Origin of the sequence: Amphritea balenae, from assembly GCF_003858655.1 — a bacterium.
GTDB lineage: Bacteria > Pseudomonadota > Gammaproteobacteria > Pseudomonadales > Balneatricaceae > Amphritea > Amphritea balenae.
Genome location: NZ_RQXV01000004.1, coordinates 173,015 through 288,357, shown reverse-complemented (window position 1 = coordinate 288,357; position 115,343 = coordinate 173,015). Strand labels below are relative to the sequence as shown.

The 115,343-nt window shown below is 48.2% G+C and carries 107 protein-coding genes, 9 tRNA genes and 3 other RNA genes (2 of these 119 running past the window's edge); 65 read left to right on the top strand and 54 right to left on the bottom strand.

Features of this window, described 5'->3' with window-relative positions:
* A protein-coding gene (locus EHS89_RS09540; RefSeq protein WP_124925910.1) for a hypothetical protein crosses the window boundary here: on the top strand, nt 1–13 show its final stretch. It extends 449 nt beyond the left edge of the window; only the last 13 of its 462 coding nucleotides appear in the window; its start codon lies off the left edge, out of view; its stop codon occupies nt 11–13.
* A gap of 151 nt (nt 14–164) precedes the next feature.
* On the opposite strand, the gene EHS89_RS09535 is transcribed toward EHS89_RS09540, so the two are convergent.
* The 4 genes from EHS89_RS09535 to EHS89_RS09520 form a co-directional block, all read right to left on the bottom strand.
* Complete coding sequence (locus EHS89_RS09535; protein WP_170167466.1) at nt 165–1,307, bottom strand: DUF1501 domain-containing protein; 1,143 nt, start codon at nt 1,305–1,307, stop codon at nt 165–167.
* Between the two features lie 12 nt (nt 1,308–1,319).
* Nucleotides 1,320–2,639: a DUF1800 domain-containing protein gene (locus tag EHS89_RS09530; protein WP_124925908.1), complete on the bottom strand. Its 1,320-nt coding sequence runs from the start codon at nt 2,637–2,639 to the stop codon at nt 1,320–1,322.
* Between the two features lie 211 nt (nt 2,640–2,850).
* On the bottom strand, nt 2,851–4,011 hold the full coding sequence (locus EHS89_RS09525) for an ABC transporter substrate-binding protein (protein WP_124925907.1): 1,161 nt from the start codon (nt 4,009–4,011) through the stop codon (nt 2,851–2,853).
* Between the two features lie 259 nt (nt 4,012–4,270).
* Nucleotides 4,271–4,696: an Lrp/AsnC family transcriptional regulator gene (locus tag EHS89_RS09520; protein ID WP_124925906.1), complete on the bottom strand. Its 426-nt coding sequence runs from the start codon at nt 4,694–4,696 to the stop codon at nt 4,271–4,273.
* A gap of 250 nt (nt 4,697–4,946) precedes the next feature.
* Here EHS89_RS09520 and yjeH point away from each other — a divergent pair, with 250 nt between their 5' ends.
* The 4 genes from yjeH to EHS89_RS09500 all read left to right on the top strand — a co-directional run bounded on the left by yjeH (nt 4,947) and on the right by EHS89_RS09500 (nt 9,131).
* Complete coding sequence (gene yjeH, locus EHS89_RS09515; protein WP_124925905.1) at nt 4,947–6,215, top strand: L-methionine/branched-chain amino acid transporter; 1,269 nt, start codon at nt 4,947–4,949, stop codon at nt 6,213–6,215.
* A gap of 162 nt (nt 6,216–6,377) precedes the next feature.
* Nucleotides 6,378–7,022, top strand: a complete 645-nt coding sequence (locus EHS89_RS09510) for an alpha/beta hydrolase (protein WP_124925904.1) — start codon at nt 6,378–6,380, stop codon at nt 7,020–7,022.
* 510 nt (nt 7,023–7,532) lie between these two features.
* The gene (locus tag EHS89_RS09505) at nt 7,533–8,627 is read left to right on the top strand and encodes a cytochrome c3 family protein (protein WP_170167465.1); all 1,095 of its coding nucleotides are present in this window, start codon (nt 7,533–7,535) and stop codon (nt 8,625–8,627) included.
* A gap of 123 nt (nt 8,628–8,750) precedes the next feature.
* Nucleotides 8,751–9,131 (top strand): YacL family protein, encoded by a 381-nt coding sequence (locus tag EHS89_RS09500; RefSeq protein ID WP_170167464.1) that lies wholly within the window; start codon nt 8,751–8,753, stop codon nt 9,129–9,131.
* 49 nt (nt 9,132–9,180) lie between these two features.
* On the opposite strand, the gene EHS89_RS09495 is transcribed toward EHS89_RS09500, so the two are convergent.
* From EHS89_RS09495 to EHS89_RS09485, 3 genes are all read right to left on the bottom strand, one after another.
* Nucleotides 9,181–9,642: an NfeD family protein gene (locus tag EHS89_RS09495; protein WP_124925901.1), complete on the bottom strand. Its 462-nt coding sequence runs from the start codon at nt 9,640–9,642 to the stop codon at nt 9,181–9,183.
* An 11-nt stretch (nt 9,643–9,653) separates the two neighbouring features.
* Entirely contained in the window at nt 9,654–10,565 is a 912-nt protein-coding gene (locus tag EHS89_RS09490; protein WP_124925900.1) for an SPFH domain-containing protein, read from the bottom strand.
* A 428-nt stretch (nt 10,566–10,993) separates the two neighbouring features.
* On the bottom strand, nt 10,994–11,680 hold the full coding sequence (locus tag EHS89_RS09485) for a tRNA (adenine(22)-N(1))-methyltransferase (protein WP_124925899.1): 687 nt from the start codon (nt 11,678–11,680) through the stop codon (nt 10,994–10,996).
* Between the two features lie 337 nt (nt 11,681–12,017).
* Between EHS89_RS09485 and EHS89_RS09480 the strand changes: the two genes are divergently transcribed.
* From EHS89_RS09480 to EHS89_RS09475, 3 genes are read left to right on the top strand one after another with little or no spacing between them, the layout of a single operon-like run.
* Nucleotides 12,018–12,764, top strand: a complete 747-nt coding sequence (locus tag EHS89_RS09480; RefSeq protein ID WP_124925898.1) for a transporter substrate-binding domain-containing protein — start codon at nt 12,018–12,020, stop codon at nt 12,762–12,764.
* Nucleotides 12,739–12,864 (top strand): hypothetical protein, encoded by a 126-nt coding sequence (locus EHS89_RS21485; RefSeq protein ID WP_268239403.1) that lies wholly within the window; start codon nt 12,739–12,741, stop codon nt 12,862–12,864. The genes EHS89_RS09480 and EHS89_RS21485 overlap by 26 nt, the downstream gene beginning before the upstream one ends.
* The gene (locus EHS89_RS09475) at nt 12,864–15,302 is read left to right on the top strand and encodes an EAL domain-containing protein (protein WP_124925897.1); all 2,439 of its coding nucleotides are present in this window, start codon (nt 12,864–12,866) and stop codon (nt 15,300–15,302) included. Before EHS89_RS21485 ends, EHS89_RS09475 begins: the two co-directional genes overlap by 1 nt.
* A 30-nt stretch (nt 15,303–15,332) precedes the next feature.
* On the opposite strand, the gene EHS89_RS09470 is transcribed toward EHS89_RS09475, so the two are convergent.
* Nucleotides 15,333–15,842 carry a hypothetical protein gene (locus EHS89_RS09470; protein WP_124925896.1) on the bottom strand — a complete coding sequence of 170 codons (510 nt, stop codon included), beginning with the start codon at nt 15,840–15,842 and terminating at the stop codon, nt 15,333–15,335.
* 99 nt (nt 15,843–15,941) lie between these two features.
* On the bottom strand, nt 15,942–16,529 hold the full coding sequence (locus tag EHS89_RS09465; RefSeq protein ID WP_170167463.1) for a TetR/AcrR family transcriptional regulator: 588 nt from the start codon (nt 16,527–16,529) through the stop codon (nt 15,942–15,944).
* Nucleotides 16,530–16,646: 117 nt separating this feature from the next.
* Between EHS89_RS09465 and EHS89_RS09460 the strand changes: the two genes are divergently transcribed.
* A complete protein-coding gene (locus tag EHS89_RS09460) occupies nt 16,647–17,189 on the top strand; it encodes a carboxymuconolactone decarboxylase family protein (RefSeq protein ID WP_124925894.1) in 543 nt (180 codons plus the stop codon).
* A 125-nt stretch (nt 17,190–17,314) separates the two neighbouring features.
* Here the strand turns inward: EHS89_RS09460 and EHS89_RS09455 are convergent, their stop codons facing one another.
* Together EHS89_RS09455 and EHS89_RS09450 are read right to left on the bottom strand one after the other, a co-directional pair.
* The gene (locus tag EHS89_RS09455) at nt 17,315–18,061 is read right to left on the bottom strand and encodes a slipin family protein (RefSeq protein WP_373290101.1); all 747 of its coding nucleotides are present in this window, start codon (nt 18,059–18,061) and stop codon (nt 17,315–17,317) included.
* A 24-nt stretch (nt 18,062–18,085) separates the two neighbouring features.
* Nucleotides 18,086–19,495, bottom strand: a complete 1,410-nt coding sequence (locus EHS89_RS09450; RefSeq protein WP_229753744.1) for an NfeD family protein — start codon at nt 19,493–19,495, stop codon at nt 18,086–18,088.
* A 308-nt stretch (nt 19,496–19,803) separates the two neighbouring features.
* On the opposite strand from EHS89_RS09450, the gene EHS89_RS09445 reads away from it, so the two are divergent.
* Nucleotides 19,804–20,919 carry a sensor domain-containing diguanylate cyclase gene (locus EHS89_RS09445; RefSeq protein WP_124925893.1) on the top strand — a complete coding sequence of 372 codons (1,116 nt, stop codon included), beginning with the start codon at nt 19,804–19,806 and terminating at the stop codon, nt 20,917–20,919.
* Nucleotides 20,920–20,985: 66 nt separating this feature from the next.
* Here EHS89_RS09445 and EHS89_RS21480 read toward each other — a convergent pair whose 3' ends face one another.
* Entirely contained in the window at nt 20,986–21,108 is a 123-nt protein-coding gene (locus EHS89_RS21480) for a hypothetical protein (RefSeq protein WP_268239402.1), read from the bottom strand.
* 236 nt (nt 21,109–21,344) lie between these two features.
* Between EHS89_RS21480 and EHS89_RS09440 the strand changes: the two genes are divergently transcribed.
* The gene (locus EHS89_RS09440; RefSeq protein ID WP_124925892.1) at nt 21,345–21,533 is read left to right on the top strand and encodes a hypothetical protein; all 189 of its coding nucleotides are present in this window, start codon (nt 21,345–21,347) and stop codon (nt 21,531–21,533) included.
* A gap of 450 nt (nt 21,534–21,983) precedes the next feature.
* Nucleotides 21,984–22,241, top strand: a complete 258-nt coding sequence (locus EHS89_RS09435; RefSeq protein WP_124925891.1) for a hypothetical protein — start codon at nt 21,984–21,986, stop codon at nt 22,239–22,241.
* A gap of 213 nt (nt 22,242–22,454) precedes the next feature.
* Here EHS89_RS09435 and EHS89_RS09430 read toward each other — a convergent pair whose 3' ends face one another.
* Genes EHS89_RS09430 through EHS89_RS09410 form a run of 5 tightly spaced genes read right to left on the bottom strand, consistent with a single transcriptional unit; the run spans nt 22,455 to nt 25,415 of the window.
* Nucleotides 22,455–22,652, bottom strand: coding sequence for a YqaE/Pmp3 family membrane protein (locus EHS89_RS09430; RefSeq protein WP_124925890.1), 198 nt, complete (start codon nt 22,650–22,652; stop codon nt 22,455–22,457).
* A gap of 14 nt (nt 22,653–22,666) precedes the next feature.
* The gene (locus tag EHS89_RS09425) at nt 22,667–23,131 is read right to left on the bottom strand and encodes an FKBP-type peptidyl-prolyl cis-trans isomerase (RefSeq protein WP_124925889.1); all 465 of its coding nucleotides are present in this window, start codon (nt 23,129–23,131) and stop codon (nt 22,667–22,669) included.
* Nucleotides 23,132–23,815 carry an alpha/beta hydrolase gene (locus tag EHS89_RS09420; protein ID WP_124925888.1) on the bottom strand — a complete coding sequence of 228 codons (684 nt, stop codon included), beginning with the start codon at nt 23,813–23,815 and terminating at the stop codon, nt 23,132–23,134.
* Between the two features lie 42 nt (nt 23,816–23,857).
* Nucleotides 23,858–24,511 carry a pyridoxamine 5'-phosphate oxidase gene (gene pdxH / locus EHS89_RS09415; RefSeq protein WP_124925887.1) on the bottom strand — a complete coding sequence of 218 codons (654 nt, stop codon included), beginning with the start codon at nt 24,509–24,511 and terminating at the stop codon, nt 23,858–23,860.
* A gap of 25 nt (nt 24,512–24,536) precedes the next feature.
* A complete protein-coding gene (locus EHS89_RS09410) occupies nt 24,537–25,415 on the bottom strand; it encodes a fructosamine kinase family protein (protein ID WP_124925886.1) in 879 nt (292 codons plus the stop codon).
* Between the two features lie 121 nt (nt 25,416–25,536).
* On the opposite strand from EHS89_RS09410, the gene EHS89_RS09405 reads away from it, so the two are divergent.
* From EHS89_RS09405 to EHS89_RS09385, 5 genes are read left to right on the top strand one after another with little or no spacing between them, the layout of a single operon-like run.
* Complete coding sequence (locus EHS89_RS09405) at nt 25,537–26,175, top strand: paraquat-inducible protein A (protein WP_124925885.1); 639 nt, start codon at nt 25,537–25,539, stop codon at nt 26,173–26,175.
* Entirely contained in the window at nt 26,168–26,842 is a 675-nt protein-coding gene (locus EHS89_RS09400) for a paraquat-inducible protein A (RefSeq protein WP_124925884.1), read from the top strand. Before EHS89_RS09405 ends, EHS89_RS09400 begins: the two co-directional genes overlap by 8 nt.
* Nucleotides 26,842–29,484 (top strand): PqiB family protein, encoded by a 2,643-nt coding sequence (locus EHS89_RS09395; RefSeq protein WP_124925883.1) that lies wholly within the window; start codon nt 26,842–26,844, stop codon nt 29,482–29,484. Before EHS89_RS09400 ends, EHS89_RS09395 begins: the two co-directional genes overlap by 1 nt.
* The gene (locus EHS89_RS09390) at nt 29,481–30,212 is read left to right on the top strand and encodes a hypothetical protein (protein ID WP_229753742.1); all 732 of its coding nucleotides are present in this window, start codon (nt 29,481–29,483) and stop codon (nt 30,210–30,212) included. Before EHS89_RS09395 ends, EHS89_RS09390 begins: the two co-directional genes overlap by 4 nt.
* A gap of 59 nt (nt 30,213–30,271) precedes the next feature.
* A complete protein-coding gene (locus EHS89_RS09385; RefSeq protein ID WP_124925882.1) occupies nt 30,272–30,859 on the top strand; it encodes a hypothetical protein in 588 nt (195 codons plus the stop codon).
* Nucleotides 30,860–31,036: 177 nt separating this feature from the next.
* Here EHS89_RS09385 and EHS89_RS09380 read toward each other — a convergent pair whose 3' ends face one another.
* The 4 genes from EHS89_RS09380 to EHS89_RS09365 form a co-directional block, all read right to left on the bottom strand.
* The gene (locus EHS89_RS09380; RefSeq protein WP_124925881.1) at nt 31,037–31,204 is read right to left on the bottom strand and encodes a DUF3012 domain-containing protein; all 168 of its coding nucleotides are present in this window, start codon (nt 31,202–31,204) and stop codon (nt 31,037–31,039) included.
* Nucleotides 31,205–31,292: 88 nt separating this feature from the next.
* Nucleotides 31,293–31,940 carry a DUF2959 domain-containing protein gene (locus tag EHS89_RS09375; RefSeq protein ID WP_124925880.1) on the bottom strand — a complete coding sequence of 216 codons (648 nt, stop codon included), beginning with the start codon at nt 31,938–31,940 and terminating at the stop codon, nt 31,293–31,295.
* Between the two features lie 14 nt (nt 31,941–31,954).
* A complete protein-coding gene (locus tag EHS89_RS09370) occupies nt 31,955–32,971 on the bottom strand; it encodes a hypothetical protein (protein ID WP_124925879.1) in 1,017 nt (338 codons plus the stop codon).
* Complete coding sequence (locus EHS89_RS09365; protein WP_124925878.1) at nt 32,968–33,837, bottom strand: alpha/beta fold hydrolase; 870 nt, start codon at nt 33,835–33,837, stop codon at nt 32,968–32,970. The genes EHS89_RS09370 and EHS89_RS09365 overlap by 4 nt, the downstream gene beginning before the upstream one ends.
* Nucleotides 33,838–33,998: 161 nt before the next feature.
* Here EHS89_RS09365 and EHS89_RS09360 point away from each other — a divergent pair, with 161 nt between their 5' ends.
* Together EHS89_RS09360 and EHS89_RS09355 are read left to right on the top strand one after the other, a co-directional pair.
* Complete coding sequence (locus tag EHS89_RS09360) at nt 33,999–35,297, top strand: efflux RND transporter periplasmic adaptor subunit (RefSeq protein ID WP_124925877.1); 1,299 nt, start codon at nt 33,999–34,001, stop codon at nt 35,295–35,297.
* Nucleotides 35,298–35,300: 3 nt separating this feature from the next.
* Nucleotides 35,301–38,462, top strand: coding sequence for an efflux RND transporter permease subunit (locus EHS89_RS09355; RefSeq protein WP_124925876.1), 3,162 nt, complete (start codon nt 35,301–35,303; stop codon nt 38,460–38,462).
* 66 nt (nt 38,463–38,528) lie between these two features.
* Here the strand turns inward: EHS89_RS09355 and EHS89_RS09350 are convergent, their stop codons facing one another.
* A complete protein-coding gene (locus EHS89_RS09350) occupies nt 38,529–38,882 on the bottom strand; it encodes a PilZ domain-containing protein (RefSeq protein WP_170167462.1) in 354 nt (117 codons plus the stop codon).
* A 354-nt stretch (nt 38,883–39,236) separates the two neighbouring features.
* On the opposite strand from EHS89_RS09350, the gene dapC reads away from it, so the two are divergent.
* The 7 genes from dapC to EHS89_RS09315 all read left to right on the top strand — a co-directional run bounded on the left by dapC (nt 39,237) and on the right by EHS89_RS09315 (nt 44,777).
* Nucleotides 39,237–40,454 carry a succinyldiaminopimelate transaminase gene (gene dapC, locus EHS89_RS09345; protein ID WP_124925874.1) on the top strand — a complete coding sequence of 406 codons (1,218 nt, stop codon included), beginning with the start codon at nt 39,237–39,239 and terminating at the stop codon, nt 40,452–40,454.
* 10 nt (nt 40,455–40,464) lie between these two features.
* Nucleotides 40,465–40,812: an ArsC family reductase gene (locus tag EHS89_RS09340; RefSeq protein ID WP_124925873.1), complete on the top strand. Its 348-nt coding sequence runs from the start codon at nt 40,465–40,467 to the stop codon at nt 40,810–40,812.
* 147 nt (nt 40,813–40,959) lie between these two features.
* The gene (dapD, locus tag EHS89_RS09335; protein WP_124925872.1) at nt 40,960–41,991 is read left to right on the top strand and encodes a 2,3,4,5-tetrahydropyridine-2,6-dicarboxylate N-succinyltransferase; all 1,032 of its coding nucleotides are present in this window, start codon (nt 40,960–40,962) and stop codon (nt 41,989–41,991) included.
* A gap of 91 nt (nt 41,992–42,082) precedes the next feature.
* Nucleotides 42,083–43,225, top strand: a complete 1,143-nt coding sequence (gene dapE, locus EHS89_RS09330) for a succinyl-diaminopimelate desuccinylase (RefSeq protein WP_124925871.1) — start codon at nt 42,083–42,085, stop codon at nt 43,223–43,225.
* A 2-nt stretch (nt 43,226–43,227) separates the two neighbouring features.
* Nucleotides 43,228–44,085, top strand: a complete 858-nt coding sequence (locus tag EHS89_RS09325; protein ID WP_124925870.1) for a putative RNA methyltransferase — start codon at nt 43,228–43,230, stop codon at nt 44,083–44,085.
* A gap of 4 nt (nt 44,086–44,089) precedes the next feature.
* Complete coding sequence (locus tag EHS89_RS09320) at nt 44,090–44,398, top strand: hypothetical protein (RefSeq protein ID WP_124925869.1); 309 nt, start codon at nt 44,090–44,092, stop codon at nt 44,396–44,398.
* Nucleotides 44,391–44,777 (top strand): hypothetical protein, encoded by a 387-nt coding sequence (locus EHS89_RS09315; protein WP_124925868.1) that lies wholly within the window; start codon nt 44,391–44,393, stop codon nt 44,775–44,777. Before EHS89_RS09320 ends, EHS89_RS09315 begins: the two co-directional genes overlap by 8 nt.
* A gap of 33 nt (nt 44,778–44,810) precedes the next feature.
* Here the strand turns inward: EHS89_RS09315 and EHS89_RS09310 are convergent, their stop codons facing one another.
* Nucleotides 44,811–45,239 (bottom strand): hypothetical protein, encoded by a 429-nt coding sequence (locus EHS89_RS09310; protein ID WP_124925867.1) that lies wholly within the window; start codon nt 45,237–45,239, stop codon nt 44,811–44,813.
* 96 nt (nt 45,240–45,335) lie between these two features.
* Here EHS89_RS09310 and greB point away from each other — a divergent pair, with 96 nt between their 5' ends.
* On the top strand, nt 45,336–45,854 hold the full coding sequence (gene greB, locus EHS89_RS09305; protein WP_124925866.1) for a transcription elongation factor GreB: 519 nt from the start codon (nt 45,336–45,338) through the stop codon (nt 45,852–45,854).
* A 98-nt stretch (nt 45,855–45,952) separates the two neighbouring features.
* Here greB and EHS89_RS09300 read toward each other — a convergent pair.
* The 8 genes from EHS89_RS09300 to EHS89_RS09265 form a co-directional block, all read right to left on the bottom strand.
* Nucleotides 45,953–46,069: non-coding RNA, RtT sRNA (locus tag EHS89_RS09300), on the bottom strand.
* A gap of 42 nt (nt 46,070–46,111) precedes the next feature.
* A non-coding RNA gene (locus EHS89_RS09295) (RtT sRNA) lies at nt 46,112–46,228 on the bottom strand.
* 42 nt (nt 46,229–46,270) lie between these two features.
* Nucleotides 46,271–46,387, bottom strand: a non-coding RNA gene (locus tag EHS89_RS09290) — RtT sRNA.
* A 48-nt stretch (nt 46,388–46,435) separates the two neighbouring features.
* Nucleotides 46,436–46,511, bottom strand: a tRNA-Lys gene (locus tag EHS89_RS09285).
* 56 nt (nt 46,512–46,567) lie between these two features.
* Nucleotides 46,568–46,643 (bottom strand) — tRNA-Lys (locus tag EHS89_RS09280).
* A gap of 3 nt (nt 46,644–46,646) precedes the next feature.
* A tRNA-Asn gene (locus EHS89_RS09275) sits at nt 46,647–46,722 on the bottom strand.
* A 16-nt stretch (nt 46,723–46,738) separates the two neighbouring features.
* Nucleotides 46,739–46,829 (bottom strand) — tRNA-Ser (locus tag EHS89_RS09270).
* A gap of 113 nt (nt 46,830–46,942) precedes the next feature.
* On the bottom strand, nt 46,943–48,013 hold the full coding sequence (locus EHS89_RS09265) for an AraC family transcriptional regulator (protein ID WP_124925865.1): 1,071 nt from the start codon (nt 48,011–48,013) through the stop codon (nt 46,943–46,945).
* Nucleotides 48,014–48,309: 296 nt separating this feature from the next.
* On the opposite strand from EHS89_RS09265, the gene EHS89_RS09260 reads away from it, so the two are divergent.
* Nucleotides 48,310–50,139 carry a DUF1302 domain-containing protein gene (locus tag EHS89_RS09260; RefSeq protein ID WP_124925864.1) on the top strand — a complete coding sequence of 610 codons (1,830 nt, stop codon included), beginning with the start codon at nt 48,310–48,312 and terminating at the stop codon, nt 50,137–50,139.
* A gap of 23 nt (nt 50,140–50,162) precedes the next feature.
* Nucleotides 50,163–51,515, top strand: a complete 1,353-nt coding sequence (locus tag EHS89_RS09255; protein WP_124925863.1) for a DUF1329 domain-containing protein — start codon at nt 50,163–50,165, stop codon at nt 51,513–51,515.
* A gap of 135 nt (nt 51,516–51,650) precedes the next feature.
* Here EHS89_RS09255 and EHS89_RS09250 read toward each other — a convergent pair whose 3' ends face one another.
* Complete coding sequence (locus tag EHS89_RS09250; protein ID WP_124925862.1) at nt 51,651–51,860, bottom strand: hypothetical protein; 210 nt, start codon at nt 51,858–51,860, stop codon at nt 51,651–51,653.
* Between the two features lie 209 nt (nt 51,861–52,069).
* Between EHS89_RS09250 and EHS89_RS09245 the strand changes: the two genes are divergently transcribed.
* The 6 genes from EHS89_RS09245 (at nt 52,070) to EHS89_RS09220 (ending at nt 60,016) form a co-directional block, all read left to right on the top strand.
* Entirely contained in the window at nt 52,070–52,816 is a 747-nt protein-coding gene (locus EHS89_RS09245) for a spermidine synthase (protein WP_124925861.1), read from the top strand.
* Between the two features lie 104 nt (nt 52,817–52,920).
* Nucleotides 52,921–53,433 (top strand): S-ribosylhomocysteine lyase, encoded by a 513-nt coding sequence (gene luxS / locus EHS89_RS09240; protein WP_124925860.1) that lies wholly within the window; start codon nt 52,921–52,923, stop codon nt 53,431–53,433.
* A gap of 77 nt (nt 53,434–53,510) precedes the next feature.
* Nucleotides 53,511–54,344, top strand: coding sequence for a CvfB family protein (locus EHS89_RS09235; protein WP_338080763.1), 834 nt, complete (start codon nt 53,511–53,513; stop codon nt 54,342–54,344).
* A 319-nt stretch (nt 54,345–54,663) separates the two neighbouring features.
* A complete protein-coding gene (locus EHS89_RS09230; RefSeq protein WP_124925858.1) occupies nt 54,664–55,119 on the top strand; it encodes a MaoC family dehydratase in 456 nt (151 codons plus the stop codon).
* Nucleotides 55,120–55,221: 102 nt separating this feature from the next.
* Nucleotides 55,222–58,752: an indolepyruvate ferredoxin oxidoreductase family protein gene (locus EHS89_RS09225; protein WP_124925857.1), complete on the top strand. Its 3,531-nt coding sequence runs from the start codon at nt 55,222–55,224 to the stop codon at nt 58,750–58,752.
* Between the two features lie 190 nt (nt 58,753–58,942).
* Entirely contained in the window at nt 58,943–60,016 is a 1,074-nt protein-coding gene (locus EHS89_RS09220; protein WP_124925856.1) for a beta-ketoacyl-[acyl-carrier-protein] synthase family protein, read from the top strand.
* Between the two features lie 106 nt (nt 60,017–60,122).
* On the opposite strand, the gene EHS89_RS09215 is transcribed toward EHS89_RS09220, so the two are convergent.
* Nucleotides 60,123–61,181, bottom strand: a complete 1,059-nt coding sequence (locus tag EHS89_RS09215) for a M14 family metallopeptidase (protein WP_229753740.1) — start codon at nt 61,179–61,181, stop codon at nt 60,123–60,125.
* Nucleotides 61,181–62,665, bottom strand: a complete 1,485-nt coding sequence (locus EHS89_RS09210) for a glutamate-cysteine ligase family protein (protein WP_124925855.1) — start codon at nt 62,663–62,665, stop codon at nt 61,181–61,183. Before EHS89_RS09210 ends, EHS89_RS09215 begins: the two co-directional genes overlap by 1 nt.
* Before the next feature lie 511 nt (nt 62,666–63,176).
* Here EHS89_RS09210 and selD point away from each other — a divergent pair.
* Entirely contained in the window at nt 63,177–65,414 is a 2,238-nt protein-coding gene (gene selD / locus EHS89_RS09205; RefSeq protein ID WP_124925854.1) for a selenide, water dikinase SelD, read from the top strand.
* A 17-nt stretch (nt 65,415–65,431) separates the two neighbouring features.
* Here selD and EHS89_RS09200 read toward each other — a convergent pair whose 3' ends face one another.
* Nucleotides 65,432–66,124, bottom strand: a complete 693-nt coding sequence (locus tag EHS89_RS09200; RefSeq protein WP_124925853.1) for a PilZ domain-containing protein — start codon at nt 66,122–66,124, stop codon at nt 65,432–65,434.
* A 163-nt stretch (nt 66,125–66,287) separates the two neighbouring features.
* Here EHS89_RS09200 and msrB point away from each other — a divergent pair, with 163 nt between their 5' ends.
* Nucleotides 66,288–67,427 carry a peptide-methionine (R)-S-oxide reductase MsrB gene (gene msrB, locus EHS89_RS09195; RefSeq protein WP_124925852.1) on the top strand — a complete coding sequence of 380 codons (1,140 nt, stop codon included), beginning with the start codon at nt 66,288–66,290 and terminating at the stop codon, nt 67,425–67,427.
* Between the two features lie 104 nt (nt 67,428–67,531).
* Complete coding sequence (locus tag EHS89_RS09190; protein ID WP_124925851.1) at nt 67,532–67,894, top strand: hypothetical protein; 363 nt, start codon at nt 67,532–67,534, stop codon at nt 67,892–67,894.
* Between the two features lie 19 nt (nt 67,895–67,913).
* On the opposite strand, the gene EHS89_RS09185 is transcribed toward EHS89_RS09190, so the two are convergent.
* Complete coding sequence (locus EHS89_RS09185; protein ID WP_124925850.1) at nt 67,914–68,822, bottom strand: LysR substrate-binding domain-containing protein; 909 nt, start codon at nt 68,820–68,822, stop codon at nt 67,914–67,916.
* A gap of 164 nt (nt 68,823–68,986) precedes the next feature.
* Here EHS89_RS09185 and EHS89_RS09180 point away from each other — a divergent pair, with 164 nt between their 5' ends.
* Nucleotides 68,987–70,321, top strand: a complete 1,335-nt coding sequence (locus tag EHS89_RS09180) for an aspartate aminotransferase family protein (RefSeq protein WP_124925849.1) — start codon at nt 68,987–68,989, stop codon at nt 70,319–70,321.
* On the top strand, nt 70,321–71,163 hold the full coding sequence (locus tag EHS89_RS09175; protein ID WP_124925848.1) for a beta-keto acid cleavage family enzyme: 843 nt from the start codon (nt 70,321–70,323) through the stop codon (nt 71,161–71,163). The genes EHS89_RS09180 and EHS89_RS09175 overlap by 1 nt, the downstream gene beginning before the upstream one ends.
* Before the next feature lie 29 nt (nt 71,164–71,192).
* Here EHS89_RS09175 and EHS89_RS09170 read toward each other — a convergent pair whose 3' ends face one another.
* Nucleotides 71,193–71,810, bottom strand: a complete 618-nt coding sequence (locus tag EHS89_RS09170) for a 3'-5' exonuclease (protein WP_124925847.1) — start codon at nt 71,808–71,810, stop codon at nt 71,193–71,195.
* Between the two features lie 121 nt (nt 71,811–71,931).
* On the opposite strand from EHS89_RS09170, the gene EHS89_RS09165 reads away from it, so the two are divergent.
* The gene (locus EHS89_RS09165; protein ID WP_124925846.1) at nt 71,932–73,086 is read left to right on the top strand and encodes a GIY-YIG nuclease family protein; all 1,155 of its coding nucleotides are present in this window, start codon (nt 71,932–71,934) and stop codon (nt 73,084–73,086) included.
* Here the strand turns inward: EHS89_RS09165 and EHS89_RS09160 are convergent.
* From EHS89_RS09160 to fadB, 3 genes are all read right to left on the bottom strand, one after another.
* The gene (locus EHS89_RS09160; RefSeq protein WP_124925845.1) at nt 73,075–73,692 is read right to left on the bottom strand and encodes an acyl carrier protein phosphodiesterase; all 618 of its coding nucleotides are present in this window, start codon (nt 73,690–73,692) and stop codon (nt 73,075–73,077) included. The genes EHS89_RS09165 and EHS89_RS09160 overlap by 12 nt on opposite strands.
* A gap of 121 nt (nt 73,693–73,813) precedes the next feature.
* Nucleotides 73,814–74,992, bottom strand: a complete 1,179-nt coding sequence (gene fadA / locus EHS89_RS09155; protein ID WP_124925844.1) for an acetyl-CoA C-acyltransferase FadA — start codon at nt 74,990–74,992, stop codon at nt 73,814–73,816.
* A gap of 12 nt (nt 74,993–75,004) precedes the next feature.
* On the bottom strand, nt 75,005–77,167 hold the full coding sequence (fadB, locus tag EHS89_RS09150) for a fatty acid oxidation complex subunit alpha FadB (RefSeq protein WP_124925843.1): 2,163 nt from the start codon (nt 77,165–77,167) through the stop codon (nt 75,005–75,007).
* 364 nt (nt 77,168–77,531) lie between these two features.
* On the opposite strand from fadB, the gene EHS89_RS09145 reads away from it, so the two are divergent.
* Nucleotides 77,532–78,113: a 1-acyl-sn-glycerol-3-phosphate acyltransferase gene (locus tag EHS89_RS09145; protein WP_124925842.1), complete on the top strand. Its 582-nt coding sequence runs from the start codon at nt 77,532–77,534 to the stop codon at nt 78,111–78,113.
* Nucleotides 78,114–78,136: 23 nt separating this feature from the next.
* On the opposite strand, the gene EHS89_RS09140 is transcribed toward EHS89_RS09145, so the two are convergent.
* The 8 genes from EHS89_RS09140 to EHS89_RS09105 form a co-directional block, all read right to left on the bottom strand.
* Nucleotides 78,137–78,910 (bottom strand): enoyl-CoA hydratase, encoded by a 774-nt coding sequence (locus EHS89_RS09140; protein ID WP_124925841.1) that lies wholly within the window; start codon nt 78,908–78,910, stop codon nt 78,137–78,139.
* Nucleotides 78,911–79,039: 129 nt separating this feature from the next.
* Nucleotides 79,040–79,582 (bottom strand): DUF2889 domain-containing protein, encoded by a 543-nt coding sequence (locus EHS89_RS09135; protein WP_124925840.1) that lies wholly within the window; start codon nt 79,580–79,582, stop codon nt 79,040–79,042.
* A gap of 23 nt (nt 79,583–79,605) precedes the next feature.
* Nucleotides 79,606–81,255, bottom strand: a complete 1,650-nt coding sequence (locus tag EHS89_RS09130) for an AMP-binding protein (RefSeq protein WP_124925839.1) — start codon at nt 81,253–81,255, stop codon at nt 79,606–79,608.
* A 211-nt stretch (nt 81,256–81,466) separates the two neighbouring features.
* A complete protein-coding gene (locus EHS89_RS09125) occupies nt 81,467–81,898 on the bottom strand; it encodes an SCP2 sterol-binding domain-containing protein (protein WP_308430939.1) in 432 nt (143 codons plus the stop codon).
* Between the two features lie 13 nt (nt 81,899–81,911).
* A complete protein-coding gene (locus tag EHS89_RS09120) occupies nt 81,912–83,711 on the bottom strand; it encodes an acyl-CoA dehydrogenase C-terminal domain-containing protein (RefSeq protein ID WP_124925838.1) in 1,800 nt (599 codons plus the stop codon).
* A 273-nt stretch (nt 83,712–83,984) separates the two neighbouring features.
* Entirely contained in the window at nt 83,985–84,821 is an 837-nt protein-coding gene (locus EHS89_RS09115; RefSeq protein ID WP_124925837.1) for a universal stress protein, read from the bottom strand.
* On the bottom strand, nt 84,811–87,207 hold the full coding sequence (locus tag EHS89_RS09110; protein WP_124925975.1) for an efflux RND transporter permease subunit: 2,397 nt from the start codon (nt 87,205–87,207) through the stop codon (nt 84,811–84,813). The genes EHS89_RS09115 and EHS89_RS09110 overlap by 11 nt, the downstream gene beginning before the upstream one ends.
* Nucleotides 87,200–88,306, bottom strand: coding sequence for a WD40/YVTN/BNR-like repeat-containing protein (locus tag EHS89_RS09105; protein WP_124925836.1), 1,107 nt, complete (start codon nt 88,304–88,306; stop codon nt 87,200–87,202). Before EHS89_RS09105 ends, EHS89_RS09110 begins: the two co-directional genes overlap by 8 nt.
* Nucleotides 88,307–88,666: 360 nt before the next feature.
* Here EHS89_RS09105 and EHS89_RS09100 point away from each other — a divergent pair, with 360 nt between their 5' ends.
* The 11 genes from EHS89_RS09100 to EHS89_RS09050 all read left to right on the top strand — a co-directional run bounded on the left by EHS89_RS09100 (nt 88,667) and on the right by EHS89_RS09050 (nt 100,990).
* Entirely contained in the window at nt 88,667–89,785 is a 1,119-nt protein-coding gene (locus EHS89_RS09100; RefSeq protein ID WP_124925835.1) for a high-affinity branched-chain amino acid ABC transporter substrate-binding protein, read from the top strand.
* Nucleotides 89,786–89,901: 116 nt separating this feature from the next.
* Nucleotides 89,902–90,828: a high-affinity branched-chain amino acid ABC transporter permease LivH gene (livH, locus tag EHS89_RS09095; protein WP_124925834.1), complete on the top strand. Its 927-nt coding sequence runs from the start codon at nt 89,902–89,904 to the stop codon at nt 90,826–90,828.
* Nucleotides 90,825–92,087: a high-affinity branched-chain amino acid ABC transporter permease LivM gene (locus tag EHS89_RS09090; RefSeq protein WP_124925833.1), complete on the top strand. Its 1,263-nt coding sequence runs from the start codon at nt 90,825–90,827 to the stop codon at nt 92,085–92,087. Before livH ends, EHS89_RS09090 begins: the two co-directional genes overlap by 4 nt.
* Entirely contained in the window at nt 92,084–92,851 is a 768-nt protein-coding gene (gene livG, locus EHS89_RS09085; RefSeq protein WP_124925832.1) for a high-affinity branched-chain amino acid ABC transporter ATP-binding protein LivG, read from the top strand. The genes EHS89_RS09090 and livG overlap by 4 nt, the downstream gene beginning before the upstream one ends.
* Nucleotide 92,852: 1 nt before the next feature.
* The gene (locus EHS89_RS09080; RefSeq protein WP_124925831.1) at nt 92,853–93,554 is read left to right on the top strand and encodes an ABC transporter ATP-binding protein; all 702 of its coding nucleotides are present in this window, start codon (nt 92,853–92,855) and stop codon (nt 93,552–93,554) included.
* Between the two features lie 703 nt (nt 93,555–94,257).
* Nucleotides 94,258–95,625: a sigma-54 interaction domain-containing protein gene (locus EHS89_RS09075; RefSeq protein ID WP_124925830.1), complete on the top strand. Its 1,368-nt coding sequence runs from the start codon at nt 94,258–94,260 to the stop codon at nt 95,623–95,625.
* Between the two features lie 172 nt (nt 95,626–95,797).
* Nucleotides 95,798–97,441, top strand: coding sequence for an acyl CoA:acetate/3-ketoacid CoA transferase (locus tag EHS89_RS09070; RefSeq protein ID WP_124925829.1), 1,644 nt, complete (start codon nt 95,798–95,800; stop codon nt 97,439–97,441).
* 87 nt (nt 97,442–97,528) lie between these two features.
* A complete protein-coding gene (locus EHS89_RS09065; protein ID WP_124925828.1) occupies nt 97,529–98,023 on the top strand; it encodes a SixA phosphatase family protein in 495 nt (164 codons plus the stop codon).
* Between the two features lie 105 nt (nt 98,024–98,128).
* Nucleotides 98,129–99,082: an AEC family transporter gene (locus tag EHS89_RS09060; protein ID WP_124925827.1), complete on the top strand. Its 954-nt coding sequence runs from the start codon at nt 98,129–98,131 to the stop codon at nt 99,080–99,082.
* A gap of 37 nt (nt 99,083–99,119) precedes the next feature.
* Nucleotides 99,120–100,364, top strand: a complete 1,245-nt coding sequence (locus tag EHS89_RS09055; protein ID WP_124925826.1) for an SO_0444 family Cu/Zn efflux transporter — start codon at nt 99,120–99,122, stop codon at nt 100,362–100,364.
* Nucleotides 100,364–100,990, top strand: coding sequence for an ankyrin repeat domain-containing protein (locus EHS89_RS09050; protein WP_124925825.1), 627 nt, complete (start codon nt 100,364–100,366; stop codon nt 100,988–100,990). Before EHS89_RS09055 ends, EHS89_RS09050 begins: the two co-directional genes overlap by 1 nt.
* Nucleotides 100,991–101,025: 35 nt before the next feature.
* Here the strand turns inward: EHS89_RS09050 and EHS89_RS09045 are convergent, their stop codons facing one another.
* The 6 genes from EHS89_RS09045 to hemA form a co-directional block, all read right to left on the bottom strand.
* Complete coding sequence (locus tag EHS89_RS09045; RefSeq protein WP_124925824.1) at nt 101,026–101,379, bottom strand: RidA family protein; 354 nt, start codon at nt 101,377–101,379, stop codon at nt 101,026–101,028.
* Between the two features lie 298 nt (nt 101,380–101,677).
* Complete coding sequence (locus tag EHS89_RS09040; protein ID WP_124925823.1) at nt 101,678–102,073, bottom strand: CoA-binding protein; 396 nt, start codon at nt 102,071–102,073, stop codon at nt 101,678–101,680.
* A 3-nt stretch (nt 102,074–102,076) separates the two neighbouring features.
* Complete coding sequence (locus tag EHS89_RS09035; protein WP_124925822.1) at nt 102,077–102,844, bottom strand: HesA/MoeB/ThiF family protein; 768 nt, start codon at nt 102,842–102,844, stop codon at nt 102,077–102,079.
* Nucleotides 102,845–102,916: 72 nt separating this feature from the next.
* Nucleotides 102,917–103,747, bottom strand: coding sequence for a peptide chain release factor N(5)-glutamine methyltransferase (gene prmC / locus EHS89_RS09030; RefSeq protein WP_124925821.1), 831 nt, complete (start codon nt 103,745–103,747; stop codon nt 102,917–102,919).
* 24 nt (nt 103,748–103,771) lie between these two features.
* Nucleotides 103,772–104,860 (bottom strand): peptide chain release factor 1, encoded by a 1,089-nt coding sequence (gene prfA / locus EHS89_RS09025; protein WP_124925820.1) that lies wholly within the window; start codon nt 104,858–104,860, stop codon nt 103,772–103,774.
* 6 nt (nt 104,861–104,866) lie between these two features.
* Nucleotides 104,867–106,135, bottom strand: coding sequence for a glutamyl-tRNA reductase (gene hemA / locus EHS89_RS09020; RefSeq protein WP_124925819.1), 1,269 nt, complete (start codon nt 106,133–106,135; stop codon nt 104,867–104,869).
* Nucleotides 106,136–106,367: 232 nt separating this feature from the next.
* Here hemA and EHS89_RS09015 point away from each other — a divergent pair, with 232 nt between their 5' ends.
* The 12 genes from EHS89_RS09015 to EHS89_RS08960 all read left to right on the top strand — a co-directional run.
* Complete coding sequence (locus EHS89_RS09015; RefSeq protein ID WP_124925818.1) at nt 106,368–108,086, top strand: tetratricopeptide repeat protein; 1,719 nt, start codon at nt 106,368–106,370, stop codon at nt 108,084–108,086.
* Between the two features lie 11 nt (nt 108,087–108,097).
* On the top strand, nt 108,098–108,703 hold the full coding sequence (gene lolB / locus EHS89_RS09010) for a lipoprotein insertase outer membrane protein LolB (protein ID WP_124925817.1): 606 nt from the start codon (nt 108,098–108,100) through the stop codon (nt 108,701–108,703).
* Between the two features lie 97 nt (nt 108,704–108,800).
* Nucleotides 108,801–108,875: transfer RNA gene (locus EHS89_RS09005), tRNA-Gln, on the top strand.
* 314 nt (nt 108,876–109,189) lie between these two features.
* Entirely contained in the window at nt 109,190–110,134 is a 945-nt protein-coding gene (locus EHS89_RS09000) for a ribose-phosphate pyrophosphokinase (RefSeq protein WP_170167461.1), read from the top strand.
* Between the two features lie 188 nt (nt 110,135–110,322).
* On the top strand, nt 110,323–110,922 hold the full coding sequence (locus tag EHS89_RS08995) for a 50S ribosomal protein L25/general stress protein Ctc (protein ID WP_124925816.1): 600 nt from the start codon (nt 110,323–110,325) through the stop codon (nt 110,920–110,922).
* Nucleotides 110,923–110,947: 25 nt separating this feature from the next.
* Nucleotides 110,948–111,538: an aminoacyl-tRNA hydrolase gene (gene pth, locus EHS89_RS08990; RefSeq protein WP_124925815.1), complete on the top strand. Its 591-nt coding sequence runs from the start codon at nt 110,948–110,950 to the stop codon at nt 111,536–111,538.
* Nucleotides 111,539–111,557: 19 nt separating this feature from the next.
* Nucleotides 111,558–112,649 carry a redox-regulated ATPase YchF gene (gene ychF, locus EHS89_RS08985; protein ID WP_124925814.1) on the top strand — a complete coding sequence of 364 codons (1,092 nt, stop codon included), beginning with the start codon at nt 111,558–111,560 and terminating at the stop codon, nt 112,647–112,649.
* 168 nt (nt 112,650–112,817) lie between these two features.
* Nucleotides 112,818–112,894, top strand: a tRNA-Met gene (locus EHS89_RS08980).
* An 18-nt stretch (nt 112,895–112,912) separates the two neighbouring features.
* Nucleotides 112,913–112,987 (top strand) — tRNA-Gln (locus EHS89_RS08975).
* 112 nt (nt 112,988–113,099) lie between these two features.
* Nucleotides 113,100–113,176: transfer RNA gene (locus EHS89_RS08970), tRNA-Met, on the top strand.
* Between the two features lie 9 nt (nt 113,177–113,185).
* Nucleotides 113,186–113,260 (top strand) — tRNA-Gln (locus tag EHS89_RS08965).
* 339 nt (nt 113,261–113,599) lie between these two features.
* Nucleotides 113,600–115,343: the 5' portion of an EAL domain-containing protein gene (locus tag EHS89_RS08960; protein WP_124925813.1), read on the top strand. It continues 392 nt past the right edge of the window; the window shows 1,744 of its 2,136 coding nt (coding positions 1–1,744); the start codon lies at nt 113,600–113,602; the stop codon falls past the right edge of the window.

Genomic DNA, 115,343 nt, shown 5'->3' with positions numbered 1-115,343 from the left:
AATTCTTAACTGAAGTGGGGATCAAAGAACAACAGACCATAACTAAAAAGCCCGGCATCGCTGCCGGGCTTTTTTACGTTTTCAGGGATGCTATTTTTAAGGGATGCCAGGAAATTGCGGCTAGCAAGTCACAAAGCGACGTCTAGTTACTCCCGGACAGTGGATCAGGACTTAATAAATCCTAAAGTTTGATACCCTTTCCCCAACAATTTATCGTTCTGCCACCAATCGGAGATAACTGTCTGATACATACGCCGAAAATCTGTCGTAAAGCGCATATCATTCTTTTCTAGCTGAGTCAGGTCAGGGTGCTCTCCGTAGTGACCACCACGCACTCTTCCCCCCATTACCATATGGGTAGCAGCTGTACCGTGATCGGTACCGCCTGACCCATTTTGAGCAGCACGACGGCCAAACTCTGAGTAGGTCATGACCAACACATCTGACCAGTGCCCCGATGATTCTAATTGCCCCTTAAACGCCTCTAGCCCCTGCGCTAATTGCTTTAATAGTTGCGCATGTTTTCCTGACTGACTCTTGTGTGTATCGAAACCGCTCAAGGCTATTTTGTAGACAGGCACTCCCAGATCAGACCGTATCAAGGATGTAATATCTGCCAACTGTTTTCCGAATTTATTGTCCGGGAAAAACCGAGCCAAAGACCCTGCGCCTTTTAGCTGGCGCCGTAGCAAACTGTCAGCACCTTTCACCGAATTTTGAGTGTTTAATAATAACCGCAGTGCAGGATTATCAACGGCGGCATCGACAGACTCTATATCAGCGGCATGATTTAAAAACTGTTTTACCGTTTTCAACTGAATAAAACGACTATTCTGCCCATAAAAAGCCCGAGCGTTGCGCCCAAAGACGATACTTTTAACCTCAGCTGCACCCCGATCGCTGATGATAGACGAGAGCCAGCCGTCATCCAGATATTGATCAGAATCAGAAGCGGTATCCCAGATATCAATTGCACGGAAATGTGAACGGTTTGGGTTGGCATAACCTAAGCCATGAATTAGAGCCAACTCCCCTGTACGCCAGCATTCATGAAGTGGCTGCAATGAAGGATGCATGGCAAACTGCTGATCCAGCTGTAGCATATCCTCATCCTGTAGCCCCAACTCAGGTCTTAACTGATGGTATTGTTCAATATAATCGAGAGGAATAAAGCTGTTCAGGCTGTCATTCCCCCCATTTAGCTCCACCAACAACAGCACCGGAGCCCGCTTCGCATGGGCAAAAAGGTCTGTAGAAAACAGCAACGGGCTCAGAGATGCATACTGTAAAAGTGCTCGACGCTTCATATTCATCTCCGATTATTTAAGCTGCCAGACAGGGTCAATCAACAACTGCTCAAGCTGATCAATACACTGATTAGAATGAATAGGCTGTACCGGCGGTAAAGCGGCATAGGTTAATGGCCCACCTTCCTGACAGGCAACTGGCAGGGTTTCACTGTACTGTGCCATTGAGCCTTGCATCACCCGTTCAGAAAAATTTATCCGGCGCAGCAGGCGATCAGCATTAATCCAGTCATGCCCGGTTGGCCAGCCTTTTACGTTCGGGGGGTTAAAGAGACCCTGACCCATTCCGTTCGCAAGCCTGACAATATCATCAGGACTTATCAAATGGTTGCCCACCAGGCTGGTTGTGCCCACAATTAACTCTATCGGTGATTTGATCATATTGCCGCGATCAGCCCAAAACTGGTCTGTACTTAAAATACCGGTCACCAGCTGTTTAATATCCCAGGTTTCTGCAAACACTGAGCTAAGCCTCTGAATCTCAGTCTCGTCTTCAACACTGATAAAATAAGACCATAACTTCCGTGTAATATATTTCGATGTCGCCGGGTGCTGAAGGATCAGCTCAACGGCACTTTTCGCATCATAGCGTCCTTGCTGACCAAATATTGTTTTCAGATCAACATCATGCTTTCCCTGTCTGAACGCAGTTTCATAAACCTCCCGATCAACGGTCAAACCTGTCAATGCCCGGGCCAGCTCTTTAACATCCTGCTCAGAGTAATGACCTTCCCCCATGCTAAATAACTCAAGCAGCTCCCGAGCCAGATTTTCATTTGGGCGACCTTTAATATTGGCAGCATTATCCAGGTAGATTAGCATGGCCGAATCATGCACCATCGCCTGCAAGAACCCGGAAAAATTGCCCATTGCATACTGCTCAAGTAACTGGTGCTGGCGGTAGATCAGTTTAGGTTCTTTTACTTTTTTAAGTGAGGAAGTGAAATGGTTATGCCAAAACAAAACCATTTTAGTTTGAATACTCGCGCCAGATGTTAATAAGCTACCTGCGTACCATGCCTGTAATACTTTCCTACATGCTCTGCGCTGCTTACGCATTGTCCGTTTCTCATCAGCGTTCATCTGTTTACGCACAGAGGCAGGCAACGGTGCTTTATTAACACATCCCGGTGGTGCTACCTGTAACTCTTCTGAATTCATTAATGCTGATACCGCCTGATTCCGGGAATCAAGAGGGTATATTTCAGGAAATGCCGTAATTTGATTCAGTACGGTACGATTTAACAGATGATGAGTATCGACACTATCCAGCGCCAGCGCCAACGGTGTGGCGAATATGGACAGAATCAGCATTATAGTTCTGAGCTGCATAGATAACTCCGTAATCAGGCATCGTCAGAGCACTATAGCAACCATCAATGAACTTCACATGAACTAGAGCCATATAAATTTTTAGTTCTAGTTTATTATCTTTAGTTCTGAATTTTCTTACTCTGAGCCCCAGCATTCTTTATCAAAAGAATGGGCGTTGTAATCTCGCCAAAGTTATACTTTTTCTAGCAAGCAACGAAGTTGCGTCTATCTACTGCCTTTTAGGTATCTCACGATAAATCTCATCAGCAGCACCGAGTAATAACATCGGCGGATTGAAGCCAACAATTTCTGCCGTTTTTAAGTTAATCGCCATACGTAACGGTTGTTCATAAAATTGACTGAGCTGATTCGGAAGAGCGCCATTAAAAACCTTGGCAAAGGTGGTGGCCTGAAACTCTCCGATATACCTAAAGCTAGCCCGGGAAAAGCTAAACAGAAAGCCCTTCTCAACACCTTCTGCACCAGGTTGGCTAAATGTTGGTATACGGTTGGCATTCGCAATTGAAACCAATTGTGGAATACTTTTCAGCGTTATACCGCCCTGATCCGTTACATAAATAGCGTCTGTGGTTTCAACCAACTGTCTGAAACAATTGATAATACTGGCTTCCGCCTCAGCGGTATCACTGATATCGCTTTTGGTATAACAGCGTACTAACTCGAAATCACGTTCTTTACTCAACCTTTCCAGGTCTTCCACGGCAGCATAACTTCGACCTTCCTCGGTATCTTCATAGGCAACACCTAAGCGCTTAAATTTGATGAGCTCATGAAAGACTTTTATCTCACGCTCAAAGCGGTTTGGATCAACGGTGGCATGGACATGATCATAGCCGGAGTTTTCTACGCTTTTGATAATGCCTGAAGCAATTGGATCGCTTGAGGAAAGCACCATCGTTGGCGTGCGGTGTTTATCATTAGCCAGCTCTTTGCCAGACCATGTGCCCATCGCAATCATCAGATCGATATCCTGCTGATGATTTAGTCTTTGAATGATCTGAGCAGTCGTCTCGGTCCGCTTATCCTCATCCCAGTTAGTTGAGTAATGTGCATCACTGACAAACTCGATGTAATCGCTTTTGAGACCTGTTGCAAGCCATTGCCATAATTGATTAGTCTGCTCTCCTTCCTGAAGAGGAATCTCTGTTTCTTCCACCCAGCCAAGCTTCATCAGCCCGTTCACGGTTTCGATCAGCGTTTCCTGGTAATGGTAATATTCTCCTCCCTCAAAATAACCGATACGCCAGCGTTGCCCGTCATTATCGACAGGCTTCATACTGAATACCGCCTTATCTGCAGCAGAGACAACAAAGCTGAAACCAGAACTAAGAATAACTACAAGAAAGATGACATGCCGAACAAACTTCACACCCCGCCCCCTAATCAGAATCTTCCTTTTCGAGTAGAAGATACCAATCCAATATAGTGGGCGAAGGAGAGCGTCGCCAGTTAACCTCTAGGGAAAGCAATGATGAGCAACGTAGAAAAAAACAGCTTTAATCCGCGTTCAGAATGGAAATAAATCCCCTCAGGACTAAGCCTGTGATACCCGTAAACGACACCTTGGTTATCGTTTTTTCTAACAAGTTGTGCAGTAACACCCAGCCTCTGCACGGTAAATACTAAGCTTATCCCCATTCCCGCATAATAATATGGGTGGTGACTTTAACATTGGTCGGCAATTGCACATCCAGATCGTGACGGATATCGTGCAAACGCTGCATATTAGGCACTTCCAGGTAGACCAGCAGATCCACTTCGCCGCTGGTGCCATGGCAATGCTTCACTTCTGGATTTTTCATTAATAACCCGGCTATCTCTTCGCATTTATAGCCCTGCTGAACAATCTCGAAGTACGCTTTAACTGTATTCGAACTATCCGAGCTTACCGGTGTGAGTACCTGATAGCCGAGAATATCACCCTGCCCTTCCATCCGTTTGATCCGTTCAGACACCGCCGAGCGGGACAGATTTACCTGTTCAGCAATCGCGGAGACACTCTGACGGGCATTCTGGCGCAGTGCATCGATTATTTTCTGATCAAATCCGTCCATTTGTTATCCATTCAGGTAAAGCGTTGGTTTGACGTTTAAAATCCGTCAGTTTGAAATATTATTACGACGCACTGGCGGCTTCATCAGCAGTACACTATCTCTGAAAACGCGCACAATGTGAATAACTCAGATTGGTGATTGAGAGCAAGGCAAATCTATTCGAAAAAGCGGAATTTACATGTTGTAAATGAGCACTTTAAGAAGAGATTTAACGCTGCTATCGATTACCAAGACCGTTATGAGGTTGAGAATGGACAGGCTAAATCAAACGATAACCCGCTGGCAAGGCATGGGGCTGATCGCCACCACCTTATTGGGCACCGGTGTGTTCATTTTACCGCAACTGACTATCGCTATTGCCGGTGACAAAGCGCCGTTGGCCTGGGCTTTATTACTGCTGGCTATCTTACCCCTCACTCTGGTATTCGCTGAGTTGGGCCGTCGCTATGCCCATGCAGCCGGCCCCGCTTATTTCGTTGAACAAGCGTACGGTAAAGTGGCTGGCAGGGTTATCGGCCTGATGTTTCTGTTTGTTGTACCGCTGGGCGCTCCGGCAGCGCTGATTATGACATTTGAATTCTTAAAACCCTTGGTCACATTAACGTCCCAACAAGCGTTAACCGGTGAACTACTGGTTATCGCTATTCTGTTCTTTGCCAACCGCCGCGGACTACAGCTATCGGGCAAGGCTCAGCTGGGGCTGACACTAGCTATTCTGGCAGTGGTGCTGTTAATGCTGGGGGCTCTGTTATTTTCACCTTCTGTCGCTCCTCAGGGAGCAGCGATTGAAGCGGCAACCGTATCGATAAAAAGTGGCAATAATCATGACATACTCGCCGCTATCGGTCTGGCAGTCTGGAGTTTTCTTGGCATTGAAGCGGTGACTCATCTGGCATCAGAGTTCAAAGATGTAAAACGGGACTTTATTCCGGCAACACTGGGCGGCGTCACCCTAGTGGGCCTGATCTTTATCGGTTGCACTTACCTGTCCCTGCTGGCTCCCTATGATCCACTGGCGATGGTCGGGGCCTTTGAACTATTGCTGGGTGATAGTGGCCGCTGGGTGATCGGCATTTTAGGGCTGGTCAGTGGTATTGCTACGGTCAATGTCTATTTTGCCAGCCTGGCCAGACTGGCATGGAGCTTTAGTCATGATGGTGCTTTACCAGCTGGTCTGAAACCTTTGAATAAACATAAGGTGCCTGCCGCTGCTTTACTTGCATTCCTGCTACTCTCGGCACTGATTCTGGTTGTATGCTATCTGCTTGATCAGGATTTCCCGGCTATTGTACGCTGGGTAAACGGTGCTTTTGTGCTGATATACGGTGCAGCGATGTTAGCTGCATGGCGGTTATTACCTAAACGCTATCGTCCGGCAGTCGCTGCAGGGCTGGCCGCCTGTGCCCTATTCGCTTACAGCCTGGGAAGCTCGATGGCCTACGCACTTATACTGGTCGTCATACTCACGGTCTGGGTGCTGGGACAGCGATACTGGCAACAAAATATAGCAACAACTTAAAAGCAACGACTTAAAAGCAACGACTTATAAACAATGATTAAAGCCGTCGGGAATTAGCTGCATAGATTTGAATATTATTCTCAGTCATACCAGAATAGCGCCACTGATGATTAATTCACTGATATTACTGCTCTTCACCGAGACGATTTATGAGGCTGTTCAATGTCATCCTTTCACTTTAAGGCCCGCTGCGACAAACCTGCTGCGCTGGTGATTATGTTTCATGGGGTTGGCTCCAACCCCAAATCACTACATAAGCTGGCAACATACCTGCATCAGCAATGTCCGGATCTTGAAATATCAATTCCAATCGGTTTTTCAGAATCCCCGCTTAACCCTAAAGGGTTTCACTGGTTTGGTATCGAGGGAGTGACTGAAACCGATCGCCTGAGTCGGGTAATGGCCGTGATGGCACCATTCGATCAATTGATCCGTGAACAGGCCGAAATCGCGGACGTGCCCCTGGATAAAGTGGTTCTGGCAGGCTTTTCTCAGGGAACGATTATGTCGCTGGAGTGGTTTAAACAGACAAAGGACCGGGTTGCAGGCATTGTCGCTATGGCCGGACGATTCGCTGAATTACCGGTTAACCCGACTCTGACTAAAACCCCGGTCTGCCTGATTCACGGAGAGCTTGATGAAATCAGCGATCCAGTTCATGCTCAGCAAAGCTACGATGCTTTACTAAAGCTGGGTACGCAGGTTGAGCTGAACCTTATAGCAGACGCACCTCACCGCGTAACGGAATCTATGTATCCTCTGGTGGCCGATTTCATTCAAAGGCTAAGCTCTAAGGGAAAGCTCTAAGGGTTAGCTCAAAGAATTAGTAAGCTATAGGGGCGTAAGCGACTGCTGCGCTTTCCATATTGATGCCCGCCAAACTAGCGTTAGTCATCCGCCATCTGATTGTCATCCTGCGCTTTCAAGTCATTTTTAAGCAACAACGCGCACATAATAACCGCGATAATCATCAATAGCGGAAACAGAAACAAATCCATGATTCTTCCATATAGAAAACACCGACTCCTGATCCTGTCCCTGAGTCAGCAAATAAATAACATGTAAACTAACTTACTCCTGCATGTAGCACGTTACAAGCCATTAAACTGACCCATATCAACAGTAACAATATAGAGTTTATCGATCTGTTTTCTGCGCCACAGATTATTAAATACCGCTGCTATAGTTTTCCTAATACCCAATTGAAAACAGGGGAACTGAACTATGGCCGATCTCTTTAATTCTGTTTTTCAACCTCTGAGGTTAGCCCTGCTTAAGACAGGCGACTTAAACATAGCAGGGCCGTTGGCAGCGCTAATGCTGATAACGTTAACCTTTAGCCCTGCCAACGCGCAGGTCATTGAAGGTCACTATGCTGGCGATGAAAGCTGCAAAAAGTGTCACCTGAATATCTATAAGCAATACCGGAAAACCGGACACCCCTACAAGATACAACGACTGGAAGGCTCCCCCCCGATTTATCCGGCCAATACTTCACCGGGGGTTCCTCATCCGCCTGCAGATAAGAGCTGGGATGATATTTCCTACGTTATCGGCGGCTTCCAATGGAAAGCCCGTTTTATGGATAATGAGGGTTATATCCTGACGGGCAAAGCTAACCGGCAGTACAACCTGGCCAACGATGCACTGGAGACAGAAGCAAAGTGGAGCGGTTACGATGCCGGTAAAGCGCCACGTAAGCCTTATACTTGTGGTGGCTGTCACACTACCGGCTGGGAGCCAACCGGCCAGGCGGGGCCTCATCAGGACAATCTTCCTGGGATTCATGGTACCTGGGCCGCTCCCGGTGTTACCTGCGAAGCATGCCACGGACCCGGCGCAAAACATGTGACAGAACCAAAAACAGTCAAACTGTCTATATCCGAGCGATGTGAAGATTGCCATGTGCGCGGAGACGTCAATCGGATCGATGCCAAAGACGGCCTCATTAAACACCACGAACAGTACGAAGATCTGCTGGCATCGCCACACCGGGCGTTAAAATGTGTCGCCTGCCACGATCCACATAAAAGCGTGTTCAATGATAACGGCGGTTTTAAGGGGGCAAAGGCAACCTGTTTAACCTGCCACAAAGACAAAGAGGTAAAACTAGCTAAAAAATCAGCATTTGAATGTATTACCTGCCATATGCCAAGGGCGGCAAAGTCCGCAATGGCTGTGCAACATAAATTCGATGGCGGTGCCGTCATGGAAGGTGATATCAGAACCCATATTTTCCGCATCACCCGCGATCCGGAATGGGAAATGTTCACCGAAGACGGTAAATACGTTGAAACTGATGACGATGGCAAAGTATTTATCACACTGGACCGTGCCTGCCTAAGCTGCCATAAGAAAAAGAACCTGGACTGGGCCAGAAAGAATGCAACACGGATTCATAACGATAATTAGATCGCTGTAACAGGTCAGGTAACAAAGGTTACCCGGCCTGACATCCTACACAGCTTCCAGCTTATGAATATGCTATGCTGCGCCGCTTTCCGATTCTCTTACCTGGATTTATGGATAGCAGCCTTGGACTACGATTTTACCCGCGATATTTACGGCGATGTTTGTGCAGAATTTTCTATGGGCCATGAAGCTCTGGGATACTGGGTGACCCATGAACTGGGTACTCGTCAGTCATCTATTCAGGATATTTTCAGCGCAATAGCGCAACTGCAAAGCCACCAGCGTTTTGAGTATGAACTGGAAGGTGCCGAATACAACCTTCTGCTCAGCAGAGAGAATGCGACCGTGCGCGCCCATGCTCTGGATTCTGACTATGGTGAGGATGAACCAGAGGAAGATATGGATCTCTACGATCAGGAATCCAGTTCCAGCTGTGGTCTGGATGACTTTGCCGAAATGCTAAATGGCTGGCTGAGGTTTATCAGCGATAAAAAGGGACGTTAATCGTCCCTTTTAAATCATATTTTTTTAACCCTGCTTACAGATCATACCTTTAACTATGGTTGCTAAAGGGTCTGACTTTCAGGGTCATTCCCTCACAGTCATAAATTTCTATACGGGTACCCGTTGCTAGTTCATCATCGGCTTCAACTTTCCAGAAAGTATCGCCGATCTGAACCCGCCCCTGACCATTTTCCAGTGTACTGTCTAAGCGTAACCGTCGACCGATAAGCTGCGCTGCGCGATCATTCATCAATGGCTCATCTGATTGGGTATTAAAGCGACGAAATATCCGCCAGTAGAGCACTGTAAAAATCATGCCCAGGGCAGCAAAACAAAGGAGTTGATACTGCCAACTTACGATCAGTTCCAGTGCGGCAATGCCTGCCAGGACAAAACTGGCAACCGCCAGGCCGATCAGAAAACCAGACGCCCCTATAATTTCTAAAATCAGTAGCACGACCCCCAGAGTAAGCCAGTGCCACTGGGTTAATTCAGAAAACCATTCAGCCATCAGAGTAACCCTTAAGATTTCGTTTCTTTAAGCAACTCGGCAATACCACCAACCGAACCAATAATACTGCTGGCTTCCAGTGGCATAAGCACCACTTTGCTGTTGTCACCGGCACCGATACTTTGCAGCGCTTCAGTATATTTCTGCGCTACAAAATAATTAATTGCCTTTGGATCCCCTTCATTGATCGCTTCCGAAACAACCTTAGTCGCCCGGGCTTCTGCCAGTGCTTCCCGCTCTCGGGCTTCCGCCTCAAGAATAGTAGCTTGCTTACTACCTTCAGCCCGCAAAATCTCCGCCTGTTTTTCACCTTCGGCAACCTGAATAGCGGCTTCCCGCTGCCCTTCAGCCACCAGAATAGCAGCACGTTTATCACGCTCTGCTTTCATCTGGTTTGCCATCGATGCCACCAGGTCATCTGGCGGAGAGATATCACGAATTTCGATCCGGGTTATCTTGATTCCCCAGGGATCGGTCGCCTCATCCACTTTACCCAACAGCTTAGTATTAATTGCATCCCGGCTGGAAAGCATCTCATCCAGCTCCATCGAACCCAGTACGGCTCGAATATTGGTCATCACCAGATTCTGCATCGCCCGGGGCAGGTCATTTACTTCATAGCTGGCTTTAGCTGCATCCAATACCTGAAAAAAGCATACTGCGTCAGTAGTAACCATGGCGTTATCTGAACTGATAACCTCCTGAGGCGGTACGTCCAGGACCTGCTCCATCATGTTTTTCTTGGAACCAATCTTATCGATAATCGGAATAATCAGATGCAGTCCCGGCTGCAGTGTTCCGGTAAAACGACCAAACCGTTCAACCGTCCAGCTATAACCCTGGGGTACCATTTTCACACCAGCAAACACCATCGCCAGCGCAAATACGACAATCACTACTATCGCAATTTCAAAAACAGACATATCATCCTTCCTTGCTGTACCTAACCTGTTCTGAGTAATAAATACCCTTAGCGAAGCGTTTTTAACAGGTACTGTTTTGATTTATTTCAAGATTTTAGTTTAGCAGCTTTCTTTTGGCAGGATACGACGGTTTCCCCTCTTGTCCATTCCGCTAAGGAACCTGTGAATAAGTCTCAAGCTTTCTCAGTGGGTAATAAATCGACTTAATGCGCGAAAGGCTGCGAAGCGGAATGGCGAGTCCTTTCCAAGCAGACTGACAAAGCAGGAAGTCGATTTAATACCCACCCTTCGGGGCTTTCAGAGCGATCCGATTTCCTTGTTAACGGTTTTCGACAGGCAACCAGCATGTCTGTAACCGTTGCCTCGAATTCGAATCGCTCTGAAAGCCTGAGGCGTTTAGGACTTGTTCACAGGTTCCCTAACCAGATTTATAACTCAGCAAGCTTATCGCTTTTTAGCGTTTTGTATTGGCTTACTATCTCCATCACTTCCGACTGCTGACGCTGTGCCATACGCTGATAGTGCTGAATGGTGCGTTCTAAATACTGTCGATGGTCTGGTCGTGAAAGATCCCACATCTGGCTACCCACCGCAGACAGAACTGAAGCCTTCGGATTTGCCAGGTTTTTACTCACATGAAGTATCTCGTAGAACTGATTATTATCCCTGACCAGTTGCTCGTTCAATAGATTAAAGCCCCAGCCTATTAAAGCAGTGCGTACTTTATAATTGTGATAAACCGGACAAAGAATAAATTCCAAAGGGAGCCCAGGATAACGATCGGTTATTTCTGACACCAGATCGATCAATAGATCACCACCGACACCGGCAATAATAATCAGGCTTTTACCTGTATCAGGCAGTTTCAGTGTTGCGACATCCTGACAATGAATCTGCCAACGAGTCTCAGTAAGTTCAGAGAACTGCTGTTCAAGCTGTTGCCGCAGCTGCGTCATAATAGACTCAACCACATCGACAAAATGGATCGTATCCCCGGCCTTACGGTGCAGCAGCGTCTGCCCAAGCAGACCATGATCACAGCAACAATCAAAAATATTGTTATACCGATCAGTAATCATCTGATCGATCTGTTGTAGACGCAGACTAATTTTCAACTCAGATACACTCAATAGCAGCTAGAACACAAAAAACGGTCCCGATTATAGCATTCAACACCCGGGAACCTGCGAACAAGTCCACTACTTTCTCAGTGGACAGTAAATCGACTTAATATGCGAAAGCCAGGCAACGGAATGACGAGCCCTAAACAGACATCATGGCCGCTATTGTTATAAAGAATATACGCCCCTCATTTTGGTCACAAAACAACCATCCCTGAGTTGCATTATCCCCTCAAAGCGAAACAATAGTCTCATACATGCGTTTACTGTTTTTTCCCAATAGCCAGAACAGCAAAGCAAGGCTGCGAATTAACAAAATGAGGGATCTAAAGTGCATATCTCTATTCAGAAAATCTTAGCTCTTGTCGTTATAACAATGCTTACGCGCGCGGTTATTGCCGCAGATGAGCCTGTCGAACTATTTGCGATCGATTATCCGCCATACACTATTGTTAACGATCAGGCTGAAATTTCGGGTATTGATGTTGATGTTGTTATTGCTGCATTCAACAGTGTAGGTGTCGATGTAAAATTCAGCACAGCCCCCTGGAAAAGAATCCGTAAAAACCTCGAACACGGTTACATTGCAGGCTATACCAGCTGCGCAAAACGCCCTGCTCGCATGGCCTATATCTTATTCAGCGACCGGGTGAGCGAGGCCAATCAAGTGGCGTTAATGGCCACCAATACCGATACCCGTAAACTAAATAACCTGACTGATCTGAAACACTACAAAGTAACAGCAATAGAGGGTTGGGCAATTCAAAAAGAGCTAGAAACCAAAGCTATCAAGCATGTAACTACCCCGGATATGGACAGCGGCATTCGCGCTGTTCTGTTCCGGGATATTGATGTTTTTTATATCGGTGAATTAACCGCATTATACCGGGCTCAACAATTGGGTCTGAAGGAAAAATTAAAAACGAAGCGGTTTGCAGATAAGCAAAGGGCCGAGTTTTATCTCTGCCTGAGCAAAGAGTATCCGGGTAATCCAGAGCTTTTAAAACAGTTCAATACCGGCCTCCAGCGTATTAAGGCATCAGGCGAGTTTGATGCAATTTACGATAAGTATTTATAACGTGCATCACTCCCTCAATAACAAAATCAGCACCCTGATCAACCGTGCGATTAATGGGGAAGATAACCTGAATAGCTTAGGCAAGCAGGGGCGCAACTGATGGTGGTAAAACTTCGACACAGAATTGCGGTTAAGCAAGCCCGCTATATTTTACTGATCTCGTTGCTGATGGGCCTGATCTCAACCAGTTGGCAGACCTATTTTGATCTGCAGCAAGAACAACACAATCTACAAGCCGAAGTTGAACGCACTATCGATCTGCACAAAGAAAGTGCGGCCAGTGCGGTTTACCATCTTGACGCTAAACAAGCTGAGATCGTTACCCATGCTTTGCTAAACAACCCCATCATTTACCGGGCCGGTCTGATAGATGATTTCGGTGATATACTGAGCATAAGTACCAGAGAGCCCGCTGAGAAAAACACCCTGGCCACTATTGGCGAGTATTTCTTCCGCATAAATAGCCATATTCAGACACCGCTTAACATTGCAAACTCTAAAGGTGGTTCAGCTCAGTTGCTGATCTATCTGGATTCAACTTTTATCGCCGACAACTTTACCCGCCGGGCTGCGACAAGCCTGGGAATAGGATTGATTCACGATATTATACTGGCTTGCCTGTTCCTGCTATTTGTATACCGCTACTTGTCTAAACCTATTCTGAACATATCAAGCTGGGTCAATCAGCTACGCAGATCAGATACAGCCCCCCCTATTCCTTACCAGGAAGAAGATGAAATTGGTGATCTTGTTAGCAATTTTGACAAGCTTTGGCATGAACGCAAAGAGATGACCGATAAGTTAAATATCACCATTAATGAGTTATCTAAGAGCGAGAATTTCTCTCGGGAACTGATGGAAAATGCCGTCGATGCAATGTTCCTGTGCCTGACCGATACCAGCATAGTACAAGCAAATCGTCAGGCAGCGACAACCCTCTGTATCAAACAAAAGCAACTGGCAGGACAAACCTTTTTTAGTTTCAGCAAGAACTACACGGGTAAAGAGTTAAAAGCACTATTTGCCAGTATCGATGATACACAGCCGACAACCTTTGAAGATATACAGATAAACAGTCAGGGGGAAGAATTCCCTATAGAAGCAAGAGGGATAAAGCTACGATTACAAGAGCAGGACTATATTCTGATCCTTGCCCGGGATATATCAATTCGCAAAGAAGCAGAAAAACAGATCTACGAACTGGCATTTTTTGACACCCTGACAGGACTGGCAAACCGTCGATTATTTATTGACCGCCTCAACTCTTCATTGAAACTGCATCTGGATAGCCATAAATTCGGGGCAGTGCTCTATCTTGATCTGGATCGTTTCAAAACCATTAACGACTCACTGGGTCACAGCGTAGGCGATGCTATTCTATGCAAGGTGGCTAATCTGCTCATTAGCCTCCTGCCTGAAAAATGCACTTGCGCCCGCTTTGGTGGGGATGAGTTTGTGATACTGATTCCTGAAGCAGGTGATATTTCCGAAACCTGCGCCGAAACCGCTGCGACTATCGCAAAACAGATACTCGATGCACTGACCACACCCTTCGATATAGAGACCCACCAGCTCTATTGTAATACCAGTATTGGCATCGCCACCTTCCCCGAAAAAAACAACAGCGCGCTGGATATCCTGCGTCATGCGGACACCGCACTCTATCGGGTAAAAGCATTAGGCCGGAATGACTTCCAGTTCTTCGATCCAGAGATGCAATCTTCCGCACAGGAAAGGCTAGAGATCGAAAAAGGCTTACACCAGGCGCTTGATAATAATGAGTTTGAACTCTGGTTTCAGCCTCAGCTATGCAGTGACGATACTATCTTTGCTGCTGAAGCCCTTATTCGCTGGAAACACCCACAGAAAGGGATCATTCTACCCGGCTCTTTCATCAATATTGCAGAAGACAGCGGCCAGATTGTAGAGATAGGTAACTGGGTACTAAAACAAGCACTAGAGCAACTGGCAAGCTGGAAGCAACGGGGCCTGCCTAAGACATTCAAAAAGCTGGCTATCAATATTAGTCCGGTTCAGTTTATGCAGGTAAATTTTGTCGAAGATTTTCTGAAACTACTGAATGAAGTAAAGCTACCAGGTCAGATGATCGAGCTGGAAATTACTGAGAACATGCTGCTCAATAACTTCGAAATAGCCAGCAACAAAATGAAAATTCTCAAACGTCGCGGTATCTCATTTGCTATCGATGACTTTGGTACCGGCTATTCATCACTCAAATACCTGCGCCACCTACCCCTGGATGTTCTTAAAATTGACCGTTCATTTGTGACCGGATTACGTTCTTCATCTGATCAGGCAGCCATTGTTGAGGTTATCATCGCAACGGCAGACCGACTCGATCTGATGATTATTGCCGAAGGGGTTGAAACCCTGAATGAAAGGAGCGCACTAATGGAACTTGGATGCCACTGTTTCCAGGGCTATCTGTTTTCTAAGCCCCTTCCAGCAGAAGTATTCTTTAGTAAACTAACGGCAAGTTCAGCGGTCAATCTGATCTCAACAGAACAGGAACTATAATCCTCTTTAATGCGACAGCGCACCTACTGTTTATAGGTAAAGCGCTACCGCCTGTTTATCTTCATCAAAGCGCTTCATTGCCTGTCGCTCCAATTCAGGGTCACTGTCTTGCAGGCTATGTTTAAGGTGCAATGCTAATTTCTGAAGATTCATAAAACGATCAAATAACCCATCTAGCTGATGCCGGTAGATATAGGCTTTTTGCTGATGTAGCAAACGCTGATACTGCTCCTTCTTTTCCATATAAGCAGGCGTCCACTGGCTATTACGATAAAGAATAAATCCGTCTATATCGTTGATCCGTTTGTAGCTCTGATAGCGCTCCAACATCTGATTACTCAACTGCTGATAATCAGTCACTATCAATTGAACAATGCTGGACTGATTCAACGCATCAATATGTAGCGCCTGCTGCTCTTCGGGCTGTTCTTTACTACACCCGGCTATCAGTAAAAACGGCATAATTAAGATCGCAAAAAAGAAAACAAGCGAACCTGACATCCTGTTGTTAGGATTTTGGTGAACTGGTTTGGTATTCATAGCGATGTTCCTTCATCCGGTTATGCTACGAATATACGCTGACGGCAGAGAGATTGCCTGTGACAGAAAACAGCTCATTACCCAACTTGGGTAACGATCTCAGTGAATCCTGATACTACTAAAAATACTGTCAATCAGTTCACTAACAGTATTTGGATTGCGATTTGCCTTCATAAAAGCGCGTAATCCAATCATTTGCACCTGAAGCTGCTGAGCCAGCATACGAGGGTTAGCTGAAGCGGAAATTTCATCCTGCTTCTGCGCACGTTCCAGAATGTCGGTGAATCTGTCTTCGGTACGCTTTAACAGTTTACGTGTCTGTTGCATTAACTCAGGCTGATCCTCATTAAGCTCTGAGAGCGTTTTTACCAACATGCAGAACTCACTGGGATTGGTATCGCGCCGATCAACAACCACATTACGCATAAAAGCTTCTAAACCTGCCAGTGGTGATTGTAGCTCGGTAGAGCGCAGATCCAGTATCTGCTTCATCTCCCTGGAATAATACTCCAACGCTTCACTGAACAACCCCTCTTTGCTGCCAAAGGCTGCATAGATACTTCCCGGCCGCATATCAATATCCTGCTGCAAATCCCGGGTAGAAGTGCCATTAAAACCTTTCTCCCAAAACAGTAACATCGCCTTGCGAACAACTTCGTCTCTATCATATTTTGCAACATTCGCCATTGGATTCACCTTCTTTGAGCAGATGTTCAATTTTATATTGAACAACCGCTCAAAATCAAATAGTCTAAAATTATTGAACAAGCGCTCAACCATATCACCCAAAATGAGGAACCAATGATGAATGATTTAAAGGTACATACTCTGGAAACAGCGCCGGAAGGCAGCAAACCTTTACTGGAAAACTCAATAAAGAATTTTGGTTCAATCCCCAGTTTGCATGGCGTGATGGCAGAGTCCCCCGTAGTACTGGAGGCATATCAGAACCTACATAAGTGGTTTACTGAAAGCTCTTTTGATAAGGATGAACTGACGGTAGTCTGGCAAACCATTAATGTGGAACATAACTGCCATTATTGTGTTCCGGCCCATGCCGCGATTGCGAAAATGATGCAGGTAGATGATTCGCTAACCGATGCACTGCGCCACAATAAACCGATGCCTTCCGCAAAACTACAAGCGCTACACGACTTAACCTTAAATATTGTGCGCAACCGCGGCCTGGTCAATGAAGCTGACGTAAGCGATTTCTACAAAGCGGGTTACCGCCAGAACCATCTGTTAGAAATAATCCTGGGTCTGTCACAGAAGATAATGAGCAATTACATCAACCATCTGGCTGACACGCCTCTGGATCAGCGTTTTGCTGCGTTTGTGGAGTGAAGGCTACTATTTAATTACACAATAATAACCGGTCGTTATTTAAGCTCCGCGACCGGTTGTTGTCCTGCACAATTCGCTCAGCTACAAAGCCTCAACTACAACAGTCTGAGTCTGTCTAACTCCGATTAACTATTACCAAAGGTTTTCATCAGATCAACCGGTAGTGGGAAAACGATCGTATTACTGTGTTCTCCGGCAATTTCTGTCAGCGTTTGCAGATAACGTAACTGCAGTGCCTGAGGTTGCGACGAAAGAATTTTTGCCGCTTCACTGAGCTTTTCTGCCGCTTCCTGTTCACCCAGGGCATGGATAACCTTGGCGCGCCGCTCTCTCTCAGATTCCGCTTGCTTTGCAATCGCCCGAATCATCGATTCATTCAGGTCGACATGTTTAATCTCCACATTACTGACTTTAATCCCCCAGATGTCTGTTTGCTGATCCAGAATCGCCTGTATAGCCTGATTCAGGGTATCTCTGGAAGAGAGCATATCATCCAGTTCGTACTGTCCCAGCACAGAACGCAAGGTTGTCTGCGCCAACTGACTGGTCGCATCATGGAAGTTTTCGACGTTGATAATCGCCTTTTGAGAATCAATAACCCGGTAATAAACTACCGCATTCACCATGACAGATACGTTATCTCTGGAGATTACATCCTGAGTGGGCACATCCATCACAACAGTACGTATATCTACCCGAACCATCTGCTGAATGAGCGGGATAACAATGATCAGACCCGGACCTTTAACCCGGTAAAACCGACCCAGCATAAAAATAACACCCCGCTCATACTCACGCAGGATACGGAAAATACTGACGATCAGCAGAATGACCAGAACGATGGATGCCAGCATAATATAATAGTGAATCATCATGTTCTCCTTAGACATTACAACTTAGTCCGGTTGTTGTTTTTCAACCCTGAGTATCAAACCTTCTATTGCAACAACATTGACGCTATCATTTTTCTTCAATGGCTCTTCAGACCAGGCATTCCAGGTCTCGCCATTAATAGTGACCCGCCCTTCAGCACTAAAATCATCCAGTACAATGGCCGTTTCACCCAACATAGTGGTAACACCACTCACCACCGCACTACGGCGAGCTTTAAGTGCCATCCCTAGCACAAACACAGACAACCCAGCGGTAACAAATGTAAACAATGCGATAACCGGGGTTGCGATCTGATAGCCAGGTAGATCGGTATCCATCAGCATGATCGATCCAATAACAAAAGCCACAGCACCACCAAAGCCAAGCACCCCAATACTAGGGGTTAGCGCTTCTATCGCCATCAGCGCTACACCCAACAGAATCAATCCCAACCCGGTATAACTGATAGGCAAAAGTTGCAAAGCATAGAGCCCGGTGAGCATGCAGATCGCACCAACCACCCCGGGTAAGCCAAAGCCTGGATTATAAAATTCGAGCAACAGGCCATAAAACCCGATCATCAGCAGGATATAAGCAATATTCGGATTGGTGATTACCAACAGGAACCGGGCACGCCAGTCAGGCAATATCGGTACTATAAGATTGTTAACGGTGCTTATCTGGTAATCATGGTTTGCTACTCTCACCACCCTGCCATCCAGTTGTTGCAACAGATCATTCAGGTCGCTGGCAACGATATCTATAACCTTAAGCTCCAACGCTTTCCCCGAATCAATACTGACCGCTTCGCGAACCGCCTGCTCCGCCCAGTCGGCATTACGTCCATGTACATCTGCAAGACCGCGAATATAGGCCACCGCATCATTCATGATTTTTCGCTGCATTGTGGTTGCCTGATCCAACAACTGTTGCCGTTGTTTTTTTTCCTCTTCTGTCTGTGGCTGAGCAGGGTTGATCATACCTGGAGCACCCAATTGCACCGGGCTTGCCGCCCCCAGATTGGTTGCCGGCGCCATTGCGGCTACGTGACTGGCATAGAGAATATAGGTACCTGCACTGGCAGCTCTGGCACCTTGCGGGGAAACATAAGTTACAACAGGTATTGGTGCGGACAGAATATGCTGAATCATGGCGCGCATCGACTTATCCAACCCGCCGGGCGTATCAAGCTGTATAACCAGAATTTCTGCTGTAGCCGCCGCAGCTCTGTCAATAGTGCGGATAACAAGATCACTGCTGGCCGGGCCAATACCGCCCGCTATAGTCAGTGTCCAAACCTGAGGAACAGAACCAGAGGTGGGCTGAGTTGATTCACTGCCCTTTGCAAGCGTTGCACTCCCTAACAACAAACTTATTCCTGAGAAAACCAGCAAACAGAGCAGATTGAAAAGGATAGTGTGACGCATCCGCATATCATAGACCTGCTAAACTGCCAGGAAAGCAAACCCTCCCCTGACCTGTTAAGCATAGCACTGCCTGTTTCATCCAGGATCAGAACCAAGCCTTTATACCAGAGAGAAACCGAGCGTGATCCGATTGTTTTAAAAAACACCTATTCAATCCCGACGGTTTCTTTAGCCACAATCGAACGTTCAACAAAGTGGGTAGCATGCGAACTGACCCGTATCATGTAACCCGCCAGATAAGCTACTAAGAACAAGATAACTGGAGTAGTCTGATCTTTTACACTTTCTCATAATTTAGCGTTAGGTGATGCAGCATGGATTCTTTTCAGTGGGATCAGAGTTTTTTGACCGGAATATCTGACGTAGATGATCAACATCACCATCTGGTCAACGTTATCAATCGCTTTGGGGATCTGGTAGCCGGGGAACAAAATGTTACTCCTGAACAGATCGAAGATGTGTTCAGAGAGCTTTCAGATTATACCCACTACCATTTTTCTGAAGAGGAAGCCTTTATGGAGGCTTCAGCTATCGATCAGCGGCATCTGATTCTTCATAAAAAGGCTCATCAGTCATTTATACATGAGATACAAGCGAACAGAAAATCCATTATTCCAGGTGACATATTTCAAGCCGAAACGGTGATGAAATTTCTGACTCACTGGCTGGCTTATCACATTCTGGGAACCGATCAGTCAATGTCTCGTCAGATTGCCGCTATTAAAGAGGGAATGTCTCCCGCCACCGCGTTTGACGAAGAGCAGAAACACCAGGAATCCTCTACCGGACCATTGCTAAAGGCTCTCAATGGGTTATTCCAACAAGTCTCTGATCGCAACCGGGCACTTTCCGACCTGAACCAGACTCTGGAACACCGGGTAGAACAGCGTACTCTGGATCTGGCTGAAGCCAATCGAAAGCTGGAAGTGATAGCCCTGACCGATGTACTTACCAGGTTGCCGAATCGACGGCATGCTATGCAGATTCTAGACACGCTATGGCAGCAGAGCACAACAGAGCAGCTATCACTGAGTTGCATGATGATCGATGCTGACGGTTTTAAACAGATAAATGACACCTACGGCCATGACGCAGGAGATGAAGTACTTAGACAGCTCTCTGATGCATTAAAACAATCCGCAGGTACCGATAATATTACTGCCCGACTGGGTGGCGATGAGTTTCTTATAATCTGTCCGGCTATTGATATCGAAGCGGCCTTACTCTGTGCGGAAAAGGTGCGACAGAGAGTAGCTGCAATGCAGGTTCCTGTAGGAAGTAACGGGTTTTGGCAAGGCAGTATAAGCGTGGGAGTTGCCTGTCGAACTGAGCAAATGACCGGACCCGATGACCTGATTAAAGCAGCCGATACCGGGGTTTATAAAGCCAAAGAAGATGGCCGAAACTGCGTCCGTAGTGCCGATCAATAATGCCATTCCTAATGCCAGACATTAAAAAGGCCGCAAATAGCGGCCTCTTTTATATCTGATCAGCGATTACTTCTTAGCATCTTCGCTCATCAGCTTACGAATTTTAAAAAATCCCCAGATCATAGCAACAGTCATTCCTGCAACACCGACAAGGCTTGGCAGCAACGTTTCTAACAGATACGGATCCATATCAATCACCCTTTTATGTGTGTCTAACTTTGGAACAGATACTACCGTCTATCACATTAGAGAATATTGATATAACTCAAGAACTACGTTGATTGATAAATAACCAGCTCCCGGAATGGGGAATTACCTATCTTGCAAAAATCGCAAATCTCAACCATATGTTAAGTAAGCAATGGGATAAGAACTATTCCACCAGATCGATAAAAAAACCTATGACATGTGAAGCGAGAATAGCAATGGCTCATAATACGAAGGCTTGGAGTAGCGATCAGCTGAAGCAGATGAATGAGGCGAGATTTCTGGTAGAAGTGCTGGATATGATCAAGATCTCACCTGTAACGGATGAAAGCGACAACAGCATAGACAAAATGAAAAGCAAATTAGAAACCGTCGAAGCGATGATACAAGATCGCCTCGATACCTGAATAACCCTCAAGCAACGAATGCTCCCAACCGGGGGCATTTTTTTTGCTTACCCTACTCCCTCCTCTTCCTTCTTTCCTCTTATTCACTCAGATGGCCTTTTTCTAATTCAAAATTATAAATATTTACGACAACCACTCCTATTCAACAATTAACTACTCAAAAGATAATTACTGATTCATCAAAATATCATTATTGATAGTTCTTTTAATAATTTCCGCTCATCGTCATTAAAAAATATAATCACAAACAAATAACAAATTTATCCTTATAAAACAACAACTTAAGAATGATTTCATCTAACCTAATCCATGCTCTATTCTCTTTCAAAAAAGTCATTACTAATCAACAACTTACACAACACCAAACAAGCGTAATAAGTTTTGATTTATCAAAAAATAGTTTATACTTATCATATGATAATAAAGAACCTTCAATAAAAGGTATTAGCCATGCAAGAACGTGAAATTAAGCTTTTATTTAAGGCAGGTGTGTTTGATTCTTGTCAGGCTGCACCAGTGTCGATGGCCCGTGGCTGGCGTCTCAAATTCATGACTAAACAGAATGAAGTAATGACGCTTGATCTACAGCGATCTCGAAAAGAGAGAGAGTTTAAAAGTCTGGATGGCGCAGCCGCAGTGGCTCGCAGAATTGGCTTTGAATGGCTGAATGTTCATATCGGTGATATGGAATGGCAGGAAAAGGTATAGCTGGTTAAACCCGTTAGCCCGCAACCACCGTGACGGCACTATGCCGCTCTGATAAGTAGCAGGTTTAAATTCGCATAGACGGATAACTGTTTCTTAAGAAATCAGAGGAAGGGGATGGTGGTTGAAGAATGGCCCGGTACTTCACTAATAACGAATCAGAAAGAAGTACCGGACCTGGCTAAATCAGAACAGTAGCCGTTGAATTAAAGATAATTAGCTATCTTTCTCGCCCAGCGCGGCTTCAATTTTCTGATCCGTTTTATACTGGCTCAGCGCATATACTGACCAGATCGTCGCAGGTAACCAACCGATCAGAGTGATCTGAAGAATCAGACAGATAATGCCCGCTACAGGCCGGCCGATAGTAAAAAACTGCACCCATGGAAGCAATAAAGCTAATATCAATCGCATAACAAAAACTCCTTTTATCCAACAATACCGTCACGAAGCTCCGCTTCTGTGGCTTCACGAACAGTCATCACTTCTACTTCAAAATTCAGCGTCTGCCCCGCAAACGGATGATTTGCATCTATAGTCACTTCTTCTTCATCAATAGCGATCAGAGTGACCAGTTGAGGCTCGCCGTTCTCGGCTTCGATCTGACACAACATACCGACTTCAATTGAATCAAACCCGGCAAAGGATTCACGATCAATGATCGACACCTTTTCGACATCCCGTTCGCCGTAACCCTGAGCGGGTTCAATAGTAACAGTAAACTTTTCGCCCTCTGCACGTCCCGCCAGCGCCTGTTCAAGGCCAGGAATAATATTTCCCTTACCCTGAATATAAGGCAATGGCTCGCCACCACGGGAACCATCAACGACCTCGTTGCTTTCATCATACAAAGCGTAATGAATCTCTACATAGCTATTATTACTGATATTCATTCAGTTGGTTTCCCTGTTCAAAATTGTTGTTAACCATTTACCTATTGTCTCAACCTCTTCCAGACAAAGACCATGATCTACCGGCCAGGTCTGCCAATCTGGCTGAAAACCATGTTGTTCAAGAAAGCTGACCGCATCAGTACCCAGGCTGAGTGGCACCACATCGTCATGCACACCGTGATGTATCATTACCGGCAGATCCCGGTTCACGTTTTCCAACTGTCCGGAAATCAGATCGGCCGTAGCGATATATGTTGAAAGCGTTAACAGTCCCGCCAGTTTTTCGCTGTAGCAAAGCGCTGCGTGATACACCACAGCGCCACCTTGCGAGAATCCCGCCAGCACTATCCGCTCAGCAGGAATACCGCGCTGCTTTTCCCGTTCTATCAATGCTTCCACTTGAACAACCGAGCGCAACAGCCCATCTTTATCAATCTTACGCTCGATATTCATTTCCAGAATATCGTACCAGGCAGGCATCACCATGCCGCCATTGACTGTGACAGGCTGAGCCGGAGCATGGGGGAAAATAAAACGTACAGGCAAACTGTCTGGCAGTTGTAATGCGGGTACTACAGGCTCAAAGTCATGCCCATCCGCCCCCAGACCGTGCAACCAGATAACGCTGGCCACAGCGGGAGCGGTTGGCTCAATTTCAACACAAGGTAATAGTTGTTCAGTCATCGATCTGCTCATCAACTTTTTATATCAATTATCGGGGCGCTTTTAAGGGGAAAGGCGATCTATCTGCCACTGCCCATCAACTTGCGAATAGGTAAAGCGATCATGTAAGCGACTTTCACGGCCCTGCCAGAACTCAAAGTGACTGGGAATTAAACGATACCCGCCCCAGAACTCGGGATGGGGGATATCACCATCAACATACTTTTCCTGCAGGCTTTTTACTGCCTGCTCGAGGGTTTCACGACTTTCAACCACCGCGCTTTGATGCGAGGCAGCGGCACTCAGACGGCTTCCTACCGGACGCTCGTTAAAGTATTTTTTGCCCTGTTCTGGTGACAGCTTTTCAACCCGCCCCTGAATCCGTACCTGACGTTCAAGGCCATACCAGTAGAACATCAGCTCTGCCTGCGGATTCTCAGCCAACTCCTGACCTTTACGGCTGCGGTAATCGGTGTACCAGGCAAAACCGTCCTCATCAAAGTGTTTCAGCAACACAATACGGGCAGACGGCATGCCACTGCTACTGGCGGTCGCCAGCGTCATGGAGGTTGCATCGTCTGGACTATATTGAGTTGCCGTCTGCATCCAGTCAGCAAACTGTTGTAACGGGTCAGCCGCCAGATCGGACCGGCTCAAAGGTTGCGCCACATATTCTCGGCGTAGGGCTTTAAAATCACCCTGATCAGATTGACTCATAAATAACCTGGTAATCCTGCTAAATTCAGTCGCTATAGTACTTTACTATGCCCATAACATCACGATGATAAACCTCACCAAACAGCAGTAAATGATTAAGATAGTGATACAAATTGTACAGATCGGTGCGAGATTGCCAGTCTGGCAGCAGATCAGCCTGTTCGGCATAAAGATCATAGAATCTATCACTGAAACCACCAAACAGCAGGGTCATCGCCAATTCGGCTTCGGCCCAGCCATAATAAACTGCAGGATCGATCAGCGCGGGCTCACCCGAAGGGCCACAGATCAGATTACCATGCCAGAGATCCCCATGCAGAAGTACAGCAGGCTGTTCAGGTATCAGTTGATGCAAGCACCCCGTAAGACGCTCCAACTGTCGAACCTCTTCAGAGGTTAATAAACCTTTATTCCGGCAACCACTTATCAGGGGCTGCAAGCGTTGTTCTGCAAAAAAATCGCGGCCATCTTGTTGCCAGCTATTATCCTGCCGGGTTCCGCCACAAAAGGTATCTCTGCTGAATCCAAAACCCGGTCCATATTGCCGATGTTGTAACATCAGACCGGTTGCCAGTTGCTGGTCAAATGCAGTCGTGGGAGAGCCCGACCGCAGATACTCTAGTAAGAGACAGTTATCTGTTTGTAACAGCACCCGGGGAACCAATAATGCCTCAGACTGTTGTAAACGTAGTACGTCCAGCCCTTCTGCTTCGGCAGCAAACAGCCCCTGACCTGCTCCGTACACCTGCTTAAGCACCAGTTTTAATTCGGTGTTATCAGGCGACTTAAGATCGAGTCGCTGTACCTGAGAAACAGACCCACCCGTAAGGCTTTCAATACCAACCAGCCTAAGGTCAGCCCGCTGCATCCATTGGGTTATGGGTTGAGGTAATAAATCTGGCATACTCTGAGTTCTGTATTCGTAATAATTGGTTTCATAATGCGGCTGCCCGGATACGAGACTTTGGCATAGCCGCCCGGGTTAGCTCCCAGATTGACTATAAGGCAGATAAAGCATAGTTAATATGACAGCACATACAGAAGATCAGTTAATCGCCTGCCATGAGTGCGACCTGCTGATAGAAGAGGTTGAAAATCAGCCGGGGCAAGATGTTATCTGTCCCCGCTGTAATGCTCGTCTGTATTACACCACCATTAATGGAATTGAGCGCCTGTTGGCACTGTCGCTGGCCGGACTCATCCTGTTTATTCCTGCGAATCTGTTTCCCATACTGACCCTGAAGGTGTTTGGCCAGAACCAGAGCCAGATTATTCTCAACAGCGCTATGTCGTTGTTTGATGGCGGTTTATTCCTGATAGCTCTACTCATTATGCTATTCGCTATTGTCATACCACTATTACAGCTACTTGCGCTTTTATATATCAGTTGCTCTCTGCATTTCGGCTGGGGTGGCAGGCTCCTGCGTCAGGCTATGCATAGTTATCAACACCTGCGCGGCTGGGGCATGCTGGAGATCTTCCTGCTGGGTGTACTGGTCTCCATTATCAAGCTTAAAGATATTGCCCAGCTTGAGATCGGTTTAGGGTTATATAGTCTGGCCGCATTAATAATACTGATCACCCTTATGGGCATTACCTTTAACCCTCATCAGCTCTGGCAACAAATCGATCATCACCGCCAACAGAGCAAACGCTATGACTAAGCCGCTCACTTCAGGCTACCAGTCAGCCAGACAATCAGGTTACCTGTTGTGCAGCGACTGTAATAAACTGCATAAGCTCGCGATGGAAGGTCATCACTGCGACCGCTGCGGCGTAAAACTGCATAGCCGAATCCCCAACTCACTCAATCATAGCTGGGCCTGTCTGATCACTGCCGTCATGCTGTTTCTGCCGGCTAATCTACTGCCCATAATGACATTTAAAACCTTTGGTCAGGGTGAACCCAGCACTATTCTCGGTGGTATTCTGCAACTTCTGGAACGGGATATGCTATTTATTGCGCTGGTCGTGCTAACCGCCAGTATTGTGGTTCCACTATTAAAAATAATCGCGCTGACCATTTTGCTCAGTACTGTCCAGTTTGGGCTCGAAACCAATCTGCGTCAGAAAACCATCATGTTTCGTGCCATAGAATGGATCGGTCGTTGGTCAATGCTGGATATTTTTGTTATCGGTATCTTAGTAGCGCTGGTACAACTAGGGAATATCGCCCATATTGAGGGCAATCACGGCGCTACCGCTTTTGCTATTGTGGTTATTTTAACGATGTTTTCCGCTATCGCTTTTGATACCCGCCTGATCTGGGATAATGGCATAGCCAAAGCTGAAGCAGCAAAGCAAACAAGTCGCAATCATAAGGAAGATTGATGAGTACTCCGCAATCCGACAATCAGGCCTCTATGCCGGTAATCAAACGTCACCGCGGGCCTTCCGTTGTCTGGATACTCCCTTTCCTCGCAGCGCTGATTGCTGGCTGGCTGGTAGTAAAAAGCTATCAGGACGCCGGTATTATGATTGAAGTACAGTTTGAAACTGCAGAAGGCCTTGAAGCCGGTGTAACCAAAGTTATGTACCGGGGTCTGCCAACCGGCATGATCAAAAGCCTGCAACTGAATGATGACCTGAAAAGCGTTACGGCCCTGATCGAGATGGAGAAAGAAGCGGCTAATATTCTGGTTGAAAGCACCCGTTTCTGGCTTGTTAAGCCCCAGATATCGCTCAGCGGCGTAAAAGGCCTGGATACCTTGTTATCTGGCTATTACATCGAAATACAGCCTGGCCAGGGCGAAGAAACAACCCGGTTTATCGCCGATGATGAGCCTCCCCCACCGCTGAAAGATAAGAAAGGGCTCTATATCTCGCTACTGGCTGATACGGCCCAATCTATTCAGCGTGGCGCAAAAGTCTTTTACCGCCAGATTGAAGTCGGTGAAGTGATCAATTTCGGCCTGAGCAGTAATGCAGAACAGATCCGAATAGAGCTGTTTATAGAACCGGCATACAGCCATCTGATCAACAATAACACCCGCTTCTGGAATGCCAGCGGTATCAGCCTGAAAGCCGATCTGCCCCGTATCGACCTGCGCTTTGGTTCACTGGCAGCCATTATTGCAGGGGGTATAAGCTTCTACTCGCCACCCAATGATAACGGTGGTCTCAATCCTGATCATGAGTTCCATCTGTTTGCCGATTTCGAAGCCGCTGAAGATGGTATTGCAGTACAGGTTAAATTCCCGGCCCGATCCGCTTTACATGAAGGTACTCAGGTAGTCAGTCAGGGCATTAAGGTCGGGCGGGTTCAGCAGCTTGAACTTAGCACTGATCTCAGTACGCTCAACGCCCGCTTACTTATCGATCCGCGGGCCAGCACACTGTTACGTAGTGGTACTCAGTTCTGGTTACCGCAACCAAAGCTTTCTCTCAACCGGCTTCAGCAACTGGGTGATCTGATAAAAGGCTCACCCATTGAACTACAGCCAGGACCGGGAGCCCCCCAGTTTGAATTTACCGCATTGAATAATCCACCAGCGCGTCGCCCTGGTATTCCAGGCTTCGATATCCGGTTGGAAGCGAATCAACTGGGATCTGTCAGCTATGGATCACCGATTTTATACCGCCAGATTCAGGTCGGCGAAGTAAGGGGTTATGAGCTCAACGAAAACGGCAGCAAAGTATTTATTCATGCCACTATTCGCCCAGAACATGCAGACCTGATCAAACATAACAGCCGTTTCTGGGAACAAAGCGGTGTTCAGCTGCAGGCTGGGCTTGAAGGCATCAAACTGGACAGCGGCACCCTGAGCAGCACCCTTGATGGCGGCATCAGTTTTTTTACGCCTGATACTAAAGATCAGCAAGCCGTTAAGCCTGAACATAGTTTTCATCTGTTCCGTAATTTCGATAACGCTAGCAAGCAAGGCCGTCTGCTTTACAAAGAAAACGCCGATAAGTTATCTATCAGAGTGCAGGCAGATAGCCTCGGCTCTGTTACTGTTGATGCCCCGGTACTTTATAAGCAGCTACCCGTAGGCAGTGTCAGCCACTATGCGCTGGATCCTGTAAGTAACAGCGTTATCATCTATCTGCTAATAGATAAGCCTTACCGCCACCTGGTAACCGATCAAAGCCGATTCTGGAACAGTAGCGGTATCGATGCCAGCCTGACTAAGGAAGGCGTACAGGTGCATAGTGAATCTATCCAGAGTCTGTTACGCGGGGGTATCTCATTTTCAAATCTGAATGATAAGGGAAGCCAGGCCAAAACACGTCAGCTGTTCACCCTTCATCCGGATCAGAGTAAAGCCCTTCAACAAGGCCCTGATATCCAGGTTACTTTCCCCAGTGGTCCTAACATCGCTGAAGGTGCAAAAGTGCTCTACAAAGGGGTCGAAATGGGTACTGTTGAAAGGCTAGAGCTGACCGATGCCCGCGGGACTATTAAGGCTAATATCGCACTGAATAAGCAAGGTAGTTTATTGGCTCACAAGGGGAGTCGGTTCTGGGTTGCGGCTGCCAAAATTGATCTATCCGGTATTGATTATCCTGAAACCCTGTTGCTGGGAAATCATATTGAGGCACTGCCCGGTACAGGAGAGATCCAGTATAACTTTACCGGCCTGTCCGAAATTCCTCCGGACCTGCCGCTACCAGGATTAAATATTGTCTTAGAAACCGCTCAACTGGGTTCACTGAACAAGCGAAGCCTGCTCTACTTCAGAGGTATGCCGGTAGGCTCTGTCTCAGGTTTCGAACTCAGCGACGATAGCCAGCTGGTACAACTGTTCGTTAATATTAAACCCCGTTATAGCAACCTTATTACGCCAGATAGTCAGTTCTGGAGTATCAGTGGTGTCGATGCTGAATTCGGCTTATTTAAAGGCTTTAAGCTCGAAACCAGTAATCTTGAAAGCTTTGTTCAGGGCGGTATCGCGTTCAGTACGCCTAACCCGGGTTCAGCAAAAGTGATCCAGGGTACTCAATTCCCTATATGGGAACGGAAGCCTGAATGATGATTAATGCCGCAGTCCGTCTGATCAGGGTAATACTTTGCTCCATGCTGGTACTGCTGTTGAGCGGCTGTATAACGAATGCTATTAATAACTCCGGCAACAGCTCCGGTTTTAAACTCAGTAACCTGGCCAAAACGGAGATCGACAGCGTTACCGATATGCATATTCGCGAGATACGCCGCCTGTCACGCGAGCTGGCCATAAAACTCTATAAACGTAACCCTAAAGAGTTAGCTAAAGCACCGCCAGGCACAACGCTGGAAACCCGCATCAATCAGTTATTCGGCAACCCCAGAGCGAAAGGTTTTAGCGAACTACGGGGTGCCGATGGTATCAGTGCGATACCTGTCAGCTTCGCCGATGACTTTCAGGGTGACCGGGTGTTTGCTCTGATGGCCGGCATCAGCGGAATGCTCCATGCAGCATATAACCATCAGGATGAGTTTTTTATACTCGACGAGATCGATCACCAGAAGCTTTATAACAGCGCCCGCAATCTGGAGGCGATCGCCTGGCAACTGAATAATCGCAGGGATAGCAGTGGCGGGCTTTATATCCTGAGTAACGGTACCAGTCCTGAAGGTATCCGGAACCTGAGCTATGAACGTATTTTTGGTAAACTTATTTCATTGCAGGATATGATGGCACTTCTGATTGCCGATACAACCAATCGCACTATTACTAAGGTTGTGCACAGCGCTGCGTCGATGACTCTGCTGCCTATCTGACTATCTGCATAGCTAACTACCATTCAAACTGTTGTTAAGGTTTTTCTGAGGAAAGGATTGTGAAATACCGAACACTGCTTATCGCTATCCCTCTGACATTCACTCTGGGCTGCCAGCTGGTTAAGCCTCAGTCACCAGACCAGTTTTTAAACCGATATGCCGTACCTGAACCCAGCCCTGAAGCCTTTATCAGCTGTAAAAAGTTCGGCTGTGAGGATAAATCTTCATTGGCTTACACCGCCACAGAATGGTCTTCAATAAGAGAATTATTTAATGAACCATCACGCTCACCAGAAGAAGAGCGACAAGCGATTCGTCAGGCGGTGGCATTAATGGAAAGCTTCGTCGGGGCTAAGAATAACACTGCGGGCGATCTGGGCCGTAATGCTGGCTGGTTTGTGGGCACGCCACAGCTCGACTGCGTCGCAGAAACCATCAATACCACTGTTACGTTATTACTGCTTGAACAAAACCAGCTATTACAGCATCACAGTGTCGGGTATCCTCGCCATCGGGGTATTCTGGACTTAACAGGGCCCCACTACAGCGCAGTTCTGACCGATAACTCCAGCCAACAAAGCTATGTTGTGGACTCCTGGTTCTTTGCTAACGGCCAGCTGCCTGTCGTAGTGAGCGCAGAAAAATAGCAAAAGGGTTATGACCCTGAAGACGATCAATAATATTACTGACAGATCAGGTTTTTTACACCTGAGAAAAGTTGATTGGCAGAAATATCGATTAATTCAGATCAGAAAAGCCTGAGCTTTCACCACAGGCTTAATTAGCTTTGATCCAAATTCGATCGATATCGATTTATATACGGTTTAGAAAAGGCAGCTTTTGGCGAAATCTTTCGCTTCAGTTGCCGTCCAGTCCCCCTTAGGTTTTTCTTTAAGCTCAGCACACCATTCTTTACTTCCTACCTCGGGTGAACAGCCCTGCATCAATAGTGCAGAAAAAACTAAAGCGCATGTCACAACATATTTCTTCATTTTCATTCCTTAAATACCAATAACCTACAGCAGCTATATTTAATCAGGCCTGTAGTCGGTTTCACCGCTTGAAACAGTAAAAATACCCTTACTGTTTCATCTCTTTAATAAACTGATCTGAAGCCTTGATAGATTTCTGCATCTCGGCGACCAATCGATCGATATCCCGTTTAATACCGCCGAACTCGCCCTTCAGAGAGCCAATAGCACGGGCATTGAGGTTATGCTTCAGGTAAAGGGTATTATCCAGCAAAGCGTTAAGTACCGGCTGCATCTTAGACTCGGCCCGCTTCAGGCTGGCATGCAGGGTTTTATAGCGTTGTTTAGTATCGCGAAGAGTACGGGCACTCTGGCTACGTAGCTTAGCACTAGTGTACTGGTCCAGCTCCTCTTCCCACTCATCAAACAGGGCTTCGGATACATCTTCCACTTTTCGGATATTATCGGTCACATTTTCTGCTGCAGCGGCACTATCATCATAGGCTCCCTGCATCTCACTGTAGACTTTTTCCAGCTCGCCACCATCAAAATTCACTACACTACGAAACTGCTCCAGTGCTGAGACAAACTCCTGCTGTGCTTCATCCTGGGCATTCCGGGTATCTTCAACCCGGTCCACCAGAATATCCCGTTTATGGATACCGACCTGTTCCATGGCAGAGTAATAAGCACTCTGACAACCGCTAAACAACGGCATCGCCAATATCATTACACAGGTTAATACTAATCGTTTCATCTGACTTCCCTTTACTATGACCCATCCAGGTCAGGCAGTGGCTTATTGATGCGGATTCTACTGGTTTTATGGTTTTGATTCAGCTCCAGACAGATATCGGCGCGTTCTGGCATCTCTTCCAGCATAGTGCGGGTCAGACGTTCATAATGCTGGATAAAACGGCGAATCTCCCTCTCATTCATAATCCGAAGGTGTTGAGTCGGCTGCTGAGTGTTATAAAAATAGCGTACCCGCTCCGCCAGTTTCTCTTCCTGCTGAGATCGCCATTCAAAAACCGACTCCATGCTCGGCACTTTCAGCATGATCAACACATCAATCATAGCGAATAGCTCTTTGTAGCTACCCTGGAGCTGTTTATTCACATAGTTACGCCAGATGCAGTTTGGATCTTCACTTCGTTCAAGGTCGTTAATATGCTCAGCCAGCTCGGCTTCCGGCTGCGGACCTGCCCCTACGCACCAGCCCTCTAGCACGATAATATCCGCATCACCATGCCACTCCTGCCATAAAGCGGGCGGACAACGATCATCGATCGATTTATCAAATACCGGAATCTTTACATTCTTAGCATCGGAACCAAATTCACCTTTCAGAGACCGGAGCAGCTCTATTCCCAATTCAACATCATGGGTGCCGGGCACTCCCCGGGTTTTGAACAGGTCATGCACTTTGTGACTCAGGGCCTGCCGGTCCGCCCGGGTTTTATAGAGATCGTCGATAGACAACCCTACTACACGCAGATCAAAACCATCTTCGAGAATCACTTCTAACAGATTAAACAGTGTTGATTTACCCGCCCCCTGAGCACCATTAATACCCACAACCAGCGGCCCTTGCTGTTGTTCTTTACGGGCTACCAACCAGGCACCCAGAGGCACATAGATAGATTCCAGTAATTCAACCAGTCCAATATCCACTTTGAGAGATTCAAGGGTTGAGGCAAACGCCTTCTCCACCCGCTCTACCGCCTCTTTGCGCTGAGCAGAAGTCAATCGGAGCTGACTCTGGGGCCAACGGGTTAATAAATTCATCGGCCTGTTTCCTGGTTTTTATTGCGATTATTCCGTAGCCATAATTGCACCGCTTTTATCTGATCCTCTTCCATCAATGACGGGGCATGGGACATGCCGGGAATCTGATACAGATCCATATCCGGTCGCTGCTGCCGCATCCGGGCGACGGTCTCTTCGGTCAGTACATCGGAGTCCTGCCCCCATATCAACATCTGAGGACACTGGATCATATTCCAAAAGGGTTCGAGATCGACATCCTGATGTTGCGCCTCCCGGGTTGCATCCACTAACCGGGGATCATAGTGCAGACCGTATTCTGTGTCGGAAATTTTACGATGACCTGATTGCACCAGATGCTGCCACTGCTTATCGCTCAGACCTGCGTATGCGGTATAAGTGTTCCGCATATATTGCTCCAGCTCCGCCAGACTGGCAAAACGGTGATCTCCCAGATACTGAACGATACGCTGTAACGACTCCTTAGATACATGTGTACCTATATCATTCAGCACCAATGAACGGATCGGCGAACCGGGCAGAGCAGCAAGACAGATACCGATAAGTCCGCCCATGGAAGTACCCACCCAGTCGACTTGCTCAACATTTAACCGGGCCAGCAGCGTAACCATATCGCTCATATAGCGGGGCAGATCATAGTTAACCCCTTGTGGCAGCCAGTCGCTCTCCCCCCGGCCCACGATATCAGGACAGATCACCCGGTAGTCACGGGAAAGCGCCAGCGCCAGATCATCAAAGTCACGGCTATTGCGCGCCAGACCATGCACACAGACCAGCACCCGATCGTTATCGGCACTGCCCCATTCATGATAAACCACCTTATGAAATCCTTGTGGGTTAAGCGCTTTAACCGAACTGGTTCTCATGCTGAACTCCTGTCTCTGAGCTATAAAGGAAGGTGCGAACAAACCTTTCCCTAACCTATCATCTGGTAAAGAATTGTAAAGTCAGAACAATTACTACACACAGCAGATAGCATATGTATTATGATCTTCTGATATAACAGCGATTAATAATGGATCCGGCAATGGCTGAAGCAGTCCCTAATTTCTTCCAACGCAATAAGCGCTGGATACTTCCTATTCTGATTCTTGGCGGCGCCGTCGCTATTTTTGTTCTGCTTATCGCAACTAAACCCACCGCCCCTTCGCAACCGGTCAAAGAACGGGTCTGGACCGTAAAAGTCATCAGTGCGGAGTACGGCAGCTATGCACCAAAGCTTTCACTTTATGGACAGATTGAAGCCCCTTCAAGTAGCACCCTGTCGGCCCCGGTTACCGCCTTTGTTGAAAGCAGAAATATTTCCGAAGGCGAACTGGTCGAAGCCGGTCAGTTACTGCTAAAGCTGGATAACCGTGATGCCAATCTGCTATTGGCGCAACGTCAGGCAGATATGGAGCGTATAGAAGCGCAGATTCAAGCTGAAAAAGTGCGTTATCAGTCCGACCTTAAAGCGCTAAAAATAGAAAAAGAACTGGTTAACATTACCCTACGCACATTAGAACGCTATAAAAACCTTAGCAGCCGTCAGGTTGCCAGCCAGAATCAACTGGACGATGCCCGCCGTACTAAGCAGCAACAAGCGCTGTCACTCAATAGCCGTCAACAAGCAATTAACGATCATCCAAACCGGCTGGCACAACTGGAAGCTCAGTTAAAACAGACCAAAGCACTGCGTGATATAGCCGCTCTGGATCTGGAGCGCACCCGTATTATCGCGCCCTTCCCTGGAAGGATCGCCAGCATTAATGTTGCTGCGGGAGACCGGGTAAGAAGTGGTGACTCGCTTCTGAATATCTACAACACCGAAAAACTGGAAGTCAGGGCCCAGATCCCGAGCCGGTTTTTACCCGTTATACGTCAGCAGCTTGCAGCAAAACAGAATATTCAGGCTAGCGCCGAACTGGATGGCCAGCAAATGAACTTAACGCTGGAACGTCTGGCAGCGGCCGTTGAAGGTGGCGGTATCGGTATCGATGGTCTGTTCAGTATTAGTAATAATGATTACAGCGGGGAACCTGGCCGGTCTATCGCCCTTAATTTGAGTATGCCAGAGCAACCTCAGTTGTTGGCGCTGCCCCCTCAGGCGATCTTCGGTACTGACCGTATCTATATCGTTCAGGATCAACGCCTGGTTTCACGTCAAATTGTAAGAGTCGGTGACAGTCTGGATCAAAACGGTAAGCCCCTGGTGCTGGTTCAGAGCAATGATCTGAAGGCCGGCGATCAGATTCTGATAACCCAGCTGCCTAACGCAGTGACGGGGCTTCTGGTAAAAATTGCGGGACAGAAAACCTCCGCCGCGGCCACAGCAAAGGCGGAATAAACGATGCAGGATAATAGTGAATACAGAGGTTACCGGGGTCCGCTACAAAACCTGACTGCGTTGTTTACTGAGCACAGAGTCGCTGCCAATCTGTTAATGATGCTCATGATTCTGGCGGGAATCTGGGGACTAAAGAAACTCAACACGCAGTTCTTCCCTTCTTTTGAGCTGGATATTATTACCATCGCCGTGCCCTGGAGTGGCGCAGCAGCAGAAGATGTTGAACGCTCAATTATCCTGCCTATTGAGCGGGAATTAAAATCAGTTAATGGTATCGACAGCTTATTCTCTACTGCGGTACAGGGCGCGGCATCTATTCGACTGGAGCTGGAAGAAGACAGCGATATTGCCTACATTCTGGACGAAGTGAAACAGAAGGTTGATGGTATATCGAGTCTCCCCTCTGATGCTGAACAACCGGTCGTGCAACAGATCATACGCTATGAAGATATCGCCCGGATTCTGATTACCAGCCCCAGCGCCAACCCGCAGGAACTACGTTCCCTGGCACGCCAGTTTGAGCGTGAGCTATTACAGCGCGGCATTCGTAAAATTGACTTTATCGGGATGCCTGAAGAGGAGATTGCGGTTCAGATACCTTCTGCCCGCCTCCATGAGCTGGGCATGAGCCTGAGTGATGTAGCACAGATAATAGGCCAGCGTAGTGTTGACCTTCCTGCAGGTACTGCAGCTAAAGGTGATGGTTCCCGCCAGGTTCGCAGCCTTAACCAGCAGCGTGATGTAGAAGGGTTCAATCAACTACCGTTACTGACTGAACAGCAAGGTCGACTGGTCCGGCTGGGTGATATCGCCGATATAGAATGGCGCAACCAGGATAACCAGACATTTCTGACCTACCGTGGTCAGGCTGCGATCGAGCTAAGTCTGCGCCGTACAGAAAATGATGACACCCTCGAAGCCGCAGCCATCATGCGCGAATGGATGGATGACCGCCAGCCAACCCTGCCGCCGGAAATTCAGTTAATCGCATTTGATGAAAGCTATGTCGCCATACAAGACCGTATAAACCTGTTGATCAAAAATGGTCTGGGTGGACTGATTCTGGTTATTGCCACCCTGTTTCTGTTCCTCAATGCCCGGGTTGCATTCTGGGTAACGGTCGGTATCCCGATCTCTTTTATGGCCACTCTGGCGGTGCTCTATGGCATAGGTGGCAGCATCAACATGATCAGCCTGTTCGGCATGATTATGGCGCTGGGTATCATTGTTGACGATGCTATCGTCGTTGGTGAAGACACACTAACTCACTTACAGATGGGCGAACCCGGTCTGCAGGCGGCTATTGGTGGAGCCCATCGAATGCTCGCTCCGGTTATGGCATCCTCTATGACCACCATCGCAGCCTTCCTGCCACTCCTGATGATCGGTGGCATTATCGGCAATATCCTGATCGATATTCCTACCGTGGTTATCTGCGTTATTGCTGCCTCAGTGGTTGAATGTTTTCTTATCTTACCGGGTCACCTGCATCACAGTTTGCATAAAGCGGAGGATCTTCACCCGTCTAAAATCCGGATCAAACTGGATAACGCTTTTAATAACTTTAAAAATGGTCGCTTCCGCCGCTGGGTGGAAAACGCTATCGAATTTCGCTGGATTACCGTCACCATCGCTTTAGCTGCATTTATAATCGCTATTGGCCTGGTGAGTAGTGGCCGGATAAAGTTCACCTTCTTCCCGGCTGTCGAACTGGAAACCCTGAACGCTAATATTCAGTTTACTGCCGGTACCGGACCAGAGCAGGTCGACAATTTTCTGCAACATCTGGATCAGACTTTACGCGAGACTGAAGCAGAGCTGGGCGGAAATCTGGTGGTAATGGCCTTGCAGGTTCATCGTAAAACAAACTCCAGCCGTAACAGTGAACGATCATCTAAAGGCGACGAATTTGGTGCGCTATACGTCCAGTTCACGCCTGTGGATAGCAGAGAAGTCACTAATTCTGACATTATTAAGCAGTGGCGCAGCAAAATCATCAGGCCTGCCGGGATTGAAAAATTCACCATCGACCTGAACCGCTCAGGTCCACCGGGTAAGTCACTGGATGTGAAGCTGGTCGGCACTAATGTCGAGCAGTTGAAAGCCGCCTCACTTGCAGTGCAGGATAGCCTGCGTCAGTACAATGGTGTGAGCAATGTGGATGACGATCTGCCGTTTGGTAAATCGCAACTGATCTATGAACTCACACCGGCAGGCAAAACCGCTGGATTGAATATCAACTCAGTCGGTCGCCAGCTCCGCTCAGCCTTCGACGGCCAGTTAGTGCAGATATTCAATCGCGGCGAAGATGAAATTGAAGTTCGGGTAGTACTGCCTGACAACGAACGTGATCGTCTGAGCGCGCTTGAAAACCTGCCCGTCCTGCTACCCGATGGAAGCAGCTCTCCGTTAGCTAATGTCGTGCGGTTCACTGACCGACAAGGGCTCGACCGATTACAGCGGGTCGACGGTCAGCTGGCAATTAAGATCACCGGAGACCTTGATGAAGCGGTCGCCAACGCGAATGAAATACTGGCTGATCTGCGCGATGGTAAGATCCAGCAGATCACATCAGAATTCGGTGTTCAGGCCAGTTTTGAAGGCCGTAACAAGAATCAGCGAGAAACGCTGGCGGATATGAAGCTTGGGCTGCTGATTGCACTGTTACTGATCTTTATAATCCTGAGCTGGGTTTTTTCATCATACAGCTGGCCGCTGGCGGTGATGCTGGCAATCCCTCTGGGCCTGACCGGCGCTATCGCGGGACATCTGATGACCGGTCAAAGCCTGACCATTCTATCCCTGTTCGGTTGTTTTGGTTTATCCGGCATTGTCATCAACGATTCTATTGTTCTGATCACTTTCTACCAGAAGTTGCGTAAGCAGGGGATGGATGTGCATAGCGCTATCGTTGAAGCGGCGTGTCAGCGGCTGCGGGCGGTATTGTTAACATCACTGACAACCATTGCCGGCCTGACACCGATTCTGTTTGAGACCTCACTGCAGGCCCAGTTCCTGATTCCAATGGCGACCTCTATTGTATTCGGTCTGGCATTCGGCACTATGCTGATATTACTGGTTGTACCCTCACTGCTTGTCATGCTGGAAAATGCCAAGTTTAGTTTACAGAACATGCTCCGTAAGCGCCCGGCAACACAGCCTTAATACACAAAAAAGCCCGGTTAATCCGGGCTTCTTTACGCTTACGACTTATAACTTAAAAGTTAATACTCAAAGTACATGGTTATTAATATAATCTGAGATGCTGGCGACATCCCTTGAATTCAAATCAACAAATTTCATACCAAACTCAAATTTGCTCTGAGATAACCGTCGGATATTAACCAGCCGACACACCTCACTGAACTCACTGCTTGGCAAACTAAAACTGATTACATGTTCACGAATCACAGAAGGGTTTTCCTGATCCAGCGTCAATACCTGCGCCAGTTCATCCGAACCACTGATGGTAATTCCACCCAAACTGATATCTATTATCCTGGCACCACTATTGTCGCCGGGAATACCGACTTTAACCGAAATATCCGTCGCAACCCGGGGGTGCAATCGATTATCTGATAGCACTATGACTCACTCCATTTGCTAATGCTCCTAACCCTAAGACTATGATCTTCATTAATTATTGTCACGTAGTTACTGTCTGTATTTACTAAATATAGACAGAATTTTGCTTAAAGTAGCGGTTTCGTTGGCCCACAGCCTCCCTTCCGGTATAATTTCCGCTCTTTTTACTAGGAACCTACGAACAAGTCCCGAACGCCTCGTAGGGTGGGCACTAAAACGACTTTCTGCTTTGTCAGGCCGCTTGAAAAGGACTCGTCATTCCGCTGCACGGCCTTTCGCGCATCAAGCCGTTTTATTGCCCACAGAGAAAATCCGGGACTTATTCGCAGGTTCTCAAAACAACAAGGCATTTCAATGAATCCAGATCTGCATAAGCTACAGCCATATCCGTTCGAAAAACTGGCTAAGCTGAAAGCCGAGGTAACACCACCGGCCGATATTGAACATATCGCACTATCCATTGGCGAACCTAAGCATCCATCGCCTGAATTTGTAATGGATGAATTCACCCGCAATCTGGATAAGCTGGCTAATTACCCGACCACCGCAGGCACAATTGAACTGCGTCAGGCGATTGCCAACTGGGCGACTCAGCGTTTTAGTCTTGAAGCGGGCAGTCTGACGGCTGAACAGCATGTCCTGCCGGTTAATGGTACCCGGGAGGCCATTTTCGCGTTCACCCAGGCGGCTATAAACCGCGCCCCTGAAAGCGGTGAAACACCGTTACTGGTTTCACCAAACCCGTTCTATCAGATCTATGAAGGGGCGGCCTACCTTTCCGGTGCTGAACCTTACTACCTGAACTGTGTAGCAGAGAATAACTTTGTTCCGGATTTCGACGCTGTACCTGAATCTGTTTGGCAACGCTGTCAGCTGCTATTTTTATGTTCGCCCAGCAACCCAACCGGGGCAGTGACAGATGCTGACACACTGATTAAGCTGATCAGACTATCTGATAAATACAATTTTATTCTGGCGTCGGACGAGTGTTATTCAGAGATCTACTTTGATGAAGCAACTCCACCAGCCGGTTTGCTGGAAGCTTGTGCAAAGATCGGCCGTAACAATTATAAAAACTGCATGGTATTCCATAGTTTATCGAAGCGTTCAAACCTGCCGGGACTACGGTCTGGCTTTGTCGCTGGTGATGCCAGCCTGATAAAGCCGTTTCTAAGCTACCGAACTTATCATGGCTGCGCAATGTCACTGCCTACGCAGATGGCCAGCATCAGTGCCTGGGGAGATGAAGCCCATGTATTGGAAAATCGCGATAAATACCGCGATAAATTCGCCGCTGTAATCGAAATTCTTGAGCCGGTAATGGATGTAAAACTGCCGGATGCCAGTTTCTACCTCTGGGCCGGTACGCCGATCGCCGATGATAAATTTGCCCAGGGATTATTCGAGCAGCAGAATGTAACCGTCCTACCGGGCAGCTATGTTTCGCGCGAAGATGAACAGGGCAACCTGCCTGGCGCGGGCCGGGTGCGGATGGCACTGGTAGCAACCCAGGATGAATGTGTGGAAGCAGCATGGCGTATCCGTCGCTATGTTGAATCGCTGGCGAATTAAGGCTATCACTATGACAACTTTATATGGCATTGCTAATTGCGACACGGTTAAAAAAGCGCAACGCTGGCTGCAGACAAATAACGTCGCATTCAGCTTCCATGATTTCCGCAAGGATGGACTAACCGAACAGCAACTTAACGTCTGGATTGAACAGCTGGGCTGGGAAGTTCTACTGAATAAACGTAGTACCAGCTGGCGTCAGTTGGACGACGAAGTTAAGAACAATATTGATCAAGCCTCAGCTATACGTGAAATGCTGGCAACCCCGACTCTGATTAAACGTCCGGTGCTGGTACAGAACGATAGCTACAAGGTTGGATTTAAAGAGAATGAATACAGCGCTCTCTTCAGCGACTGATAAAACGAAACAAGCACCGGAGCCAGAAGCTCAAAAATTCTGAGTCCGGTCCTATAACTAATTTTTAAGTGCTATTTAGCTGCCTGACTTAAGCGCTGCTTATAGCTCTACTTAAACTTACAATTTAAAAGTTCTATGGAGTTACACATGACAACTTTTGCATTTGGTCTGGGTATTGGCACCAAGTCTTCTGACGGCGAGCTACTGGAAGTATATTACAACCAACCATTACTCACCCCTTCAGCCGCAATGATTGAAGCGGTAGCAGCTAAATTCGGTTATACCGGTGGTAACCAGGCCTTTGAACTGAACGATGCACAGCTGACCGACCTGGAAGGTGCTTTCCTGTCTGTTGACGCTGAAGATCAGGCTGAAATTGTAGAGATCTGTAAAGGTACTAAGCAGCCAATGATCCTGACCATTCTGGAAACAGATGCGGATCCGGAGTCTACTGCTGAGGTATACCTGAAGCTGGCACTGCTGTCTCATCGTCTGGTACAGCCACACGGTCTGAACCTGAACGGCATGTTCGGTAAACTGCCAAACGTTGCCTGGACAAACGAAGGCGCAATCTCTCTGGCAGATCTGCCTAAGCGTCAACTGGCTGCCCGTGCTCAGGGTCGCATCATCGATGTTCATTCGGTTGATAAATTCCCGAAAATGGCTAACTACGTCGTACCTGCTGGTACTCGTCTGGCTGCAACCTCACGTATCCGCCTGGGCGCATACGTTGGCGAAGGCACCACAGTTATGCACGAAGGCTTCATCAACTTCAACGCCGGTACTATGGGCGTCAGTATGGTTGAAGGCCGTATCTCTGCAGGCGTTGTTGTAGGTAACGGTTCCGACCTGGGTGGCGGTTGCTCAACGATGGGTACTTTATCCGGTGGTAACAATGTCGTTATCTCTGTGGGCGAAAACTGCCTACTGGGCGCGAATGCCGGTCTGGGTCTGCCACTTGGCGATCGCTGTACTGTTGAAGCCGGTCTGTACGTCACTGCAGGTTCCAAGGTAACTCTGCTGGACGACCAGAATAACGAAGTCAGCACCATTAAAGCGGCTGAGCTGGCCGGCAAGCCTGATCTGCTGTTCCGTCGTAACTCTCAGAACGGTCGCATCGAAGTAAAGACTAATAAGTCTGCGATTGAACTGAACGAAGAGCTACACGCCCATAACTAAGGAAGATACGAGCAAGCCCCTTCCTTAAGTTCCGACTGGATGCTGTTATCGACAGCATCCATCTTCCTCTCTGTTTCCAAGGTGTTTTTTAATGTCCATCCTCTCCCCTACTGTTGAACTTGCCAAGCAACTGATCTCCCGACGCTCAGTCACCCCGGATGATGCGGGTTGTCAGGAGCTAATGATTGAACGTTTGGAAGCCATGGATTTTCATATCGAACGCCTGCAGTTTGAAGAGGTAACAAATTTCTGGGCTCGCCGGGGCACGGAAGGGCCGCTATTTTGTTTTGCCGGTCATACCGATGTTGTACCTTCCGGCCCGGAAGAGAAGTGGGACTACCCGCCCTTTGAAGCCACTATTGCCGATGGTTTTCTCTGTGGTCGTGGTGCCGCTGACATGAAGGGCGGCCTGGCTGCCTTTATGACCGCCCTGGAACGTTTCATTGAGCACCACCCAGATCATCAGGGCTCTATTGCTCTGTTGATCACCAGCGACGAAGAAGGCCCGTTTATCAATGGCACGACAAGGGTTATCGATCATCTGGAAGCCCGCAACGAAAAAATTGACTGGTGTATCATTGGTGAACCGTCCAGCACCGAAAAAGTAGGTGATGCAATTAAGAATGGCCGTCGTGGATCGATCAGTGGCGACCTTATCATCCGCGGAGTTCAGGGACACGTTGCTTATCCACACCTGGTTGAAAACCCTATCCACCTTGCGGCACCCGCGCTGAATGAGCTGGCAACCGAGCACTGGGATGAAGGCAATGAGTATTTCCCGCCGACCAGTTTTCAGATTTCAAATATCCATGCCGGTACCGGGGCGACCAATGTGGTTCCCGGTCATATCGATGTGCAATTCAATTTCCGTTTTTCAACCGAGCTGACAGCGGATCAGATTAAAGAGCGTACTCACGAGATTCTTAACCGTTACGGCCTGAATTACGACATAAAATGGACTCTCAGTGGTAACCCCTTTATTACTGACAAGGGTGATCTGGTTAATGCCTGTGTTGAATCTATTCGGGCGATTACAGGTCAGGAAACAGAACTATCCACTTCCGGCGGTACATCTGATGGCCGTTTCATCGCGCCAACTGGTGCTCAGGTAGTCGAACTGGGGCCGATCAACGCGACCATCCATAAAGTAAACGAACGGGTTAAAGTGGACGATCTGGATACCCTTTCATCACTTTATGAAAACATTCTTGCCCGCCTGATGGTGCAGAAATAATCATGACTTTTGCGCTGAACTGTCCGGTCTGCCTGCAACCCTTACAAGGTGATACAAAGCACTTAGAGTGCCCTGACCGCCATAGCTATGATGCGGCGAAACAAGGCTACTGGAATCTTCTGTTGGCCAATCAGAAGCGCTCTAAAGATCCCGGTGATAATGCAGAGATGGTACAGGCCAGGCGTGCTTTTCTGGCGTTGGGTCACTATCAGCTCCTAGCAGACAGCGTTGCTACGCGGGTAGCAGAACTGACTAATAACATTGATGCGCGCATACTGGATATGGGCTGCGGTGAAGGCTATTACACTAACCACATGCAGCAACTGCTAGAGCTGCAGTTAGAACAACAGGTAGAAAACCAGCAACAGAGTTACCAACTAGCAGGGCTGGACATCTCCAAACATGCGGTAAAAGCCGCCTGTGGACAAAACAAAGCAATACAATGGTTGGTAGCCTCTGGTGCCCGGATGCCGGTAGCTGACAGCTCACTTGATCTGATAACCGTACTGTTTAGCCGACTCATGCCCGAAGAGTTCGGCCGTACCCTGAAGCAAGATGCAGCGTTATTGATCGCCTATCCCGGCGAAGACCATCTGCTTGAACTGCGTGAACTTATCTATGACAAAGTACGCCACTCCGGTTTCAATCCGGCGGAGGTACTGGGTGATCAGTTTACACTTATTAACACTGAAACGGTTCGCTATCAGTTTACCCTACCCGATCAGACCCAGATTCAGCAGCTGCTGTCGATGACTCCCCACGGCTGGAGAATCAACCAACAGGCTAAAGACAGGTTAGCCCAGCTAGCGCAGCTGGAACTCACTCTGGACGTTAAGCTGGCACGCTTTAAACGTAACTAAGCCAATGGATAACCCGAGCGGAAAACAAAGCCTGACACATCGCCTGCGAATACGTCTGATCCGGCGCGCCGATAACATCAGACAAAACATGATCATCCTGATGTCAGGCTTAGGTATCTTTTTGCTGGGCTTTCTCCTATTGGTTACGGCCCAGTTTCTTCTGCAACAAAGCCTGCACCGGGAATTAATCGCATTAATCGGACTGATTACTGCGATTGGCGGCGCAATCACCGCCGCATTCGGCTATATTAGCCTGAGCATCCTGCGGATATTCCGCTTTCTGTTAACTGACACCAGACCTCAAGATGACTGACACTCAACGCCACCCGGATATCGAAATATATATCAAAGACCGCTCACTGGATCAGATTATCAAGTGGCTGGAACAGGTTTGCCACACTCTCCACCGAGATTATGAACAGGGACAAGTCCATCATTTTATTGGCATGCTGGATCAACAGGAAGTCCCGGTGATGGTACATGAAAAGGTATCGGGAAAAGCCTGGACCAGCGTCTGGTTTAACTCAGATCAAACCCCCTGGATGCAGGATCTGGACTGCGCCAAACAAGCCGCCAGTGAACTGGACACCCAGATACGCTGTATCGCCAGTGGCTGGAACACCGGTGATGACCCGGATGAATGGTGGAAGATAGAACAGGGCAACACTGAGAAGATTCAGTGGCGTACTTAAAGCGAGATTCAGAAGAATCCAGACGCTCTTAACTTAAGCCTGCGCACTGAACTGCTGACCCGAACGATCAATCTCATCCAGCATCAGTCGACCGGCTGATGCCAGCCCCACCTTAGCAAAGTAATCCTGATTCAGTTGCACATTGACCGGGCTTGCTGATCGACTCTCAAGGTGACTCAACAGATAAGCAAATTCACCTTGCTGAGTTTCTGTCACTGAACGATTTAAACGCCCGACAAGCTCCTCGCTATAGAGACTGTCAGGATCAGGGTATTGCAGCCCCTCCTCTTCAGGAAGACGAAACTCCGTACTACTGGCTTGAGCTTTTTTCTGCACCAGCCCTTCAGCATTATTGATCAGACTCAGCAACATAGAGAACTGCGCACCCCGGCCCTCGTTAACCGCATGGGTTAACGACGAGGTATAACTCTCTATCTGTTGTTCTATCCGTTCAATCTGCATGAAATACCGGCATGTTCTAAGGTAAAGTAAGAGCTTATTCTAAGATTAGTTTAAGTCGGCCCTGGCGCCGAATTCTTTAGAGGAAATTATTCTTTCATGGGACGCTACAGAGAACCCGCAGAGCCAAAATCCCGCTATATAACCGCTGCCGGTGCTAAAGCACTGAATGATGAGCTGAAATATCTGTGGAAGGTGAAACGGCCCGCGATTACTCAGTCAGTAAAAGAGGCCGCTGCACAGGGAGATCGCTCAGAAAATGCCGAATATATATACGGTAAAAAACAGCTACGTGAAATAGATCGGCGGGTACGATACCTGTCAAAACGTCTGGACGTACTGACCGTGGTCGATCGTCTGCCGGAAGACCGCAACACCGTTTTCTTCGGCGCCTGGGTAACCGTAATGGATGAACAGGACCACGAAGGCTGTTACCGCATTGTAGGCCCCGATGAAATCGGCCAAACCCCAGGCTACATAAGCATGGATTCCCCTATGGCCAAACAGCTGCTAAAAAAACATTTAGGCGATGAATTCTCAATTCTGCGTCCGGATGGCAACGAAGCCTGGTATGAAATTACGGGTATTGAGTACCGGGAAGCAAAAGAGAGTAGCTAGAACAGAACTTTCGATTCCTGCCAGAAAAAGAAAAAGCACGACCTTAAAGCTACGAAGTAGCAACCTATTCAACCAAAAGCGGCGGCTGATTGTAGAAGTGGTGGGACGTATAGGATTACTGCGCCCTCCAGGCCATCGTCGCAGGCTCCTCGGTTGTCTCGCTACGCTCGGCTCGAACCTTTTACGGTTCTCATCCTATCCTCACCACATATTTTAGGCATAAAAAAACCACCTTACGGTGGCTGTTCTATAAGAAGTGGTGGGACGTATAGGATTACTGCGCCCTCCGGGCCATCGTCGCAAGCTCCTCGGTTGTCTCGCTGCGCTCGGCTCGAACCTTTTACGGTTCTCATCCTATCCTCGCCACATATTTTGGGCATAAAAAAACCACCTTACGGTGGCTGTTCTATAAGAAGTGGTGGGACGTATAGGATTACTGCGCCCTCCGGGCCATCGTCGCAGGCTCCTCGGTTGTCTCGCTGCGCTCGGCTCGAACCTTTTACGGTTCTCATCCTATACGAGCTTACTCTTCACTTTTTTCAGACACAAAAAAACCGCATCTAAGCGGCTTATTGTAGAAGTGGTGGGACGTATAGGATTCGAACCTATGACCAATTGGTTAAAAGCCAACTGCTCTACCAACTGAGCTAACGTCCCACACCGGACTTCTTTTCCCCATTCCACAAATTCTTAAGATTACTCAAAAGAAAAAGTGGTGGGACGTATAGGATTCGAACCTATGACCAATTGGTTAAAAGCCAACTGCTCTACCAACTGAGCTAACGTCCCATCTGGCTCCTCGAGCTGGACTCGAACCAGCGACCAATAGATTAACAGTCTACTGCTCTACCAACTGAGCTATCGAGGAACACTTTCTCACTTAATGGCGGAGGGGCAGGGATTCGAACCCTGGGAGGGCTATTAACCCTCGCTGGTTTTCAAGACCAGTGCTTTCGACCACTCAGCCACCCCTCCAGTGAGGTGGCGTATATTAAAGGATTTCGCGTTTGTGTCAATACTTTAACAACGGAAAATTTACTTTTTTAACATCATCTTCCCTGAGCCGGATAACTCCGGGTGCGGTAATGCTAGTTAACACTGCCAAGAGCGTACTTCTGGCCGTATGTTTCGCTCTTTCGATACTCCCCTGGCGTCATCCCTGTCCACTTCTTGAAAGAGCGGAAGAAGGCCGATGGTTCATCAAAACCCATTAGTGCGGCGACATCATTGATCGACAGCTGAGGCGAATCCATATAGTTAATTGCGGCTTTCTTGCGACATTCATCTTTTATCTTCTGGTACGAACTATCTTCATCGGCCAGTCTGCGTCGCAGAGTCGACACAGACATATTCAGCTTAAAGGCAACATCTTCTGCACCGGGCAGTTCACGACTGAAGTCTTTACCTAACAAGGCAACGACCTGAGAGGTTAAGGTCTGATCATTATCCACCATCACTATCAACTGATAGGGGGCGGTCTGTAAAAAGCCTCGCAGGGTCTCATCATTCTGGACAATAGGGTAATCGAGGTAACGGGCTGGAAACACTATCGCATTGTCATGCTGATCAAACTTTATTTCCGACTGAAACAAAGTTTCGTAGTGATAAGCATCATCCGGCTGAGGAAAATTAAAGTACGCCGCTTTCAGATCCAGACGGGTACCAATTAACCAGCTGATAAAGTGGTGCCACATTGACAAGCCGGTGCGAATTTCACTGGCGATCTGATTTTCCATCAGGTTTTTAACTTCGGCTTCAGGTACGGTACTGACTGGCGCAAAAGATATTTTGGCAAAACGCCCTTTTCTGACCAGACTGGGTTTAACTTTTGTCCCCCGGCATATTTCATAAAACGAGCTACAACGCCAGATCGCCCGTTCTAACGTCAGACAATGAATAATGGCATGGCACATCATCCTGAACGTACCGTTAGGTACCCGCCCCCCCGATAGCATACCGAAGGACTCATCCTGAGATGTCCACATAATACGTTGATAGAGCTGACCGAATTTGACAGCAGAGAACTCTGTACGCATCTCTATTTCACTGGGATCAATGCCTAACTCCGACAAAAGTTCAGACAGATCATAGCCCTGTTTTTTCACCTGCTGCAGTAGAGAAAGTACATAACCACTGGGGACTGTGATGGTCTTTTCCATCATTTCCTCTCGATATTAATTATCAGCTTTTGTTTTAATTATTCGCATAACCTGTTCATTTAACTTATATCAATAAAACTTAAAAAAAAAGCTGCGACTTTTTTTGTCACTCATTATGATGAGTATTGTTATTTTATTCGCTCTTCAGATAAAGGAATATCTAGCCTGCCTTAATACAATTTTGGAAACGCCCTGAATAGCCATGAATACTCATGCGACCTTGGGTAACTGTTTTTGTCATTACAAACGCAGTGCACATTCAACAAAAATAAAAAGACCAATTAAAGGTGAAACCTATGGCAAACCGACCGACCCGGACGTCACCACAGCGACAGCCCAAAATGCTGCGTAATCGACTGGCTCAAAGCATATCCCTGACTATTTTATCTACCGCACTGGCAACGCCCGCTATCGCCGTGGAGTTCAATATCGGTGAAATAGAGGGTCGCTTTGATTCTCAGTTATCCATTGGCTCCAGCTGGCGCATGGCCGGTCAGAACAGTGATCTTATTTCTGTTCCTAACGGAGGTACTGGTGCAGGCGGTGGAAGCTTTGATGACGGTACTCAGAACTACTCCAAAGGCGATGCATTTTCAACCGTATTCAAAGGTGTACATGACCTTGAGCTATCTAAAGATAACATTGGTGCGTTTGTCCGGGGCAAATACTGGTATGACTATGCGTTGAGTGAAGGCACGGTAAACCACGGTCATATTCCTAACGGCTACGCGGCAAATACTTCACTGGATGATAGTGGCTTCAATGATTACGCCAAGTTTTCCGGCGCAGAGATCCTCGACGCCTATGTGTTTGGCGAGTTCGAGCTAAATGATCAGCCTCTGGATGTACGCATTGGTCGTCAGGTTGTTAACTGGGGCGAAAGCACCTTTATTCAGGGCGGTATTAACGTAATTAACCCGTTTGACGTTAATGCCTTCCGCCGCGCAGGTGCCGAAGTCAAAGAGGGGCTGCTGCCGGTTAATATGGCCTTTGCTTCCCTTGGACTAACCGATAGCCTTAACGTTGAAGCTTTTTACCAACTTGAATGGGAGAAAACCAGTGTTGACGGTTGCGGTACCTACTTTTCAACCGCAGATATAAGCTCAGAAGGCTGTGATGGTATTCGCACACCTTACCCTGTTCCAGATTCAGTCTATTATTCAGGGGCTTCATTACCTCTGCCTCCACCAACCCCTTTCGGGGTCTCAGTAGTTAACAGGACTAGCGATGGAATAAGAGAAGCTGATGATAGCGGTCAGTTTGGTCTAGCATTGCGTTATTTTTCCGAAGAACTTAACAGCACGGAATTCGGTCTTTACTTTGCTAAATACCATAGTCGCCTCCCATTAATTAGTGGAGTAGTAACGTCAACCGTCATTTCTCCTTCTCCATTGATTATTAATCCATTTGATGCGCAATACTTTATCGAATATCCAGAAGATACCAAAATGATTGGCCTGAGCTTCAGTACCAATATTGATGATATTGCCTGGTCGGGAGAAATCAGTCATAAAATGGATGTTCCACTCCAGCTTAACGGTGCAATGCTAGTAGGAGCTATCTTAACCGGTGGTGGCGATCCAACTAATCCTGCGAGTTCAAGAATCTCTGCGGCAGGTCTTGGCGGCGAAGTCAGTGGTTATGACCAGTTTGATGTAACCCAGGTACAAACCACCTTTATCAAGTATCTTGATCAGGTAATGGGCGCAAGCCGTATGACCTTAATTGGTGAACTGGGTTGGACTCATATACATGATTTAGATGAAAGCGCCTCAGCCATCAAATATGGTCGTAACAGTGTATTTGGTTTTACAGGAACTGATACTGAAGGCTTTGTTACTCAGGACTCTTTGGGCTATGTCGTCCGCGCTAACCTGAGTTACTCTGATGTTTTTGCCGGTGTAAATCTTAAACCTGAAATTAGCTTCAAGCACGGTATTGAAGGCAATGGTCCTGAACCTGGCGCCGCTTTCAGAGAAGGTGAAAAAACCGCTACTATCAGTCTGACAGCCGACTACCTGAACCAGTATCAGGTAAGAATGGGCTACACCAATTTCTTTGGTGGTGACTATAACGCAATCGATGACCGTGACTTCCTGTCACTCAGCGCATCCGTTTCTTTCTAAGAGCCTGTTAAGGAGTATTGATTATGAATTTTAAATCCACGGCTCTGATACTTGGCTCCGCCATGAGCCTGAGTTTTAGTATGCACACCCTGGCAGCCGTTTCTGAAGCGGAAGCCGCTAAACTGGGTGATAGCCTGACACCGATGGGGGCAGAAAAAGCAGGTAACGCTGCTGGCACTATCCCAGCCTGGGATGGCGGTTTGCCAGCGGGGGGAGATCGTTATGCCGACCCTTACGCCAGTGAGCAACCAATACTGACAATTACTGCTGAGAATGCTGAGCAGCACAAGCAGAATCTGACCCCGGGACAACTGGCAATGTTTGCCAAGTACCCTGACAGTTTCAAAATGAATATCTATCCGACTCACCGAAGCGCATCTCTGCCACAAACGCAGTATGACAATGTCCGTCAGAATGCCGTGAACGCTGAGTTAACCGATGGTGGTAATGGACTGAGTGCGAACACTCAGGAAGGTGTGCCCTTCCCTATTCCACAAACTGGTTTGGAAGCGATCTGGAACCATATGACCCGTTACCGGGGTGGCGCCCTGGAACGAACCTTTGTACAGGTGCCGGTGCATGAAAATGGTAATTTTGTGCCTGTGAAAATTACTGAAAAAATGTCCTGGCCGAACTATCTGAAAGAGGGACGTAACGCTAAAGATGACAATATTCTGTTCTATTTTGTACAGCAGATACAAGCACCGGCCCGTTTAACCGGTAATGTTCTACTGGTACATGAAGCTCAGAATCAGATTGCTAAGCCGCGTCAGGCATGGATCTATAACGCAGGACAGCGTCGTGTACGTCGTGCTCCTCAGATCGCCTATGATGCACCAGGAACAGCCTCTGATGGTCAACGTACCGCCGATAACCTGGATATGTTTAACGGTGCACCAGACCGTTACAACTGGAATCTGGCAGGTAAGGAAGAGATCTACATCCCTTATAACAGCTACAAACTGGCAGACCGTAACCTGAAGTATTCAGATATCCTGAAAAAGGGCCATCTGAATCCTGAACATAGCCGTTATGAGCTGCACCGGGTTTGGAAAGTTGAAGCGACCCTGAAAGAAGGTTCACGGCATGTTTATGCCAAGCGTACCTTTTACATCGATGAGGATACCTGGCAAACCGCTATCGTAGATCACTATGATGGCCGTGGTCAGCTATGGCGCGTTGGTGAAGCTCATCAGATGCAGTATCAGGATGCTCAGGTACCCTGGCTTACTGCTGAACTGCTATATGACCTGCAATCAGGTCGCTATATTGCAGGCAGTCTGACCAATGAAGAGGGTGATGGTTTCGACTTTAATGCCCGCTTTAAGCATCGGGACTTTACCCCACAGGCCATTCGCCGCTTAGGTAAGCGATAGAGCTAATAGATAAATTACGGGCACAGCTTACTGTGCCCAAAACAGATATCGCTGTCTCCCGGCAAGGTAACAGCGATCTAAAAAAAAGGAGCCATAAGGCTCCTTTTTCATTATTATTTTTATTGTCTGTAATCGTTATGCGCTGGCTCTGGCCTGCATCACAGGAGCCGTTCTGGCACCTTGCTGCCATGCAACTAAAGCCTCTTCACAGCCGCTGCACACACCAACACTCAGTTCCCGGTCAACAATGATCCAGGTACATTTGCCGTAGTCGGTATCACAACTGTGATGATCATCGCAGCCACAGCCTATACAATAAGCCGGTGCTAAATGACTTTGCCTCATAGGTTTCTCCTGCCTTTTTTATTTTTATCCTTTATAGCGAAGTAATAATAGGGGAAACAGCGGAGCCTGACTGTTAAACTAAATGGCTATTTTGAATGAAATTTAAACACTCATTTAAACTGTTCATTGAACAGATTTAATCTTCAGCCGATAAAGCCTGATCCAGGTCAACACTCCTTCTGCAGCGCAGCAAAACAGACCGGAATAAAATGAACGGTACAGAGATCGAACGTCGCTTCGACGAACATGGTTCAATATACATTTTCGATGATGGTCCATACCGTTATCTAAGCTTTGGCGAAGGGGGTGAACAGAGCCGAATCGAACTCAGTCGTCCCCATTATCCTGTTTATCAATATTATCAGGCGATGCTGCTCGCTTTGTTATTCAATCCGGACCCCAGGCAAATTATGATGCTTGGCCTTGGCGGCGGCGCCATGGTGCACTCACTTTTGGCCTATTCAGACAACAGCCAGATCAGAGTGGCCGAACTACGAAAAGAGGTCTACCAAACCGCGGTCGACTTTTTCCTGCTACCGGATGATCCCCGCCTGGAAATTGCGATTACAGATGCCGGCGACTACCTGCAACGTCAGAATAAGTCTGTTGATCTTATTTTCACCGATATCTATTCGGATCAGGGAATGCAACAACAGCAACTAAACCGGGACTATCTGAGCGACTGTTACCGGCTGCTCAGCGATGAGGGTATTCTGGTGCTAAATCTTTGGGATCAGGGGCAAGGCTTTCATCCAAAGGCCCGACAGCAGCTTAGCGAACAGTTTGGTGAGCAGTGGCTTTATTGCCCGGTTGATAGCGGGAACCTGATCGCATTCGCGTTTAAGTCCGGCTGCCCGGATATCAATCCACGTAATCTTCAGAAGCCGGCTAAGCAGATGGAAAAACACCTCGAGTTTCCCGCCCGCAGAATGATTAACCGGCTCAGACTCTGTTAATAAAATTAAAAAACATCGCATAACCCTCCTTTAGACTTAATTTCCCCGCAGAATACTGGGATAATCAGGTCTATTCTGTATTTATACTTTTGTGAGATGTTGGCATGCCACTGTTAGATAGCTTTACTGTTGACCATACCCGAATGAACGCTCCGGCAGTTCGTGTAGCAAAAACAATGACTACGCCGGGCGGCGACACTATCACTGTTTTCGATCTGCGTTTCTGTCGTCCTAACGAAGAAATTCTGAGCGAAAGAGGTATTCATACTCTGGAGCACCTGTTTGCTGGCTTCATGCGTGACCACCTGAACGGTAACGGCGTTGAGATTATCGATATCTCTCCTATGGGCTGCCGTACAGGCTTTTACATGAGCCTTATAGGCACACCGGCAGAGCAGCAGGTTGCAAACGCATGGCTGGCTGCAATGGCCGATGTTCTGGGCGTACAACAGCAAAATGAGATTCCAGAACTGAATGAATATCAGTGCGGCACCTATGAGATGCACTCACTGGATGAAGCCAAGGCTATTGCCGAGAATATTAAAGGTCGTGGTGTCGGCGTTAATAGTAATGATGAACTGCAGCTGGATCCTAAGTTCCTGCAGGATCATTCCTAAACAGCGGTTGCTCTTGCTCTGATTCAGAAACGGAGCCAGGCTCCGTTTTTTATTTTTTACCGAGGTACAACATGGCAATGATCGGCAGATACAACAATCTGGAAGTGATCAAAGAAGTAAAATTTGGTGTTTATCTGGATGGTGAGGAGCTGGGCGAAATTCTTTTGCCACAGCGCTACCTGCCGGAAAATACCGAGGTTGGCGATCGTCTGGATGTGTTCATCTATCTCGATTCCGATGATTACCTGATCGCGACCACCGAAAAACCTAAAGCTCAGGTCGGCGAATTCGCCTGTCTTAAAGTGGTCGATCTGAACAAGGTCGGTGCTTTCTTTGACTGGGGCTTACCGAAAGACCTGTTGGTACCTTACAACGAACAGAAAAAAACCGTTGAAAAGGAACAGGAGCAGATCGTATACATCTACCTGGATCAGGAAAGTGACCGGATTGCCGGTTCAACCAAGTTGAACAAATTCCTGGATAACTATCCTCATAGTTATAAGAAAGGGGAGCAGGTCGACCTGATCATCGAAGAACATACCCACATTGGCTATAAAGCGATCATCAACGGTCAGCACTGGGGCGTTGTTTATGATAGCGATGTATTCAAGCCGATTCGCTATGGTCAGCGAATGAAGGGGTTTATCAAACTGGTTCGTCCCGATGGCAAGATCAATCTGAGCCTGCAACAACTGGGCTATGGTAAAACCGATGATCTGACCAAACGGATTCTTCGCTTATTAGAAGAGCATGACGGCTATATCGCAGCTAACGATAAAACCTCACCTGAGCTAATTAAAAAACTGTTCAGCTGTAGCAAGAAAGCGTTCAAACTTTCAATCGGCCGACTCTATAAAGAGCGCACTATCGATATTGAAGAGCGCGGTATCCGGTTACTAGAGAAGAACTAACCAAAATAGCACCCGCCTATCACAAAGCTGCCATCAGGCAGCTTTTTTTATACCTTTTTGCCGTTCTGGCACCTCTTTTGCCCTATCAGTATGTTGGCGAAGTTTTTTCCCGATCAGTTGATCAAATAAGAACTTCGAATGCTGTCTGAGCCCGGACAGATATAACTTTTAATCAGATCATTAACTTCCGGCCTCGATATTTCATAGCAACCGCTGTACCTGTCGGACAGAAAAAAGTGCACTAATAAACGGGATTTCCGACCGGTTTTGCTGATGATCCAACGCCTCCCACAATAACAATGTAATACAGGAGGCCTACATGGCTACCCCCTCCCCTTCAGGTTGTTTCACCGTAGATGAGCTGGAAATAGGTATGAGTGTCGAGAAGCAATACAGTATCAATTATGAGGATGCCGTTCGTTTTTCTGAGCTATCCGGTGACTGGAATCCGGCTCACCATGATCAGGCATATGCCGCTAACAGCATTTTTCAACAGCGGGTTGCTCACGGCATGTTCTCTGTTATTCAGTTCTCTGGACTAATGGGTATGGAGCTACCCGGTCTTGGCACTCTCTGGCTTAAACAGAGCGTCGAATTCCTTAAGCCTGCTTTCTTTGACCAAAACTACCGCGCCCGGGTTTGTGTTACCGCCATCGAAAAAGAAACCAATACCGTCACGCTGGCGACTGAGTGCTTCGATCAGTCGGGTGAGCTGATCATTCGGGGCGAAGCCCGGGTTAAGCCTATTCCGGTCAAAGTAAAAGCACGTATGTAAGGGCTGCTAAACAGAGTCCCTTTTATATGCATTCAGACAGCAGACGCATTGAATAAACAGAATAAGCGTCGCTCAACATGATATAGCTTACAGGTAACAACAATGTCAGACGCCACTAAGAGTCCGTCAACAAAACAGCCAATTAAACCAGCCCGTCCGAACGCAGCTGATAAATACATTACTGATCAGGGACCGGTCTATCTGTCCGGTAATCAGGCCTACATAAGAGTCACTTTCGAACAACAACGCCGGGACCGGGAAGCAGGCCTGAAAACCGGTGGCTTTATCTCCGGCTATCGGGGCTCACCCTTTGGTCATTTCGATCAGGATGTTGCCAAAGTTCGGCCGGCGATGGACGAACGCAACATACACTTTAACCCCGGAGTAAACGAAGCGATGGCGGCAACCTCGGTATGGGGTTCTCAGCAGATCGACTTCTTCGGTGCCAGCGAATATGACGGTGTATTTGGCATGTGGTACGGCAAAGGCCCGGGGGTGGATCAGGCCGCTGATGCTCTGCACCATGCCAACCTCTGGGGCACACATAAGCATGGCGGTGTAGTAATGGCAGTGGGTGATGACCCGATGAGCCGCTCATCCAGTATTCAACAGCAGAGCGAGTATGTTCTCTCCGGCCTTTGCATTCCGACCATGGCCTGCTCTAGTGTTCAGGATATCTACGATTACGGCCTGATCGCTTATCAGATCTCCCGTTACGCAGGTGTCTGGGTTGCGGTGAAGTCAGTTTCAGATATCGCCGAAGCTACTAACCTGATCGATATTGACCCGGCCCGGACAGTAACCACACTTCCGCAGAACCATGTTATCCCGGACTGCGGTGTTCACACCCGTTGGCCCGATCAGTCGGTTGATCAGGACGAGCGCATGTTAAAAGCCCGCCTGCCTGCCGTTAAAGCCTTTGTAAAAACTAATCAGTTAAATAGAGTAACGCTGGATTGTCCGCAACGAAAAGTCGGTATCATCACCGCTGGCAAGAGCTATCTTGATACGCTAGAAGCCCTGAATGATCTGGGTATTAGCGAACAACAGCGAGAGCAAATCGGTTTATCGGTATTTAAAATTGCGGTGACCTGGCCCTTAGAAGAAAGCCTGATTCAAGAGTTTGCAGAATCGGTAGATGAGTTACTGGTTATCGAAGAGTCGCGACCATTTCTGGAAACCCAGATAAAAGATATCCTCTATCATTTACCGCAAGCACAGCGCCCTTTGGTTCTGGGAAAACAAGACCGGGAAGGCGTAACCCAGTTTCCCTCTAATGGTGAGCTGACCCCAGCGCTGATTTCAAGAGTATTAGTGGACTGGCTCAGCCCGTGCTATCAGAACCCTGACATGCAACAGTGGATCGATGTGCTGGACCGTACCGATCAGCAACTGGCGATTCCCCGGGACAATGTTGATCGAACCCCCTACTTCTGTTCTGGCTGTCCGCATAACACTTCAACAAAGCAGCCGGATGGCACCGTTCAGCTGATCGGTATCGGTTGTCATTACCTGGCCCGACTGATGGACCGGGGCGGCGTCTCTTACACCCAGATGGGTGGCGAAGGTGCTACCTGGGCCGGTGCGGCACCCTTTGTTGACCATAAACACGCCTTTATCAATCTCGGCGACGGCACTTATTACCACTCGGGCTCTAACGCCATCCGTCAGGCAATCGCAGCCGGCGTCAATATCACTTACAAGATTCTCTACAATGATGCTGTCGCGATGACCGGTGGTCAGCCCCATGACGGGCCGGTGAGTGTGCAGAGCATTACCCACCAGCTAAACGCTGAAGGCGCGGCAAAAGTCGTCGTGGTCAGTGACAATCCAGATAAATTCAATACCCGTGAATTTGCCAAAGGTACCAACCTCTACCATCGTGATCAGTTAGAGCAGGTGATGACAGAACTTGAGAAGGTACCCGGCGTTACTATTCTGATCTATGAACAGACCTGCGCGACCGAATTGCGACGCCGGCGTAAACGTGGCAAAGCTGAAGACCCGGCTAAACGTGCCTATATTAACTATCGTTTGTGTGAAGGCTGTGGCGATTGCGGTCTCGCGTCTAACTGCCTGTCAGTTCAACCGTTAGAAACTGAGGTCGGCCGTAAACGCCGTATCGATCAATCCGGTTGTAACAAAGACTTTAGCTGTGTCGAAGGTTTCTGTCCGAGCTTTGTCACCATTGAAGGCGGCGCAATGAATAAAGGTCAGGGCGTAGAGATAGATGAAACTACCTTTGCTGAACTACCTGAGCCTGCGGTGGCACCATTAAACGGGGTTTATGGCGCATTAGTATGTGGTATTGGCGGTACCGGAGTGGTCACAATATCATCACTACTGGGTGATGCTGCACAGTCGGAAGGTAAAGCCTCTCAGGTACTGGACCTGACCGGTATGGCACAAAAATTTGGCGCCGTATATTGTCATTTGAAGATCGCAGATAACAATGATGATCTGAACTCTACCCGATTATCCGTGGGTAAAGCGGATCTTCTGGTAGGCGCAGACATTGTCACCAGCGCCAGTAATGAAGGCTTGTCCAGATTACGGGAAGGTCATACCCATGGCGTGGTAAACAGCCATGAAACCGTTACAGGAGCCTTTACCCGTGATGGTGATTTCCAGATCCCGGTCAAGCAGATGCGTGCAGCTATTGAGCGCTTTACGGGGGCAGGAAATACCTCATTCTTTGATTCAATCAGCCTGTCGGAGCGCCTTACCGGCGATACGATCGGTGCCAACACCATGTTATTAGGTTTTGCCTGTCAGATGGGCTGGCTGCCGGTTAAGCTGGCATCACTGGAAGCGGCGATCGAGAAAAACGGTATCGCCGTCGCATATAACCTGCGAGCGTTTAAAATTGGCCGGATGATGGCCTGGGCACCTGAACAGCTGGAACCGCTTTTGGAACAAGCGCTACCAACCCCTGAATGGCAGATACTGTCGCAGGATGTTGACCAGATTATCCAGCGTCGCAGTAAAGACCTGGTCAGTTACCAGAACCAGGCCTATGCCGCTCGATATCTAGAGCAGATTAATAAGATCAAATCAGCTGAAACTGCATTGGGAAATCATAGTAAAACACTGACTGAAGCGGTCGCCCGCAACCTGTATAAGTTGATGGCGTATAAAGACGAATATGAAGTCGCCCGCCTCTATACCGATGGTGCCTGGCTGGCACGGATAAATCGCCAGTTCAGTGGTAATTTCCGCCTCAAATTCCATATGGCGCCGCCATTGCTGTCGCGTAAAGATCCACTTACGGGCCAGCCAAAGAAAAGGGAGTTTGGCCCTTGGATGTACTCAGGTTTAAAGCTGGTTGCCGGTTTCAAAGGGCTCAGAGGCACGCGCTTTGATCCGTTCGGTTATACGGAAGAACGTCGTGAAGAGCGGGCTCTGATTACTGAATATGAACAGCTGTTGAATGTTCTTATCGCTGGTCTTACGAACGAAAATCTGGCTTTAGCGGTGGAGATAGCAAACATACCAGAACTGATTAAAGGTTTCGGGCATGTGAAAGCACGCAATCTGAACGGAGCACGTGAACGCTTATCCATTCTGACGGAACGCTACATTCATCCCGATAAACATATAGCCGCAGTGCAAATTCAGGATCCGGTCAGCTAAGTTACTGCTAATCTTATTACAGCCCTCCTTCCGAGGGCTTTTTATTATCTCTGTAATCAATCATGTCTGGTTTCGATCTAAGCAAATTCAGCGCCGTTTATAAGCGATTCCCGCGCGCCCCCTCACTTATTACCTAATACAGGAAAACCCTGATAACATAACCCTTCGTTTATCCGAAGGAAGCTCTGATATGTCTAAGGCCCTGCTATTTTCCTCTGCTAAAACTGTTGATGACAGCGGTTCACTGCAACACTGTCTGGCACTTGAAAATCAGCTACATCAGCACGACATCGATATTACAGAGCTCACAATTGACCCCCTCAGCACGCCCTGGCACAGCGAGATCGAGACCAATCATTTTCGCAGTGGCTGTGGGCCCATTGAAGCGATTGCACGGGCCAGAGAGCTGATACACAGCGGTCAGTCCGAAGCCGTGGTTATTAGCGGTAAAGACTTATTGCGCAGCGGCTATGAACGGCAGCAACGGCTGGATCTGATGGCGGTGTATGGCAATGATTATCCCCTGACTGAAGCCTACAACGAACTGGCTGAACAATTTATCCACCGCCACGGTGCCGATGCACAACTTTTCCACCAGCTGGCCCATCACCTGTTTGAGAATTACAAATGCAGTTATCGCAATGTCGTCTCAGATGAACTGGCCGCTGAGCAACTGCCGGACGAGCGTTGGTATAACCATATCACTCCCCTGTTTCGTGGTGTTGATTGCGCCAACCCATTAATAGACTTCTGCGGACGTTTACTGATTGGCAATGAAAGAGTAACTCAACTGTTAAAAATTCCCGCATCAGAACAACTGGAAATAACCGGTGTAGGGCTGGGCTATACTCCGGGTGACGGTAAACAGCATGTTGAAGATATTGTCAGCTATGAGCATTTGGAGCAGGCCTACACCGAAGCCTGTCAGCAAGCCGGTATCGACTTTGCGGCACAGTTTCGTGCCGGTGATGCATTATTGGAAACTTATACCTGTTATCCGGTCGTGCCTATCGCATTTCTACTCGCCAGCGGGCTGGTCGATCTGTTGGAACAGGTACCAGAGTTTCTTGATCAGCACCTGATCACTATTACCGGCGGTATGAATCTGGCCAAAGGCCCCTGGAACAATCCGGCACTCAACAGCCTGATAGAGATGCACCAGCAACTGACCCATAGCCCACAGCATCACACCGGGGCGGTACATGGCAATGGTGGACTGGGTTATAAACAGGGTGTCGCAATTTTGAAAAAATATAACGGCTAAAGTTATCCCCGAATTCTGTGCATAACTTCTGGGGAAAACTCTGCATAACATTAATAACTAGTCTGCAATGCCTGCCACCGTTGACGTAAACGGAAGCGAACAGTTTCTATGCAGGTGGCCTGATATGCTCAGTCTCAGCACAGGCATAAAGCAGGCAGTCACTTAAAGCGATAGCCGGATTAGTGGTTACCATAAACAGTTTCAAACGCTGAGCAGAGTACAACCCGGATGACCTAGCCAGCAGAAAATGAGGCAGTACATTCTCTCCTCCCGCCGAACAGACTCTGAAAATACTCAGCCCCCTTGGCCCCAGCCACCCTAACCGGGTCAGCGCTGGAATCACACCAAAATTAAATTTTTCCACATCGAAAGGTACGGTCAGATCCGCCCCGGCTACCGGCTGATCAGCAAAGGCGATATGACAATCATCCACCAGCTCAAAACGTACAGCGTGACGATAAAGATCTAATTCGTTAGTACCCTCAGAGTGTAGAACCTGTTCCCTGAACAGGTAACTGTGTAAGCCATCGATAGCAGTTTGATCCGCTTCTGGCTGATCAGAGCCACCACACTCAATAGTAACAATAGGATAGTCCGGCGTACTCAGCTCCATCAATGCCCCCAACCTTAGCTCTGTCACAATAATACGCTGGGTAAACAGTGACACCAGATGATCATGTTCAGGGCTTAAATAAGTCACCACGCCGAATGAGGGACTCATCCCCGATGTATTGTGGATATCCAGCAAAGCTTCGGGCCGATACTGATCCAGTAACATCATAAAATGTTCCGCTATATGTCCCTGATGATCATCAAACGGCGGACGAAAGCAACGGTTCATATCCCGCTGGCCCGGAATCATCCGATAGTAAAAAAGCGTTTCATGCAGTGCAGCCTGAACAGATGCAATCAGACATATAACCCTCACTGCCGGCGTCTGGCCACTTCGCAGCCAGGCCAATAACGCTTTAACACCAGAAGGTTCATTGCCGTGTAATAGCGTCGCAATACCCCGGCAACGGCTATTATCCTGTCCATCGATGATGATCAGTGTTGGCCCTCCCAGATGACGTAGAAAACTCTCTACATCCTGCGGCAGACTATCCGGTTCCGGGTTATGCAGAAAGTGGATCGGCTTATGTTTACGGTGACTAATAGGATGCATCAGATATCCCCCCACTCAGCCACTGGCGTGTTATTCCGGGAATAATCGATATACTGATCAAGCATACGACGCAACGCGCGCCGTTTTACCATCGATTTAGACAGACGATTAAACTGACGCAGCTGCCAGCAGGCGCCATTACTTCGGGCAGCCAGACGTTGCTCAATGATGCCCAGATAATAATCCACTTCGGTACGGTTGATTCCGGCGTTTAGCAGCCCTCGCCGGGCGATAGGCAGCAGTTCCGTCAGAATATCGATGACCGGGCGGCGTAACAGCCGCTCGCGGGGACCACTGGGCCACATAAGTTGAGCATTAATCCCCTGTTGGGCCGCATGATAGAAATTATATTCCAGTGTCTGAAACGGCATCGCCGGTATAATCTCTTCAATACGCTCTCTCAACCCTTCCGCCAGCCCTATAATCAGTGCCGCATTGGCCATCATATCGCAGGCTGAAGGCCCTGCAGGCAGTGCTCGAATTTCGATACGCAGATGACCTGTATCAACAGGATCATATACCGGGCGGTTCCATGGCCATACGGTCCCATGGTGTAGCATAAGCTCAAACAACGAAGGCGTTTTGCCTTCTGCCAACAGACGACCTGCACTCTCACGCTTGCACACTGGCAATATCGGTTGATGCAGGTAGACCGTTTCAGCAAACAGCTCATAGGCACCATGACGTGCCCAGCCATGGCCAAAATTAACCCGGTCAGGCTGACCGGTTTTGACTGACAGATGATCACAGCCATCGATCGCATGTTTAAACAGAGGAATACGGGTTTCATGCCAAAGCCTGTTGCCCAGCAAGAAAGGCGAATTAGCCGCTATAGCCAATACCAGAGGCGTCACTAACTGAATCGCGTTATAACTATCGGCAAACTGCTGTGGCGCAACCCGATAATGCATCTGTAACGACGTATTAGCCCCTTCCAGCGTGACATCATTGGCGCGTAAAGAGATAGGATCTTCCCCATCGATGCGAATAGCATAGGTCTGTCCCCGCATCTGAGCCAATGCTTTAGTCAGTGCGTGGTAGCGCGACAGATCTGTCATCGCATGTAAACCAAAGTCACAACGCTGGAGAGTGGGCAGAATACCGATAGGGACTATCTGTCCGGATTGCTGCTCTGCCAGAACATTTAACTTTTTCAGTACATCCCGAATCTCTGTTTCAATCGCTGAAAAAGGACGCCCCGCCATATCCACAGGCGTCAGGTTATATTCAAGATTGTATCTATTCAGTTCAAGCGTCAGCTGAGGATCATTCATCCGGGCCTGAATCTCCCGATTCACCGGCAGTGGGCAGCCCTTATGATCAACGATATACAGCTCTAATTCGGCTCCCAGCGTAACCTTGCCCTGACCAAAGTCCGGTCGTTGCAGCAACTGCTGAAGTACATCCAGATGGCCAAAAAGCTTATTGGTAAAGCGCTCATATTCTGCACCACTAAACTCTGATTTCCTGATCTCAAGTCCCATAGCCTCGGGCAACTCCCGGCAATATCAATATACATAGTTAAGACCGGCAATCAGTTTTGTTCAATTAACAAGCGGTATCCAGATCAATTTTGTCCACGAAATCTGTGGATAAGCTATGGGGAAAAACCGGGATAACCTTGTTAAGTCGCGTCAAAGTAGCATGGATAGTGCAGTGCGGGCGAACGTACAGTTTTTATCCTAAACTATTTCAAATTATTTTCTAAACGCTATTGATAATGATTATCATGTAGATTACTATCTATATCGCTCGTAAGTGGTTGACAGAATACTCTCACCTCACCGGTATTCTGTCTCTGAAGGAGAGGCTGATTTGGCCAGCCTCTCCTTCAATCCTGCTTACCAGGTTTGTTGAATTCAGATGGTTGCGATTTCTTCGTCTGATTCAAGCAACAGGCTCTTGTCATTTTTAACCGGGTGTTCGCACCCGGTATTTTTTTTCTACCTCCCCCGTTACTATATAGCCAAACTTTCTGATCAGGCTTAATTCTCAATGCAACAAGACCTTACTCCAGCCAGCCAGCACCTGCTTTTTATAGGTGGGGGGCATGCTCACGCCATAGCATTGTTGATGATAGCGATGAATAAGCCCGCCGGAGTCAAGATCACCCTGATCTCAAACCTGATTCAAACACCTTATTCCGGTATGTTACCGGGCCTGATTGCAGGCCATTACCAGTTTGATCAGGTACATATCGATCTGGGCCGCTTCTGCCGCTATGCCGGTATAGATTTTATTGAGGACACCGTGATTGGTATCGATCCGGAACAACGCACTGTCAGCTGTCTGAATCATCCTGATTTCAGCTATGATCTGCTCAGTATCGATACCGGTTCCACCCCCGATCTTTCAACGATTCCCGGCGCCCAGGAAAACAGTATCGGTGTAAAACCAGTAAAGCAGCTACTGGATTACTGGGATGACCTGCAACAGCGCGTATTGGATGGCGACTATAATCAGGCGCTACATATTGGTACCGTAGGCGGTGGTGCCAGCGCAGTAGAAGTCTTGTTAGCTATGCAGCACAAACTAGAGCGAATGCTGAGAAAACAGCAGCGCCGCTCCGATCATATCCACTTTCACATCATCTGTGGCCCTGAGCAGATACTCCCCAGCCATAACGTTCGGGTTCAGAGGTTATATAACCGGGTAATACAACAACGTGATATTACATTGCATACCGGTTTTAGGGTCGCAGAAGTAAAGCCAGGACAACTGATCAGCGAGTCAGGCCAGCGCCTGGTGTTGGATGAAATTATATGGGCAACGGCAGCCAGCGGAGCCGGTTGGCCAGCCAGAGCCGGACTTGAATGCTCTGATAACGGCTGTATTCGGGTCAATGACTTCCTGCAGTCTGTTTCCCATCCTGATATTTTCGCTACCGGTGATATCGCCGACATGGTCAATTTTTCACGCCCCAAAGCCGGCGTCTTTGCCGTGCGTCAGGGGATGCCGCTGGCCAAAAATATTCAGGCGCGGTTACAAAACCGTACACTTAGCCGTTATAAACCACAGCGTCAGTTCCTCAGCCTGATCAGTACCGGAGACCGCTATGCGGTTGCATCAAGAGGCCCCTTTTCACTGTCAGGTGCCTGGGTCTGGCGCTGGAAAGATCATATCGATCAGAAATTTATGCGTCGTTTCAGTGAACTGACCGAACTGCCGGATAGCACGCTGGACAATGATGAAATCCGTATTGAAAACCCCGATATGCGCTGCGGTGGTTGTGGCGCAAAAGTCGGCCATACCATTCTTCACAAAGTACTTCGCCAATTACCCGTAACTCATAACAATGCAGAGATCGGCCTGAACAAACCTGATGACGCAGCCGTCATTGCCGTCCCTGAAGGTAAGCTTTTAGTCCAGTCTGTCGATAGCTTCCGACAGCTGGTTAACGATGATTATCTGTTTGGGCAGATCGCAGCGAATCATGCTTTGGGGGACATTTTTGCCATGGGTGCAGAACCCCATAGCGCTCAGGCAATGGTCACTCTGCCCTATGCCGGCGATACTATTCTGGAACAGCGCTTACGCCATCTGTTACTGGGGGCAAGCAAAGTCTTCAGTGACTGCGGTATAGGTCTGGTCGGCGGCCATACTTCAGAAGGCGCTGAACTTCAGTTGGGTTTCACTATCAATGGTCTGGCTGATAAACAGCAATTACTCACAAAACAGGGACTGCAACCAGGTGACAAGCTGATTGTCACTAAACCGTTAGGCACCGGTACTTTGTTTGCCAGCGATATGCGTAGTCAGGCCCATGGTCGCTGGATCAGTAACGCGCTGCAACAGATGCTTCTGTCAAACTATCAGGCCAGCAGGATTCTATCTGACAATAACGCCCACGCCTGTACCGATATAACCGGTTTTGGCTTATTAGGTCATCTTCATGAGATGCTGGACGGATCAGGTTTCAATATCCGTTTACGATTAGAAAATCTGCCGGTACTTGAAGGGGCAGATCTCTGCCTGAAAGCAGGACTATTCAGTTCGCTTCATCCGCAAAACCGTAAATATGATCAGTACATTACAAATCTGGATGAATTTAAGGACAGCCACCGGACCGAGTTGTTGTTCGATCCTCAAACGGCGGGAGGACTACTGACTGCAGTACCTGCCGATAAGGTCGAACAGCTTATAACTGCGCTACATAGTGCTGGCTATCAACATGCCCGGGTCATAGGTTCAGTACAACAAAACGGTGTTCCCAATAGCGTAGAACTGATTTAGGGAAAAGGTGAATAAGATCAGAAAAAATCACTGATTGAGTCCAGCTTCAATGCGGCTATGTAACGTTGAATCAACTCTTTCCCATCACTAAACGAAAACCCCAGCTGCTGGTCAGCCGTTGTAATAGACATCAACTGTACGTTGATCTCTGAAGGCTGATCGTCAAAAGGCAGTTGCAGTTTGAGTGTTAGCTTCTGCTGTTCTTCACGGGCTTTCTGTAACGCTTCAAATTCAGTCTGGGAGGTGATTTTAAATAAGCCCCCACCGGTACTGAAATTCACCATAATACCGCTGTAAGCCTGTTCCCCCACCGTCAGGTCACCTGGTATAGCGCAGGGATATCGGGGTTCCTTGCGCAGCATTCGGGATTGAATATGTTTCGGGTAGGTCGACATGAGTAATTTGCTGCCTTGCAGAAAAACATCCACAACATCGGTTTCAAACGCAAACACCCGACCGTTAGAGATCATCCGCATAACCAGTTTACGTTTTGAAAAAAACGTATCCCGGAAGGTCAGTTCATCGGTTCCCATACCGCTCTTTTTCAACTGCGTTACCGGGGGTAACCGGGTAATAACAACCTGGCTATCGATACCCACAAAACGTGATATATATTTCAGACCACCACCAGCATCGGTGACCTGTATAACCGTACCCTGATCTATCGCGGGCAGCTCCTTCAGTACTGCATTTTCATTATCTTCAGCCATTTGACTGCTGTACTCCTCACTGAAGTATTCCTGAATAAGACAGGAATACTATAGCGACACTAAGGGGTCAAAGGCTCAGCTCACCATTTTGGTATTTTCAGTTTGGTTTCATGCCTCAACGGTAAGGTGCATTCATAAATGGAAATGATGTGAGGGATTGAAAATGAAAACCAAGATCGCAGCGCTTCTGGTTGCTACCGCCGGCATCAGTGTTCTGGCAGTCGCTGCCACTAGCCAACCAACTGATACCACAGCGCAACAACAAGGATTAAAAGTTGCGACCTTTGCTGGCGGATGCTTCTGGTGTACTGAAGCCGGCTTTGAAAAATTACCCGGTGTAAAAGAGGTTATTTCTGGTTATACCGCGGGAGAAAAAGCGAACCCTAGCTACCGCGAGGTCTCCGCCGGCGTGACCGGCCACACCGAAGCTGTTCAGGTTTATTACGACCCGCAAGTCATTACTTATCAGGGGCTTTTGCAATCACTCTGGCGCCAGATGGATCCCACCGATGGTCAGGGTTCATTCGTTGATCGGGGTACCCAGTACCGCCCTGGCGTTTACTACCATGATGAGCAGCAACGGAATCTGGCGGAACAATCGATGAGTGCTCTCGCGGCGTCAGGACGCTACAGCAAACCTCTGGCAACAGAACTGAGCAAGCTGACAGTATTCTATCCGGCTGAAGATTATCATCAGGATTATTATAAGCGGAATCCTATCCGGTACAGATACTACCGTTTTAACTCCGGTCGCGATCAGTATCTGGAAAAAACCTGGGGAGATGATCTGCATCCTGACTTCACCCGGTTTGGCCGCGACCAGCAGCAGGGTAACCAGACAGCAGATAAAACGGGAGGATATCAGGATTTCAAGAAACCCTCCGATCAGGAACTACGAAGCACTCTGACTGACATACAGTATAAAGTCACTCAGGAAGATGGCACTGAGCGAGCGTTCCAAAACGCCTTCTGGAATGAAAAACGTGAGGGTATCTATGTAGATATCGTAAGCGGCGAGCCGCTATTCTCCTCCCGGGATAAATTTAAATCGGGTACCGGCTGGCCGAGTTTTGCCAAACCTATCTACCCTGCCTCAGTCTCTGAGCATTCAGATACTAAGTTCTTTATGAGCAGAACAGAGGTACGAAGTAAGTATGCAGACTCTCATCTGGGACATGTTTTCAGTGATGGGCCGGCACCTACAGGCCTGCGGTACTGTATTAATTCAGCATCGTTACGCTTTATTCCCAAAGAGGAGCTCGCATCTAAAGGTTACGAAGAACTGCTAACGCTGTTTGAATAATCGCCTACCGCTACCCGGTTTGAGTATAGCAACCCTGTATCCTGGCCATAATCCGATAGACTAGGCTGTAGTATCATGTAACAGCGTTTATCGGAGTAAAATCTTTGTCAGGATACAGACGCTTAATCACTGCCGCCTTGCTACTGACTTCAGTATCAGGGGTTCAGGCGATGCAATTGAATGACCCCCGTTCAGCCGCGGTATATATCCAGAAACAGCGGCCGGTGATTACCGGCTGTCTGCAACAGGCCCTGCGTTATACAGAAACCGCCAGTATCTGGTCAACACTGGAATGCCAGCAATTGCTACAACAAGACCAGCAACTCAAACAGGCCTGGAGCCTGGTACTGCCTAATGGTTCAGTCGCAGGTATAGCAGGCATTCCTTATGAATTACGTAAATCTACGGTTGAAGCCTACTCTGAATATATGCAACTGGCAGAACGGATCGCATACCTGAGCCGCTAACAGGCTTGCACAGACTCATTCAGCCCCGATCAATAATCTGCGAACGGGCCAGATTATCCACCAGCCACTGACTAAACTGCCGCACTTTAAGCTGATGACGTTTATGCTCAGGGGCACTCAGATAATAACCAAAGCTACTCACCATACTCAGCCCCAACGGCGCAACTAACTGCCCTGTTTCTAACTCACTCTGAACCAGAAAATCAGGGATCAAAGCGATACCTAACCCCTCTTTAACTGACTGCAGCGACATAAAGAAATGTTGTGCAGCAATACCCGGATCGCATAACTCAGGATTAAGATTCAACTGTTGAAAAAATGTTTGCCACATTGCTGGACGGGTAGTCTGCGCCAGCAATTTATGTTGTGTCAGATCTTCAATCTGACGAATAGGTTTTCGTTTAATCAGCTCAGCAGACGCCACCAGCAGTAACCGTTCAGGCAGTAACAGATCGGCTTTAGCCGGGGCACTGTCCTGCTTAAAGCAGCGAATTGCCAGGTCCGCTTCAGATGCGACAAAGTCAGGTATCCCTTCACCACTGATCAGCTCTACATTCAGTTCCGGATAACAATGTTCAAACTGTTGTAGTCGGGGTATCAGCCAGATACTTGAAAGGGATGGCAACATATCCAAACGCAGGCTTTCCCTGCTCTTATCCGACCGCTTCAGCTCTGCGGTGGCCTGGTCAATACTATCCATCGCAACCGAGATAACCGCCAGATAGCGGGATCCTTTGTCGGTTAGTATCAGCTGATTGGGTGTACGTTCAAATAGCTGTTCACCGATATAGAGTTCCAGTTGTTTAATCTGCTTACTTATCGCGCTCTGGGTGACACAGAGTTCCTCCGCTGCGGCAGTGAAGCTTAGCTGACGGGCTGCGGCCTCAAAGGCTTTGACGGAATTGAGTGGGGGTAAATTACGACGCATTTATAACCTTGCTGTTAGCCCTGTTAATCAGCTGAATCAAAAAGAATACTAAAAACCGACCCGCATTCCTTTTTCTCATACCCTAAAGAGAATAACGCGTTTGCTGAAAAATGCCATTCTCTCTTTAATATTCAGTCTCTCAACTTGCTTTGGACGACAGCACCATGACTCACGTTTTTCACCGCCACTGTCACAGTAACCTGCCAACAGCAGCTACCGGCGATGGTCCTTATATCATTGACACCCAGGGGAAACGTTACCTTGATGGCAGTTCAGGAGCGGCAGTCTCGAGCCTCGGTCACAACCATCCGGCTATTATCAGCGCCATAAAGAAACAGCTACAAAGCATTCCCTATGCTCATAGCGGTTTCTTTACCTCTGAGCCCGCCGAAGAGCTGGCCCAATGGCTCACCGATAAAGCGCCGGGGGATCTTAACCGTGTGTATTACACCAGCGGCGGGTCTGAAGCAGTTGAAGCGGCCTTAAAAATGGCCCGTCAGTATTTCCTCGAACAGGGAGAGAGTCAGCGACAATACTTTATCGCTCGCCGTCAGAGCTATCATGGCAACACATTAGGCGCGCTTGCCGTGGGCGGAAACCAATGGCGCAGACAACAGTTTGATCCGCTCCTCAGTCCGGTTCAGCATATTGCACCTTGTTACTCATACCGGGATCAGCGCACTGATGAAACAGAAGCAGAGTATGGTCTGCGAATTGCCAATGAGTTAGAACAGGCTCTGCTTACAACGGGCCCGGAAAAGGTTTTGGCATTTATCGCTGAACCGGTAGTAGGTGCCACATCCGGTGCTGTGCCTGCGGTGCCCGGCTACCTGAAACGGGTTAGAGAGATCTGTGATCAGTACGGCATTTTGTTGATCTTAGATGAAGTCATGTGCGGTATGGGTCGCACCGGAAGCCTGTTCGCCTGTGAGCAGGACGATGTTGTGCCGGATATCATAACCGTTGCAAAAGGGCTGGGCGCTGGCTATCAACCAATCGGTGCGGTGCTGGTTCGGGAGCAGCTCTATCAGGCATTTGCCCAGGGCAGTGGCTTTTTTCAGCATGGTCATACCTACATGGCACACCCGACAGCTTGTGCAGCGGCTCTGGCGGTACAACATACTATTGAGCAGGATCAGTTACTATCCAGGGTCAGGAAACTCAACAAACAGATTACCGGTAACCTGAACGAGATGTTCAATGAGCATCCTTATGTCGGCGATATCAGAGGCCGTGGGCTGTTATTAGGCATTGAGCTTGTGGCCGATAGGGAAACCAAACAACCGCTGCCAGCTGGCTCAAACATACACCAGTTAATAAAGCAGTGCGCAATGCAGCGGGGCCTGATGTGCTATCCGATGGCAGGTACTATCGACGGCAAACAAGGTCATCATATTCTACTGGCGCCGCCCTTTATCCTGACTAATACTCAGGCGGATGAACTTACTGATAAATTGCAGTTATCCCTGCAGGATGCGTTTCAGGAGCTGGATAAGTGATGAAAGATCAACCAATAACCGACTCAAATCCAGCTCCAGCCATTATTACGGTTGCGCCAAACGGGGCCTATAAGCAGAAAGCTGATCATCCCGCACTGCCGGTAACTATTGCTGAAGTAGCACAAGCCGCTGAGCAGGCATGGCAGGCAGGAGCAACGATGATTCATGCCCATGCCCGTGATAACCAGGGCAGACACTCGCTTGATCCAGAGCTCAACCAGCAGGTATGGGATGCTATCCGTGAACGGCTCGACAACAAGATAGTCGTTCAGCTGACCACTGAAGCAGCCGGTATCTATCAACCTGAGCAACAGATGCAGATGGTACGTCAGGTTAAGCCCGAAGCGGTTTCTCTGGCGTTAAGAGAACTGATTCCGGATAGCAGTGCAGAACCTGAGGCCAGCCGCTTCTTTCACTGGATAGCAGAGCAACAGATAATGCCGCAGTACATTCTCTATTCCGAACAGGAACTGGCCTGGTATAAGCAATTACACAGCCAAGGTATTATTCCGGATCAACCCCATCAGTTACTGTTTGTTCTGGGACGCTACCATAGTCAGCAGCAATCCAGCCCTCTGGACCTTGAACCTTTCCTGACATCAGACACTCATAATCTGAACTGGATGGTCTGCGCATTTGGAAAACAGGAAAATCTGTGCGCCCGGCGCGCGCTTGAACTAGGCGGTGATGTCAGGGTCGGGTTTGAGAACAACCTGCTAAATAGTCAAGGCGTTGCGGCCCTTAATAATGCCGAACTGGTACAACAGGTCAGTGATCAGGCCTGCCGCCTTAATCGCTTGCTGATGACCGCAGACCAGTTCAGAGCAAAATTTAAGGCCTGACTACCTGGCTATTTCTCCCGGAGAAAGCCTTAAAGCTTTTGCAGAAAGCTGGCGACACCCGCCTTGGGTATTTTCGCCAGTTTTTGCACCTGCCTGAATGTCAGGTCTGTTTTATCGTACTCCATGGCTATATCTTCCAGCATCTGTAACCAGAGCCGTGCGGTCATCTCGGCATCCGCCAGCGCCCGGTGAAACACACCCTCAGTTGGCAGGTTTTTATACTCCACTAATCCACCCAGCTTATGGTTGGGCGCCTGCTGATAAAGCCGCCTTGCAATCAGCATTGAGCAGGCGAAATCACCTCCATACTGTCTGTCTATAATAGCCAGTTCCGCATCCAGAAAGCGGCGATCAAATGAGGCGTTATGGGCAACCAGATTATAGTCGCCAATAAAATCACAAAACTCAGCCATCACCTGTGCACAGCCATCAGCGTCCTTCAGCATTGCGTTGCTGATGCCGGTGTAGTTTTCGATAAAGCTGTTAACTCGCCGGCCCGGATTCATCAATCGCTGAAAGCTATCAACGACCTCTCCATTTTGAATAAGAACCGCACCAATTTCTATCGCACGGTCACCATTATCCGGCGACAATCCGGTGGTCTCGAAATCAAGAACTATAACAGTATCAGCAGCTTGCTTTGGCATTCTGAGGTTCACTCTGAGAAGAAAAAATTACGGCAATAAAAATAACTAAATTTCAAGTCTTACCTTTAACAAAACGATCTCTATAATACGCGCTTTTTTACCAGCGGTACCGGGTAATATTTTGATCGTTTTCACCATTACAAACACTACATCTGAAAAAGTTTATGTTGGCTCTACACGAAGCACTATTGATCAGCACTGGGAAACCCTGCTAATCGCTGCCGAGTCAGGCGTAGACCATCCCCTTTACGACGATATTCGCCGTTGCGGCGGGGACTCTTTTAACATCGCTGAATGGGCGATAGCTGAAGATCTACAGGACCTGCGCGAGCTCACCCGTGAGGCTCTGGAGACCTATGACGCTGCCAGCTTGCAAGGCTTACGGACTAAGCCAAATGCAAGTACCGCACATCGTCAGACCGCAGCCGAACGTAAGGCCGCTATAGAAGCCCATGAAAAAGCGATAGCAGCCTCTCCAGAACCTGCCGACATTGCACCTCTGCCAACCGGCGTAAAGCCCGCAGAGGACGACCTGAAAGCTCTGGCGCAGCAACGTGATGCCGAGTTAGCGAAACGCATCGAGCGGGAACGTAAAGAAACCGCTGAAATGGCCAAAGTACTGTTGCGCATGGATGCCCGTAAGCGCAAGCCTAAGGCTAAACCAAAAGCAGCAGCTTCTACCAAGCCAGCTCAGGCCGCGGCTAAGCCTAAGCTAGCAACCGGCAAAGCATCTTCGGCCAAGCAGGAAAAGAAGATTCGCGAACAGCTCGAGCAGGAGCGTGAGGCTCGCCAGAATGAAAAAATGGCCAAACAACGCGCTGAAGCTAAAGAGATGGCAGAAGTGATGGCCCGCATCGATGCCCGGGCCCAGGCAAAACGAAAAACACCCGTTAAGGCCAAACCTAAATCGGCAATACGCAGTAGTGGTCGCAAATTATCGCTGAATAAGCCTGCAGCATTGAAAGAAACTACGCTGGAGCTGGACCGTAACTTAAAACAAACTGCCGAACGGCTGGTACAACAGCAGGAGCTTAAAGCAGCGACTCCGCCTCCCCGGATTAGCATGGCTACCCCCTCAAGCACGCCAGCGATCAAACCTGCGGTAACAACAGTGCAAAAACCTGTGCTGAGTAAAACCCAGCGTATTGAAACTACGATTGATCGTTATCGCGCTCGTGTGGAAAAAAACAGCAGTCCCGTTATTCAGGGACAACAGGACCTGAAGACGGCATTGCAGTCACGACTGGCCCAACGCAACAACCTCTCAACCAGCTGAATCTAACGTAGGAAAGTCGGGCACAGGGTGCATCAGAGGGGCGGGAAAGGTCCGCAGTAAATCAACAATAAAAAGCTGAAAGCCTGCATCAAACTGCTCGTAATGCAATTCCAGCTCCTGGCCAATACCCGAAAATTCATGGGGAAAACGGATACGGGTAGCGATGCGTTCCAACGCATAAGCTACCCCGTCCAGGCTTTCATAAGAACGAAACCAGTCATACTCAACTAATCGACTGGTTACCTGTTGCATCCTTTCCGGCATTAATGACTGACCCGATTGAAGATCCGCATACAGCTGCTCAATGACCTGTGCTTTAGGTTCAGGGCTCAGTTGTGCCCAGTGTTGCAACAAGAAGTGGTCAAACAATACATCCAACGCAATACCCGCAAACCGGCGCCGCTGCCGGGTAAAGCTGCGCTTCATCTGCAGCACTTTAGGGTGTTGATCGGTGAACTGGTCTATCCGTCTGTGATTCTGTAAACCCAGCTTCAGCTGCGGATGTAATTGCTCCGTATCAATGCCACGGGCAAAGTCACCCAGCAGGTTACCTACCCGGGAATGGACATTTGGTTCTGAAAGTACCAGATGGGCAAAAAAGTTCATAAAAAAAACCCGGGCCTGTTTCAATAAAGAAACAGTATCCGGGCTTTTTCAACTTCCATCAATCAGGGGAGTTACCTATATAGACTTCCCACTTTTATTTGATGCTAAAAACAAAGTACGATCAGTTAAGTCGTTCAAACACTGTCGCTATACCCTGCCCCATACCGATACACATGGTCGCAAGACCCAGCTCGCCATCATTCTGCTCCATCACGCTGAGCAATGACGTTGAGATACGGGTACCGGAACAACCTAACGGATGACCCAGCGCGATAGCACCGCCGTTAAGATTGACCCGCTCGTCCATTTGATCGAGCAATTTAAGCCCTTTCAATACCGCGAGTCCCTGAGCAGCAAACGCTTCATTCAATTCAACGTAATCGATATCCGCAATGGTCAGACCGGCACGTTTCAGTGCTTTCTGCGAAGCCGGCACCGGACCGTAACCCATGATAGAAGGATCACAGCCAGCGACCCCCATTGAGCGGATCTTAGCGCGGGGTTTCAGCCCCAGCGCCTGTGCCTTTGCGGCAGACATAAGTAACATGCCCGACGCGCCATCAGAGAATGCTGATGAGGTACCCGCAGTAACAGTACCAACCTTAGGTACGAATACAGGTTTCAGGGCAGACAGTGCTTCTACTGTTGTTTCAGGACGGATAACCTCATCCTGCTCCAGCAAGCTCTTGAAACCGTTTTCATCATGACCTTCAACGGCAACGATCTCATTATCAAAGCGCCCCTGACTGCGGGCTTCATCAGCCAGACGATGGGAACGGGCACCAAACTCATCCTGTTGCTGACGACTTATACCGTTCATCTTACCCAGCATCTCGGCGGTAATACCCATCATCATCGCCGCTTTAGCCACTTGCTTACTCATTTGCGGATTTACATCGATACCGTGCAGAATATCCAGATGGCCCATATGTTCGACACCACCGACCATAAACATATCGCCGTTACCGCTCATAATGCCCTGCGCAGCAGTATGCAGTGCCGCCATTGAAGAACCACACAAACGGTTAACCGTTTGTGCTGCAACTGTATGGGGAATGCCCGCCAATACCGCTGCATTACGGCCGATATTAAAGCCCTGCTCTTTGGTCTGGTTAACACAACCCCAGATAATATCTTCAATCTCAGCCGGATTAATTTCAGGATTACGTTCCAGTAATGCGTTCATTACCCGTGCAGATAATGCCTCAGCACGTACGTTACGGAAGGAACCACCCTTGGATTTACCCATCGGGGTACGGACGCCATCGACGATGACTACATCATTCGGATTCAGACTCATCTCGATTCCTCCTTAGTTAGCTACACTATTGTTAATATATTTCTCGCCACTCACGGCCATCTGCTGCATCTTCTCAGTCGGCTGATACAGCGGACCCAACTCAGCATATTTTCCGGCCATCTCGCAGAAAGTAGCCATACCCATCTCGTCGAGATAATGGAACACACCACCCCGGAACGGCGGGAAACCAATACCGTAAATCAGCGCCATATCGGCTTCCGCCGGCGAGGCAACGATAGCCTCTTCCAGGCATCGGACTGTTTCAATACAGAGCGGGATCATCATCCGCTCAATAATCTCATCATCGGAGAAGTCCCGGCTTTGACCAACCACACCACTGATCAGGTTATCCACTTCATCATCAGCAAGTTTCTTCGGTTTACCCCGACGATCCATCTCGTATCGGTAGAAACCTTTGTTATTCTTCTGACCAAAGCGCTCCAGATTAAACATCCGGTCAATCACGCTTTCGCCTTCATGGGACATCCGCTCGGGGAAGCCCGCAGCCATCACCTGATCCGCATGATGGGCAGTATCAATACCGACCACATCCAACAGGTACGCCGGTCCCATCGGCCAGCCAAACCCTTCCATCACTTTATCCACATGACGGAAATCTGCGCCATCCTGCAACAGCCCACTGAAACCACCGAAATAAGGGAACAGCACCCGGTTTACCAGGAACCCCGGACAGTCATTAACAACGATCGGTGTTTTACCCATCGCTGTGGCATAAGCCACCGTTCTTGCGATAGTGGCTTCAGACGTCTGTTCACCCCGAATAACCTCTACTAACGGCATCCGGTGTACCGGATTGAAAAAGTGCATACCGCAGAAATTTTCAGGCCGCTTTAACGACTTGGCCAATGCATTAATCGAGATAGTCGAAGTATTCGACGCCAGAACCGCATCATCCGCAATGTGTTGCTCGGTTTCAGCCAACACCATCTGTTTTACATTCTGATTCTCTACAACCGCTTCAACCACCAGATCAACAGAACCAAAATCGCCATAGCTCAGGGTAGGGCGAATGCGATTCATGGTCGCTGCCATTTTCGCAGCATCGATACGACCGCGTTTAAGCTGACCACCAAGCAACTTATTCGCTTCGTCCAGGCCCAGTTGAATTGCCGCTTCGTTGATATCTTTCATCAGAATTGGCGTGCCTTTAGAGGCAGATTGATAAGCTACGCCACCGCCCATGATACCGGCACCCAGTACCGCAGCCTGCTTCACTTTATCGGCTTTCGCCTCAAAGCCTTTACTCACCTTCTTAACGTACTGATCTTTCAGGAACAGACCGACCAGGGCTTTTACGACAGGACCACCAGCCAGTTTTGCTACACCACGGACTTCAGCTTCGATCGCTTTGTCACGTGTCAAAGAACAGGATTTCTGTATCGTTTTTACCGCCTGCAGAGGTGCTGGATAATGTGGACCAGCCTTAGCACCGATCATGCCTTTAGCCGTTTCAAATGCCATCATCTGTTCTATCTGGTTTAACTTGATCGGCGACTGCTTCTCATCACGACGTGCCTGATGGTCAAACTTACCCGCAGCACACTGACGTAACAGATCCAGTCCCGCTTCACGTACTTTATCCTGACTGACCACCGCATCTACCGCACCATCTTTAAGTGCAGCAGCAGCGCGTTTTTCCGCACCGGTACAGATCCACTCATTAGCGTTATCCACACCAATAAGCCGTGGCAGACGTACAATGCCGCCCCAACCAGGATTAATACCTAATTTAACTTCCGGCAAACCGACCTTTGCTTTCTCAGCCATCACCCGGAAATCAGTCGCCAGACAGAGTTCAAAACCTCCACCAAAAGCAACCCCGTTTATCGCCGTTACCGTCGGACATGGCAGGTCTTCAACCGCACTGAATATCGCATGTTGCTCAAGCAGCTTAGCGATAAGCGCCTCTTCACCATCGGCAAACAGTGAGCTGAACTCGGTGATATCAGCACCCACAATAAAGCAGTCTTTGGCGCTACTGAATAACACACCTTTAATGCCCTTTACTGCGCTTAACAGGCTGACAGACTCTTTCAGTTCAGCCAGAGTAACCCGGTTAAACTTATTTACCGGCTCATTCTGCAGATCAAAAGTCAGCTCATATATGCCACTTTCAACCTCCTGAACCCGTACCGCTTGACCTTCAAATAGCATGGTCGACTCCATACATAGTTTTTATTTTACAAAGCGTAGCTACGCTTCAATTGTATTAGGCTGTCTGTTCACTTTTATCTTGTCATTACAAACCAGCCATAACAGCTGTATAACTCAGACAGCGACATCCTGATGTTGATTAATACTAATAGATTCCTTCAGCTCAACAATGACAAAAAGATCCTCAATCATTAACAAAAACATCTACAGGTTAAAAATCTTCTTATTTCTTATATAGTTACTATAGAACACATCAAGATATTAATTGGGACAAATAGATAACAAATCCGGTCTTAAAATTAACTTAGCGATACCGGGTTTAAATCATTAAAATAGCCACTCCAAAACCCCGGAACCTGCCCAGATGCATCGCACTATATTTTCGACTCCAGTAATCAAACCCACTCTACGCTGGTTTGCCCGTAGCTTTTTTAAGATAAAGGGCTGGAAACTGGATTTTTCAGCGACTGAGAATATCGACCGTTGCGTCATGATTGGCGCGCCACACACCAGCAACTGGGATCTGCCTTATGCCCTGCTATTAGCATTTAGCCAGGATATGCCGATCTACTGGATGGGTAAGATTCAGATCTTCCGTTTCCCCTTCAAGCATCTGATGATGTGGCTGGGTGGTGTTCCAATCGACAGGTCGCGCTCACAGAATGTGGTGACACAAGCGGCTAACCAACTAACACAAGCCGATCACCTGTATCTAACTATTGCACCTGAAGGTACCCGGGCAAAAGTGGAACAATGGAAAACAGGCTTTTATCATATCGCTCATACTGCCGGGGTACCTATTCTGCCGGTATATTTTGATATGAAAGCCCGTCGAGCCGGGGTCTATAAGGTATATCACCCCAGCGGGGATGTAGAAAAAGATCTGGCTGAAATTCAAGCGCTGTACGGTGACCTGCTACTGCGTCATAAAGACAACAAAGGCTAACCGACTACCGAGCATAACCCGGTTTAATTAAACTTGGAGAAATCGGCTGCGCGTTTCTCCATAAAGGCTTGTAAAGCTTCCATCGCCTCCGGTGACTTAAGCCGTGCTGCAAATTGTTCAATCTCAGCGACCAGCACCTGTTGCAGATCATCCATCTGATAGCGACGTAACATCGCCTTACTCTGACGAACAGCATCCGGCGCCATCGCCGCCAGAGCGTCAGCTTTTTGCCGGGCCGTTGCCATCAGCTCATCATGTTCTACCTGCTGATTGATAATCCCCAGCTCACAGGCCGTTTGGGCATCAAACTGATCACCCATCACCAACAATTCGAATGCTTTGCGATGGCCCAACAACTGAGGAATCAGGTAGCTGGAACCGCCCTCAGGCACCAGACCCAGTCGGGCAAAAGGCAACTGAAAGCGCGCCCGGTCACTGGCAATAACAAGGTCACAATGTAGCAACATGGTCGTACCTATACCGACCGCAATACCTGGTACAGCCGCAACAATAGGTTTATTCAGACCAGAGATAGACCTGAGAAAACTAAGTGGGCCCTGAACCGCATCCGGCTGACCAAGCGCCGCCAGAAAATCGGCAATATCATTGCCGGCAGAAAAACAATCTCCGGCCCCAGTCAGTAATACAACTCTTACCTGAGGATCTTTATCGGCCGCCTGCAATGCTTCAGACAATTGCTGATACATCGCCAGAGTCAGTGCATTTTTCTTAGCAGGACGATTCATGGTCAACTCCAGAACGGAGCCATTTCGTTGTATCAGCAGTTGATCGGTCATTGTTTGATTCTCAGTCAGGTCTGGCAGCAGCTATCAGGCAGCGCAGCTAATTTATGTGGCGTTACTCAATGTAATAAAAAACCAGGGAAAACATCGGTCAAAATCTTAACCCATCAGGCCAAATGCAGATCAGGAAGAGGCGATATAATGTTCTGGCAGCAGTTTCTCAATAACCGGACTATCTTCAGCCCAACTGTGGCAGCTATTGATCATGACTCCCGCTCCCAGCCGCATCACATCGATATCACTATTCGGCCACAAAGTCTGAATTGCGGTAGTCGCGATCGGTTGTAACAACTCATACAGATGAGTACAGCCCTGCGCGCCCCCCAGTAATTCTTTGCACTGGCGTGACCAGCCTGGTCCGATTTGGGTCCCCTCCAGCTTACGAAACGCTGAAGTAATTTTCGGACATATACCGAATGGTGAAGCATCAATATAAGCTTCTACACTGCGAATAGATAACTGATGATCCAGCGTGACACGCAACCCCAGATCATGGAAAGGCTCTCCTGCGACTACATCACCCCGTTCAGGCAAGGCAACGGTTTCAGACTTAACATCCAACATCCGGCCTTCAATATCCCAGAGACCATCCTCTCTTTTATAGCCAAGGCACTCCACTGTGCGACGGTGCTGTAGCATCCGTCGTGACGGTTTTGATAACGCCATAGAAATCTCCTGCGGATCTGGAATCAGGCCGCGTCTTTGCGCAGCATACGGCGCAAAACTTTGCCTACATTTGACTTAGGCAGCTCATCCGTAAACTCAACAACTTTAGGTACTTTATAGGCGGTAAGCCGCTCTTTGCACCAGTCCCGGATCTCTTTTACGCTAACCTCTTCCTTAGCAACAACGTAGAGTTTTACCAGCTCACCACTGTGCTTATCTGGCTCACCTACCGCGGCACACTCAACCACCTTAGGGTGCGAGGTCACCACATCTTCAACTTCATTAGGGTAGACATTGAAACCCGAGACATTGATCATATCTTTAGCCCGATCAACAATCTTGAGATAACCATCTGGCTCCCATATCGCAACATCACCGGTAATAAAGTAACCATCATCGGTGAAACAGGTACTAGTAGCAGATTCACGCTGCCAGTATCCCAGCATCACCTGCGGACCTTTGACACAAAGTTCACCCGGCTCACCCTCACCTAAGGTCTGTCCCTCGGTGCCTATAATCTTCACCTCAGTCTCAGCAACAGGTGGCCCTATGGTACCGATACGAATATCCAGAGGCGGATTCATCGCGACCGCAGGTGAGGTTTCGGTTAAACCATAAGCTTCAAGAATTTTACAACCGGTTGCTTCTCTCCAGGTATTCGCAGCATCGAATGTCAGTGCCATACCACCGGAGAGCGTTACTTTTAACCGGCTAAAATCCACCTGAGCAAAATCTTTGTGATTACAGAGCGCGACAAACAAAGTATTCAGACCGATAAACGCTGAGATGGAATGATTTTTCAGTTCTTTAACAAAGCCATTAATATCCCGTGGATTGGCTATAAGCAGGTTATTCCCCCCTAACTCAAGCACCGCCATAGAGATGGTAAAGGCATAAATATGATAGAGGGGCAGGGGCGCGACTACTTTGTCAGCCCAATGATCATCTGCTCCGGAGATAAGTTTAACCCCTTGCAGACAATTAGAAATCAGGTTCGCGTGGGTCAGCATTGCGCCTTTTGATACGCCGGTGGTTCCACCGGTATATTGCAATACCGCAATATCGCTACTGTTCAATTCGACGGCAGTTGGTTGCTGGCCCAGCTTTGAATTAATCGCATGTCGCAGTTCGACTGCCTGAGGCAGGTTATAGGCAGGCTCCATACGCTTTACATATTTGATAACACTGTTAATCAACAGCCTTTTCATCGGGCTATGCAGATCGGCAACCTGGGTAACAAAAACATGCTCCAGCGGCGTCTCTGCGATGATTTTATCAACGTTATGGGCCATGGATTTATGCACAATTAAGGCTTTAGCGCCGGAATCAACAAATTGATGTTTCAGCTCACGGGGGGTGTACAGAGGATTAGTATTAACCACTATCAGACCCGCTTTAAGCGCGCCAAATACCGATACCGGGTACTGATTCAGGTTGGGCATCTGAATAGCGATCCGGTCACCCGGTTGCAGGTTGGTTTCCTGCTGTAGATAAACAGCAAACGCATCCGACAAGCGATCAAGCTCGGCATAGCTCAACTCTAAACCAAAGCTGGTAAAAGCTATTTTATCCCGGTTATCTGCAACCGTACGTTGCAACACCTCATTAAGATTTCGATAACCCCGGGGGTTAAGACTATCCGGTATCCAACCCGGTGGCATTTGCTGATCCATTGTAAGGTCCTGTTTCCTTTTATTGTTTTTGCAGGAGCAGTACTTATTAGCATAAGCCGATAAGCCTGATATTGTCGAATTGAAACCGCCCATTTTAAGGCCGTATTAAAAACGATTACCAGCTAACCCTGGCACATTAAAACCTGTTTAGAATACGTGTTTACATCGGTAAACAGCGGTTTCTCACAAACCATTCTCTGCTTATTTCCGACTATACCGGAAACAAGGTCGCCAGACGGGTTGCCAACATAATATCGCCCTCGGCACGAATCCGGCCGGTCATAAATGCCTGCATACCATCGGTTTCACCTTCCAGAACCTCCTGAAAAGTCTCGCTATCCATCAACAGCGTTACCGTAGGGTCATCATGCTCGCCCTGCTGTACGTTACAACTACCACCAGAGACAGTTGCATAATAGGCATCCCCTTCGTCCAGCTTATACTGGAATATAGCATCCAGATCGCCAGCTGCCGCTGAATCAAAGCGAGAAGCCATAGTATCGAACATTGATTGAATATTGCTCATGCTGTTTTCCTTAATCTGTTTATTCGCTTTACTAGCACTGATACGGTGCTTAAATCGGTTAATTCCCGCCAGGCCAGTAACCAGCTGTCGACCTGCGGCGGTTTTTAAAAGTTTCACATCATCGCCCTAATTAACTGGAGAAGTGCTCATCACCCATCGCCATCAGATTGTCGGCACCGGATTGCATAGTGACCGCCAGAGCCCGGGTTCTTGGCAGGATTCGCTGATAGTAGAAACGAGCTGTATGCAGTTTAGACTCATAGAACGCTTTATCCCCGGTACCTTCAGCTAGCTTCTGTTGGGCAACCAAAGCCATGCGTCCCCACAGATAAGCTAATACGACATAACCGGAATACATCAGGTAATCGACTGATGCAGCACCCACCTCATCCCGGTCTTGCATCGCCTGCATACCGATCTTCATGGTCAGGTCGCCCCATTCTTTATTCAAGTCAGCCAATGGTCCGACAAACTCTTGCAGGGCATCATTTTCAGCTTCAGCCTGGCAAAACTTATGCACAATTTTAGTAAATGACTTAAGTGATTCACCCTGGCTCATCAACACCTTACGGCCTAGCAGATCCAATGCCTGGATACCGGTGGTTCCTTCATACAGCATTGAAATACGGCTATCCCGTACGTTTTGCTCCATTCCCCATTCGCTGATAAATCCATGGCCACCAAAAATTTGTACACCCTGGTTGGCGGATTCAAAACCGGTCTCAGTTAAAAATGCTTTAGCGATAGGCGTCAGGAATGCCAATAGTTCATCCGCTGATTTTTGCTCTTCAACATCCGTAGACAGTTTCACTTTATCGACCAGTTGAGCACAGAAATAGATCAACGCACGACCACCTTCAGCAAAAGCTTTCTGGGTCAGCAACATGCGACGTACATCGGGATGAACAATAATAGGGTCGGCAGGCTTATCGGGATAAGCAGGCCCTTTCAGAGAGCGCATCTGTAAGCGTTCACGGGCATAAATAAGGGAGTTCTGATAGCCCCACTCAGCATGGGCCAAACCCTGCAGCGCAGTACCCAGACGGGCAGTATTCATAAAGGTGAACATACAGTTCAAACCTTTATTTTCGGCGCCGATAAGATAACCCGTCGCATTATCAAAATTCATCACGCAGGTTGCGTTGCCATGAATTCCCATTTTATGTTCGATCGAACCGCAACTTACGCCATTACGATCACCGACAGCGCCATCGGCCTGTGGATTAAACTTAGGCACAATAAACAGCGATATCCCTTTAGTACCTGCAGGTGCATCCGGCAGCCGCGCCAACACGATATGGACAATATTCTCCGCCATATCATGATCGCCGGCAGAGATGAAAATTTTTGTTCCTGAGATCTGATAACTACCATCGGCCTGTGGCTCTGCTTTTGTTCTCAGCATACCCAGGTCGGTACCACAGTGAGGTTCAGTCAGACACATAGTACCGGTCCACTCACCACTGATTAACTTGGTAAGGTAGGTCTGTTTCTGATCATCGCTACCATGCTCTTCTATGGTATTCATCGCTCCGTGACTTAAGCCCGGATACATACTCCAGGACCAGTTAGCGGTACCCACTAACTCATTCATTACCAGTCCGATTGATTCCGGCAAACCCTGCCCACCCCACTCGGTGGCATGTGCCAGTGATGGCCAACCGCCTTCAACAAATTGCTGATAGGCCTCTTTGAAACCTTCCGGCGTAGTGACTTCACCATCGTTAAACTGACAACCTTGCTGATCCCCTACCTGATTAAGAGGCGCCAACACACGCTCAGAAAACTTAGCACCCTCTTCCAGAATGGCACTCACCATATCCGGCGTTGCATCTTCACAACCTGGCAGGTTTTGATAATGCTGCTCATTATCCAGCATCTCATTCAGCACAAACTGAATATCCCTTAACGGCGCTTTATATTCTGGCATCTGCTCTACCTCAATAGATCCTTGTGTACCCGAGTGATGAAATACTATCCGTTCGGGTAATTATTATTGTTTATTCAATAATAGTAGGATCTCTGAAGCGGCATTAAAGTCCAATAACAAAAGCCATCATATTTACTAACATTTAAACCCACAAAACTAATCAATTAAAATATTTTCATTAAAAAACATACAGTTAACAATTAACCACCAACACTATATTCATTAACAAAAAAGCCCGCATATGCGGGCTTTTTTGTTCTGCCGATGAATAGATCAGGATTTGATAACCGGTAATATCTGATCAGACACCCCGGTTCTCAAAACTAATACGTCAGCATTTAAGCGATGCAGAATGCGTTCAGCTGTATTACCTATCAATGCACCCTTGATGCCACCCCGGGCGCGGGTACCGATCACAACAACCGATGCATTAAGCTGATTAGCAACCTGGGGCACCCAGTACTCTGGCGGCCCTTCACCAACATCAATATCGCCTACCTCAATGCTTAAATCAGCTAACTGCTGCTGCATCGCTTCTTTAGCACGCGCCTGGATCATCGCTTCCGACTGCAAGGCCGGATTCGCCGCCATCATGGCCGATGGCGTTGCGACGGCAACCCGCAGTTCGGCATTCGTCAGTAAAGCAACTTCTTTGGCTAAACCCATTACACCTCGATTTAACGACCGCTGTTCAACACTTTCGCTCAGGGGATCTGCAGCACCAACCACCACACCCGACTGCCAGCTTGAATCATGCTTAACCAGTAATACAGGACAAGGTAGCTCTCTGAGCAAATGAGCATCTGCCGAAGTGGTAAAGTTATGTGTGCGAGGATCACAGGTCTTGATCAATAAACCAAAGTGCTGCGTCTGCCACAGTGCCTGCAATGTTTCTAACAGCGCTTTTTTCATACAACACTGATAGCTGGCGCTTAGCCCCTCGGCCTGCAACTGTTTTACCAGCCGAATAACCGGTTCATCATCCCTGCCCAGCCATAACAGGTTAATTGCGCAACCCAGACGCTTAGCGATGAGCTGTCCGCGGTGCAGTGCCAGTTCATCACTATCTTTCGGATCAATTACAACTAAGATCTGCTTATCAAAGGGCATTTTCAGTCTCCTGCTTACGACTATCCTTTTTTGGTAAGGTGACCGTGCTTTTTTCACAGCCCAGCACACAGGCCAGTGCGGGTAGTAATATCAATGCACCCAACATATTCCACAGGAACATAAAGGTTAAAAGAATCCCCATATCCGCCTGAAACTTTATCGGAGACATAACCCATAGCACCACGCCGATCGCCAGAGTCATCCCGGTGAATGCGACCGATTTACCGGTAGTTTTAAGGGTATTCAGATAGGCATCCCTGAGCGGCATTCCTTGCACCAGATAGGTGCTGAGTTTCGAGTAAATATAGATGCCATAATCAACACCTATACCCACACCTAAAGCGATAACCGGCAACGTCGCAACTTTAACGCCTATCCCCATGCTAGCCATTAGCGCCTGGCACAAAACCGAGGTTAGCGCCAATGGGGCGATGATACAGATAAGCGTTTTAAAGGATCTGAAGGTCAACAAACATAGCAAACTGACAACCCCGTAAACCCAGGCCAGCATCTGATATTGCGCAGTGGAAATAACCTGATTCGTTGCCGCTTCAAAGCCAGAGTTACCGGCCGCCATCTCAAAGCGGATCTGTTCAGAACCGTATTGGTCAGCAAACTGGCCTACCGCCTGAGTCACACCGGTTAGCGTTGAGGCTTTGTGATCATCCAGAAAGATAATCACCGGTAGCAATGAACAGGATGGATTCATCAGTCCTGCCGGTACGTATGAAAGTGAGGCATTAATAACTAACTGATTCCGGCTCACCGTTCGCCACTTCAGATTACCCTCATTCAAACCGGAGGTAACACGTCGGGATACATCGACCAGCGACACACTGGACTGAACGCCTTTTATATCGGTCAGATAATGTTGAAACCGATCAACCAGCGACAAGGTTTCAAAGCTGGAACACTGCTCATTTTCAGTGCCTACCATCACCACGAAAATATCACTGGAGGTGGAATAATTTTCAGTAATGAAACGATTATCCTGGTTATAGCGGGAATCAGGCCGCAGTTCTGGTGCACCGGTATCCAGATCACCGATCTGCAGTTGCTGACTCTGAAATAGCCCCAACCCCAACAATACCAACGCGACGCCAACAGCAGTAAAAGCCCCTCTTGGGCGCGCAAACCAGGTTAGCAACTGCCAGCCTGAATGCTGCTTCTGCTCCGCCAGCGCCGCTCTCTTAGTCGCTGTTTTACCTATACCAACCAGCGACATAATAACCGGCAGCAAGAAAAGGTTAGTCAGAATAATAACGGCGACCCCCAGCGACGCTGCGATCGCCAGATCCTGTATCACCCGGATCTCAATAACCATCAGAGTAACAAAGCCGATACCATCGGATAACAGCGCCGTAAGACCTGGAATATATAACGCTCTGAAGGCCCGCCGTGCAGCTAACCAGCTATCGGCGCCACGGGCACTTTCCAGCGCGATTGTATTCACAATCTGTACTCCGTGACTGACCGCAATAGCAAACACCAGAAAAGGCACCAGCATAGAATAAGGATCAAGACCGTAACCCAGCGTTTTCAATAAGCCCAGCTGCCAGATTACGGCAACTATAGAGCAGGCCAGAGGAACCAGGGCACCGCTCACACTGCGAGAATATAGGTAGAGTAAAACCAGCGTAATCAGAATCGCTATACCAAAGAAAATTACAACCTGAACTGCTCCGGCAATCAGATCACCAATAATTTTGGCAAAGCCGGTAATATGAATCGACAGGTTATCGCTTTCATACTTATCCCGGATCAGGCTTTCTAACTGTTCAGACAGCGCCTGATAATTAAGTTTTTCCCCGGTATCCGGATGCTTATCAAACAGCGGCACCTGAACAATCGCCGAACGAAAATCATTAGCCACTAATAGACCAACCTGACCGGAACGCAGCACATTGGTTCTGACCTGATCTAAACTCTCTGGCGAGCCATCATACTCTGGTGGAATGACCGGACCACCGACAAAGCCCTCTTCTGTCACCTCGGTCCAGCGCACGTTAGGTGTCCAGATAGATTTTAGTGCCGCACGATCAACCCCGGGGATAAAGAACAGTTCATCGGTAATTTGCTGCAGCGCCTGCTGGTACTCAGCAGTAAAAATATCCCCCTCTTTAACTGCAACCGCGACCCTTACACTATTACCCAGACCAGACAGATCGTCCCGGTTCTTCAGATAGTTCACAACATAAGGATGAGACGTCGGAATCATCTTCACGAAGCTGGCATCAGGCCTTATCTGTACCGCCTGCCAGGCCAGAAAGAGTGTCGCCAGGGCAAATACCACTAACACCAACAACCGCCGGTGAAACAGAAAACGTTCAGCAAACTCTTCAGAGCCTTTAATAGGTGCCATTATCAGCTGACTAAGCTTATTCATCATTCGCCTCCAGCATTACTACACCCTGTTCGCCAACCAGAACTGTTTTATGATCAATAATCACAGCCGCACTTAATGAACTGCGCCCACCGCTGTCCAACCGCTTAAATCTGAGGCCATCACTGCTCTGCAATACAGTTCCGCCGGCCCCGAGCAGTAACACTTTGTCCTGACTACTATAAGCACCATTTAAAGTAGCGCCTGAACCGGTCTCTACTGCAATCCAGTCGAGACCATCTTCGGAGCGATAAAGGTGACCACGCAATCCCATCAAAAAAAGTTGATGATCAAATTCGGTCACAGCAAAAAAAGAACCTTCATAGGGGGAGTCGAGGGTTTCCCATGAAACACCATCATCAATCGAACGAAACAACAGCCCGGCTTCCCCGGCTATATAAAGAAAGCCCCGATGATCCACAGTCATAGCATTCAGATGAAAACTATCCGGATTCTCCAGACGGTCACCCCAGTATTGCCAGCTTTGCCCGCCATCATCCGTGCGTAACAACAAACCATAGCCGCCCAACAGATAGCCCCGCTCCGGACTGGTAAACAGAATATCCAGCAACGGTACCGAAGGCCCCTCTTCCTGCGCAACCTGAGCATCATCAACCTGCCAACTAAGCAGATCAAGACGTTCCAGCAACGCCTCATTGTCCGGGTCTGCATCGCTCAGGCTTTCAGCTTCTAACAGTAATTCTTGCAGTCGTTCCAGACGTAAACGGTTAATCTGATTACCATCCAAGCCTGTCTGCCAACTCAGTCCTGCATCATTAGTAAAGGCCATAAGGCCATCATGACCAACTACCCAGCCTCGCTGTTCATCTGTAAAAAACGTACTGGTAAGCATCACGCTGAAGGGCGTCTGAATTTGTTGCCAGCTGAGTCCCTCATCAGAAGACCGCAGCACAACCCCCTGATCACCTACCGCAATCAGTTGCTGGCCCGCAGCCGTAATATCAAGTAACAAAGCCTGGCTGGCACGCACCGTTTTCACTGCAGGCGTGGTCAGTCGATCATTCGCCGCTACCGGCAAGAAAAGCTGTAACAACAAGGTGGCTGATAACAACCACCTGAGCTTAAGTTGGATACTACCCATAACATTCCCAGTTTTTTTTATTCATCGGAACCTACTGGCAATTTCAGCCGGCACCTTTATCAGGAATCCTGTCCCTCAATCAAATTACCATGTCTTATGATATTTAAGGAACAACCAATTGGAGAGCATGGATCATTAACAAAATCGCTCAACAGCTCAATAACAAATACTGGCAAGATTATTAACATTTTGTGCCACAAACCGAAAACCTGCTTTTAAATCAATAAAAATTCAGAAAAATTCTCTACTGTGATTGCATTTCATAGATAGGCGGAGGTAGAGTTAGCGACTGCGACGGAGGACTCAACGTTGCCTCACAAGGGCCCCTCCGCAAAAGAACAATAAATGGAGATCATCTCGATGAACCAATTCCGCAAAACATTGCTGGGTCTGAGTACCGCAGTTTGCATTATGGGTATGACTGCTGCTGCACAGGCTGACACACTGAAAATCGGCTTGGCAGGACCTGCCACCGGCCCTGTTGCCCAGTATGGCGACATGCAGAAAATCGGTGTAATGGCTGCGATTGAAGATATCAATAAGGCTGGCGGTGTAAACGGTATGATGCTGGAAGGCGTTATTTACGATGACGCTTGTGATCCTAAGCAGGCAGTTGCTGTAGCAAACAAAATCGTTAACGACGGTATTTCCCACGTAGTTGGTCACCTGTGCTCATCTTCTACTGAGCCTGCTTCTGACATCTACGAAGAGGAAGGCATTCTGATGATCACTGCAGCCTCTACTTCTCCTTCGATCACGGAAAAAGGTCATCAGATGCTTTTCCGTACCATCGGTCTGGATAGTCTACAGGGCAGCATGGCTGCACAGTACATCCTGGAAACAGCTAAGCCGGCAAGCATCGCGGTTATCCACGATAAGCAGCAGTACGGTGAAGGTCTGGCAACAGCAGTACGTGACCAGCTAGCAGCAAATGGCCTGAAAGCGGCTATGTTTGAAGGTGTTACCCCGGGTGACAAAGACTTCTCTGCACTGATCGCTAAACTGAAGAAACAAGGCGTAGACTTCGTTTACTACGGTGGTTACCACCCGGAACTGGGTCTGATCCTGCGTCAGTCTGCTGAAAAAGGCTTCGATGCTCAGTTCATGGGACCTGAAGGTATCGTAAACGCGGATCTGGCTAAGATTGCTGGCGAAGCAACTGAAGGCGTACTGGCAACAGCACCTAAGAGCTTTGATCAGAACCCTGTAAACCAGGCGCGTGTAGAAACAATTAAAGCGAACGGCGAAGACCCAACTGGTCCTTTCGTATTCACCGCTTACGCTGCTGTTGAAGTAATGACTAATGCGATGACTGCAACTAAGTCGACTGATACTGAAAAGCTTGCTGAGTACATCCGTGCAAACGAAGCTGACACTGCAATCGGTAAAGTAAAGTATGACGAGAAGGGCGACCTGACCGAGTCTACTTTCCTGGTTTACCGTCTGCATAAGGATGGCTCTAAGTCTCCTGCACAGTAATTCTCAATAATAACAATTGATTAGCGTCGCCCGACTGTAATAGTCGGGTGGATCTGATCCCGATACCCTAGCGCCGTGATCCGGTGCCGGGGTTTCGTTTTATATGGTCCCTGCAAATGTCAGAATTCTCACTCTATCTGTTGCAACAGCTCATTAACGGGCTGACCATCGGCTCAACCTATGCCCTGATCGCCATCGGCTACACAATGGTTTACGGTATCATCGGCATGATTAACTTTGCTCACGGCGAGATCTATATGATCGGCTCCTACGTAACATTTATTGTTATCGCAGGCCTGGTGAGCATGGGAATGGTGAGCCTTCCAATAATCCTGATAATTGCGCTGGTTATCGCAATGTTCATCGCCAGTACTTACGGCTGGGCAGTTGAACGGGTTGCCTATCGCCCTCTGCGTGGTTCTAACCGGCTGATCCCACTGATTTCTGCTATCGGTATGTCGATCTTCCTGCAAAACTCGGTAGGTATTTCCCAGGGTTTCCGTGATGTTGCGCTACCACCGATGATCTCCGGCGGTTGGGCTTTCGGTAATCCAGCCGACTTTGAAGTAACCGTCTCTTATATGCAGGTTGTTATCTTCGCTGTTACTTTCGTCACGATGACGGCTTTGACCCTATTCATATCCAAATCCCGTATGGGCCGCGCATGTCGCGCCTGTGCAGAAGATCTGGGTATGACAAACCTACTAGGCATTAACACCAATAAGGTTATCGCTCTGACCTTTATCATCGGTGCTGCACTGGCTGCGATTGCCGGTTTGTTATTGGGTTTGTACTACGGGGTTGTAAACCCGTTCGTCGGTTTTATCGCAGGCCTGAAAGCATTTACAGCGGCCGTACTGGGCGGAATCGGATCGATTCCTGGCGCAGTATTAGGCGGACTGGTATTAGGTGTTACCGAAGCGATGACTGCAGCCTTCTTCCCATCTGAATATAAAGACGTGGTAGCCTTTGGCCTGTTGATCACTATCCTGCTGTTCCGCCCTAGCGGACTTCTGGGCAAGCCGGAGATAGAAAAAGTATGACTACTAGCAAGTTTTACAACGCTATCTTCGCCGCCGGTATCACACTGATTCTGGCCTGCCTGATGATCGGCGTTAAGTTGGATACTTCAGGTACTCAACTGGCAATTAAAGGTGCCTCAGCAGCACAATGGACCTGGATCGGTGGCGGTATTGCGCTGGTATTTCTGTCACAGCTGTTCAGTGGCCAGATAGACTCACTATTCAAGTCTATTCCGAAGCCAAATATAACTACCATGCTTCCCGAAGAGAAAAAAATGGCCACCCTGAAGCCATGGTTGATCGCGGGCTTAATTGTGATCATGGTTATCTGGCCATTTATGGTATCCCGGGGCTCGGTTGACCTGGCAACCCTGACACTGATCTACATTATGCTGGGCCTGGGCCTGAACATTGTAGTCGGTCTTGCAGGCTTGTTGGATCTGGGTTTCGTAGCATTCTACGCGGTGGGTGCATACACCTATGCCCTGCTATCAGAATACTTCGGCTTATCATTCTGGGTTTGCCTGCCTATCTCTGCCGGTGCGGCAGCACTGTTTGGTTTCGTACTCGGTTTCCCGGTTCTGCGATTACGTGGCGACTATCTGGCTATTGTAACCCTGGGCTTCGGTGAAATTATCCGTATTCTGCTGAACAACTGGACGAATGTAACCGGCGGCCCAAGTGGCATTTCCGGAATTGCGAAGCCAACCCTGTTTGGCCTGGAGTTCACCCGCAAAGCCAAAGGTGGCGAAGATGCGATGACATTCCATGAGTATTTCAATCTGGATTACTCAAGTTCATATAAAGTCATCTTTCTTTATCTGATCGCGGTACTGCTGGTGATCTTTGTGATCTACCTGATCAACCGTCTGATGCGTATGCCGATCGGCCGGGCCTGGGAAGCACTACGTGAAGATGAGATCGCCTGTCGTTCTCTGGGTCTTAACAAGACAGCTATAAAGCTATCTGCCTTTACCATCGGTGCATCTACCGCTGGTTTTGCCGGTGCTTTCTTCTCCGCTCGTCAGGGCTTTATCAGCCCCGAGTCCTTTATCTTCATTGAATCCGCTATCATCCTGGCCATCGTGGTTCTGGGCGGCATGGGTTCCCAGGTCGGTATTATTCTTGCAGCCATTATCATGACGATTTTGCCTGAGCTGGCCCGTGAATTCTCTGAATATCGCATGCTGTTATTCGGACTATTGATGGTATTAATGATGCGCTGGCGTCCTGAAGGCCTGATACCGATGAAGCGACCACAGCTGGAGTTGAAACAATGAGTCAGTTACTGCTGGATGTAAACGGCCTAACCATGCGCTTCGGCGGTCTGGTCGCAGTAAACGGCGTTAACCTGAAGGTTAAAAATCGCCAGATTGTTTCTGTTATCGGCCCCAATGGTGCGGGTAAAACCACAGTATTTAACTGTCTTTCTGGGTTTTATATCCCGACCGAAGGCAGTGTAATGCTTAAAAACGAGCAGATCGCCGGACTGAAAGACTTTCATATCTCCCGTAAAGGGCTGGTACGTACCTTTCAGCACGTCCGTCTGTTCCAGAAGATGACCGTTATTGAGAACATGCTGGTTGCCCAGCACCGTCACCTCAATACAAATCTGATTTCCGGACTGTTCAAAACGCCGAACTATCGACGCCTTGAACGAGATGCGATGAACCACGCCATGCATTGGCTGGAAGAGGTCGATCTGCTGGAATTCGCTAATCGTGAGGCAGGAAACCTGTCTTACGGTCAGCAACGTCGTCTTGAGATAGCCCGTTGCATGGTTACCCAGCCAGAGCTTCTGATGCTGGATGAACCTGCTGCAGGTCTGAACCCAAATGAGACTAAGGAACTTGATGAGCTGATTATCAAGCTACGCGATGAGCACGAAATTTCCGTGCTACTGATTGAGCATGATATGAGCCTGGTAATGGGTATTTCTGATCACATCTACGTTATTGCCCAAGGTACACCTTTGGCTGATGGCTCCCCGGAAGAGATCAAGAATAACCCTGACGTTATCAAAGCCTATCTCGGAGAGGAATAAGATGCTGCAGATTAATAATGTAAACACTCATTACGGTCCGATTCAGGCACTGCATGATGTTTCGATTAACATCGAAGAGGGTGAGATTGTTACCCTTATCGGTGCTAACGGCGCTGGTAAGACTACCCTGATGATGACTATATGCGGCGACCCGCAGGCATCCTCCGGAACGGTAACCTTCTGCGGTGAAGAGATAAACAAGCTGAACACCCCCGATATCATGCGCAAAGGTCTTGCGATTGTGCCTGAAGGACGTCGGGTATTCAGCGGTATGACCGTTGAAGAAAATCTGTTTATGGGTTCATACTTCCGCAGCAAGGAAGAGGCTCAAAAAACCGCAGCACACGTACTAGAGTTATTTCCTCGTCTGGAAGAACGCTACAAGCAACGCGCAGGTACGATGTCCGGCGGTGAACAGCAGATGCTGGCTATTGGCCGGGCGCTGATGAGTAAACCTCGTTTACTATTGTTAGACGAGCCTTCTCTGGGACTGGCCCCTATTATCATCCAGCAGATTTTTGACATCATTCAAAAACTGCGTGATGAAGGCGTTACCATTTTCCTGGTAGAGCAAAATGCTAACCAGGCACTACGTATCGCTGATCGGGGATATGTACTGGAAAATGGTCGGGTAATTAAGACCGATAGTGGTGCTAACCTGCTAACCGATGAAGCTGTTCAACAGGCTTATCTCGGCGGTTAAATAACGTCGCTTATCCGATACAGAAAACCAGCCAACCGGCTGGTTTTTTTTCAGGTTAAGCAAACATTCAGCTAAGCCACACAGATAGTTTGATACAGATCAGCCGTAACAGTATTAACCTCTTGAAAAACAGTGATTTACGCTGGTGTTTCTTTGCACACACAAGCTGTGATAGAATTCGTCGCATATACGAGACATTTGACCGTCTCAAAACAGATTCAAGCTGTTTACTTATTAAACTAAGAATAGTTAACCGAGTAACAGTTAAGTGAATAATAGTTAAACGAGCAATTGCTGTACGAAGGATATCTGACTAAGGAATAGTCATCCGACAACAGTGTTGAGGTATCACACATGACATGTACCTGTCCGCAGTGTAAAACACTTCTGGAAAATCAAGGAATCAGCCTGCATAGCGGCCTGATAGAGATTAACCACATCCATAACAATACACTTTACGAGTGTAAGTACTGCTATTCGCAAATTGGCCTGGTTAGCGTTCCCCATCGCTGGGAAATGGTATCTTCATCACCTAAACAACAGGTTGCCTAAACTCTGTTCAGATAATAGCAGCCTGCCCTTTGGCGGGCTGCTTTGTTTCTACCCCCTGAAGCCCCTATCCCCCTGAAATTTCTGTTCGACTGAAACTTCCTCTTAATTCTGGCACACTGAGCTTATCGACTAATAACTTGTCATACCTCAGATGAACCAACTCGAAGCCCTGCTCAGTGCCAACGATGATAACCTGCTGACATTACTCTCCAGCCTCTGTCAGGGCTCAATCGCTATTGATCAGTTTTGTAAAATCGTCTGGATCAGCGACGCCTATCGGGAATTCTTGGCATTGCCCCCTGATAAAGAGCTACGTGGCGTCCATGTTGAAGAGATACTCCCTTCAACCCAGCTCCCCAGAGTAGTGCAAACGGGTCAGCCCAGCTTTCTTGATCTGATGCAGATAAACAATCAATGGTGCGCAGTCACCCGACTCCCCTTAAAAAACCCTGACAATAGCGTATTCGGCGCTATTGGATTTATTTTTTATCATGACCTGGATGCCCTGCAACCTCTGTTTGATAAGTTTGCACGACTCAGAAAACAACTGGTTTCACAGAACCTTATTCGTACCAGTAAATACGCTCTCGATGATCTGATTGGACAATCTGAACCCTTACTAAAAATTAAACGCCAGGCCCTCAGAGCGGCTCAACTGGATACGACCGTTCTGCTATTGGGAGAAACAGGCACCGGTAAAGAGCTCCTGGCCCAGGGTATTCATAATGCCTCACCACGAAGCAGTGGTCCCTTTGTCGGTATCAATATGGCAGCGCTGCCTGAATCCCTGGTTGAAGCCGAGCTATTTGGTGCGGCAGCCGGTGCTTATACCGGCGCCAGCAGGCAAGGGCGACAGGGAAAAATACAGCTAGCTGAGGGCGGCACTCTGTTTCTGGATGAAATCGCCGATATATCACCAGCGATTCAGGCCAAGTTATTACGTGTTATACAAGAGCGTGAAGTAGAAGCCCTGGGCTCTAATCGACTCGAAAAAGTCGATGTGAGAATTATCGCGGCGACTTCTCGCAACCTCAAACAACAGGTTGATCAGGGCTTGTTTCGAGCAGACCTGTATTACCGGCTGAATGTCCTGCCACTCAACCTGCCGCCATTACGGGTGCGTAGCTCGGACATCCCTAGTTTGAGCCATTACCTGCTCGATAAGATCCAGCAGGAAACCGGCTTACCACCACTGCAACTCAGCCCTCAGGCTATTGTATGGCTGCAGGAATACCACTGGCCGGGTAATGTCAGAGAACTTCACAATCGCCTTGAGCGAGCCTGTGTAATGGCCGAACAGGATCAGATCACCGCCGACGACCTGGGTGCCAGCGAAGTAACAGAGATCCCTTTATCAGAACCGTCCCCCAAGAAACAATTACACAAGCAGCGTGATCAGGCCGAACTTAGCGCCATTCATCATGCGCTACAACAGTGTCAGTTTAATAAAACCCTGGCTGCTGAATACCTGGGCATCTCCAGGGCAACCTTATACAACCGGCTCAAGCGTCTAACCTAAGACAGTACCGTATACACTATATTTACATATCGTCTAAAAAATTAGACATGAAAATCATTAACACCTTGAATATAAAAATTAACTAATTGTTTTTATTCGCTTTTTTTATCATGGCCTAAGCATTGCTACATAACCCGCTAAAGTAATAATAAAAACCAGCCAGGATGACATTATGTCTAAGCAGATAACCCCGCAGCAGGCCGCACAACTCATTCCCGATAATGCCACCATTGCCACCGGCGGTTTTATCGGCATCGGCTTTGCTGAAGCCCTGGCAAAAGCGATAGAACAGCGCTTCAACAGCGAGGGACATCCTCGCGAACTTGCGCTTGTTTACGCTGCAGGTCAGGGCGATGCACAGACCCGGGGGTTAAATCACTTTAGTCACGAAGGCATGGTACGCAAAGTCATTGGTGGCCACTGGGGACTGGCCCCGGGACTCGGAAAGCTCGCCACCGATAACCGAATCGAAGCCTATAATCTGCCGCAAGGCGTGATCTGTCACCTGTTCAGAGACATCGCCGCTGGCAAGCCAGGCACGCTGACCAAAGTCGGTCTGCATACCTTTATCGATCCTCGCCAGGAAGGCGGTAAGATCAATACGCGAACCCGCACCGATCAGGTTGAGCTGTTACAACTAAACGGCGAGGAATATCTTTTCTATAAAGCCTTTCCGATAGATATCGCACTGTTACGGGGCACTACGGCTGACGCTGAAGGTAATATTTCAATGGAGCGGGAAGCCCTGCCACTGGAATCACTGGCCATCGCTCAGGCTGTTCATAATTGTGGTGGCAAAGTGATAGTACAGGTAGAACGCACCACCCATCAGCATCAACTCACTCCCGATCGTATTAAAATCCCTGGTGTGCTGGTTGATCATCTGGTGGTAGCGGATCCTGCGGATCACCCACAGACCTTTGCCGAACCGTTCAACCCTGCCTATTGCGGTGATGTTATCGCTCCAACCAGCCATGAGACCGAACCTTTATCTGCGCGCAAGATTATCGGTCGAAGAGCGCTGATGGAGCTACGTAAAGGGTCAGTCGTCAATCTGGGCATAGGTATGCCAGAGATGGTCTCCAGCGTAGCGGCAGAAGAAAATATGCTCAACGATTTCACCCTCACGGTAGAACCCGGTGGAATTGGTGGCCAACCAGCCAGCGGTCTGAGTTTTGGTGCAGTCAGTAACGCATCAGCCGTTATCGATCAACCGGCCCAGTTTGATTTTTATGATGGTGGCGGGCTGGATCAGGCATTTCTCGGGTTAGCCGAAACCTGCCCCGAAGGCCATGTAAATGTCAGTCGCTTTGGCAATAAGCTGGCTGGTGCAGGCGGTTTTATCAATATTACCCAAAATACGCGAGACCTATGCTTCCTGGGCACTTTCACCTCAGGCCCCCAACAGATAGAGATCCATAACGGCGAATTACAGGTTATTAAAAACGGGCCGGTAAAGAAATTTCTGAAGCAGGTACAGCAGATCACCTTTAATGGTGAATACGCTATCAGGCAAGGTCAGTCGGTTACTTTTATCACTGAGAGGGCGGTATTTATACTGACCGATAAAGGCCTGAAACTGACTGAAATAGCCCCGGGCATCAATCTGCAACGGGATATCCTGGATCAGATGAACTTCCGCCCCCTGATAGACGATGACCTGACACCAATGGACCCTCGATTGTTTAAAGAAGGGGCCATGCATCTACAACATACCGGCAGCCATCCGGCAGGACATATGCGAAAAATATGGTCCCAGTTAATGGATAACTTAAATGAGATAGAAGATGAACAAGCCAGCTGTCTGGCAAGCTAAGGAAGGGACAAACAATTCCCTTCCCTAAATAGCTTTTCGGGCCGCCTTAGTTAATACTGAGACTCTACCTACAGGGAATTGCTCATCATGAAAAAGCTGACTCTGGTACGACACGCTAAATCTAGCTGGAAGAATCCTGAACTATCGGACTTTGACCGACCTCTTAATAAACGAGGCCTGCGTGATCTGCCACTGATGGCAGAACGGATACTTAATTTCGAGCTGATACCCGATCTTATCCTGAGCAGCGGTGCCCGCCGCGCCCTCGCTACCGCAGAACAGATAGCCCTGGCTCAGAACTACCCGAAAGAAAAAATCATTGAAATCCCCGAACTCTACCACTCCAGAGAAGAAACACTGATCAACCTGCTCCAGGGACAGTCTGATCATTATCGCCATCTGATGGTTGTTGGCCACAACCCTACACTGGAACTGGCAAGTTACTTTCTTACCCATGAACGGGTGGCGAAATTCCCTACCAGTGGAATCATTCATCTGGCTCTGAGTATCACAGGCTGGGAAGAACTCGCTGAATCCTGCGGTACTATGGAGTTACTGGACTACCCAAAACTTCATAACTGAGCCAGGCAGGTCTGCCTGAACAATGGCTAGCCCCATAAGGTAAGGTGGCAAAGAGATAAGCTATGGTAAACTGCCCGCTCAGTCTACCTAGCTACCGGACCTCTTTTGACTCTTTATCTGGATACATTGCTGTTTACCAGCAACATCGTTGCCCCCATTTTCTTCATTGTTTTTCTTGGCCACCTGCTGATTCGGTTGCGGGTTATTGACCAGGGGTTCGTCACCACAGCCTCTCGACTGGTCTTTACCATTACACTGCCTGCCCTGGTGTTCATGAGCATCTCGCGCATGGACTTTAAGGCGGTTTTTAATCCGGTATTACTCAGTTACTTTATTATTGGTACCTTGATCACCTTCACCCTGCTGTGGCAGATCAGTAAGCGCTTTATCCATCGCCCTGAAGATCTGGGTGTTTTTATACAGGGCGCTTTCAGAGGCAACTACGGCATCGTCGGTTTAGCAGTTAGCTTCAACATGTTTGGCGACAGCGGTCTAGCTCAAGCCTCACTGCTATTGGCCTGCGTTATCCCCCTGTATAACGTGCTTTCAGTACTGGCACTCTCCATGCCGCATCAGAAAAGTGGATTTAATCTCAGCAAGCCATTATTGGAAATTGCCCGCAATCCTCTGATAATCGCAGTAATACTGGCCCTGCCCTTTTCCTACTACGGCTGGGGACTACCCATCATCGGCAATAAGATTGGCAATTACTTTGCCAATCTTACTCTGCCGCTGGCGCTACTTGCTATTGGTGGCTCCCTTAACCTTAAAAGCCTGCGTAATACCTCAGGCGAATCGGGTTGGGCAACCCTGATAAAGCTGATCATCATGCCCCTAGTACTAACCGGTGGGGCATGGCTATATGGCTTCAGGGGTCAGGATATCGGCATTTTAATGGTTCTGTTCGGCTGCCCGACAGCTGCTGCCAGTTTTATCATGGCCAAAGGCATGGGAGGCAATGCGCAGCTCGCAGCCAACATAGTTCTTACCACCACCCTGGGCTCTGTACTTACCCTTAGCGGTGGCATTTATTTGCTGCGGATCTGGAATGTAATTTAAGTTAAAATAAGCGCTATCTAATATAGCGGGTACCCTAATGCTATTTGAATTTCTCAATAACCTTGTCGATCTGTTTCTCGACACCGCAATATGGCTCTTACTGGGCCTGGTTATAGCGGCTGTACTCAAAGGCTGGATTCCAACATCCCTGGTACAACGCTGGCTAAGCGGTAAAGGCACGGGATCAGTTGTTCGGGCAGCCCTGATTGGTGCTCCGTTACCGCTCTGCTCGTGCGGCGTACTGCCGGCTGCCATCGGCCTTCGACGCAGCGGCGCATCAAAACCAGCCACGGTGTCTTTTCTGGTTGCCACACCCGAAACCGGTGTCGACTCGATCTCTGTCACTTATGCCCTGCTCGGCCCTGTCATGGCCGTGATCAGACCCTTGTCGGCAATCACCAGCGCCGTCGTCAGCGGACTGATGATACTTTTCTTCGACCGGGAAACCGCAGCCACTCATACGGCGATCAATAGAGAAACAAGTTCAGCAACAGCAGAGCAGAATACGAACGTCGCCACCTCCTGCTGCAGTTCCAGCTCAGACTCAAGTACAAGCTCAAGCTCAAGCTCAAGCTCAAGTACAGTAACTCCTCAAGACAGCTGCAGTAACAATACACAAAAAAGTAGTTGCTGCGGAGATCAACCCGCCGTTACTAAAACAAGCTGCTGCAGCACTGGCACAAGCCAAACAGAACCGGAAAGTTGCTGCAGCAAAGATCCAGTCGCAACCGAACAATCCGGCATACTGTCAGGAATTCGTTTCGCAATCGTTGATATTCTTGACGATATTTCCGGTTGGCTGGCCATAGGCCTGATACTGGCTGCAATTATAGCCACGCTGGTTGAACCATCCAGCCTGAGCCAATGGGGATCAGGGCTAAGTGCCATGCTATTAATGTTGGCAGTAGGCTTACCACTCTATATCTGTGCCACAGCATCTACACCTCTGGCTGCAGCCCTGCTCGCCGCAGGTATGTCACCCGGCGCTATCCTGGTATTTTTATTAGTGGGTCCGGCGACCAATATTGCTTCTCTCGGCATACTGAGTCGGGAACTCGGCATACGTGCGGTTGCGCTATACCTCAGCGGAATCAGTATCTGCGCTGTCTTACTCGGCCTGGCAACCGATGCACTGCTGAGTAGCCAGTCTCTGACTATTGGGGTCACAATGGCTGATCACAATGAAACCATGATGCTGATTAAATGGCTGGCGGCAATCATCTTACTGATACTGGCAGTTAAACCCTTGCGTAACCTATTCTGGAAAGCGACAACAAACTGATGCTTTTTTTTACCCGGCACCATTTTAAAAAATTACAGCAAGCTATTATCGATGGCGATCTGACATTGCTGAAGAAGCAATTCGGAAAGCTTGATCATGCGAGCCTGCAACAAGAGCGTTTCAGTTTTCAGGATATGACACTAAACGCGCAGGAATTGGCAATACAAGCCGGCCAACCTAAAGTGCTGGAGCACCTGCTAAGTGCAGGACTGGCATTAGAATCAAGCACTGCTTCACCCTTACTTTATCAGGCGCTACGGCAACAAGAACAAAGCCTGGCACTGCTAACGGTACTGCTACAGGCAGGTGCTCCTTTCGAGTACCCTGAAGCCGAAACTGACTACGCCCTGCTAGCCTGTTTTAAATACTGCTCTGAGGATAAACTCATGCTACACCTCAGCCGGCTAAACGAATACGGTGCTGATCTGAACCGGGCTGATGCAGAAGAAAATACAGCGCTGATTCTGGCATTAAAAAGTAATCAACAGGCGTTAGTTCAGATGCTGATAAACAGCGGTGCCGCACTGCCTGAAAATTTAGCTGAAGGGATCTGTTCTGATGAGCTAAGACAGTATGCCAAGCGTTGCTCAGAAGACCTTAGAATACGACAGATGATGCTGGGGTAACCCAGCATCATTCAAGTACTTACTGTTTATTTTGCTTACTTCTTAAGCGCAGCAACAACAGAGATTTCTACTAGTAGCTCTGGGCGAGCCATACGGGCTTCAACACAGGCACGGGCCGGAGCATAACCTTCTGGCACCCAGTTATCCCACACCTCATTCATACCGGCAAAGTCTTTCATATCACGAACATAGATTGTCGCCGACAGGATATTTTTACGGTCACTACCGGCCTGTTCTAACAGCGCATCAACCTTGTCCAGCATGGTCTCAGTCTGCTCTTTAATCCCGGCATTGGCATCCTTAGCCACCTGACCGCAAAGATAAACAGTATCATTGTGGATAACAATCCGGCTCATACGCTGAGCGGTTTCCATACGTTCAATAGACATTACACTTCACCCTTTAAGCTTAAACAAAAGCAACTATTGTAGCGCTCGCATGAAATGGCACCAGTACAATGCTTCTGAATTCAGATCACCACACGGCTAATTGAATTGAAGTATAAGAATTAACAGAGAATTTAACTGAGAGGCTTAATTGAGAGTCTTAGTTAAGGACTTAGCTGAGAGTCTTAGTTAAGTCCTTAATTGAAGAGTTTAATGAAGAACTTAGCTGAGGGGCTTAATTAAAGTACTTAATTAAAGTGCTTAGCCCTCAGCTATAAAAAACAACGGCAAAAGAATCAGATCAGAGGCGGGGAATTTCAATAGCAGGACAACGATCCATAACGACTTCCAGTCCGGCCGCTTCAGCCTTTTCTGCCGCCATCTCATTAATAACACCTAACTGCATCCAGACAGCCTTTGCGTTTACCTGAATGGCTTCATCCACAACGTCGCCCGCTTCAGCAGAGTTACGGAAAATATCGACCATATCGATCGGCTCTTTAATATCAGCCAACGATGCCACAACTTCCCGACCATGGATAGTTTCGCCAATCTTCATCGGATTAACCGGAATGACGTTGTAGCCTTTAGAGAGTAAAAAATGCATAACCTGATTACTGGCCCGGTGAGATTTTGGACTCGCACCCACCATAGCAATGGTTTTACTGGTTTCTAATACCCGACGAATAGTTTCCATCTATTACTGCTCCTTTTGCTTTTGTAGTTGACCACAACAAGGACATTCCGGATCCCGTCGTAGTTTGAGCGTTCGCCAGTCCATATAGCGACCATCTAAAAGTAATAATTTTCCGACCAGCGGCTCACCCACATCTGCCAGCACCTTTAATGCTTCCATCGCCTGTACCGAGCCGATAATACCGACTAATGGCGCCAAAACACCGCTCTCAGAACAGGTCAGGTTTTCATCGCTGCCATCACGATAAAGGCAACGGTAACAGGGCGCATCATCCTGGCGGGAATCAAACACCGCAACCTGACCTTCCAGGCGAATAGCCGCACCAGACACCAGTGGTTTACGGTGCTTCACACAAGCATCATTCACGGTGAAGCGAGTTGAAAAATTATCTGTACAATCCAGCACCAGGTCCGCTTTTGAAACCTGCTGTTCCAATTCAGAATCCGATAAGCGTCGATCGATTGTAATGACATCGGTATCAGGATTAAGTTCGGATAATGTCTGTTTAGCAGACGCAACTTTTGACTGGCCGATGGTGGAGGTACGGTGCACTATCTGACGCTGCAGATTAGTCAGTTCAACCTCATCATCATCTACCAGTATCAGTCGCCCTACTCCGGCGGCAGCAAGATACATAGCAACCGGGCTACCCAAACCGCCCACACCGATGATCAGTACAGTGGCATTCAGCCAGGCTTCCTGACCTGCAATCTCAATTTCTGGCAACATAATCTGCCGGCTATAGCGCAGCAGCTGTTCATCGTTCAGCATTATTCTTATTCTCTTTATCAGCTTTTTAACGGGTAAACCGATTAAAAAAACACTCAAAATCCCGTTAAAATTTTATCCAGACCAGGTTGCCCATGTTATACGGTCATTGCCGCCATAGTCCTGCGCCGAATCAATCTCTGTGTAATTCAGCTGTTTTAATATTTCCTGCACCGCCGCCGTTTGATCATAACCATGTTCAAATAACAGCTTGCCACCATCACTCAGATACTGTCTTGCCGTTGTAGCAATATAGCGGATATCCGCTAATCCATTTTCATCCGCTATCAAGGCGCTCAGTGGTTCAAAACGCACATCTCCCTGTTGCAGATGAGGATCTTGCGGATCGATATAGGGAGGATTACTGACAATCAGTTCATACTGCCCATCAACAGGCTCAAACCAGCTACCTTCAAGGATAGTGACATTGTTAAGCCCCAACCGATTACGGTTCTGTTCTGCCAGTGATGCGGCCTCAGCCACAAGGTCAATACCAGTAACCTGCCAGGCCGGGCATTCCGATGCCAGCGCCAGAGCAATCGCACCGGTACCGGTACCCAGATCTAATACTCTGGCCGTAGAATGTGGAATAAGTTCCAGTGCTTTTTCTACCAGACATTCAGTATCTGCACGGGGAATCAGTGTCGAAGGAGTTACATCAAGATCCAGAGTCCAGAATCCCCGGCTACCGGTCAGATGAGCCACCGGCTCACCCGACTCGCGTCGCTTCAGCAACGACTCAAAGCTTTCGGCTTCAGTCTCGGATAACTGATATTCAGGATGAGTAAAGAAGAAGGTTCGTGAACGCTGACATACATGGCATAGCAGCAATTCTACATCCGCCTGCGGGCTATCACTCAGCCCGACAAGCCGACTATGACATGCTATCGCTTCAGAAATATTCATAACAAAGCATTCATGGACAATCGATTAATCGCCGTCAGACAGGGCACCCAGCTGCTCAGCCTGATACTCGTTGACCAACGGATCAACTATCTGACCCAGTGCACCTTCCATCACTTCCTGCAATTTATACAGCGTCAGGTTAATACGGTGATCGGTTACCCGACCCTGAGGATAGTTATAGGTACGAATACGCTCAGAACGGTCACCACTACCGACCAGTGATTTACGGGTACTGGCCTGTTCAGCGGCATGCTTTTCCTGCTCCGCGGCTTGTAAACGAGACGCCAATAATGACATCGCCTTGGCCCGGTTCTTATGCTGTGAACGCTCTTCCTGACATTCCACTACCACCCCAGTCGGGATATGAGTCAGACGAATCGCAGAATCAGTTTTGTTGACGTGCTGTCCACCTGCGCCAGAGGCCCGGAAGGTATCAACCCGCAAATCAGCTTTATTGATCGCGATATCACTGACTTCATCCATCTCAGGCATGACTGCAACAGTACAGGCAGAGGTATGAATACGACCCTGAGATTCAGTTTCAGGAACCCGCTGCACCCGGTGAGCACCGGATTCGAACTTAAGCCGGGAATACACTTCCTGACCAACAATACGCGCGATAACCTCTTTAAAGCCACCATGCTCACCTTCGTTAGCACTGACAACTTCAATCTTCCAGCCCTGGTTTTCTGCATAACGGCTATACATCCGTAGCAGATCACCGGAAAAGATCGCCGCTTCGTCGCCACCGGTACCAGCACGTACTTCCAAAAAGACGTTCCGGGCATCATTAGGGTCTTTCGGTAACAGCAGAATCTGCAGTTCCTGCGCCAGGGTTTCAATGCTCTCTTTGGCTTCAGAAAACTCCTCTTTCGCCATCTCCCGCATATCAGGGTCAGAGTCTTCCAGCATCAACTGAGCTTCTTCAAGGTCTCCCTGAGCTGACTGATAAGACTGGAAACAATTCACCACCGGCTCCAGCTCGGCATACTCCATCGAATAGGCGCGAAACTTATCCTGATCGGAGATCACCCCTGCGTCACCCAACAGAGCAGCCAGTTCTTCAAAACGATCAGCCAGGGTTTCTAGCTTCAGGGCAATAGATTCTTTCATTACTAATCAGTCTTCTTTTTTTAATTCGGATAGCTGAAACAGATCCTGCGCCATCTCGAGATAGTCTTCACGCCCTTCAGCACTGGCTTTACGCAGCTGTACGGTCGGCGTATGAAGTAATTTATTAGTGAGTCCACGGGCAAGGTTATTCAGCACATCTTCGGCTGATTTGCCGTTCTGCAATTGTCGCAGGGCTTTTTCTAATTCAACATTTTTAAGTTGTTCGCCCTGTTGTCGCACCGCCATCACGGTTTCAACAGCACCCAGAGCGCGCAGCTGGCGCATGAAATCAACCGCCCCCGCTTCAACCATCGTTTCCGCTTCACGGGCTGCACTTTCACGACTGCGGACATTCTCTTCAATAACCTCTTTCAGGTCATCGACGGTATAAAGGTAGACGTCATCCAGCTCAGCAACCTCAGGCTCAATATCCCGCGGCACAGCGATATCAACCATAAAGATAGGGCGATGTTTACGTTTCTTAAGCGCTGACTCCACTGCACCTTTACCCAAAATAGGCAACTGACTGGCAGTAGAGGCAATCACAATATCAGCATCTTCCAACGCTTCCGGGATATCACCCAGTAGAATCGCTTTTGCACTAAATTCTTCAGCCAGAGCTTCGGCCCGAACCAAAGTACGGTTAGCCACGGTCATCTGCTGAACACCCGCTTCTGAAAGGTGACGGGCAACCAGTTCTATCGTTTCACCGGCGCCGATAAGCAGTGCTTTACTATCGCTCAGATCAGCAAAGATATGCTGCGCCAAACTCACCGAAGCATAAGCAACCGACACCGGGTTTTCGCCAATAGCCGTATCTGTGCGAACCTTCTTAGCGACAGCAAAGGTTTGTTGGAACAACCTGGCCAGTTCCGCCCCTACCACACCCGTATCCTGGGATACTGCATAGCAGGACTTTAGCTGTCCAAGGATCTGGGGTTCACCTAACACCATAGAATCCAGGCCACTGGCAACACGCATCATATGCTGGGCAGCTTCCTGCCCCCAGAATGCATAGCTACAACTCTGAAGTTCATCAGGGTCTAGCTCATGATAACCACCCAGCCACTCCAACAGAGCCCGGGTACCTTCAAGCTCTGTAGAGCAATACAATTCAGTACGATTACAGGTCGAGAGAATGGCAACTTCTTTCAAGTGAGCCAGCTCGCAGGCCTGTGCCAGTGCATCCGCCATCTGTTCCGGTGCGAAAGCAACTTTCTCGCGAACCGAAACTGAAGCCGTCTTGTGATTAATACCTAACGCGAGCAAAGCCATAGAGGAAAACAACATCCAGATCTGAATAAGCGCGTAATGATACACTTTATTAACTGAAAGGTTAAAAATCCCAACCCGGATCAGATCAATTTTTTTGCCTTTTTCGACATACTTGCAATCGAAGCACACCAAATCACTAATATTTCTCCCTTAGCAGGCCAATATATGACAAGCGACAGGGGATTCATCTATAGTGGAGCCATCTACCTTTGTGAAGCACAAGAACAGCTAAATGAAAGCACCTTTTATCGCGACTATCGTTACTACAGCATTAGCAACCGCATTACTAAGCGGCTGTAGCAGTATGCAAAATCAGGATACTCAGACCACCTCTGTCATCCCGCTTTCCAATGTAGAATATCAGCCCGGTGAACTAAACCGGGAAACCCTGTATGAACTGATCGTTGCCGAGATGGCGGGACAGCGAAAAAACTTCGATCTGTCGCTGGAGAACTATCTTCATCAGGCGCAATTAACCGGTGATGCAGCTATAGCCAAGCGTGCCACCCATATCGCGCAGTACCTGCAACGAGAGGACGAGTTACTTCTGGCAAGCTCTCTCTGGCAACAGGCCGAACCTGAAAACTCTGAGCCTTACCAGATCTCAGCCAGTTTATTACTGAGAAAAGGCGACTTCAGTGCTGCCCTGCCCCTACTACGCAAAGCACTAAAACACTCTGATAAGCAGTCTTTGTTAATCATTAATTCTCAGGCAGACCAGCTTAGTCCGGAAGAAACACAAGCTTACATTCAGCTGCTTAAAGAACATAAACAGCAAAACAATAGTGCTGAGTTACAGACAACGCTGGGCATACTTTATAAAAACCTGGGTAAACCAGAGCTGGCGTTCGATAGTTTTGACCAGGCCCTGGCGCTGGACAAAAGCCACAAAGCAGCACTATTTCAAAAAGCCGAGTTACTCCGCATACAGAATAAATACAAACAAGCCATTCGGCTGATAGAGCCTCAGCTAGACAGCGAACAAGCTGACCAACAGCTATTCACCCTTTATGTGCAGCTGCTGTTTCAATCAGATCAGATTAAAAAAGCCAGCCAACAAGCTCAACTTCTGAACGATAGCTTTCCTGACGAACCTCAGCTGAGTTTTTATGTTGCTCTTCTACTGCTTGAAAACAAGCAGATCGATCAGAGCCGGGCCATAATGGAAGATCTGTTGGAACGTTACCCTAACAATTCGACTCCACACTACTATCTCGGGCTAATAGAACAGCGCGAGAAAAACACTGAACTGGCAATTGAGCATTTCCTTAAGGTCAGAGACAGCAATAACATCATGCAGTCCTTCAGCCGGATATCTTCCCTGCTGGATCATCCCGACAATCAGTCCCGATTACAGACCATTATGCAGGAAGGCCGTAGCTCCTTACCGGAAATAAGCATTCAGCTATATGTGCTTGAAGCTGAATGGCTCAATCTTCACGATAGTAAAAGCAGTGCTCTCAGTCTGCTGGATGAAGCATTACAGCAACATAACAACGATATTAATCTGCTTTATACCAGAGCAATGACACTGGATCCGCAGGATATCAGCCTGATAGAGAAAGATCTGCGTCAGGTATTAGAGCTAGAACCAGATAATAGTATGGCTCTGAATGCACTGGGCTATACCCTGACCATTTATACCGATCGACTCGATGAAGCTTTTGACCTTATCAGTAAAGCGCACCAGTTAAACCCTCAGGATCCGGCCATCCTCGACAGCATGGGCTGGATTCTATACAAGCAGGGTAAAGCCCGGGATTCTATCAGCTTTCTGAAACAGGCCTGGGATGCGTTCCCCGATCCTGAAGTCAGCAGTCACCTGATCCAGGCTTACCACGCTGCAGGGCAGGAACAGCAAGCGCTCGACCTGCTTCAGCAAGAACTGCTGAAACACCCGGACAATGAGTTTTTGATCGATGCCGCCAGCGCCATCAACGCGCCACGCTAGAGGCTACAGTAATGTTTCGAAGCTTATTTGTACTATTCATTATTCTGCTTAGTGGCTGTTCCGCTTTAAACCTGACGCCCACAGAAGAGGTCGACACAGCGCTCAATCAGCGTCCCTGGCAGCAACAGCAAGCCATGATACTGGCTGCTGAGCGGTGGCGTTTAAAAGGTAAAATTGGCATCCGCACGGCCACTGACAACAGTAGCGCCAGCCTCTATTGGCAACAATTACAACAGCACTATGAGATAGAACTGACAGGACCACTGGGTCAGGGCGGCGCACGTATTGAAGGTAACGGTGCAGGTATCACTATCGATGTCGCCGGTGAGAAACCTATCTGGGCCCCCTCTCCCGAGCTACTCATGGAGCAAACGCTGGGTTGGCAATTCCCGGTACGAGAACTTCTTTACTGGGTTAAAGGAGTCCCGGCACCCGGCACACCATTCGAGTTGAGTCTGAGCCAGGAACTGCCTGAAAAAATCACTCAGAATAACTGGCAAATCAATTACTTAAGATTTACCGAGCAGAGTGGTTATCAATTACCAGGAAAGCTCACCATAAATCGTGATGATCTGCGCATCACGATCGTAGCTAAAGAGTGGCAAATTCTGCACTGAAAAGCATTGATTTGCCCTTCCATTTGTTTGACTTTAGTCAGCGCTTCCGGGAAAATGTGCGCCTCATTTGCGGCCTAAGCCGGCAATGAACAGTTACTGGGGTATCGCCAAGCGGTAAGGCAACGGGTTTTGATCTCGTCATGCGCAGGTTCAAATCCTGCTACCCCAGCCATCTTTTATAAGCTTTTTATAGTGTGCATAGGTGGTTAAGCATATAACAGGATTTAATCCTACGGTTATGCACAGCTATCTTTTCCTCACTATATAAGCATCTAACAGATGGAATACAGGACTCAAAGGCTAAATCTGTAGTAAAGATTGACGCCCAACACTCCTGAAAGATTTAACTAAATTACACTGTTTAAGAGTATGTGCCGGGCAGCGGTACCTGATCCTTCGCTAAGAGGTTGAATTAGAGTGCAAGCCCCGACATATACGACAAACGAATCTCAATTAAACGACAGCAGATCCGAGAAGGTAGACGCCGTGCCTAAAATGATGGTTTTCACTGGTAACGCTAACCAAGAGCTTGCCAATAAAGTCGTTGAACGCCTCGACATCCCAATGGGAGAAGCCACTGTAACTAAATTCAGCGATGGCGAAGTCAGCGTTGAGATTCATGAGAACGCCCGTGGTAAGGATGTTTTCATCCTGCAATCCACTTGCGCACCTACAAATGACAATCTGATGGAGCTGATTGTGATGGCTGACGCACTGCGTCGCGCATCCGCCAGCCGTATTACCGCAGTAATTCCTTACTACGGTTATGCCCGTCAGGATCGTCGACCACGTTCTGCCCGCGTAGCAATCAGCGCTAAAGTCGTTGCTGACATGCTGGCAGGCGTTGGTATTGACCGCGTACTGACCGTTGATCTGCACGCCGATCAGATCCAGGGTTTCTTTGATATCCCTGTTGATAACGTATACGGCTCTCCGGTTCTACTGGATGAGATCGCACGTCAGAAATACGAGAATCCAATTGTTGTATCCCCTGATGTAGGCGGTGTAGTCCGCGCCCGCGCCGTTGCTAAACAGCTTGATGACTGCGACCTGGCAATCATCGATAAGCGCCGCGAAAAAGCTAATGAAGCGCAGGTAATGAACCTGATCGGTGACGTTGAAGGACGTACCTGCATCCTGGTTGATGATATGTGTGACACTGCCGGCACCTTGTGTAAGGCAGCTTCAGCACTGAAAGCAAACGGTGCTACTCGTGTTGTTGCTTACGCAACTCACGCAGTACTGTCTGGCGCTGCAATAAATAACATTACCGGCTCTGATCTGGATGAACTGGTTGTGACTGATACAATTCCGCTGTCTGAAGCAGCTGCGAATTGTCCTCAGATCCGTCAACTGACTCTGGCACCATTGCTGGCAGAAGCGGTACGCCGCGTCTGCAATGAAGAATCTATCAGTGCAATGTTCCGTTAAGCCCGACTCAACAGTCCGCTTAACAAAAACATTGAAATAATCCGCTAGTTAGCCGCAAGGCATAACTAGCGGACTGACTGATACAGGCTCCTGTGAAGGAGCAACGTGCCCATTAAGGGCTAACTAAACCAACTGCAATTACCTGGTCGCAAGGTACTTGCAGTTTTGTTTTTATTATAGGTATTAAAATGACCGATTTTGTATTGAATGCACAGCCTCGCGAAGACGAAGGGAAAGGTGCGAGCCGCCGCCTGCGTCATTCTGGTTTTGTTCCAGCTGTAGTTTACGGTGGTGACAAGCGCAAGAAGCCTGTGTCTATCTCTCTGGAAAACCGCGTACTGGTTAAGCAGCTTGAAGATCCTTCTTTCTTCTCTTCTATCCTGACTATGGAACTAGAAGGCAAAGAAGAAAAAGTTATCATCAAAGATCTGCAGCGCCACCCTGCACGTAACTCAGTTCTGCACATCGATTTCCAGCGCGTAACTAAATCTACGCCTATCGAAATCGTTGTTCCTCTGAACTTCATCAACTTCAACAAGTCTCCAGCGGGCAAAGCTAATGCTAAGTACGCTGTACAGCAGAACACTACTAAAGTGCGCTGCCTGGCTGACAAACTGCCAGAAGCACTGGAAGTTGATCTGGCTGAAATCGAGATGGGTCAGGTAATTCACCTGTCTGACATCACTCTGCCTGCTGGTGTTGAGATTGTACAACTGCGTCGTGGCGCTGACCGTGACCAAGGCATCGCTCAGACTTACGCTCCACGTGGCGCAAAAGCTGAAGGCTAATTAGTTAGCTGATACAGGTTCCGGTATGCAAGACCAGATACAATTGATCGTTGGCCTGGGTAATCCAGGTCAGAAGTACGACCAAACCCGTCATAATGCCGGAGCCGATTTTGTCGGGCAGCTTGCTGCCCGACAACTTATCTCTTTGAAGCCTGAAACTAAGTTTCACGGCCTCTACGGTAAAATCAGCCTGAACGGAAAACCGGTTCACCTGCTGATCCCTACCACCTTTATGAATCTTAGTGGCCAGGCGGTTGCCTCACTGGCTAATTTCTATAAGATTCCTGCTGAATCTATCCTTGTCGCACATGATGAACTGGATCTGCCCCCCGGTGTTGCCCGCTTTAAGCAAGGCGGAGGTCACGGTGGCCACAACGGTTTACGCGATATCATCAGCAGAATGGGCAACAACAAGAATTTCTACCGCTTGCGTCTAGGTATCGGTCATCCCGGTAGCGCAAGTCAGGTTAGCGGCTTCGTACTAAAGAAAGCCCCGACGTCAGAGTTCAATATGACCGAAGCGGCAATTGACGAAGCGCTGCGAGTGCTGGAACAAGCCACCAGTGGCGACTGGCAAAAAGCAATGACTAAACTACATTCTTTCAAAGCAGAATAACTACCACAGGACTACTGCCATGGGTTTCAAATGCGGCATCGTTGGCTTGCCAAACGTCGGCAAATCTACACTGTTTAACGCACTGACCAAAGCGGGTATCGGCGCGGAAAACTTCCCTTTTTGCACCATCGAGCCTAACGCGGGTATCGTACCTATGCCAGACCCACGTCTGGATGCTCTGGCAGAGATTGTGAATCCAGAACGCGTATTGGCAACAACCATGGAGTTTGTCGATATTGCAGGTCTGGTGGCGGGCGCTTCTAAGGGTGAAGGGCTAGGCAACAAGTTCCTGGCTAACATCCGCGAAACCGATGCGATCGCACATGTAGTACGCTGCTTCGAAGATGAAAATGTTATCCACGTATCGAATAAGATCGATCCACTGGATGATATTGAGATTATCAACACCGAACTGGCACTGGCCGACCTGGAATCTGTTGAGAAGCAGCTACAGAAAGTAATGCGTATCGCCAAAAGCGGTGACAAAGATGCACTGAAATCTAAAGTCATCCTGGAAAAAGTTCTGGCCCAGCTGGAAGAAGGCAAACCGGTTCGCGCGCTAACACTGAATGATGAAGAGCAAGCCGAGATCAAGCAGTTCCACCTGCTGACGACTAAGCCAACCATGTATATCGCCAACGTTTCTGAAGATGGCTTCGAAAACAATCCGCATCTGGATAAAGTACGTGCCCTGGCTGAAGAAGAAGGTGCTGAGATCGTCGCTATCTGCAACATGATGGAAGCCGAGATTTCAGAGCTTGAAGATGAAGAGAAGATGGAATTCCTGCAGGAAATGGGCATGAATGAGCCGGGTCTTGACCGGGTTATTCGCGCCGGCTACCAGCTACTGGGATTACACACTTACTTCACTGCTGGCGTAAAAGAAGTGCGCGCCTGGACAGTAAAAGAGGGTGCTACCGCTCCCGAAGGCGCCGGCGTTATCCACACCGACTTCCAGAAAGGCTTTATCCGTGCAGAAGTCGTTAGTTACGACCACTTCATTGAATTCAATGGCGAGTCTGGCGCTAAAGATGCCGGCAAATGGCGCCTTGAAGGAAAAGATTACATCCTTAAAGATGGCGATGTAGTGCATTTCCGATTCAACGTATAAATAGCTATGGCTGTTTAAAAAACAGTCAAAAACAAGCCGCCCGATAGCAATATCCGGCGGCTTTTTTGTAGCTGAAAATTCAGTACAACATTTCCCTGCTTTTTTAACTCTAACCGGTTGACAGGCATGCCAAAAAAGAGAATAATTCGCGGCCTTGATAAGTGCTAAGGCAATATAGCTCAGCTGGTTAGAGCATCGCATTCATAATGCGAGGGTCGCAGGTTCGAGTCCCGCTATTGCCACCATGCCTTTATCAATAATGCTGGGGTATCGCCAAGCGGTAAGGCAACGGGTTTTGATCTCGTCATGCGCAGGTTCAAATCCTGCTACCCCAGCCATCTTTTACAAACTATTTATAGTGAGTAAAAAGGTGAGTATTAATTAGAATTCTATTCTGATTATTACCAACCACATTTGTATAACAGTTATTAAACCCACTGTTATATAAACGGCAATATAGCTCAGCTGGTTAGAGCATCGCATTCATAATGCGAGGGTCGCAGGTTCGAGTCCCGCTATTGCCACCATTATGTTGCTGGGGTATCGCCAAGCGGTAAGGCAACGGGTTTTGATCTCGTCATGCGCAGGTTCAAATCCTGCTACCCCAGCCATTTCCTACTTCAGGAATTACCACTCCAATTGTTTAATACCCCTTTAGCTTACTAAGCTTCTCGCTTTTGAACTGAATCTGGTTCGCCACGATTATGTCATTTGTAAGACACCAGAATAAGCCTCTTTAGTTATCCATTTCTGCCCCTTGCCCCACAGATCTATACTCCGCAACGAACAAATATCATTAGCTATTCAGCTTTGCCACAACCCAACCCCAGCAATCAAACAAACGTTTTATTTATGCTATTGATTTAGATACTGCTTTTCAGCCTGACAGAACAAAATAAAGGGGATACACTGGGAGCTTCCTAGCTGTTGTTTAACGATAGAAGAATGCGATGAGCGGACAAGTTAAAACGGGGAACCCCGACGCCCTGTTAAAAAGGATTATCTCAGAGAAGCGTCAGCGTCTGCGCAAGAATGTGCACATACTGTTTCTCGGGCTTTCAGCGGAAGAAGCCGATCCAATTATCACCTTACTACGTGGTGCCCGCTTAGCTCCCAGAGGCAAGCAGGTTCAGTCTGCAGATGAATTCAGTGCAGCCTTGAGTGAAAGAGCCTGGGACCTGATTCTCAGCCCTCAGGTGGAAGGTAAGTTTACCGCCAAAGAAGCTATTCAGATCCTGCAACGACAAAACCGGGATATACCTGTTATCCAGCTAGTACCCAAGAGCACTAATCAGTCATTATTGCAGGGCTTAAAAGCAAAGATGGCGGCGGTCATCTCTCTGGATGAGCAGGAACTTTTGCTGATTCAGATTCGCCAACAGCTTGAACACCTGGAAAATCGCCGTCGCCTTAAAGCGGTTGAAGTTCAACAGACCGAAACAGAGAAGCTCTGTAAACAATTATCTGATCTGTCCGTACTACCGATCCTCTACCTCAACTCTGACCTTCACCCTGTCTATACCAATCAGGCGTTTGCAGATCTGTTCGGTCTGGAAGACAAGCAAAACCTGCATGGCCAGAGTCTGGATAAGTTTGTCGCGATGAAACATCGTGAACAACTGATTACAGCCCTTCATAGCAGCCTGGATAAAAGTATCGATCCGGTACAACTGGAGCTCAGTGGACGCCGTGTTGACGGCACTAACTTCATGGCGAGTTTTAGCATTCAGCCGGCACGCTATCAGCATCAAAACTGCATACAGGTCATCATTGAACCAGACAGCAAAGCCAATGAAGACAGCTTTGCCAATCTCGACCCTATCACCCGCCTGTATGACAAAGACTATCTGTTAAACTCACTGGAAAAGGCAGTACATAAAGCGTTACCCGGTGGGGCAGATTGTAATCTTTTATATATTAAGTTCGATAACTACGCGAACCTGCTCTCAGAATTAGGCAGTAAAGGTACCGATATAGTACTGGCTGATATAGCCGAACTACTGCATGCCAAAATTAACCGGGCTCATATATGCGCACGCATCGGTGATGGTATTTTCGCGGTACTGTTTCATGACCCCAACACCAGTAAAGCGATTAAACTGGCTGAACTGCTCTGTAAGGCCATTTCACAGCAACAGATAGATGTCACCGGAATAACAATTCAAACCACCTGTAGTATCGGTATCAGTACGATCAACGATAATGCCCCGCATTACCTTGAAATACTGGATCAGGCTCGGCACGCGGCAGAATCAATTAGTAGTAAAGAAGGCAGCGGCAATGGGGCTAAACTCTATGAACTGGTACACCAGGCCGAGCTTGAAGAGGATAACTCTGCGATTAAGCTGATTGAAGATGCGCTGGCCAATGATCAGTTCCACCTGTTATTTCAGCCGATTGTTGGACTGACCAGCGCTAATGGGCTTGGCAACTATGAAGTATTTTTAAGGCTCAGTGATAATGAGAGTACCGAAGGTGTCTCACCCAATGTATTCCTCACCACACTGGATCATGCCGAAACCAGTATTAATCTGGACAAATGGGTCATTCAGAATAGCTTCACCAAAATTGCTGAACAGCTCAAAGAACAGAAACGCAACCGGATTTACATCAACCTGACAGCTCGGTTCTTTCAAAGCCCGGACACGCTCAAATGGCTTTCTGAGCAACTAAAGCAATATCGCATCCCTGCCG

Bases quoted from the DNA above. Each gene is read 5' to 3' on its own strand.
- greB (WP_124925866.1), top strand. From the start codon at position 45,336: ATGGGACGCTACAGAGAACCCGCAGAGCCAAAATCCCGCTATATAACC.
- EHS89_RS09245 (WP_124925861.1), top strand. From the start codon at position 52,070: ATGAACGGTACAGAGATCGAACGTCGCTTCGACGAACATGGTTCAATA.
- EHS89_RS09360 (WP_124925877.1), top strand. From the start codon at position 33,999: ATGGCTGAAGCAGTCCCTAATTTCTTCCAACGCAATAAGCGCTGGATA.
- EHS89_RS09215 (WP_229753740.1), bottom strand. From the start codon at position 61,181: ATGCATCCTATTAGTCACCGTAAACATAAGCCGATCCACTTTCTGCAT.
- EHS89_RS09400 (WP_124925884.1), top strand. From the start codon at position 26,168: ATGACTAAGCCGCTCACTTCAGGCTACCAGTCAGCCAGACAATCAGGT.
- hemA (WP_124925819.1), bottom strand. From the start codon at position 106,135: ATGGCTTTGCTCGCGTTAGGTATTAATCACAAGACGGCTTCAGTTTCG.
- EHS89_RS09090 (WP_124925833.1), top strand. From the start codon at position 90,825: ATGACTACTAGCAAGTTTTACAACGCTATCTTCGCCGCCGGTATCACA.
- yjeH (WP_124925905.1), top strand. From the start codon at position 4,947: ATGGACAGGCTAAATCAAACGATAACCCGCTGGCAAGGCATGGGGCTG.
- EHS89_RS09055 (WP_124925826.1), top strand. From the start codon at position 99,120: ATGCTATTTGAATTTCTCAATAACCTTGTCGATCTGTTTCTCGACACC.
- EHS89_RS09495 (WP_124925901.1), bottom strand. From the start codon at position 9,642: ATGGCTGAATGGTTTTCTGAATTAACCCAGTGGCACTGGCTTACTCTG.
- dapE (WP_124925871.1), top strand. From the start codon at position 42,083: ATGTCCATCCTCTCCCCTACTGTTGAACTTGCCAAGCAACTGATCTCC.
- EHS89_RS09015 (WP_124925818.1), top strand. From the start codon at position 106,368: ATGAAAGCACCTTTTATCGCGACTATCGTTACTACAGCATTAGCAACC.
- msrB (WP_124925852.1), top strand. From the start codon at position 66,288: ATGAAAACCAAGATCGCAGCGCTTCTGGTTGCTACCGCCGGCATCAGT.
- EHS89_RS09380 (WP_124925881.1), bottom strand. From the start codon at position 31,204: ATGAAGAAATATGTTGTGACATGCGCTTTAGTTTTTTCTGCACTATTG.
- EHS89_RS09135 (WP_124925840.1), bottom strand. From the start codon at position 79,582: ATGGCGTTATCAAAACCGTCACGACGGATGCTACAGCACCGTCGCACA.
- EHS89_RS09130 (WP_124925839.1), bottom strand. From the start codon at position 81,255: ATGGATCAGCAAATGCCACCGGGTTGGATACCGGATAGTCTTAACCCC.
- EHS89_RS09420 (WP_124925888.1), bottom strand. From the start codon at position 23,815: ATGACTGAACAACTATTACCTTGTGTTGAAATTGAGCCAACCGCTCCC.
- EHS89_RS09185 (WP_124925850.1), bottom strand. From the start codon at position 68,822: ATGCGTCGTAATTTACCCCCACTCAATTCCGTCAAAGCCTTTGAGGCC.
- EHS89_RS09105 (WP_124925836.1), bottom strand. From the start codon at position 88,306: ATGGGTAGTATCCAACTTAAGCTCAGGTGGTTGTTATCAGCCACCTTG.
- EHS89_RS09235 (WP_338080763.1), top strand. From the start codon at position 53,511: ATGATCGGCAGATACAACAATCTGGAAGTGATCAAAGAAGTAAAATTT.
- selD (WP_124925854.1), top strand. From the start codon at position 63,177: ATGCAACAAGACCTTACTCCAGCCAGCCAGCACCTGCTTTTTATAGGT.
- EHS89_RS09325 (WP_124925870.1), top strand. From the start codon at position 43,228: ATGACTTTTGCGCTGAACTGTCCGGTCTGCCTGCAACCCTTACAAGGT.
- EHS89_RS09445 (WP_124925893.1), top strand. From the start codon at position 19,804: ATGGATTCTTTTCAGTGGGATCAGAGTTTTTTGACCGGAATATCTGAC.
- EHS89_RS09210 (WP_124925855.1), bottom strand. From the start codon at position 62,665: ATGGGACTTGAGATCAGGAAATCAGAGTTTAGTGGTGCAGAATATGAG.
- EHS89_RS09450 (WP_229753744.1), bottom strand. From the start codon at position 19,495: ATGCGGATGCGTCACACTATCCTTTTCAATCTGCTCTGTTTGCTGGTT.
- EHS89_RS09470 (WP_124925896.1), bottom strand. From the start codon at position 15,842: ATGAATACCAAACCAGTTCACCAAAATCCTAACAACAGGATGTCAGGT.
- prfA (WP_124925820.1), bottom strand. From the start codon at position 104,860: ATGAAAGAATCTATTGCCCTGAAGCTAGAAACCCTGGCTGATCGTTTT.
- EHS89_RS09465 (WP_170167463.1), bottom strand. From the start codon at position 16,529: ATGGCGAATGTTGCAAAATATGATAGAGACGAAGTTGTTCGCAAGGCG.
- EHS89_RS09145 (WP_124925842.1), top strand. From the start codon at position 77,532: ATGCATCGCACTATATTTTCGACTCCAGTAATCAAACCCACTCTACGC.
- EHS89_RS09200 (WP_124925853.1), bottom strand. From the start codon at position 66,124: ATGGCTGAAGATAATGAAAATGCAGTACTGAAGGAGCTGCCCGCGATA.
- EHS89_RS09100 (WP_124925835.1), top strand. From the start codon at position 88,667: ATGAACCAATTCCGCAAAACATTGCTGGGTCTGAGTACCGCAGTTTGC.
- prmC (WP_124925821.1), bottom strand. From the start codon at position 103,747: ATGAATATTTCTGAAGCGATAGCATGTCATAGTCGGCTTGTCGGGCTG.
- EHS89_RS09375 (WP_124925880.1), bottom strand. From the start codon at position 31,940: ATGAAACGATTAGTATTAACCTGTGTAATGATATTGGCGATGCCGTTG.
- livG (WP_124925832.1), top strand. From the start codon at position 92,084: ATGAGTCAGTTACTGCTGGATGTAAACGGCCTAACCATGCGCTTCGGC.
- EHS89_RS09050 (WP_124925825.1), top strand. From the start codon at position 100,364: ATGCTTTTTTTTACCCGGCACCATTTTAAAAAATTACAGCAAGCTATT.
- livH (WP_124925834.1), top strand. From the start codon at position 89,902: ATGTCAGAATTCTCACTCTATCTGTTGCAACAGCTCATTAACGGGCTG.
- EHS89_RS09120 (WP_124925838.1), bottom strand. From the start codon at position 83,711: ATGCCAGAATATAAAGCGCCGTTAAGGGATATTCAGTTTGTGCTGAAT.
- pdxH (WP_124925887.1), bottom strand. From the start codon at position 24,511: ATGAGTCAATCTGATCAGGGTGATTTTAAAGCCCTACGCCGAGAATAT.
- EHS89_RS09530 (WP_124925908.1), bottom strand. From the start codon at position 2,639: ATGCAGCTCAGAACTATAATGCTGATTCTGTCCATATTCGCCACACCG.
- EHS89_RS09390 (WP_229753742.1), top strand. From the start codon at position 29,481: ATGATGATTAATGCCGCAGTCCGTCTGATCAGGGTAATACTTTGCTCC.
- EHS89_RS09440 (WP_124925892.1), top strand. From the start codon at position 21,345: ATGGCTCATAATACGAAGGCTTGGAGTAGCGATCAGCTGAAGCAGATG.
- EHS89_RS09365 (WP_124925878.1), bottom strand. From the start codon at position 33,837: ATGAGAACCAGTTCGGTTAAAGCGCTTAACCCACAAGGATTTCATAAG.
- EHS89_RS09455 (WP_373290101.1), bottom strand. From the start codon at position 18,061: ATGATTCACTATTATATTATGCTGGCATCCATCGTTCTGGTCATTCTG.
- EHS89_RS09230 (WP_124925858.1), top strand. From the start codon at position 54,664: ATGGCTACCCCCTCCCCTTCAGGTTGTTTCACCGTAGATGAGCTGGAA.
- EHS89_RS09070 (WP_124925829.1), top strand. From the start codon at position 95,798: ATGTCTAAGCAGATAACCCCGCAGCAGGCCGCACAACTCATTCCCGAT.
- fadB (WP_124925843.1), bottom strand. From the start codon at position 77,167: ATGCTATTTGAAGGTCAAGCGGTACGGGTTCAGGAGGTTGAAAGTGGC.
- EHS89_RS09220 (WP_124925856.1), top strand. From the start codon at position 58,943: ATGTCTAAGGCCCTGCTATTTTCCTCTGCTAAAACTGTTGATGACAGC.
- EHS89_RS09535 (WP_170167466.1), bottom strand. From the start codon at position 1,307: ATGAAGCGTCGAGCACTTTTACAGTATGCATCTCTGAGCCCGTTGCTG.
- EHS89_RS09510 (WP_124925904.1), top strand. From the start codon at position 6,378: ATGTCATCCTTTCACTTTAAGGCCCGCTGCGACAAACCTGCTGCGCTG.
- EHS89_RS09065 (WP_124925828.1), top strand. From the start codon at position 97,529: ATGAAAAAGCTGACTCTGGTACGACACGCTAAATCTAGCTGGAAGAAT.
- EHS89_RS08995 (WP_124925816.1), top strand. From the start codon at position 110,323: ATGACCGATTTTGTATTGAATGCACAGCCTCGCGAAGACGAAGGGAAA.
- EHS89_RS09315 (WP_124925868.1), top strand. From the start codon at position 44,391: ATGACTGACACTCAACGCCACCCGGATATCGAAATATATATCAAAGAC.
- EHS89_RS09115 (WP_124925837.1), bottom strand. From the start codon at position 84,821: ATGCCCTTTGATAAGCAGATCTTAGTTGTAATTGATCCGAAAGATAGT.
- EHS89_RS09505 (WP_170167465.1), top strand. From the start codon at position 7,533: ATGCTGATAACGTTAACCTTTAGCCCTGCCAACGCGCAGGTCATTGAA.
- EHS89_RS09340 (WP_124925873.1), top strand. From the start codon at position 40,465: ATGACAACTTTATATGGCATTGCTAATTGCGACACGGTTAAAAAAGCG.
- dapD (WP_124925872.1), top strand. From the start codon at position 40,960: ATGACAACTTTTGCATTTGGTCTGGGTATTGGCACCAAGTCTTCTGAC.
- EHS89_RS09140 (WP_124925841.1), bottom strand. From the start codon at position 78,910: ATGACCGATCAACTGCTGATACAACGAAATGGCTCCGTTCTGGAGTTG.
- EHS89_RS09180 (WP_124925849.1), top strand. From the start codon at position 68,987: ATGACTCACGTTTTTCACCGCCACTGTCACAGTAACCTGCCAACAGCA.
- EHS89_RS09175 (WP_124925848.1), top strand. From the start codon at position 70,321: ATGAAAGATCAACCAATAACCGACTCAAATCCAGCTCCAGCCATTATT.
- EHS89_RS09310 (WP_124925867.1), bottom strand. From the start codon at position 45,239: ATGCAGATTGAACGGATAGAACAACAGATAGAGAGTTATACCTCGTCG.
- EHS89_RS21485 (WP_268239403.1), top strand. From the start codon at position 12,739: ATGCAATTTACGATAAGTATTTATAACGTGCATCACTCCCTCAATAAC.
- EHS89_RS09405 (WP_124925885.1), top strand. From the start codon at position 25,537: ATGACAGCACATACAGAAGATCAGTTAATCGCCTGCCATGAGTGCGAC.
- EHS89_RS09265 (WP_124925865.1), bottom strand. From the start codon at position 48,013: ATGGAAAAGACCATCACAGTCCCCAGTGGTTATGTACTTTCTCTACTG.
- EHS89_RS09435 (WP_124925891.1), top strand. From the start codon at position 21,984: ATGCAAGAACGTGAAATTAAGCTTTTATTTAAGGCAGGTGTGTTTGAT.
- ychF (WP_124925814.1), top strand. From the start codon at position 111,558: ATGGGTTTCAAATGCGGCATCGTTGGCTTGCCAAACGTCGGCAAATCT.
- dapC (WP_124925874.1), top strand. From the start codon at position 39,237: ATGAATCCAGATCTGCATAAGCTACAGCCATATCCGTTCGAAAAACTG.
- EHS89_RS21480 (WP_268239402.1), bottom strand. From the start codon at position 21,108: ATGGATCCGTATCTGTTAGAAACGTTGCTGCCAAGCCTTGTCGGTGTT.
- EHS89_RS09035 (WP_124925822.1), bottom strand. From the start codon at position 102,844: ATGCTGAACGATGAACAGCTGCTGCGCTATAGCCGGCAGATTATGTTG.
- EHS89_RS09320 (WP_124925869.1), top strand. From the start codon at position 44,090: ATGGATAACCCGAGCGGAAAACAAAGCCTGACACATCGCCTGCGAATA.
- EHS89_RS09260 (WP_124925864.1), top strand. From the start codon at position 48,310: ATGGCAAACCGACCGACCCGGACGTCACCACAGCGACAGCCCAAAATG.
- EHS89_RS09370 (WP_124925879.1), bottom strand. From the start codon at position 32,971: ATGAATTTATTAACCCGTTGGCCCCAGAGTCAGCTCCGATTGACTTCT.
- EHS89_RS09250 (WP_124925862.1), bottom strand. From the start codon at position 51,860: ATGAGGCAAAGTCATTTAGCACCGGCTTATTGTATAGGCTGTGGCTGC.
- EHS89_RS09040 (WP_124925823.1), bottom strand. From the start codon at position 102,073: ATGGAAACTATTCGTCGGGTATTAGAAACCAGTAAAACCATTGCTATG.
- EHS89_RS09475 (WP_124925897.1), top strand. From the start codon at position 12,864: ATGGTGGTAAAACTTCGACACAGAATTGCGGTTAAGCAAGCCCGCTAT.
- EHS89_RS09255 (WP_124925863.1), top strand. From the start codon at position 50,163: ATGAATTTTAAATCCACGGCTCTGATACTTGGCTCCGCCATGAGCCTG.
- EHS89_RS09160 (WP_124925845.1), bottom strand. From the start codon at position 73,692: ATGAACTTTTTTGCCCATCTGGTACTTTCAGAACCAAATGTCCATTCC.
- EHS89_RS09520 (WP_124925906.1), bottom strand. From the start codon at position 4,696: ATGGACGGATTTGATCAGAAAATAATCGATGCACTGCGCCAGAATGCC.
- EHS89_RS09225 (WP_124925857.1), top strand. From the start codon at position 55,222: ATGTCAGACGCCACTAAGAGTCCGTCAACAAAACAGCCAATTAAACCA.
- EHS89_RS09460 (WP_124925894.1), top strand. From the start codon at position 16,647: ATGAATGATTTAAAGGTACATACTCTGGAAACAGCGCCGGAAGGCAGC.
- EHS89_RS09045 (WP_124925824.1), bottom strand. From the start codon at position 101,379: ATGTCTATTGAACGTATGGAAACCGCTCAGCGTATGAGCCGGATTGTT.
- EHS89_RS09080 (WP_124925831.1), top strand. From the start codon at position 92,853: ATGCTGCAGATTAATAATGTAAACACTCATTACGGTCCGATTCAGGCA.
- EHS89_RS09395 (WP_124925883.1), top strand. From the start codon at position 26,842: ATGAGTACTCCGCAATCCGACAATCAGGCCTCTATGCCGGTAATCAAA.
- EHS89_RS09170 (WP_124925847.1), bottom strand. From the start codon at position 71,810: ATGCCAAAGCAAGCTGCTGATACTGTTATAGTTCTTGATTTCGAGACC.
- lolB (WP_124925817.1), top strand. From the start codon at position 108,098: ATGTTTCGAAGCTTATTTGTACTATTCATTATTCTGCTTAGTGGCTGT.
- EHS89_RS09490 (WP_124925900.1), bottom strand. From the start codon at position 10,565: ATGTCTGTTTTTGAAATTGCGATAGTAGTGATTGTCGTATTTGCGCTG.
- luxS (WP_124925860.1), top strand. From the start codon at position 52,921: ATGCCACTGTTAGATAGCTTTACTGTTGACCATACCCGAATGAACGCT.
- EHS89_RS09410 (WP_124925886.1), bottom strand. From the start codon at position 25,415: ATGCCAGATTTATTACCTCAACCCATAACCCAATGGATGCAGCGGGCT.
- pth (WP_124925815.1), top strand. From the start codon at position 110,948: ATGCAAGACCAGATACAATTGATCGTTGGCCTGGGTAATCCAGGTCAG.
- EHS89_RS09430 (WP_124925890.1), bottom strand. From the start codon at position 22,652: ATGCGATTGATATTAGCTTTATTGCTTCCATGGGTGCAGTTTTTTACT.
- EHS89_RS09355 (WP_124925876.1), top strand. From the start codon at position 35,301: ATGCAGGATAATAGTGAATACAGAGGTTACCGGGGTCCGCTACAAAAC.
- EHS89_RS09110 (WP_124925975.1), bottom strand. From the start codon at position 87,207: ATGAATAAGCTTAGTCAGCTGATAATGGCACCTATTAAAGGCTCTGAA.
- fadA (WP_124925844.1), bottom strand. From the start codon at position 74,992: ATGAGTCTGAATCCGAATGATGTAGTCATCGTCGATGGCGTCCGTACC.
- EHS89_RS09075 (WP_124925830.1), top strand. From the start codon at position 94,258: ATGAACCAACTCGAAGCCCTGCTCAGTGCCAACGATGATAACCTGCTG.
- EHS89_RS09425 (WP_124925889.1), bottom strand. From the start codon at position 23,131: ATGAATATCAGTAATAATAGCTATGTAGAGATTCATTACGCTTTGTAT.